This window comes from Streptomyces sp. NPDC034084, assembly GCF_055575535.1.
In genome coordinates, this window is sequence record NZ_JBVISK010000008.1 from 1 (window position 1) to 111,646 (window position 111,646).

Genomic DNA, 111,646 nt, shown 5'->3' on the forward strand with positions numbered 1-111,646 from the left:
GCAGGGGGGACCCTGTGGGAGAGTAGGACACCGCCGAACAATTTTTAGCCTCAACCCCTGGACTCTGTCCGGGGGTTGAGGCATTTTTGCGTTCTAGGCTGTGGCCATGCGATACGACCTGGTGATCTTCGACAACGACGGTGTGCTGGTGGACAGCGAGCCGATCTCCAACAACCTGCTGGCCCGCTATCTGACGGAGCTCGGGCACCCCACCACGTACGAGGAATCGCTGCGGGACTACATGGGCTCCGCCATGCATCGCATTCACGAGCTCGTCGAGGAGCGGAGTGGGGAGAAACTGCCCGCGGACTTCGACGAGACGTTCCATTCGCGTGTCTTCGCCGCGTTCCGCGCGGAGTTGGAGGCCGTGGTCGGGGCCGGCGACGTTCTCAAAGAGCTTGCCGCGGCCGGTGTTCCGTACTGTGTGGCGTCCTCGGGGAGTCATGAGCGGATCCGGGTCGGGCACCGGAAGACGGGGCTCGACAGCTGGTTCCCGGACGAGATCGTCTTCAGCTCCGAGGACGTCGGCCGGGGCAAGCCGTGGCCCGACCTGTTCCTGTACGCCGCCGAGCGGATGGGCGTCGCTCCCGAGCGGTGCGTGGTGGTGGAGGACAGCCCGCTCGGGGTGCGGGCGGCCCTGGCGGCCGGGATGGACGTGTACGGGTTCACCGCCATGACACCGGAGGAGAAGCTCGCCGGGGCGACGGGCTACTTCGGCAGGATGGACGAGCTGCCCGCGATTCTGGGTATGTGATCCATCTACCCAGCGGTAGTTTCCGGCCGTACGCTGTGCCGCCATGACAGATGCGCGGTTGCGGCGTGGGCGGGGATCCCTGGCGGTCAGTTTCTTCGTGCAGGGGGTCACCTTCGCCCTGCTCGTGACGCGAATACCGGCGATCCAGGACCAGTACGGGATCTCGGACGGGCTCCTGCCGGCCTTCCTCGCGGCCGTGCCGATCCTGGCCGGGGTGGCGAGCGTAACGACCGAGAAGGTCGTCGCCAGGGTCGGGCCGGCGGTGGTCCTGCGGTGGGCGCAGCCCTTCGTCCTCCTTGCCCTGCTCGCCGTGGGGCTGGGATCCGCGCTGTGGCAGGCCGCGCTGGCGCTGGGGCTCTTCGGCATCGCGGTCGGTGCGCTGGACGCCTCCATGAACATGCTGGGGGTGAGCCTCCAGCGGGCGTACGGGCGGAGCATCATGCTCGGTTTCCACGCCTCGTACAGCCTCGGCGGGATCGCGGGGGCCTCGCTGGCCTGGGTGGGGGCGCACTGGCACCTGTCGTTGTTCGTGTCGTATCTGCCGGTGGTGGCCGTGCTGCTGCCCATCGCGTTCGTCGGCAGCCGGTGGTACGTGGCCGGCTGGGAGTCCGTGGCGGTCGTGGCGGGGGAGGGGAAGGGGAGCGGTGTCGTCTTCAAGGTGCTGCTGCCGCTCTGTCTCGTGATGACCTTCGCGTACATCGGGGACTCGACGGTCTCCAACTGGAGTGCGAAGTACCTCCAGGACGTGCTCGGCAGTTCGGAGGAGCTGGCGACCGTCCCATACAACGCGTACATGGTGACGACGCTGCTCGGGCGGGCCGTCGGGGACTTCGGGGTGCGGCGGCTCGGGGCCGTCGTGGTCGTCCGGGCGGGGGCGGTGCTCGCGGCTCTCGGGTTCGCGCTGGTCGCGGTGTCGCCCGGCGCGTGGTCGGGGATCGCGGGGTTCACGGTGCTCGGCTTCGGGCTGAGCGTGCTCGTGCCGCAGACCTTCGCCGCGGCGGGCAGGCTGTTCCCGGGGGCCAGTGACGCGGCGGTCGCGCGGTTGAACGTCTTCAACTACGTCGGCTTCCTCGTCGGATCACCGTTGGTGGGGGCGCTCGGGGACGCGTGGAGCTATCGGGGGGCCATGCTGGTGCCGATGGTGCTGGTCCTGGTGACGGTGGTGTACGCCACGTCGTTCGGTTCGGAAAAGGCCCGATACGGTGGCGGACATGAGCGGCCGCGCACTGTTGATGTGGGATGAAGCTGTCACGCAGTACGACTTCGGGTCCGAGCATCCGATGGATCCGGTACGCCTCGCGCTGACGATGTCGCTGGTGCGGGCCTACGGCCTGGACCGGGCGGTGGACGTGGTGGCGGCGAAGCCGGCCGGTGACTCCACGCTGCGGCTGGTGCACCGCGAGGACTACGTGGCGGCGGTGCGGGCCGCGTCGGCGGATCCGCGCCACGCCGACCAGGCGTACGGGCTGGGCACGGTCGACGATCCGGCGTTCGCAGGGATGCACGAGGTGTCGGCGCTGATCGCCGGGCAGTCGGTGGGTGCGGCGGAGGCGGTCTGGCGCGGGGAGGCCGCGCACGCGGTGAACTTCGCGGGCGGCCTGCACCACGCGATGCCCGGGAGCGCGTCCGGTTTCTGTATCTACAACGACGCCTCGCTCGCCATCGCCCGGCTGCTCGAACTGGGCGCGGAGCGGGTGGCGTACGTGGACGTGGACGTGCATCACGGGGACGGGGTGCAGGCGGCGTTCTGGGAGGACCCGCGGGTCCTGACGGTCTCGCTGCACGAGCATCCGCGGACGCTGTTCCCGCAGACCGGCTGGCCGGAGGAGACGGGTGCGGCGGGGGCCGGTGAGGGCGGGGCGGTGAACGTGGCGCTGCCGGCCGGGACAGGGGACGCGGGGTGGCTGCGGGCCTTCCACGCGGTCGTGCCGGAGCTGATCGCGGACTTCCGGCCGCAGGTGCTCGTGACGCAGCACGGGGCGGACACGCACTTCGAGGACCCGCTGGCGCACCTGGCGGTGTCGCTGGACGCGCAGCGGGCGGTGCAGGAGGCCTGCCACGAGCTGGCGCACGAGCACGCGGAGGGGCGGTGGCTGGCGCTCGGCGGCGGTGGATACGCGGTGGTGGACGTCGTACCGCGGTCGTGGACGCATCTGGTGGGGATCGCCGCGCATGCTCCGGTGGATCCGGAGTCGGTGATCCCGTCGTCCTGGCGGGACGAGGCGTACGCGCGGACGCGGCAGCCGGGGCCGCTGCGGATGACGGACGGGCGGTGGCCGGTGGGCTTCCGGGACTGGGCCGGGGGGTACGACCCGGCGGACCGGCTCGACCAGGCGGTGCTGGCCACGCGGAAGGCGGTTTTTCCGCTGCGGGGGCTGCTGGCCTAGGCGATCCCTCACGTTCTCCCGGGTGTTACGCCGACTGTGGGGTGTGCGGGAGGTTTGGATCCCGGGGCGGCGGTGTTCCGGCAGCATCGGGTGGGTGTTGAGTACCGGAGCGCTGCGGGCGCATCTGTTGGCGGCGGGGTTGGCGGGCAGGGTGGCGACCTCGCGGGAGGAGAACCTGCGGAGCTATCGGCTCTTCGCCGCGCGTGATCCGCGGGTGCTGCTCGGGCTCGACCCCGCGTGGCTGTGGGACGAGGCCGGTCTGCTGCGGCTGATGGCCGACAAGTGCGGGGTGTCGGGGGATCCGGCGCACCGGTCGGGGCCGGACGCGATCGATCCGGAGCGTACGGTGCGGGGGCTCGACGCCTTCGCCGCGCGCCTGGGCGCGGCGGCGGCGCGCAGGGTTCCGGTGCTTCTCGGGACGGGGCATCCACACCGTCTGCTCGGTTTCTACGTCGCTCTCGCAGACGCCTTGTCGGCGGCGGGATGCCTTGTCCTCACCCCCGCGCAGGGGCGATGTGTCGACATAACGACCCGGTTCGGCGTACGTACGTACCTCCTCGACTACGTACGCGGGGTGGCGCTGGTGCGAGAGCCGGGGCCGTCCGGAGGCGGGCGCGTACGGGGGGCGCACTCCCATTCGCCGCTGCCGGTCAGGGCCGCTCTGGAGAGCGCGGCCGAGGACGGCGGGCCGCTGCCCGAGCTCGTGGTGGGGGACCACGGATGGGTCTGCGGGGCAGGTCAGCTGGGTATCGAGGCCATCGGTCTCGCCGATACGGATGATCCGGCGCTGTTCGTCGGGGAGGCGGAGGGCCAGGTGTCGGTGGCCGTTCCGCTGGACGACGGCGTGCGCTCCTCCTCGTACCTCCCGCTGACGCGCTATGTACTCAATCGAGCGCGTCTGTCACGGTAAACGGCCGATGGCAGCTCCTCTTCCCCACTCGTACCACCCGCCCCTAGTCTGGAGAGTGAGCGCTCGGCGACGAAGAGTCACCGGAGGGGAAGCCGGTGGGCGTCGCGGCGGAAGGTACAGGTGGGTCATGGCTGCTGGCGATCGACCTCTCAACGAGGTCAAGTTTCTGACCGTGGCGGAAGTCGCCTCGGTGATGCGCGTGTCGAAGATGACCGTGTACCGCTTGGTGCACAGCGGTCATCTGCCGGCGATCCGGGTGGGCAGGTCCTTCCGGGTGCCGGAACAGGCGGTTCACGAGTACCTGCGGGAGTCGTTCGTGGGGGTGGGGACCGCGTAGCGAGCGCGCGGCCGTAACGCCGGAAAAGCTCCGTACGCCCCTCGGATTACAAGCCCGGTCCTCGGGACGGTAGGCTAGGCCGACGTAGGTCGTGTGGGCCCAGACGCCCCGCACCGATCCCCGCCGGGAGGCGGGGATGTTCCGAGAAGTGAGCGAGGGTAGTCGTGGGCTCTGTTATCAAGAAGCGGCGCAAGCGGATGGCGAAGAAGAAGCACCGCAAGCTGCTCAAGCGCACGCGCGTTCAGCGTCGCAACAAGAAGTAAGGCGACAGCTGCTTCGCAGCGTTTGTGCGTCAGGCGTGGCCCTTCACCGTTCGCGGTGGAGGGCCACGCTTTTATCGCGGCGGAATCTCCAGGCGCTACGGTGGCGACCAACAGAAGACGGACGGAAGGCGCTGATCTTGGGCAAGGTCGTGCTCGTCACCGGTGCCGCCCGGCATCTGGGCGGCCGCTTCGTGCGGCGGATCCAGCGGGACCCGGAAGTGGAGCGGGTGATCGCCGTGGACGCGGTGGACCCCGCGCACCAGCTCGGCGCCGCCGAGTTCGTACGGGCGGACATCCGCCGGCCCGAGATCGCCAAGGTCCTCGCCGAGCACGACGTCGACACGGTCGTCCATCTGGACGTCACCGGTACGGCGCTCGGCGGCGGCGGCCGGACGTCGGTCAAGGAGACCAACGTCATCGGCACCATGCAGCTGCTCGGTGCCTGCCAGAAGTCGCCGCGGATCGGGCGGCTGGTGATCAAGTCCAGTACGAGCGTCTACGGCTCCGCGCCCCGGGACCCGGCCGTCTTCACCGAGACGACGCCCGCGAAGTCCCTGCCGAGCGGCGGCTTCGCGAAGGACGCCGTCGAGGTCGAGGGGTACGTCCGCGGCTTCGCCCGGCGGCGGCCCGACGTGGCCGTGTGCGTGCTGCGGTTCGCGAACATCCTCGGGCCCCGGATCGACTCCCCGCTCGCCGAGTACCTGGCGCTGCCGGTGCTGCCGACCGTCCTCGGGTACGACCCGCGGCTGCAGTTCGTCCACGAGGACGACGTGATCGACGTCCTGCGCCTGGCGGCGCACGAGCCCCGCAGGGCGACCCTGAACAGCGGCACGTTCAACGTGGCCGGTGACGGGGTGCTGCTGCTCTCCCAGTGCGCGCGGCGCCTCGGGCGGCCGACGGTGCCGGTGCTGCTGCCCGCGGTCACCTGGGTGGGCAGCGCGCTGCGCACGGTCGGGATCACCGACTTCGCGCCCGAGCAGATCCGGCTGCTCACGCACGGCCGGGTCGTCTCGACGGTCCAGACACGGGAGGTCCTCGGCTTCTCGCCGCGCTACTCGACGGCGGAGACGCTCGCGGACTTCGCGCGGGGCCGGGGGCCGGGGCTGCTGCCGCCTGAGCTGCTCGCGGGGGCGGTGGACCGGCTCGCCGGGCGCCTGGCTCCTTCCACCGAAGCTTCCACCCTTCACCACGGCGCCTGAGGAGACCCGACTGCGATGGCGGACGCCAAGGTCATTCCGTTCGACGACGACCGTTCACGGGCCCGCCGGCGGCCCGCCAGGGCCGAGGGCGAGGCGGCGGCCGTACGGGCCCTGCCGGGGCCTCAGCAGGCGCCGGGGGAGCCGGGGCATCCGGGGGAGCCTGAAGCGGCTTCCGGGGCTCCTGGGGCCGACGCGGCTTCCGGGGCCGCACGGCAGGGGCCGGACGGGCCGGAGCGGGCGGCGGGCGGCCGGGGTGACTGGGAGCGGCGGCTCGCGGGCGGGCTCGCGTTCCTGCGGCGGCGGGTCACCGGCGAGTACGAGGTCGACGAGTTCGGCTACGACGAGGAGCTCACCGACCAGGTCTTGATGTCCCTGCTGCGCCCGTTGTACGAGAAGTACTTCCGGGTGGAGGTGAAGGGCGTCGAGAACATCCCGGCCGAGGGCGGGGCGCTGATCGTCGCCAACCACTCCGGGACGCTGCCGCTGGACGGGCTGATGATGCAGGTCGCCGTCCACGACCACCATCCGGCCGGGCGGCATCTGCGGCTGCTGGCGGCGGACCTCGTCTTCGTGCTGCCCGTCGTCAACGAGCTGGCCCGCAAGGCGGGGCACACGCTGGCCTGCGCGGAGGACGCGGAGCGGCTGCTGCGCGCCGGCGAGATCGTCGGGGTGATGCCGGAGGGCTTCAAGGGGATCGGGAAGCCCTTCGGGGAGCGGTACAAGCTCCAGCGGTTCGGGCGGGGCGGCTTCGTCTCGACGGCGCTGCGGGCCGGGGTGCCGATCGTGCCCTGCTCGATCGTGGGGGCCGAGGAGATATACCCGATGCTCGGGAACGCCCGGACCCTGGCGCGAGTGCTCGGGATCCCGTACTTCCCGCTCACCCCGACCTTCCCCTGGCTGGGGCCGCTCGGGGTGCTGCCGCTGCCGACGAAGTGGACGATCCAGTTCGGCGAGCCGATCCCGACGGACTCGTACGCCCCCGAGGCGGCGGAGGACCCGATGCTGATGTTCAACCTGACGGATCAGGTGCGCGAGCAGATCCAGCACACGCTGTACAAGTTGCTGGTGCAGCGGCGGTCGGTGTTCTTCTGAGCTTCGTGAGCCAGGCAGGAAGAAGGGGCGCCCCCGTCTGGGGGGGCGCCCCTTCTTCCTGCTAGCGAGCGTCCTCGCTGTCGATGCCGAGGCCCGGAAGCAGCCCCGGCAGGACTGGCGGAAGGGTCACGTCCGGCACGTCCGGGGTCGGCCGGCCCTCGCTGGGGGCCGTCGGTTCGCCGGTCGGGGAGGGCTCGAGCAGTCCGCCGGCGCTGCCGCCGAGGAGGCCGTCGTCCTCGGGCGAGGCGGTGCCGCTGCCCGTGCTCGGGGCGGATCCCGTGCTGGGCCCGGATGTACGGGGCGGGGCGGAGTGGCTGCCCGACGGGGACGCCTCCTGGCTGGACGGCGGCTGGGTGTCCGCGCCCGGAGTGTCCTTCGGAGTGCCCGGCGTGGAGCGCGGTCCCTCCGAGCCGACTGCTCCCCGCTCGGGGGTACGGGGGAGCACCGACTGGAGCGGCTCGACCTCTTCGTCTATGGCGTCGAAGACGTCCGTCACCTCGCTGCCGACGTCCGCCAGCTGGACGGGGAGCCGGTCGCGCAGGCCGTTCCAGGTGTCCCGGTGGGCCTGGGCGAAGGCGTTGAGCCGGGCCATGGGGCCGAGCTCGCCGTCCCGCTCGTACGCCTCGCGGAGCAGCCGGTGGCCCTCGGAGGCGTCGTGCTTCATCCCGCCCAGGACGCGGCGGATCTCGGCGAGGGACTCGTGGTCGAGCTCCCCGGCGCGGCCGCGCTCCATGAGCCGGCGTGCCTCGCTGAGGCGGGTGGAGGCCTGGTCGAGGTAGATGCCGCCGCGGTCCGCGTCGTCGTCCGCCATGCCCAGCTTGATGTCCTCCATGCCTCGCTTGAGTCCGTAGAGCGAGTCACCGGGGAGGGCGTCCGAACTGGCGGCGGCCACACCGCCGAAGGCGCCCGCCGCGACACCGACCGTGAGGCCGCCGGCGGCGAGGCCCTTGGTCCAGCGGGACCGGGGGCGCAGTTTCCGCAGGGGGGACGCCCGGTGGGCCCCCTTGCCGGAGGTGGTCCGCTGCTCGGGCACCGAAGGGCCCCCGGCAGCGCTCCCCTCCATGAGCATCGCTTCCATGGCGGCGACGAGCTGGGCTCGCTGCACCACCTTGACCTCGGGGTCGAGCTGTGGCTTCGGCAGCTCGCCGAGGCCGTTCGCCAAGGTCAACAACCGCCCTTGCTCGGCGGGTTCGGCCGGCTCCGCCGGGGCCTCGGGCTGCTCGGCCGCCGCGTCCTCGGACGCCCGGTCCTCCAGGGCCTGGGCGAAGGCGTTCGCCCGCCGGTGCGCCGATACGTTCGCGATCACTGGCGGCACCTCCTCTCGTCATGACGGTCGACTCCCCCGGGTGTCCGGCAGGTTGCACACCTTGAGCACATCCACACGAACGAGTGAGTGGCTGTGGCCATGGCGTGACCGCAGGGAGCCTGCATCCCGCACAACGAGCGGCGCGGCACTTGGGTTACGCGCGAAAGATGATCGGACCAGTGCGTCATCGAGGCGTCACCGACTGTGAGTTGGGCGGGGGGTCGTGGGGACGTGGGGGGATGCGTGGGGGTGGGGTGCGGACCGGGACGGGGACGCGCGTGTGGGGGGCGCGGAGCGGTCAGCGGGCGTCGTCCGGGAGGAGGCGGGCCAGGGTGCGGACGGCCCGGTACTGGAGGGTCTTGATCGCGCCCTCGTTCTTGCCCATGACCCGGGCGGTCTCCGCGACGGAGAGGCCCTGCAGGAAGCGCAGGGTCACGCACTCCTGCTGCTGGGGGTTGAGGCGGCGGACCGCGTCGAGGAGGGCGGCGTTGGAGAGGGACTCCAGGACGGAGTCCTCGGGGCTGCGCTCGACCTCGTTGGCGTCGAGCATCTCCCCGGTGGTCACTTCCAGGCGGAAGCGGCTGGACTTGAAGTGGTCGGCGACCAGGTTCCTGGCGATGGTCACGAGCCAGGCGCCGAAGTCGCGGCCCTGCCAGGTGAAGGTGGAGATCCGGCGCAGGGCGCGCAGGAACGTCTCGCTGGTGAGGTCCTCCGCCGTCGCCTTCCCGCCGACGCGGTAGTAGATGTAGCGGTAGACGGTGTCGCTGTACTGGTCGTACAGACGGCCGAATGCCTCGGCCTCGCCGGCCTGGGCGCGCTCGACCAGGTCCATCATGCGGGCGCTGTCGCTGTCGGCGGTGGGGCGGCGGGGGGTCGTCGAGGTTCCGGAGCCGGAGCGTGCGCCCCGTCTGCCGACGGCGGCGCCGCCGTCGGCCAGGGCGTAGCAAGGGCCGGCGGGTGCCGGTGCGGCGAAGGCGAAGGCGGGGACAGGGCCGGCGTACGCGGTGGGGACGAAGCCGCGCAAGTGGTCGAGGACCGTTGCGCGCAGCGTAGCCAGGCCCGAGGTGTCAACCCCGACGTGTGGGTACACGGGACTCCCAGAGGCAGAGCTTCCATCACGTGCAGTGCGGGACCGTTCACTCGTCGTGGCGACGTGAGGGGTCCTTTGTGCGTCTGAGGAGAATAACGCTTCGTACAGGCAGCGCTACACCCAGTTGCTCAAATCACCGGTTCCGTCGATTCTGTTACTGCTTGTAGTCACATCAAGGCACAGTTCATGACCGGTTGTTGATCGGTTTGCTTTCGAGTCTGACTGAGCGGGCGATGCGTTGTGCTCAAGTCCCGGCCCGGTGACTGATCGGGGCCGCTGCGGGGTAAGGAGTGCGGAATGCCCTGTGGTCGACGTGCGCGGGGCTGTTCGACCACGGACGGGTGAACGGCTCTGGTCCGGGGTCGTCGCAGATGATCGCAGCCGAAACGTATCGGCAGACGCGGAGCGCGCCCTCGGCCTCGCGAAGCGCGTCAGTGGCGGCGGCGGTGCAGGGCGACCGCTGCGGCGGTCCCGCCCGCCAGGGCGCCCAGGCCCGCGGCCGCGGGGATCCCGACCTTGGCCGCCTTGCGGCCTGTCCGGTAGTCGCGCAGACGCCAGTCCCGGGCCTTCGCGTACTTGCGGAGCTTGGCGTCCGGGTTGATCGCGTACGGGTGCCCCACCAGCGACAGCATCGGGATGTCGTTGTGCGAGTCGCTGTACGCGGCGCAGCGGCCCAGGTCGAGACCCTCGGCGGCGGCGAGAGCCCGTACCGCCTCGGCCTTCGCCGGACCGTGCAGGGGCTCGCCGACGAGCTTGCCCGTGTAGACGCCGTCCACCGACTCGGCGACCGTGCCGAGCGCGCCGGTCAGGCCCAGCCGGCGGGCGATGATCGTGGCCGTCTCGACCGGCGCGGCCGTGACCAGCCAGACCTTCTGGCCCGCGTCCAGGTGCGCCTGGGCGAGGCCGCGGGTGCCGGGCCAGATGCGGTCGGCCATGTACTCGTCGTAGATCTCCTCGCCGATCGACATCAGTTCGGAGACGCGGTGGCCCTTGACGATCGACAGGGCGCTGTCGCGGGCGTCCTGCATGTGCTCCGGGTCCTCGACGCCGGCGAGCCGGAACCAGGCCTGCTGCCAGGCGAAGCGTGCGAGTTCGCGGCGCTGGAAGAACTTCCGCTTGTACAGGCCGCGCCCGAAGTGGAAGATCGCGGCGCCCTGCATCACGGTGTTGTCGAGGTCGAAGAAGGCCGCTGCCCGTACGTCACCGACCACGGGGAACTCGGGCTCGGCGGCCGCCGTCTCGGCGGCGGCGGACTCCTCGCGCTCCTGTTCCAGCTGGAGCGAGGACTTGCGGGCCGCTTCGGCGGCGGCCTCGCCTGCCAGGACGCTGCGCGCGGTGGCGGAGCGCCTACGGGGGGTGAGCCATCCCAGAGCGGCCATGTCGTTGAGCATAGCCATTCTGTTCGGCCCTTCCCGACTGGCGAGGATGCCGTGGCGTGAACAGTCGGCGCCGACCGTGTGACCGGGTCCGCGGGGCCGCGCAGAATGGACGTCATGTTCGGACGTACGAAGAAGAAGGACGCCGCGACGGAGAAGGGTGCCGCGTCGGGGAAGGGTCCCGCGTCGCGCACCGTGACGTTGATCGGCAAGCCGGGGTGCCATCTCTGCGACGACGCCCGCGCGGTGGTCGAGGCCGTGTGCGCGGAGACCGGAGCATCCTGGGAGGAGAAGGACATCACCCGGGACGAAGAGCTCCACCGGGCGTACTGGGAACAGATTCCCGTGGTCCTCGTCGACGGCGAGCAGCACACCTTCTGGCGCGTGGACGCCGGGCGGCTCCGGCGCGAACTGGGTGCGTGACCGAAAGGCGGTTACCATCGTGGACGTTTTGTTGGGTTTCGGGGGCGGCATCGTGAGGAGAGTGTGCGGCTTTGCCCCCTTCGGGATCTCAACGCGCTGACACGCTCCGCGGTTCCGCGACGATACGAACCGGCCGCGTGACCCCGGTCACTTTGGGCGGACAAAACGGACACCATCTTTGTGCACGCGTTCACAAAGACATAGCCTGCATTCGACGGGGCGGTCTTGGGACATATGGCCGCCTGCAGCCCCGCTCATCCCGCAGGAGCACCGTGGCAACTGGCCGAACTCACCGACCGGCGACCCGTAGCCGAGGAATTCCCGAGGCCACCGTCGCCCGGCTTCCGCTGTATCTGCGCGCACTCACCGCGCTCTCGGAGCGTTCCGTACCCACGGTCTCCTCCGAAGAGCTCGCCGCCGCGGCGGGGGTCAACTCCGCGAAGCTGCGCAAGGACTTCAGCTACCTCGGCTCCTACGGCACCCGCGGTGTCGGCTACGACGTCGAGTACCTCGTCTACCAGATCTCCCGTGAGCTGGGGCTCACCCAGGACTGGCCCGTCGTCATCGTCGGCATCGGTAACCTCGGCGCCGCACTCGCCGGCTACGGCGGCTTCGCCTCGCGTGGCTTCCGCGTCGCCGCGCTCATCGACGCCGACCCCGCCATGACCGGCAAGCCGGTCGCCGGGATCCCCGTCCAGCACAGCGACGACCTCGAGAAGATCATCAGCGAGGACGGCGTCTCCATCGGCGTCATCGCGACCCCGGCCGGCGTCGCCCAGCAGGTCTGCGACCGGCTCGTGGCCGCCGGAGTCACCTCCATCCTGAACTTCGCCCCGACCGTGCTCTCCGTGCCCGACGGCGTGGACGTGCGCAAGGTCGACCTCTCCATCGAGCTGCAGATCCTCGCCTTCCACGAGCAGCGCAAGGCCGGCGAGGAGAGCGCCGAGGAGGGCTCCGACACGGACGCCGAGGCGGAGCCCGTCGCCGTCGCACCGCCCGCCCCCCGGGGCGCCACGGGCGGCACCGGCCGTAAGGGACCCGACGGGGACGTCCCCGCGGTGATGCCGGCATGAGCCTCCTCGTCGTCGGGCTGAGCCACCGCAGCGCCCCGGTCTCCATCCTGGAGCGGGCCTCGCTGCCGGCGGACACCCGGATCAAGCTGCTCCAGGACACCCTCGCCGCCGAACCGGCCACCGAGGGCACCGTCCTGGCCACCTGCAACCGCATCGAGCTCTACGCCGACGTCGACAAGTTCCACGCCGGCGTCGCCGAGCTTTCCACGCTGCTCGCGCAGCACAGCGGCGTCGGTCTGGACGAGCTCACTCCTTATCTCTATGTCCACTACGAGGACCGGGCCGTCCACCACCTCTTCTCGGTGGCCTGCGGGCTCGACTCCATGGTCGTCGGCGAGGGCCAGATCCTCGGCCAGATCAAGGACGCCCTCGCCCTCGGCCAGGAGCTCCACACCGCCGGCCGCCTCCTCAACGACCTCTTCCAGCAGGCCCTGAGGGTCGGCAAGCGCGCCCACAGCGAGACCGGGATCGACCGGGCCGGCCAGTCGCTCGTCACCTTCGGCCTGGAGCAGCTCGCCCAGGGCACCGACGTCGACACCTGGGCCAAGGGCAAGCGGGCCCTCGTCATCGGGGCCGGCTCGATGTCCTCGCTCGCCGCCGCCACGCTCGCGCGCTCCGGCGTCTCCGAGATCGTCATCGCCAACCGCACCCTCGCCCGCGCCCAGCGGCTCGCGCAGATCCTGAACGAGCCCGGCGGCACGGGGGTGGCCGCACGCGCGGCCGAGATGGTTGCCGTCGGCGACGAACTGACACGTGCCGACGTCGTCGTCTCCTGCACCGGCGCCACCGGACTCGTCCTCACCGGCCAGGCCGTCGAGGACGCGCTGCGTGGACGCAAGGCTCCGCTCTTCCTGCTCGACCTCGCCATGCCCCGCGACATCGACGCCGCCGCCCACCGCGTCCCCGGCGTCCGGCTCGTCGACATCGAGTCGCTCGCCGACGCCTCCGCCGACGCCCCCATGGCCGCCGACGTCGACCAGGTGCGGGCCATCGTCTCCGACGAGGTCGCCGCCTTCGGCGCCGCCCAGCGCGCCGCCCACATCACTCCGACCGTCGTCGCCCTGCGCACCATGGCCGCCGACGTGGTCGCGGGCGAGGTCGCCCGGCTGGAAGGCCGCCTCCCCGACCTCGACGACAAGCAGCGCGCCGAGATCACCCAGACCGTGCGCCGCGTGGTCGACAAGCTCCTGCACGCGCCGACCGTGCGGGTCAAGCAGCTGGCCAGCGAGCCCGGCGGTGCCGGGTACGCGGACGCGCTGCGGACACTCTTCGACCTCGACCCGGAGACGGTGGCTTCCGTCAGCCGGGCCGACCTGACTGACGCCGACGTCAAGAACCGAGGGCGAGTATGACCGAGAGGGCACTGAGGCTCGGGACCAGGCGCAGCAAGCTCGCCATGGCCCAGTCCGGGCATGTGGCCGACGCCGTCCGGCAGCTGACCGGCCGGCCCGTCGAGCTCGTGGAGATCACGACGTACGGGGACACCTCCCGGGAGCACCTCGCGCAGATCGGCGGCACCGGCGTCTTCGTCGCCGCCCTGCGCGACGCGCTGCTCGCCGGCGAGGTGGACTTCGCCGTGCACTCCCTGAAGGACCTGCCGACCGCCCAGCACCCCGACCTGGTGCTGGCCGCGATCCCGTCGCGCGAGGACCCGCGCGACGTACTGATCGCCCGCGACGGGCTCACGCTGGACCGGCTGCCCGGCGGCGCCCGGGTCGGCACCGGCTCCCCCCGCCGGATGGCACAGCTCCACGCGTACGCGCGCAGCCACGGCCTGGACATCACCTGCGTCCCCATCCGCGGCAACGTCGACACCCGCGTCGGCTACGTCCGCGAGGGAGAGCTGGACGCCGTCGTCCTCGCCGCGGCCGGACTCAACCGCATCGGCGGGACCGACGAGCTCCTCGGCGGCCTCTCCGCCGAGCCGCTGGCCGTCGACACCGTCCTGCCCGCCCCCGGCCAGGGGGCCCTGGCCGTCGAATGCCTGGCGTCGAACACCGAACTCGTCGCCGCGCTCGCGCCGCTCGACGACCCGCACACGCGGGCCGCCGTGACGGCCGAGCGATCCCTGCTCGCCGCCCTGGAGGCCGGCTGCTCCGCACCCGTGGGTGCGCTGGCCGACCTGTTGGCCGACGACCCCGGTCACGGGCAGGTTGTCACCGAAATGCGCCTGCGCGGCGTCGTCGGCACCACCGACGGCTCGACGCTGGTGCAGCTGTCCACCACCGGACCCGTACCCACCTCGCACGACGAGGCCCTGGCGCTCGGACGCGAACTCGCGGACGAGATGCTCGCCAAGGGTGCGGCCGGTCTTATGGGGGAGCGAGCACTTTGAACCCCACCAGCCCGACCACCAGCCCGCTGTCCCCGGCCTTCGCGGGCCATGGGCACGTCACATTCCTCGGCGCAGGCCCCGGTGACCCCGGTCTCCTGACCCTCAGGGCCGTGGAGGCCCTCGCCGGAGCGGATGTCCTGATCGCCGAGCCGGAGGTGCTCGAGGTCGTTCGCGGCCATGCGCGCGTGGGGGTGAGCACGCCTGAGCTGACGGTCGTTGACGAGGCGTCAACAACCGCCGGAGTCCCCGTGTTGAGGGACGCGGCCAATCTTGTCATGGAGGCCGCGAGGGGCGGCAGGCGGGTCGTCCGTGCGGTGACGGGCGACCCCGGACTCGACGGGAACGCGGGAGCCGAGATGCTCGCCTGCGCCGCCGAGGGCATCCCCTTCGAGGTCGTGCCCGGCGTCGCCACGGCCGTCGGCGTCCCCGCGTACGCCGGTGTGCCGCTGCGCGACGCGCAGGGCACCGACGTGCGCTTCGTCGACGCCCGCACCGCCGACGAGCGGTGCTGGTCCGAGGTCGGCGCCTCCGACGGGACCGTCGTCGTCTCCACGACCCTGGACTCGGTCGCCGCGGCGGCCGGTGAGCTGGTGGCGGCCGGCCGCAAGCCGGACACCCCGCTCACCGTCACCATCGCCGGCACCACGACGAGGCAGCGGACCTGGAACGCGACCCTCGGGACGATCGCCCAGGTCTTCAAGCAGGGCAAGGTCCTCCCCTCGCCCGAGGGCCACCGGCCGGTCATAGCCGTGGTCGGCGAGCGCAGCGCCCCGGCGCAGCGGGACCAGCTGTCGTGGTTCGAGTCGAAGCCGCTCTTCGGGTGGCGGGTCCTCGTGCCGCGCACCAAGGAGCAGGCCGCGTCGCTCTCCGACCAGCTGCGTTCGTACGGCGCGGTGCCGCACGAGGTGCCGACCATCGCCGTCGAGCCGCCGCGCACCCCGCAGCAGATGGAGCGGGCGGTCAAGGGGCTCGTCACCGGACGGTACGAGTGGATCGCCTTCACCTCGGTGAACGCCGTGAAGGCCGTACGGGAGAAGTTCGAGGAGTACGGGCTCGACGCCCGCGCCTTCGCCGGGATCAAGGTCGCGGCGGTGGGCGAGCAGACCGCGGCGGCCCTGGTGGACTTCGGTGTGAAGCCGGACCTCGTGCCCAGCGGTGAGCAGTCCGCGGCGGGTCTCCTCGAGGACTGGCCGCCGTACGACCCGGTCTTCGACCCGATCGACCGCGTCTTCCTGCCGCGCGCCGACATCGCGACCGAGACGCTGGTCGCGGGGCTCATCGAGCTCGGCTGGGAGGTCGACGACGTCACGGCCTACCGGACCGTACGGGCCTCGCCGCCGCCGGCGGACACGCGGGAGGCGATCAAGGGCGGCGGCTTCGACGCCGTGCTCTTCACCTCCTCCTCCACCGTGCGGAACCTGGTCGGCATCGCCGGCAAGCCGCACAACGTGACCGTGATCGCCTGCATCGGGCCCGCCACGGCCAAGACGGCCGAGGAGCACGGGCTGCGCGTCGACGTGCTCTCGCCGGAGCCGTCCGTCCACAAGCTCGCCGAGGCTCTGGCGGACTTCGGCCTGCGGCGCCGCGAGTCGGCGCTGGAGGCGGGGGATCCGGTGACGCGGCCCAGCGAGCGGAGGCCGGGGGCGCGGAGGCGACGGACGACGTAGGGGTGCGTGCTGGGGGTGCGGGTCCGTCTTCACGGGCCCGCACCCCTTGTCGTCGTGGGCGGCACCGCACGCCCGTTGTGGGCAGTCGTTCCGCAGGGCGGAACGGGTGGGCACAACGGGACGGCGCCCTTGCCGGCGCCAGAGGCTCCCGCGGCCTGACCCGCACCGCGTGTGCCGGGCGCTCGGGGCGTATGCCCACACCGCGTCGGCAAAGGCATGGGGAGCGCGGGCGTAGCCTCGGTTTATGAACTCGTACGGATCCTTTCCCGGGGCGCGCCCGCGGCGGCTGCGGACGACGCCTGCCCTGCGCCGGATGGTGGCCGAGACGCGGCTGCATCCCGCCGACCTGATCCTGCCCGCGTTCGTGCGCGAGGGGATCACCGAACCCGTGCCGATCCAGGCCATGCCCGGGGTCGTACAGCACACGCGCGACACCCTGCGGAAGGCCGCCGTGGAGGCGCTGGAGGCCGGGGTCTCCGGGATCATGCTCTTCGGCGTGCCCGAGGACGCGAAGAAGGACGCCGTCGGGACGGCCGGCACGGACCCGGACGGGATTCTGCAGCTCGCCATCCGCGACGTCCGCGCCGAGGTCGGCGACGACCTGGTCATCATGTCGGACCTGTGCCTCGACGAGTTCACCGACCACGGGCACTGCGGCGTCCTCGACGCCGACGGCCGGGTCGACAACGACGCCACGCTGGAACGTTACGCCGAGATGGCCCAGGTCCAGGCCGACGCCGGCGTCCACGTCGTCGGCCCCTCCGGGATGATGGACGGGCAGGTCGGGGTCGTCCGCGACGCCCTGGACACCATCGGCAAGGAGGACGTGGCGATCCTCGCGTACACCGCGAAGTACTCCTCCGCCTTCTACGGCCCCTTCCGCGAGGCCGTCGGCTCCTCCCTCAAGGGTGACCGCAAGACCTACCAGCAGGACCCCGCCAACCTCCGCGAGTCCATGCGCGAGCTCGCGCTCGACCTGGAGGAGGGCGCGGACATGGTGATGGTGAAGCCCGCGGGGCCGTACCTCGACGTGCTCGCGAAGGTCGCCGACTCCGTGGACGTGCCCGTCGCCGCGTACCAGATCAGCGGTGAGTACGCGATGGTCGAGGCCGCCGCCGAGAAGGGCTGGATCGACCGTGACAAGGCGATCCTGGAAACCCTCACCGGCATCCGCCGCGCCGGCGCCCAGATGATCCTCACCTACTGGGCGACCGAGGTCGCCCGGAACCTGTCCGCCGGACGCGGCTGACCGCTAGTCCCACCAGAAGCTCCATGCCGGGGCGTCGAGCAGGGCCTTCTGGGCGTACTCGCGCAGGGTGTCGTACCGCCCCTGCGTGATGGTGTCCGGGCAGAACGCGAAGTGCTCCGCCGCGACCGCCTCGGCCTCCTGCGCGGTCCGGGGCGGTGCCGCCACCGACACCACCAGTCGGTCGAAGGTGAGCGCGACGACACGGGCGCCGAAACGGTCCTCCCAGGAGCGCAGGACGGCGCACAGCCGGGCCACGTCGTTCTCGTGGTTCACGGGCCCCGTCCAGCCGATGACCGCCGGTATGTCGGCACTGCGCCGGGCCGGGACCAGAGCCGGACGGGCCTCCGCCGGCCAGGAGCCCGGCTCCGTCAGCGCCTCGGCGATGTCGGCCGCCGCCCCGTCGGGGTCCACATCGAGCGGCAGCGCCGGGGCCAGGCCAGCAGGCGGTGAAGGGGGCTACGATCTCCACGGCGGAGTCCCGCTCCTCCTCCGGTACGTCCGAGGCCACGTGGTCCTCCCAGAAGCCGGCGAGCACGTCGTCGGCGTCGTGGTCCGCCGGATCGGTCATCATCTCCGGCATCAGCTGCCACCCGTCCAGGTCGGACGGTCCGCCCAGCAGGACCGGCAGCAGACCCGCCGTACGGGCCGCCGGGCGCAGCGCCGCCCAGGCCGCGGGCCCCGCCGCGTCGTGCCCCGACCAGAGGTACGGGTCGTCCGCCGGGCCCGCGAGGGCACCGGGCGGCAGGTCGAGGCCGAGGGAACGGCCGGTCGGGTCGGACACGAGCCTGGGCAGCTGGTTCGGGATCATCGCCATGATCAGAAGGTAGGGCCGACCACTGACAACGGGCGAGTGGTGGGGCGGCAGCGGGCGGCGCACCCTGGAGGGGTAGCCGGCAGGTACCTCGGTGGAGGTGGTCCTCATGATGCACACGCTTGTCGGATGGCATGTGGAGATGGAGTTCCAGGAAGAGGGTGACCGGACGCGGGCCGCCGCCATGGTCCGGCTCGGGGACGGCACCGAGTTCCGGGCCCACGGCAACGCGAACCGTCACCCCTCCGATCCCGACCAGCTGCGGGTGGGCGAGGAGATCGCCGGCGCGCGCGCCCTGATGGACCTCGCCTCGCAGCTGCTCCAGAAGGCCCACAGGGAGATCGACGAGGTCTCCGGCCGCACCTCGCACGACATCCGCTGACGACGAAGCCCCCGGCACCGGATCACTCCGCGCCGGGGGCTTCGCTTCGAGGCCTCAGAGGCGCTCGGGCGTCCGGATGCCCAGCAGAGCCATGCCCTGGTGGAGCGTGCGGGCCGTCAGGTCACAGAGGAAGAGGCGGTTCTCCGCGACCTCCTGCGCCGGCGCCGGCTTGATGACCGGGCACTGGTCGTAGAACGTCGTGTACAGCGAGGCGAGCTGGTACAGGTACGCGGTGAGCTTGTGCGGCGCGTACTCCGAGGCCGCTTCGGACACCGTCTCGGCGAACTGGTCCAGGTGCAGGCCGAGCGCGCGCTCCGCCGGAGCGAGCTCCAGCTCCGGGTGGGCGACAGGAGTGCGGTCGCCCGCCTTGCCGAAGATGGACTTGATACGGGCGTACGCGTACTGGAGGTACACGGACGTGTCGCCGTTCAGCGAGACCATCTGGTCCAGGTCGAACTTGTAGTCCCGCGCGGCGGACGTCGACAGATCGGCGTACTTCACCGCGCCGATGCCCACGTACTGACCGTTCTCCACGATCTCCGACTCGGTCAAGCCCACCTTCTCGGCCTTCTCGCGCACCACCGACGTCGCCCGGTCGACGGCCTCGTCCAGCAGATCCACCAGCCGCACCGTCTCGCCCTCACGGGTCTTGAACGGCTTGCCGTCCTTGCCCAGGACCGTGCCGAACGCCAGCTGGACGGCCTTCACCTCGCCGTTCAGCCAGCCCGCGCGGCGGGCCGTCTCGAAGACCATCTTGAAGTGCAGCGACTGGCGGGCGTCCACCACGTACAGCAGGGAGGTCGCCTTCAGGTTCCCCACCCGGTCACGGATCGCCGACAGGTCCGTCGCCGCGTAGCCGAAGCCGCCGTCGGACTTCTGCACGATCAGCGGCGTCGGCTTGCCGTCCGGGCCCTTCACGTCGTCGAAGAACACACACAGCGCGCCCTCGGAGCGGACGGCGACGCCCGACTCCTCCAGGAGGCGGCAGGTCTCCACCAGCATGTCGTTGTACCCGGACTCGCCGACGACGTCGCCGTCCCGGATGTCCATGTCCAGCTTGTCGAAGACCGAGTAGAAGTAGATCTTCGACTCGTCGACGAACCGCTGCCAGAGGGCCAGCGTCTCCTCGTCGCCCGCCTGGAGGTCCACCACCCGGGCACGCGCCCGCGTCTTGAACCCCTCGTCGGAGTCGAACAGCGCGCGCGACGCCTTGTACAGCCGGTTCAGGTTCGACATGGCCTCCTCGCCGGAGACCTCCGCCTCCGACGAGTGGTCCAGCTCGTGCGGGTGCTCGATCAGGTACTGGATGAGCATGCCGAACTGGGTGCCCCAGTCGCCGATGTGGTGGCGCCGGACCACCGTCTCGCCCGTGAACTCCAGGATCTCGACCATCGCCGCGCCGATCACGGCGGACCGCAGGTGACCGACGTGCATCTCCTTGGCCACGTTCGGCTGCGCGTAGTCGATGACCGTCGTCCCCGCCGACTCGTTGAACGGCACGCCGAGACGCGCGTCCGCCGCACGGGCCGCGAGCGTGTCGATGATCGCCGCGTCCGTCACCGTGATGTTCAGGAAGCCGGGGCCCGAGACCTCGATCTCCTTCAGGACGTCGTTCGCCGGGATCGCCTCGACGACCTTCGTCGCCAGCTCACGCGGGTTGCCCTTGAGCTGCTTGGCGAGCGCCAGGATGCCGTTGGCCTGGAAGTCGGCCCGGTCGCTTCGTCGCAGCAGCGGGTCGGCGGACGCGGCGTCCGGCAGAGCCGCCGAAAGGCCGTCCGCGAGGCGCTGCTGCACGGTCGAAGCGAGGGAAGGGACCGAGGCCATGAGCTTCCGTTCCTGTTGAGTCCGTCAGGTCTGATTCGCCTGTCAAGTGTCCCACGGGAGCGCAACGTGATTTCCCCGCCTGTGGACAACCTCCGAGAGTCCCGTTCCGTCTGGGAGAATGACTTACGCAGGGCTGTCAGACAGAACCCCTCCCAGGAAGAAGGACGTACCGACCGTGGCTCAGAGCAGCACCGAGACCGACTGGGTCTCCCGTTTCGCGGACGAGGTCATCGCCGAGTCGGAGCGACGTGCGCCTGGCAAACCGGTCGTCGTCGCCTCCGGCCTCTCCCCGTCCGGCCCGATCCACCTCGGCAACCTGCGCGAGGTCATGACCCCGCACCTGGTCGCCGACGAGATCCGCCGCCGCGGCCACGAGGTCCGGCACCTCATCTCCTGGGACGACTACGACCGCTACCGCAAGGTGCCCCACGGCATCGAGGGCATCGACGAGTCCTGGGCCGAGCACATCGGCAAGCCGCTGACCTCCGTCCCGGCCCCGGCCGGCTCGCCCCACCCCAACTGGGCCGAGCACTTCAAGGCCGCCATGGTCGAGTCGCTCGCCGAGCTGGGCGTCGAATACGACCCGATCAGCCAGACCGAGCAGTACACCGCCGGCGCCTACCGCGAGCAGATCCTGCACGCCATGAAGCACCGCGGCGACATCGACGCCATCCTCGACCAGTACCGGACGAAGAAGGCCCCGAAGAAGCAGTCCCAGAAGCCCGTCGACGAGGCCGAGCTGGAGGCCGAGGAGGGCTCCGGCGCGGCCAACGAGGACGACGGCTCCGGCGGCACCTCCGGCTACTTCCCGTACAAGCCCTACTGCGGGCAGTGCGAGAAGGACCTCACCACCGTCACCTCCTACGACGACGAGACCACCGAACTCGCCTACACCTGCACCAACTGCGGCTTCGGCGAGACCGTCAAGCTCAGCGAGTTCAACCGCGGCAAGCTGGTCTGGAAGGTCGACTGGCCCATGCGCTGGGCCTACGAGGGCGTCATCTTCGAGCCCTCCGGCGTCGACCACTCCTCACCCGGCTCCTCCTTCGTCGTCGGCGGCCAGATCGTCCGCGAGGTCTTCGACGGCGTCCAGCCCATCGGCCCCATGTACGCCTTCGTCGGCATCAGCGGCATGGCCAAGATGTCCTCCTCCAAGGGCGGCGTCCCCACCCCCGCCGACGCACTGAAGATCATGGAGCCCCAGCTCCTCCGCTGGCTCTACGCCCGCCGCAAGCCCAACCAGTCCTTCAAGATCGCCTTCGACCAGGAGATCCAGCGGCTCTACGACGAGTGGGACAAGCTGGAGGCCAAGGTCGCCGACGGCACCGTCCTGCCCGCCGACGCGGCCGCCCACTCCCGCGCCACCCGCACGGCCGCCGGCGAGCTGCCGCGCACCCCGCGCCCCCTCCCGTACCGCACCCTCGCCTCCGTCATGGACATCACCGCCGGACACGACGAGCAGACACTGCGGATCCTGACCGAGCTCGACCCCGAGAACCCGGTCACCTCCCTCGACGAGGTCCGGCCGCGCCTCGACCGCGCCGAGAACTGGATCACCAACCAGGTCCCCGCCGACCAGCGCACCATCGTCCGCGAGGAGCCCGACACCGAGCTCCTCGGCTCCCTCGACGACGAGGGCCGCGAGTCCCTCCGCCTCCTCCTGGCCGGCCTCGACACCCACTGGTCGCTCGACGGACTCACCACCCTCGTCTACGGCGTCCCCAAGGTCATGGCCGGTCTCGACCCCGAGGCCAAGCCCACGCCCGAGCTGAAGCTCGCCCAGCGCGCCTTCTTCGCCCTCCTCTACAAGCTCCTCGTCAGCCGCGAGACGGGCCCCCGCCTGCCCACGCTGCTGCTCGCCGTCGGCGCCGAGCGGGTCAGGAAGCTGCTCGGCGCCTGAGCCCATGAGCTGAGTACGCGAAGGGCCGCCGCCCGGATCCGATCCGGACGGCGGCCCTTTCGCGTACACCGTCGTTACGGGACGTCCACGTCCGCCCTCGCCTCCTGGACACGCTCCTGCGCACCCGGCACCGCCTGCCGCAGCACATCGATGTCGGTCGCGGGAAACTCCGCAAGGCCGTACTGCTCGGCCACCAGCTGCGCCAGCTGGGACTCGTCCGGGAACCGCTCGTGCTCAAGCACGTACGACCCCATCACCTTGTAGACGACATCCTCGAACTCGGCCGACCGGGGCTCCGGCTGCTCCACGTACTCCGGGTACTCCACGAACTCCTCCGGACCCGCCGGAGGCACGTCCTCCGGCCCCTGGGGCACCGGAACCGGCATGGGCTCCAGACCCTCCACGATCCGCGGGTTGTACGTACCCTCGTACGCCTCGGGCGAGACCTGCGGGGCGTCGAACCACGGGCTCTCGTGATTCACCGGACCCACCGGCGCCGACGGCTGGTTCGGACCCTGCGCGGGGGGCGCCGGCTGCGCCTGACCAGGGACCTGCCCCGGGATCTGGGGGTGCGGCGCCGCCGCCTGCTGGGACTGCGCCGGCGCGACCGGCTGCGACAGCTGCGGCTGCGGACCCGGAGGAAGCACCGCCGGTTCGATACCGGCCGCCGCCAGACCCGCCGGAGCCGTCTCCGCCAGCGGCACCCCGTACCGCGCCAGCCGCAGCGGCATCAACGCCTCCACCGGAGCCTTCCGCCGCCACCCCCGCCCGAAGCGCGCCTGCAGCCGCGCCTGGTAGATCAGCCGCTCCTGCTCCAACTTGATGACCTGCTCGTACGAGCGGAGCTCCCACAGCTTCATCCGCCGCCACAACCGGAACGTCGGCACCGGCGACAGCAGCCAGCGAGTGATCCGGACGCCCTCCATGTGCTTGTCGGCCGTGATGTCCGCGATCCGGCCCACCGCGTGCCGCGCGGCCTCCACCGCCACCACGAACAGCACCGGGATCACCGCGTGCATCCCCACGCCCAGCGGATCCGGCCAGGCAGCCGCACCGTTGAACGCGATCGTCGCCGCCGTCAGCACCCACGCCGTCTGACGCAACAGCGGAAACGGGATCCGCAGCCACGTCAGCAGCAGGTCCAGAGCGAGCAGCACACAGATGCCCGCGTCGATACCGATCGGGAAGAAGTACGAGAAGTTCCCGAAGCCCTTCTGCAGAGCGAGCTCGCGCACAGCGGCGTACGAACCCGCGAAACCGATCCCCGCGATGATCAGCGCACCGCCGATGACGAGGCCGATGAGTATTCGGTGTGTGCGTGTCAGCTGCATCGCGGCCACCCGCGACCCCTCCCGTCATTCGACATCCGGCGCGCACAGAGTGGCACATGTGCGCGAAGCCCGCCCTCGGGGGAGGGACGGGCTCCGCGCGAATGTGCCACCCTGCGCCGCTTTGTGACTACTTGTTGGCTGCGGCGACCGCGGCGACAGCCTCCTTGACCGCCTTCGCCGCACCGTTCGTGATCGTCTTCTCCGACGGCGTCTCGGCACCCGCGTAACCGGCGCCGTTGTACGACAGCAGCACCAGCACATTGCCCGTACGCGCCACGATCGACGTGTACACGAAGTCCTCGTCCGTCTTCCGCAGCTGGTACGTGACCGTCCTCGCCTCGTCCCCGATGCCCGTGGCCGTCACCGTCCGCAGCTTCTTCGCCCCCGGCGTCGCCTCGACCTTCGCCAGCTCCTTCGCGAAGTTCTCCCGCGCCCGCTCCTGACCGCTGCCGAGCGCCGCGTCCGAGTCGTACCGGTAGAACGACACGTCCAGCCAGCGGTACTGAGAACCCTCCACGCCCTTGTCCTCCAGACCGTTCCACGAGCAGCCACCACGGCTCGTCAGGTCACTGGAGGCAGCGGGCGTACCGTTCTTCGTCTTCGCCTTCGGCACCAGCGACGCCGTCGTCTTCGCGGAGACCGACTTGCACACCTCGGGCAGCTTCGCGAACCTCGCCGGCTCGACCGTCTTCGTCGACTGCGACGGCGACGGGGTCGCCGACGTCGACGCCGCCGTCTGGCCCTGCCCCTGCGCCTTGCCGGAGTCGTCCGAGTCCGAGGAGCAGCCCACGGCGACGAGCATCACCGGGACGGCGGCGCAGGCGAGTATGCGGGTGAGACGCGTTCGCGGAGCTGATCGCTGCATGGTTCCTTCAGTCGCTTGTCGTACGATCCGGCCTGGTACGCCGACACGTTACGTGGTCGCCCTCCCCTCACGGAGCGGAGCCGAACCGCTACTCCTCAAGCCGCTCGGCGAGCTGCCGGGCCAGATTCCGGGCCTTTTCCTGCAGTTCCGCGCTGTCGGGCACCTCGGCGGAACCCGTCGTCTGCTCCCGGTAGGAGACCGTCACGATCACGTTCGATGTGCGGAACACCACGCTGACGGCACGCTGGTGGCTGCTCGCGCCGACCGTGCCGAGGACGTCGTCGACGTACCCGACGTCTCCCAGGCCGACGAGGACACGCGGCTCCAGGCCCGTGGCGCTCGTGGTGGGGGTGGGGACACCCGAGGACGGGGTGGCGCCGGACGCCGGGGGCTTGCTCGCCGGCGCGGTGGTCGCGGCCGGCTTGCCCGTGGGGGCTCCCGTCGGTGTACCGGTCTGCGGGCCCGACGGGGAGCTGGTCCGTGAGCCGGACGGTGTGCCGGTCGGGGTGGGCGGGGCGGTCGGCGGCACCGGGATGCCCGCCGCGAGCTGCTTGCGGAGGTACACCTCCTGCGCCCGGTCGTCGTCGCTGACGGCCGCGTCGTACGACACCACCCGCTCGATGTCGAGCGAGAGCCGGTGCGAGGTGTCCGGAGTGTCGGCCTTCCACGTGCAGCCGACGCGCCGGTCCGTGTCGTACGTGACGGCCGCGACCCCCCGGTACGCCCGGTCGCGCTCGGCGTCGGGCAGCGCGGCGGCGCCCGGCAGCAGGTCCTTGAGCGTGGCCTGCGGGACGGCGCCGCAGGGCTCGAAGAGGGTGCGGTAGCGGCCCGGGGGCGCGACGACGGCGGCCGCCTGGCCGGCCTTGGCGTCGACGGCGACGTCGTCGGCGGGGGCGCCGGCGGAACACGCCGTGAGCCCGGCTCCCAGGCCGAGGCCGAGTGCGAGGACGACGGCCGTGCGAGCCGTGGGGCCGGTGCGGCCGGGTGCGTACCTCTTTCGCTGCACGGTCCCAGGCTCCCTTCACCCGAAGTCTTTCCCGAAAACTGTTTGCCGCGCGAACCCGGCCGATGGACACAATGTCTATCGCACACGCAGCTGTTGATGCCGGTCCGCTGTCACCTGTACGGGCTTTGGCTCCGGTTTTTGCGTTATCAGGCTTTTCGGGGGAATTGAGGAAGTATGTCGTACGTAGAGGTACCGGGCGCGAAAGTACCGATCCGGATGTGGGCCGACCCCGCCTCGGTCGAGGGCGGCGCCATGCAGCAGCTGCAGAACGTGGCGACGCTGCCCTGGATCAAGGGCCTGGCCGTGATGCCGGACGTCCATTACGGCAAGGGCGCGACGGTCGGCTCCGTGATCGCGATGCAGGGTGCGGTCTGTCCGGCGGCGGTGGGCGTGGACATCGGCTGCGGGATGTCGGCGGTCAAGACGTCCCTGACGGCGAACGACCTGCCGGGCGACCTGTCCCGCCTCCGCTCGAAGATCGAGCAGGCGATCCCGGTGGGCCGGGGCCTGCACCGCGAGGCGGTGGACCCGAAGCGGCTGTACCAGTTCCCGACGGCGGGGTGGGAGGACTTCTGGTCGCGCTTCGACGGGGTCGCGGACGCGGTCAAATTCCGTCGTGAACGTGCAGGTCAGCAGATGGGAACGCTTGGATCCGGAAATCACATGATCGAAGTCTGTCTCGATGAGTCAGGCTCGGTCTGGCTGATGCTGCACTCGGGGTCCCGCAACATCGGCAAGGAACTGGCCGAGCACCACATCGGCGTGGCCCAGAAGCTGCCCCACAACCAGGGGCTGGTCGACCGCGACCTGGCGGTGTTCGTCTCGGACACCCCGCAGATGGCGGACTACCGGAACGACCTGTACTGGGCGCAGGAGTACGCGAAGTACAACCGCGCGATCATGATGGCGCTCCTGAAGGAAGTGATCCGCAGGGAGTTCAGGAAGGCGAAGGTGACCTTCGAGACCGAGATCTCCTGCCATCACAACTATGTGGCGGAGGAGCGGTACGAGGGCATGGACCTGCTGGTCACACGGAAGGGCGCGATCCGCGCCGGCAGTGGCGACTTCGGGATCATCCCGGGCTCGATGGGCACCAGCTCGTACATCGTGAAGGGACTCGGCAACGAGAAGGCCTTCAACTCCGCCTCGCACGGCGCGGGACGCAGGATGAGCCGGAGCGCGGCGAAGCGGCGCTTCACGGTGCGGGACCTGGAGGAGCAGACGCGGGGCGTGGAGTGCCGCAAGGACTCCGGCGTCGTGGACGAGATCCCGGGCGCGTACAAGCCGATCGAGCAGGTGATGGAGCAGCAGCGGGACCTCGTCGAGGTGGTCGCCAAGCTGAAGCAGTTCATCTGCGTGAAGGGCTGAAGCGCTCCGTGGGGGAGTGGAGGGGCCGGTGCGGTGAGCGCCGGCCCCTCCACCTCGTTCTACAGCTCGCGGTGGACCTTGGTGTTGGAGGCCTGGGCGCGGGGGCGGACGACCAGGAGGTCGATGTTGACGTGCGGGGGGCGGGTGCAGGCCCAGGTGATGGTGTCGGCCACGTCGTCGGCGGTGAGGGGTTCGGCGACGCCCGCGTAGACCTTGGACGCCTTCTCGGCGTCGCCGCGGAAGCGGGTGGTGGCGAACTCGTCGGTCTTGACCATGCCGGGGGCGATCTCGATGACGCGGACCGGGGTGCCGACGATCTCCAGGCGGAGGGTTTCGGCGAGGACGCGGGCGCCGTTCTTGGCGGCGACGTACCCGCCGCCGCCCTCGTAGGTGGAGTGGCCGGCGGTGGAGGAGAGGACGACCACCGTGCCGTCGCCGCTCGCGGTGAGGGCGGGGAGCAGGGCCTGGGTCATGTGGAGGGTGCCGAGGACGTTCACCTCGTACATCCGGCGCCAGTCCTCGGGGTCGCCGGTGGCGACGGGGTCGGCGCCGAGGGCGCCGCCGGCGTTGTTGACGAGGACGGCGAGGGTGTGGAAGGCCGTGGCGAAGTCGTCGACGGCGGCGCGGTCGGTGACGTCGAGGGCGTAGGCGGTGGCCTGGTGGCCGGCTTCGTTGATCTCGGCGGCGAGGGCCTCGATGCGGTCCTTGCGGCGGGCGGTGAGGACCACTCGGTAGCCGGCGGCGGCCAGTTGCCGGGCGGTGGCGGCGCCGATTCCGCTGCTCGCTCCGGTGATGACGGCGATGGGGGTGCCGGGGCCGGTCATGACGTGCTCCTCGCGCAGGTGGTCGATTACGTCGATCGCCCGGTCAGGATAGGTCGGGGAGGTGGCCGTCGGTGGCCGTGGCCCGGGGGAGGGGCTCGGGGGTGGTGTGGCGGGGGACACGCGGGCTGATGGGTTGTCAGTAAATGTGATTTGTTCTGGGTATGTTGAGCGTTATGCGTGGATTTCGGAGGGGTGTGCTCGGGGTCGCTCTCGTGGCCGCCGTGGTGACGGGTGCGGGTGCGCGGGCGGGTGCGGTGGGGCCGGTGGTCGGGGGCGAGGCGGATCTGTCCCATCACGGGCACGTCTCCCTCTGGGACGGCAGGGTCGGGGTCTGGCTGGTCAGTGAGAACCACGGGCCCTCCGATGTCTCCCAGGCGACGGTCCGGCTCGCCTTCTCCGCGCCGATGGCGGGTGGTCAGGAGCTGCCGCCGGCCTGTCTGTGGAGCAGCGCCCGGGTGGTGTCCTGCCGGACGGGCGAGCTGCTGGCCGCGGGGGGTGTGGGTGAGCTGGCGCTCGACCTGCGCACCGCGGCCCTCCCGGACGAGATGACCGTCGAGATCACCACGGCCTGGCGGGACGGCGCGGCCGACCGGAACCCCCGGAACGACCGCCATCGCGTGCTCGTGCTCGCCACGGGGGATCCCTACGTCTTCTGAGGCCGGTCCGGGCTTCATCGGCTTGCCCAGTGGACGTATCCGTCCGGGCGGACCAGTACGGCGGTCTTCTTCGCCGGGTCCGTCCAGGTGGCCCGTACGAGGTGCTTCGGGGTGACGGGGGCGGTCCCCGGCAGGGCCGGGTCGGCTCCCTCCGGGGCTATCAGGACGAACTCGCCCCGGCGGAGGAGTTCGTAGAGCCGTCCTTCGCGCAGGTGGAAGTCGGGTGCGCGGCGGCCCGAGGGGCGGTCGGTGCCCGGCGCGGGGGCGTAGGAGATGCCGATGCCGCTGATCATGCCGAGGGCGCGGGCCGAGGCGGGCCGGGCCGCGTTCAGGAAGCGGACGGCGAGGGAGCGGGCCGCGCGGGTGAGTGGGGTGTGGGCCATCGCGAGCCGGACGATCGCGCCGCTGCTGCGGAGCACCATGGCGCCGACGGGGTGGCGCTCGGACTGGTAGCTGTCGAGGAGGGCTTCGGGGTCGGGTGCCTCGCCCCGGAGTGCGGCGGTGAGTTTCCAGGAGAGGTTGGCGGCGTCCTGGAGGCCGGTGTTCATGCCCTGGCCGCCGGCGGGGGAGTGGACGTGGGCGGCGTCTCCGGCGAGGAAGGCGCGGCCGACGCGGTAGGCGGGGGCCTGGCGCTCGTCGCTGTGGAAGCGGGAGATCCAGCGAGGGTCGTGCATGCCGTAGTCGGTGCCCAGGGCGCGGCGGGTGATGTCGCGGATCTCGTCGAGGTCGACGGGCTCGCTGTCGGCGACCTGGCGGGTGCGGGTCCAGCCCATGACGCGGTACCAGCCGTCGCCGAAGGGGGCGAGGAAGGCGAAGGTGTCTCCGGAGCCGCTGACGCTGAACGAGTCGGTGGGCTCCTCGGTGAGGCGTACGTCGGCGAGGACGATGGAGCGGATCACGGAGCGGCCGGGGAAGGGCAGGCCGAGGGCGGTGCGGACGGAGCTGCGGACGCCGTCGGTGCCGACCAGGTAGCGGGCGCGGAGGGTGAGCGGGGTGCCGTCGGGGTCGGGGCCGGTGAGCTCCGCGGTGACGCTGTGTGCGTCCTGGCGCAGTCCGCGCAGTTCCGTTCCGTACCGGAAACTGGCGCCCGCGGCGGCCGCCCGGCGCTCCAGGAGTCGCTCGACCTCGTACTGCGGGGTGACGAGCAGGTGGTTGAAGCGGGTGGGCAGTCGGGTCATGTCGAGGTCGAGGCGGCCGAAGAGTCGTGCCGTGGAGAGCGTGGTGCCGGTGGCGAGGAGGTCGTCGGCGAGGCCGCGGGCGTCGAGCTGCTCCAGGGTGCGGGCGTGGACGCCGAAGGCGCGGGTCATGTTGCCGACGGCGTGCGGACGGCGCTCGACGAGGGTGACGTCGATGCCGGCGGCGGCGAGGTCTCCGGCGAGCAGGAGGCCGGTGGGGCCCGCGCCGATGACGAGTACGTCCGTGTCCGTGGTGCTCATGGCTTCCTCCAGGGTGCCCACGACCGTTGGCCAACAGGTGTTGGTCAACGCTTGTAGGCAACGGTAGGACGCTGCGAATGGCCTGTCAACACCCGTTGGCCTACAGTTGTTGGTATGACGACCGTTCGCCGTTCCGACACCACCCGGGCCGCCATCCTGGAGGCCGCCCGCGAGCGCTTCGCCTCCGACGGCTACGAGCGCGCCACCATTCGGGCCATCGCCCGCGACGCGGGCATCGACCCGTCGATGGTGATGCGTTACTACGGCAACAAGGAGGGGCTGTTCGCCGCCGCCTCCGAGGTCGAGCTCGACATGCCCGAGCTGGGCGGCCTGCCCGCGCGGCACATCGGGACCGTCCTGGTCACGCACTTCCTGGAGCGCTGGGAGAGCGACGAGGTCCTCACCGCGATGCTGCGCGTGGGTGTCACGAACGAGGCCGGCGCCGCGCGCATCCAGGCGATCTTCTCCGAGCAGCTCGGCCCTGTCGCCCGGGGCGTCTGTCCCGACCCGGCCGACGCGCCGCGCCGGGCGGCGCTCGTCGCGTCCCAGGTTCTCGGCATGGCGCTCGCCCGGTACGTGCTGCGCCTGCCGCCGGCCGTCGACATGTCGAACGAGGAGATCGTGGCCTGGCTGGGGCCGACCGTGCAGCGGTACCTGACCGCCGAGGCCCCCTGAGCCTCCTGGCCCGTCGGGGTCCGGGCGTGCGGTCGCCCGGCCGGGACGCCGGGGTGCCTGGCTCGTACAATCTCTGCATGACGCAGAAGAGTTCCGTCCGGCGCGAGGCACTCATGGCCGAGCTGCACGGGGAGGCCCGCCGCTACATGGCGGCCTACGCCCTGTTCAACCAGGCCGTCGCCGACCACCTGGGGCTCCATCCGACCGATGTGCAGTGCCTGAACCTGCTCAGCCTGGAGGACAGGCCGGTGACCACCGGACGGGTCGCCGAGCTGACGGGCCTCACCACCGGCTCCGCGACGCGGCTCGTCGACCGGCTCGAGCGCTCCGGCTATGTGTCCCGCGAGCGCGACACCGAGGACCGGCGCCGGGTCCTGGTGGCGCTCGTCCCCGAACGGATGGCGGAGCTCGGGGACCTCTGGCGGAAGCTCAACAGCACGTGGGGCACGATGTTCGACGTGTACAGCGACGCCGAGGTCGCGCTGCTCATCGCCCACATGCGGCGCACGGTCGAGGTCAGTGCGGCGCAGGTCGAGCGGCTGCGGGGCGGCGACCTGCGGTGACCCGGGGGGCCGGTACGGGTGGGGCGCTCTACCAGGGGGCGCTCTACCTGTGGGCCGCCGCCCCGCCGAACTCCCTCACCGCGTCCGAGACGATCGCCTCCAGGCGTGCGTGGTGGGCGCCGCGCCAGTACACCCTGCCGCACTCCACGCACTGCGCGAACACGTCGTAGGTCTTCTCGGTGCCGTGCTCCAGCTGCTCGCGCACGGCGTCCTTGTCGGCGTCGCTCAGCTCCCCGTTGCACGCCGTGCAGCGGGTCCACGGTGCAAGCGGCGGCGCGAACCGCTCCAGTACGTCGCGGAGCTGGTCGTCCGGCCGGTCGCTGTAGACATAGGCGCCCGCCCACAGCTCGCGGCGGCGCAGCAGACCGCGGTCCCGCGAGAGCATCACGCGCCGCTCGCGCGCGGAGAGCGCGGCCAGGGCGGGGTCGCCGATGTCCTCGCTCTCGTACGCCGCGTCCACGCCGAGCAGTCGCAGTCGCCGGGCCAGCGTGCCCAGGTGCACGTCGAGCAGGAACCGGAGCGGCGCGCCGGGCGGCACCGGCTGCGGGCGGACGACGCCCTCCACCTCGACGGTCTCGCCCGCGACGGGGACGTGCGAGGCGTCGACGGGGCGGCCGTCGACCAGGAGCCGCCCGACCTCGGTGAGCGGCACGCCCAGTGACTCGACCACGTGGCCGAGCGACGAGGTGCCGTCGGTGGTCAGGGGGGTGCGGGCTGAGCGCCGCTCCGCCGAGACGAAGAGGTGCAGGCCGGGGGCGAAGCTGATGTGGATCTCCGGTCCGTTCACGGGGACAGGATCGCACCGGGCGCCGGCGGGTTGCCAGGGGTTTCGCCCGGTGCGGGGCGGCGCACCCCTGAGGGGCGGGGTTATGGGAGGAACGCGTCCGCGTGGTCCCTCGTCCACGTGGCGAAGGTGCGGGGCGGGTGGCCCGTGAGGGCTTCGACCGTTCTGGTCAGGGGGGTCGGGCGTCCGTCGTGCGAGGCCCAGTAGGAGAGCAGGGCGTCCGCGAACTGGTCCGGCATGTAGGCGGCGACCGACTTCTTCCACTCCTCCGGCGTGACGGTCGTGTACCGCGCCGGGTGGCCCGTCACCTCCGACAGGATCGCCAGCTGCTCCGTGAAGTCCAGTGACTCGGGGCCGGTCAGCAGGTACGACGAGCCGCGCAGCCGGGGCTCGGTGAGTACCGCGAAGGCCGCCTCCGCGACGTCGCGCTCGTGGATCGGGTCGCCGTACGCGTGCGGGTACGGCAGCGCCGGCCCCTCGCCCCGCTTGAGCGCCCAGGCCCACTGCAGGGCGTTGGTCGCGAAGGCGCCGGGCTGGAGGTACGTGGCCTCGAAGGCGCCGGACCCGGCGGCGGCCGACAGGGCGCGCTCGGCCGCGAGGTGGGAGGCCGCGATGGCGTTGTCGGCGGCGTCCGGGGCGAGGACGGAGCTGGAGGAGAGCAGGGCGACGTGCTCGACGCCGGCGGCATGGGCCCGGTCGGCGAAGGTGGCGACGTGCGCTGCCTCGGCGTACAGGAAGACGGAGTCGACGCCTTCCAGCGCGGTGTCGAAGGTGGCCGGGTCGGCGAGATCGCACCGCACGGTGTCCACGCCCGGGGGTGGGGAGAGATCCGCCGGGTTCTTGGATCCGGCCCTGGTCTTGACGCCGGCGGCGTCGAGCAGGCCGATCAGGGTGGAGGCGACCCGGCCGCGGCTGCCGGTGACGAGAACGGTCATGGGGAATCCTTCCAGGATTTGCCTGTGTTGTGCATTGTCTGCGCTACGCAGATTAATATCCGTGACCCTGCCGCGCTCGTCAACCCTGAAAAATCCTGGGGTACCGTCCCCGTATGAAGATCATCGACCTCGCCCCCGGCGACTCCCGCCTGGAGAGCGACCTCCTGCCGGTCCTCTCCGAGCTCCGCCCCCACCTCACCCCCGAGCTCTTCCGCGAGGTCTACGAGGCCGGTCATCCCGAGGGGCTGCGGTTCAGCGCCGCCTACATGGACGACGGCCGCTGCGTCGGCGCGGCGGGGTGGCGGATCATCAACAACACCAGCTCCCTGCGCAAGCTCTACGTCGACGACCTGGTCACCGCCGCCGCCGACCGCTCCACCGGCGTCGGCCACGCACTCATCGCCCACCTGGAGGAGCACGGCCGCGCGGCCGGCTGCCACGAGCTCAACCTGGACTCCGGCACCCACCGCACCGGCGCCCACCGCTTCTACCTGCGCGAGCGCTTCGACATCGTCGCCTTCCACTTCACCCGGCCGCTCACCCCGCCGGACGCCGGCTAGCCCAGGTCGAACCGCCAGTCGTTGCAGCGCATGGGGCGCCCCGGCGGGTACTCGAAGTCCCGCTCGCCGAGCAGCTCGAACCCGGCCTTGCGACACACCGCGTTCGACGCGGCGTTGTCCGCGGACGGGAACGCGTGCAGATGGCGGCGCCGCCCCGCGGCCCGCGCCTCGGCGACCACCGCGCGCGTGGCGGAGGTCGCCAGGCCCCGGCCGTGGAAGCCCGGCAGCACCGCCCACCCCGTCTCGTACACCGGCTCGCCGTCCCAGGTCTGCGCCCAGAAACCGACGCTGCCCACCACGGTCTCCTCCGGCAGCAGCACGATCCGGAACATGCGCCCCGCGCCCGCGTCGTCCGCGCTCAGCTCCACGTACCGCCGGTGGCGCCGGACCAGTTGCTCCTCGCTCTCCGGGCCGCCGAGATGGCCCATCAGCTCCGGCGCGTTCAGGGCGCGCAGCAGGCCGGCGTCCTCCTCGGACCAGGCTTCGAGTCGTACCTGTGACGTGTCGTCGTCCATGTCCGTACGGTAGGTCAGGGCATGGACACCGCGCGGGCGTACGTGGTGGGCGGCACCCCGATCGTGGCCGTGAAGTCCCGTACGAGATGGGCCTGGTCGCTGTAGCCCAGCTCCGCCGCGAGCGCCGCCCAGTCCGGGGTGCCCGCCGCCTCGGCGGCTTCCAGGGCCTCGTGGATCCGGTAGCGCAGGATCACCCACTTCGGGCCCACCCCGACATGCCCGGCGAACAGGCGCTGGAGCGAGCGCGCCGACAGACCGCTCACGGCGGCCAGCCGGGACACCCGCCTGACCGTGCGGTCCGAGCGGACAAGGTCCACCAGCTCCATGGCCTGCCCGGCGGCCGGGTCCGGGGCCGGTCCACGGGCCAGGAGGAAGGCGTCGAGCGCCGCCACGCGCGCGTGGTCGTCGTCCGGGGAGAGCACGGCGGTCAGGGAGTCGGCCCCCTCGCCGTCCGGGAGCACCTCCTCGAGCGGCACCCGGCGGCCCGTCCAGGCCGACACCGGCCACGCGGGCGCGAAGGGCCGGAACCCGCCCGGGCGGAACTGCACCCCGCAGACCCGGCCCACGTCCGTCAGCTTCTGCGTGAACAGACCGAGCCCCACCCCCGACACCTCGGCCGACGCGCTCGCCGCCGCCACCGGGGCGCCCAGCGCTCCGTACCGCTGGAAGACGATGTTCACCGAGGGGTGCGGGACGAGATGGCTCGCGTACGGCTCCGGCAGCTCCCAGTCGATCAGCCAGTAGTGCTCCAGATACGGCCGCAGCTCCGGCGCCGGGATGTGGCGGCGGAAGCGGACCCGGGAGAGCAGCTCAGCGGGGTCGACGATGCCCCGGGTGTCCCGGCGGGGGCGGGGAGCGGAGGCGGACATGGCCCGCATGCTAGGGCCTGTCTGAAAATTCCCGTCGGGTCCGGCCCGCCCGGCCCGCACGCCGCGCCGCCACGAGCCGCCACCCGCCACGCCGCCACCCGCGCCGCGCCGGCCCGCCCGCCGCGCCGCCCACCCGCGCCGCCACCCCCGCCCCCGCCCGTCCGCCTTCCCCGGAGGCCCTCTTGTGCGGGTGCCGGAACGCCTCCAAGGTGACGGGCGAGGGAGATTCCGGCCGGGGAGGGAGCAGCCGCATGTCCGAAACAGAGGCGTGGGGATTCACCGACGACAGAGGTACGGAGCTGGGGGCGGTCCGCGTGCCGCGGCGCGTCGTGGCGTACGTGCGGGCGGGTGCGGCGCTGTTGGACCTGGGGGTGACGCCGGTCGCCGTGTACGGCTCCGGGCACGACGGCGAGGCGCTCGATCCGGCCAAGGCGGGTGGGCTGCGGGCGGCCGGGGTGCCGTACCTCGGGCCGGGGCAGGCCCTGGACGAGGCGGTGCTGCGGGAGCTGCGGCCGGACCTGATCGTCGACGTGACGTACGACGGCAAGAGCCCGTACGCGCTCGACGAGGCGGTCGCCGGGCGGCTCGGGGTGCCGCTCACCGCGCTCTCCGTCGGCAACGAACTCACCCTGCCGGCGATCCTCGGCCGGTTCGCCGCGCTGGCCGTCTCTCTCGGGGCGGACCCGGGGGCCGACCGGGCGCCCGTCCTCGAACTCGCCGCCGCCGAGGCCGCGCTCCGGGACGTCGCCGCGCGGTCCGGGATCGCCGTGCTCGCCCTCTCCGGGGCGGGGCCCGAGCAGGTGCACCTGGCCCGTCCGCAGGCCTGGCCCGAGCTGGCGCACCTCGCCGGTCTGGGTGTGCGGCTGCTGGACCCCGGCCCCGGGGTCGGCGCCAACTGGCTCACCGCTGACTGGGCCAGGGCCGCCGAACTCCGTCCCGGTCTGGTCCTCTTCGACGACCGGGAGCACGCGACCTCGCCGTACGACCTCCCGCCCGGCGTCCGCCTCACCCCCTGGAACCCGGAGACCCCGCCCAGCCCCGCCGCCTACGCCCGCTTCTTCCGCCACCTCGCGCGCGTGTTGACGCCCTGACTCGCGCGGGCGCTCGCACCTCAGGACACGAGCTGCATGCGGAGGGAGTCGGCGAATTCCTCGGCGCGGGCGAGCTGGGACCTCAGTTCGGCGACGCGCTCCGCGGCAGCCGCCTCGTAGCCGCGGACGCGGGCCACCAGGGCGGCGCGCTCCTCCGGGTCGAGTTCGGTGTCCGTGCCCGGGCGGTCGGCGCACAGCCGGTCCACGGCCGTGAGGAGTTCGCGGGTCTCGTCGAGGGTGAAGCCGAGCGGCTTCATCCGGCGGACCACCATCAGCCGGGCCACGTCGGCGTCCGTGTAGAGGGGGAAGCCGCCCGGCGAGGCGGCGGACGGGACGACCAGGCCGCTGTCCTCGTACTGGCGGATGGTCCGCAGCGTCAGTTCGGTCCGTGCGGCGACCTCGGCGATCTGCATGGGCCGGTCGGTCATGCGTACTGCGCTCACGCGTGGTCCTTCCTCGTCCGGGGAGCCCCAGGGCGTCCGGGCTCCCCTCAAGGCGCGGCTTCCGCACGTGACATCCGCCCGTGACAGAGCTTTTCCGCGCATTACATAGCATTCGTCCTAACTTCAGCACTTATGCACGCGGGAACGGCGTTGAAACGCCTGTCCGTCAGTCGTCCGGGGGCGCGGTCAGGGCCAGACCAGGCAGTACGGCTGGTGTCCCGCCTCGTGGAGGCGGACGGAGAAGTCCTGCCATTCGTGGAGGAGCCGGTAGACGTCGAAGGCGTCGCGCGGGCCGCCGCGGTCCGGCACCGTCGACCAGATGAAGGCGGCGGCGCCGACCGATTCCTCGCCGATCCCGCGCAGCGGGTCGACCACGGTCATCGGCAGCTTCACCACCGCGTAGTCCGGGTGCAGCACCACCAGCTCGAGCGGCGGCACCTTGTGCAGGGGCATGCCCTGGATGCCGGTCAGGACCATGGCCGCTATCGTCTCGGGCTTGATCTTGGTGAACATTCCGCCCATGCCGAGCTCGTCCCCGCCGAGCTCCTCGGGCCGCATCGAGATCGGGACCTGGGCCGCCGTCGCGCTGTTCGGAGCGCCGAAGTACTTGTACGTCACCCCCAAGCTCCGGCCCCCGGTCGCAGGGGGTGGTTCGGCAGCGGGCTCCGGGTTCGGCCGGCTCTCCGCCGCGGTCGGCTCCTCCGTCCGCCGGCGCCGGTGCCTCCCCCGCCGGGCAGACTCCGGACCCAGGTCGCCCGTCCCCTCGCCCGGTCCGCCACCGCGATGCATATCTCCACCCGACTGCTTTTTCTCGGCAACACGACCCCGCCGCGCAACCCGATCATCGTGTCAGTGACCTCCCCCGCGTTCGTACGGTGAAACACCTGTCCGCAAGAACGCCGTGGCCTCTGACACCATGGATTCCGTGAGTCATCCCTATGACGCCCCAGTTTCGCAGACGCGGAAGGGGAGCGCCCCGGCGTAACAGACAGGATGCTCACCGCCGTCCCTCCGTTCCCGATGTCGTGCCCGAAGTCGTTCTCGCAGGTCAGGATCACAGTGCCGTATTCATACGAAGCCCCAGTCTCACAGACGCTTTTCGACCGCGCTTCCCTCGTGACGCCCGGCGGCGTGAACTCACCGGTGCGTGCCTTCCGGGCCGTGGGCGGTACGCCCCGGTTCATGGTCTCCGGTTCCGGTCCGTACCTCACCGACGCGGACGGTCGTGAGTACGTCGACCTGGTCTGCTCGTGGGGACCGATGATCCTCGGCCACGCGCACCCCGAGGTCACCGCCGCCGTGCAGGCCGCCGTGGCCCGCGGCACCTCGTTCGGCACGCCCGGCGAGGGCGAGGTCGCGCTCGGCGAGGAGATCGTCGCGCGGATCGAGCCGGTCGAGCAGGTGCGGCTCGTCTCCTCCGGCACGGAGGCCACGATGTCCGCGATCCGGCTGGCCCGCGGGTTCACCGGGCGCGCCAAGGTCGTGAAGTTCGCGGGCTGCTACCACGGCCACGTGGACGCGCTGCTCGCCGCGGCCGGTTCCGGTCTGGCCACCTTCGGCCTCCCCGACACGCCCGGCGTGACCGGCGCGCAGGCCGGGGACACGATCGTGCTGCCGTACAACGACCTGGAGGCGGTGCGGGCCGCGTTCGCCGCGCACCCGGGTGAGATCGCCTGCGTGATCACGGAGGCCTCGCCGGGCAACATGGGCGTCGTCCCGCCGGTCGAGGGCTTCAACCAGGGCCTCGCGGACCTGTGCCGGGAGAACGGCGCGCTGTACATCTCCGACGAGGTGATGACCGGTTTCCGTACCTCGCGGGCCGGCTGGTACGGCGTCGACGGCGTGAAGCCCGACCTGATGACCTTCGGCAAGGTCATGGGCGGCGGCTTCCCCGCCGCCGCGTTCGGTGGCCGCGCGGACGTCATGGGGCACCTGGCGCCGGCCGGACCGGTCTACCAGGCGGGCACCCTCTCGGGGAACCCGGTCGCGACCGCCGCCGGGCTCGCGCAGCTGCGGCTGCTCGACCAGGCCGCGTACGACACGGTGGACGCGGTCTCGAAGGAGATCCAGGGCCTGGTGACGGGCGCGCTGGTGAAGGAGGGCGTGGCGCACCGGCTGCAGACGGCCTCCAACATGTTCTCGGTGTTCTTCACCGCCGACGAGGTCCGGAACTACGACGACGCGAAGAAGCAGGAGGCGTTCCGCTTCAACGCCTTCTTCCACTCGATGCTGGCCGACGGCGTGTACCTGCCGCCGTCCGCGTTCGAGTCCTGGTTCGTGTCGACCGCGCACGACGAGCGGGCGATCGAGCGGATCGCCGCCGCCCTGCCGGCCGCCGCCCGCGCCGCCGCGGAGGCGACGGCATGAGCGAGCAGCCGAACAACGAGCTCACCGTCGTCCACCTGATGCGCCACGGCGAGGTCCACAACCCCGACGGGGTGCTGTACGGGCGCAGGGCCGGCTATCACCTCTCGGAGCTGGGCCGCCGGATGGCGGACCGGGTCGCCGAGCACCTGGCCGAGCGGGACATCACGTACGTCGTCGCCTCCCCGCTGGAGCGGGCGCAGGAGACGGCGGCGCCGATCGCGAAGACGCACGGGCTGGATCTGGCCAGCGACGAGCGGCTCATCGAGGCCGCGAACGTGTTCGAGGGCAAGACCTTCGGTGTCGGTGACGGGGCGCTGCGCAAGCCGGCGAACTGGAAGCACCTGACCAATCCGTTCCAGCCGTCCTGGGGCGAGCCGTACGTCGAGCAGGTCGTCCGCATGATGGGTGCGCTCGACGCGGCGAAGGACGCGGCCCGGGGGCACGAGGCGGTCTGCGTCAGCCACCAGCTGCCGATCTGGATCGTCCGCAGCTTCGTGGAGAAGCGGCGGCTGTGGCACGACCCGCGGCGCCGTCAGTGCACGCTGGCCTCGCTGACCTCGTTCACGTACCGCGGCGACAAGATCGTCTCGGTGGGGTACAGCGAGCCGGCCCGCGACCTCGTCCCGGCGCATCTCCTGGCGGGCGCGAAGCCGGTCAAGGGGAAGTCGAAGGCCTTCGGGGCGTAGTCCCGGGCGGCGCCGGATCCCCGACTGGACAGCGGGGTGCGGAAGGTCCACAGTTCAGGGCGATCGGATGATGATGTTCATGTCATTCGATCGCCCTGAAATTTTTGTGCGATTTTCCGGAACCTCCGTGTTCCTCCCGGCATCTCACTCATTGTCGGTTTGGATGACGTTCAGTTCATACGTCAGCGCGAATGGGGATGTCATGCGCGGGATCAGTGGAATCAGTCGAAGGGGGCTGCTCGGGGCGGGCGTCGGCACCGCCGCGGCGATGGGGCTCGCCGCGTGCAGCACGGACAACAAGGACAAGTCAGGACGTTCCGGGCCCGGTAAGGGGGGTGACGTCACGACGGACCCGAGCACGCCCACCCCGACCAAGGACGACGCCCGGCTCATCGGCGACGGTTCCACCGCCGACACCGGCAAGCAGCCGCACCAGCCCGACGCCCCCGTCCCGCTCGAACCCGGCCAGACCCCGCCCCAGTTCGTCGTCTTCTCCTGGGACGGCGCCGGCGAGGTCGGCAACGGCCTCTTCCCGCGCTTCCTCGAACTCGCGAAGAACAACGACGCCGCGATGACCTTCTTCCTCTCCGGGATCTACCTCCTCCCCGAGTCGAAGAAGCACCTCTACCGCCCGCCGAACAACCGCGTCGGCGCCTCCGACATCGGCTACCTCACCGACGGGCACATCAAGGAGACCCTGAAGTACGTCCGGCAGGCCTGGCTCGAAGGCCACGAGATCGGCACGCACTTCAACGGCCACTTCTGCGGCGGCTCGGGCTCCGTCGGCAACTGGACCCCGGCCCAGTGGCAGAGCGAGATCGACCAGGCCATGAGGTTCGTCGCCGAGTGGAAGACGAACAGCGGCTGGACCGACCTCGACCCGCTGCCCTTCGACTACTCCAAGGAGCTCGTCGGCGGCCGCACCCCCTGCCTCCTCGGCCAGGACAACCTGCTGCCCACCGCCAAGCGCCTGAACTGGCGCTACGACGCCAGCTCGCCCGGCGGCCGCCAGATGTGGCCCGTCAAGCGCCAGGGCATCTGGGACCTGCCGTTGCAGGCCGTGCCCTTCCCCGGGCACTCCTTCGAGGTCCTCTCCATGGACTACAACATGCTCGCCAACCAGTCGAAGAACACGACCAAGGGCATGCCCTCGCGCTACCCGGGCTGGCGCAAGCAGGCGGCCGAGGCGTACCTCTCCGGCTTCACGCGCGCGTACGAGTCGAACCGCGCGCCCTTCTTCATCGGCAACCACTTCGAGCAGTGGAACGGCGGCATCTACATGGACGCCGTCGAAGAGGCGCTCAAGGGAATGGCCGGAAAGAAGGACGTCCGGCTCGTCTCCTTCAAGCAGTTCGTCGACTGGCTCGACGTCCAGGACCCGAAGATCCTGGAGAAGCTGCGCGGCCTGGAGGTCGGTCAGAAGCCCGCCGGCGGCTGGAACGCCTTCCTCAGGCCCGCCGCCTCGTCGACCACCTCGCCGACGACCTCGTCCACCCCGTCCGCTTAGGCGATCTTGACAAGGTGCTTTACGGGCACGTAGGGGGGTGCCCAAGATCCCCCAAACGCCCATGCGAAACTTTTCACATGAGCCTTAGCCGTGCCCCTCGACGCACCCTGCTCGCCGTCGGAGCGCTGACCGCCGCCCTCACGCTCTCGGCCTGCGGCGGCGACAGCAACGGCAAGTCCGGCGGCGGTGGCAACACCAACTTCGTGACCAACACGGGCGGTATCTCCACCGCCGCCAAGGGCGAGCGGGCGGCCACCGGAAAGCTCGCGGGCGAGACCCTCGACGGCAAGCGGCTCGACGTCGCCGACCTCAAGGGCAAGGTCGTCGTCCTCAACGCCTGGGGCTCCTGGTGCAGCCCCTGCCGCGCCGAGGCCCCCCACTTCGCGAAGGTCGCCAAGGAGCTCGAGGGCAAGGGCGTCGCGTTCGTCGGCCTCAACACCCGCGACCCCAACAAGCAGCCCGCGATCGCCTTCGAAGAGGACTACGGGATCCCCTACCCCAGCCTCTACGACCCCCAGGGCAAGCTGATCCTCTTCGGCTTCCCCAAGGGCACCCTCAGCCTCCAGGGCATCCCCTCCACCGTCGTCCTCGACAAGGAGGGCAAGATCGCCGCCCGCTCCCTCATGGCGCTCGACGAGGAGAAGCTCCGGTCGATGATCGAGCCCCTCCTCAAGGAGAAGTGAGCCCGTGAACGAGACGGTCACCAGCGGAGCCCTGCTGCTCGCCCTGCCCCTCGCGGTCCTCGGCGGCCTCGTCTCCTTCTTCTCGCCGTGCGTCCTCCCGCTCGTCCCCGGCTACCTCTCGTACGTCACCGGGGTCACCGGCACCGACCTCGCCGAGAGCCGCCGCGGCCGGATGACCGCCGGTGCCGTCCTCTTCGTCCTCGGTTTCACCGCCGTGTTCGTCTCCGGCGGCGCGCTCTTCGGCTACTTCGGCTCCACGCTCCAGGAGTACCGCGAGACGCTCACCACGGTCCTCGGCGTGCTCATGATCCTCATGGGCGTGTTCTTCCTCGGTCTGATGCCCTGGTTCACCCAGCGCGAGTTCCGCTTCCACAGGAAGCCCGTCGCCGGCCTCATCGGCGCCCCGCTGCTCGGTGCCCTCTTCGGCATCGGCTGGACCCCGTGCATCGGCCCGACGCTCGCCTCCGTCAACGCCCTCGCCCTGGAGCAGGCCAGCGCGGGACGCGGGGCGATACTCGCCTTCGCGTACTGCCTCGGCCTCGGCGTCCCGTTCGTGCTCGCCGCCATCGCCTTCCGCAAGGCGCTCGGCGCGTTCGGCTGGGTGAAGAAGCACTATGTGTGGGTCATGCGGATCGGCGGCGGCATGATGATCGTCACCGGTGTGCTGCTCCTGACGGGCGCGTGGGACAGCATGGTGGCCACGATGCAGGGCTGGTCCAGCGGTTTCACGGTGGGGATCTGAGTTCCATGAGCAAGACCGACACGACGGAGCAGAACCTCGGAGAGGCCGGGGCCCAGCTGTCCACCGCCCCCCAGGAGGAGACCGGCACCGGCGGCCCCACCCTCGGGGTCGTCGGCTGGATCCGCTGGTTCTGGCGGCAGCTGACCTCCATGCGGGTCGCGCTGATCCTGCTGTTCCTGCTCTCCCTGGGCGCCGTCCCCGGCTCCCTCATCCCGCAGACCAGCGCGGACGAGCTGAAGGTGCAGGCCTTCAAGGACGCCCACCGGACCCTCACCCCGCTGTACGAGAAGCTGCAGTTCTTCGACGTCTACAGCTCGGTGTGGTTCTCCGCGATCTACATCCTGCTGTTCGTCTCCCTCATCGGCTGCATCGTGCCGCGCAGCTGGCAGTTCGTCGGCCAGCTCCGCAGCCGCCCGCCGGGCGCCCCCCGCCGCCTCGACCGGCTCCCCGCGTACACCACCTGGCGCACCGAGGCCGGGCCCGAGGAGGTCCGCGAGGCCGCGCTCACCCTCCTCAAGGGGCGCCGCTTCCGCGCCCACACCGCGGGCGACGCGATCGCCGCCGAGAAGGGCTTCCTCCGCGAGGCCGGGAACCTGGCCTTCCACGTCGCCCTGATCGTGATGCTCGTCGCCTTCGCCTGGGGCCAGCTCTTCAAGTCCGAGGGCGGCAAGCTGATCGTCGAGGGCGACGGCTTCTCCAACACGCTCACCCAGTACGACGACTTCAAGTCCGGCTCCCAGTTCGGCACCGACGAGCTGGAGCCGTTCAGCTTCAAGCTGGACTCCTTCACCGGCACGTACGAGACGAACGGCCCCCAGCGCGGCACCCCGCGCACCTTCGAGGCGGCCGTCAGTTACTCGCAGGGCGGCGCCGACAAGAAGGCGGTCATCCGGGTCAACGAGCCGCTGGAGGTGGGCGACTCCAAGGTCTTCCTGATCGCCCACGGGTACGCGCCCGTCGTCACCGTCAAGGACCCCCGCGGCAAGACCGTCTTCCACGGCGCCGTGCCGCTGCTGCCGATCGACAACAACATCACGTCGACCGGCGCGATCAAGGTCATGGACGGCTACCGCGACAAGAAGGGCGAGAAGGAGCAGCTGGGCTTCCAGGCCTTCTTCGTGCCGACCTTCGCGGGCGCCGGCAAGGGAACGATGTTCTCGCAGTTCCCGGCGCTCGTGTCCCCGGTCATGGCGCTCACCGGCTTCCACGGCGACCTGCGGGTGAACTCCGGTCTGCCGCAGAACGTGTACCAGCTCGACAAGTCCAAGATGAAGCAGTTCACGGACGAGTCCGGCAACAAGCTGGCCCAGCGCCTCGCGCCCGGCCAGACCATGGACCTGCCCGACGGCGCCGGCTCGATCACCTTCGAGAAGGACGTCAAGGAGTGGGCGAGCTTCCAGATCTCGCAGCAGCCGGGGAACGGCCTCGCCCTCACGGGCGCGATCGCCGCGATCGCCGGCCTGACCGGTTCGCTCTTCATCCAGCGGCGCCGGGTCTGGGTCCGGGCCGTGCGCGGTGAGGACGGCGTGACCGTCGTCGAGATGGCCGGGCTCGGCCGCAGCGAGTCCGCCAAGCTGCCGGAGGAGCTGGGTGACCTCGCGGTCGCGCTCACCACTCAGGCGCCCCCCGCGCCGGAAGCCGATCCGGAGGCCGTACCGGAAGCCGCGGAAGACCCCGCGCACGACCCCGCCCCGTCTGGAGAGGCCGACAAGTGATCCTCGCCGCCACCAACGAGAGCCTGGCGCAGATGAGCGACCTGCTCGTCTACTCCTCGATGGCCGTCTACACCCTGGCCTTCTTCGCCCACATCGCCGAGTGGGTGTTCGGCAGCCGCAGCAAGGTCGGCCGCACCGCCGCAGCCCTCACGCACCCGGCCCCGGCCGCCGCCGTGACCGTCCGGGTCAAGCAGGCCGGGGGCACCGCCGTCCTCGACAAGCCGAAGGTCGTCACGCGCTCCGCGGCCGGCACCCGGGACGTGCCGGACGGTCCCGGCGCGGCCGGCGGCACGGTCGAGGGCGACCTCTACGGCCGCATCGCCGTCTCCCTCACCGTCCTGGCCTTCGTGATCGAGGCGGCGGGCGTGGTCAGCCGGGCGCTCTCCGTGCAGCGGGCCCCCTGGGGCAACATGTACGAGTTCTCCACCACCTTCTCCACGGTGGCGGTCGGCGCGTACCTCGGCTTCCTCCTCGCGAAGAAGAACGTCCGCTGGATCGGCCTGCCCCTGGTCACGACCGTCCTGCTCGATCTGGGCATGGCCGTCACCTGGCTGAAGACCCCCAGCGACCAGCTGGTCCCGGCGCTCGACTCGTACTGGCTGTGGATCCACGTCTCCACCGCGATCTTCTGCGGCGCGGTCTTCTACCTCGGCGCGGTCGCGACCCTGCTGTACCTCTTCCGCGACTCGTACGAGAACAAGCTCGCGACCGGCGGGAACCCCGGCTCCTTCGCCCGCTCCGTCCTGGAGCGGCTGCCCGCCGCGGCCTCGCTCGACAAGTTCGCCTACCGGGTCAACGCGGCCGTCTTCCCGCTGTGGACCTTCACGATCATCGCCGGCGCGATCTGGGCCGGTGACGCGTGGGGCCGCTACTGGGGCTGGGACGCCAAGGAGGTCTGGTCCTTCATCACGTGGGTCGGGTACGCGACGTACCTGCACGCGCGTGCGACGGCCGGCTGGAAGGGGCGGAAGGCCGCGTACATCGCGCTCATCGCCTTCGCCTGCTTCCTCTTCAACTATTACGGCGTCAACATCTTCGTGAACAGCAAGCACTCGTACGCGGGCGTCTGAGCTGGCACGGGGCCTGCCCCCGGGTGACGCTGGTGGTATGAGCGAGATCCCCCGGGGCAGGAGCGAGACCCACGACGGCGACCGGCACCTGCTGCACTTCGTCGTGGAACTCCCGCAGCCGCCGTCGGCGGTCTGGGCGGCCGTCGCGTCGCCCGAGGGCCTGCCGGCCTGGCTCTGCGAGGCGGACCCGCTGGAGCCGCGGCTCGGCGGGCGGGTCACCCTCCGCTGGCTCAACAGCGACACCGAGGTCTCGGGACGGGTGACCGCCTGGGATCCCGATTACGTGGCCGAGTACACGGTCGGCCCGGCGCACGGCCGGATCCGGTTCCATCTGGAGCCGGGGTCCGGCGGCGACGGGTCGACCGTGCTGCGTTTCACCAACGAGGTGCGGGGCTCGCGCGAGTACCGGCTGGACTGCCTCGCCGGGTGGCACGACCACTTCGAGCGGCTCGTCGCGGCGCTCTCCGGGCACCCCACGGACTGGCGGGACTGGACCCCCGAGCGGTGGCGGCACCTGCGGGAGCTGTACGAGCGGGACGAGGCGCCCTGGCCGAAGTGGGAGCCCTGAGCCCCATCGCTCAGGCGGGGGCCGTGGGGTTCTGCTTCGCGGCCGACAGCGGTTCGGCGATGTCCTCCAGCGAGCGCCGTTCCGCGTTCACCGCCAGGAACGCCGCCACGAGGCCCGCGGCGCACATCAGCCCGGCGCCGATCTGGAACGCGAGGACCGTGTCGCCGACGACGCCCGACTCGGTGAGTTCGGCGAAGACCAGCGGGCCGCTGATACCGCCGGCCGCCGTGCCGATCGCGTAGAAGAAGGCGATGGCCATCGCGCGGGTCTCCATGGGGAAGATCTCGGAGACCGTCAGGTACGCGCTGGAGGCCCCGGTCGACGCGAAGAACAGCACCACGCACCAGCACGCCGTCAGGGTCGTCGCGGTCAGCGAGCCCCGGTCGAAGAGCCACGCCGTCCCGAACAGGAGCAGGCCCGACAGCACGTACGTGGAGGAGATCATGATCCGGCGGCCGACGGTGTCGAAGAGCCGGCCCAGCAGCAGCGGGCCGACGAAGTTGCCGGCCGCGATGACGGCGAAGTAGTAGCCGGTGTTCCCGGTCGGCACGTCGAAGAACGTGGTGAGGATGGCGCCGAAGCCGAAGGTGATGGCGTTGTAGAGGAACGCCTGCCCGATGAAGAGCGACAGGCTGAGGACCGCGCGGCGCGGGTACCGGGCGAAGACCGTCTTCGCGATCGTCCCGAAGCCGATGCTCTTGCGCTGGTGGATCGTGATCTCGCCGGCCGGGGGAGGGAGCTTCTCGCCCTTCTCCCGCTCGATCTCGCGCTCGACGGACGTCACCAGTTCCTCGGCGGCCTCGCCCCGGCCGTGGATGAACTGCCAGCGTGGACTCTCGGGCACGTGCCGGCGCACGAGCAGGATGACGAGGCCGAGGACGACGCCGAGGGCGAAGCTGAGCCGCCAGCCGAGGTCCTTCGGGAAGATGGCGGTGTCCAGCATGACGATGGAGAGCAGGGCGCCGCCGATGGCGCCCAGCCAGTAGCTGCCGTTGATGATGAGGTCGACCCGGCCCCGGTAGAGGGAGGGGATCAGCTCGTCGATGGCCGAGTTGATGGCCGCGTACTCGCCGCCGATGCCGAATCCGGTGAGGAAGCGGAAGAGGAAGAACCACCAGGACTCGAAGGACAGCGCCGTCATCGCCGTCGCGGCCAGATAGACCACCAGGGTGACCATGAACAGCTTCTTGCGCCCGAAGCGGTCGGTGAGCCAGCCGAAGAACAGCGCTCCGGAGCAGGCCCCCGCCACGTACAGGGCGGCGGCGACGCCGGTGACCTGCGCGGAGGTGATGGCGAGGCCGCTGCCCTGCTCCGCGAGACGGCCGGCGACGTTGCCGACGATGGTGACCTCGAGTCCGTCGAGGATCCAGACGGTGCCGAGGCCGATCACGATCATCCAGTGCCACCGTGACCACGGCAGGCGGTCGAGGCGGGCCGGGACCGCCGTGGTGACCGTGCCGCCCGTGCCCGTGTCCGCGGGCACGGGGACCGGTGCCGAGTCGATTCCCATGGATCGCGCTCCCTTCGTCCCGTCCGATGCGGCTTGCCGCGTACCCCCGGGACGGGTGGCCATGCCTGCGCGGCCGCTGTCCCAGCTTCGGGGGAGCCGCCGGGGGCGACAACAGCTCCCCCGTTCGACTCGGCCGTTCGGGGGGCCGGGGGCGAGGACCCCGGGGTGACAGCCGCTCAGCCCCGCTTCGGCGGCAGGCAGGAGGCGGCCGGAGGCCTGCCTTCCGGCCAGGCGATCTGGACGAAGCGCGGCGAGCCGTCCTGGGCCAGCTCCACGATCGGGACCGCCTTGTTGTAGGGGTTCCCGTAGTTGTCCAGGCAGATCCAGCCGCTCGCGCCCTCGACCCTCAGCGAGCCCTTGACCTGCGGCCACTGGGTGGTCACGTCGGCGAGCCCCGGGTACTGCGCGCCCTGCGGGGTGGCCTGACGGATCGCGTGGACCGCCGTCGCCATCGCGTCGTACGCGACGATCGCCTGCCCGTCGCCCAGCGTCACCGGCTGCTGCGCGGCGCGGGCGATGTCCGTCAGGAACGTCGAGTACGCCACGACCGAACCGCCCGTCACCGGAGCCGGGCGCCCCGGCGCCTGCTTCCAGGCGTCCGGGTGGGCGAGCGAGGCGTACCGCACGGTCAGCTTCGCCTTCAGCGCCTTCCGGTCGAGCCGCTTGTCCGCGCCCAGGTAGGAGCCCTCGTCACCGGTGAGGACGGTGAACGCGCGCTCGGTGCAGCCGCGCGCGCCGAGCGCGTTGATGAACTGCCGCAGCTGGGTGTGGCGGCCGGCGAAGAAGACGGTCTCGGCGCGGGTGTCGCAGATCAGGTGGGTGATCTGGCGGAAGGTGTTGGCGGTGGTGCCCTCCTCCGTGGGGTCGGCGGGCGAGGTGAAGAGCCCCGGTTCGTGCGGGGCGCCCTGGAGGTTGGCGGCGAAGGCGGCCTTGAGGGTGTCGGTGTAGTGGTCGCCGGACCGGGTGTCCTGGACGAGGAAGGCCTTGGTGGCGTCCACCCGGCCGAAGTGCGAGAGGGCCTTGGCCTCGTCGGTGTTGGTGGGGGAGACGCGGGCGAGCCCGGGGTAGCGGTTGTGGCCGGGGCCGTTGGCGATGTCGTCGGCGGTGATGGTGGTGCCGACGACGGCGATCCCGGCGCCGGTGAGGGCCGCCACCGACTCCCGCACCTCGGTGGAGGAGGTGGCGACTCCGGAGACGGCCCGCAGCCGGTCGGGGGCGCCCGTCATGGTGATCAGCCGGTCGACGGTGGTGCGCCAGTGGGCGTTGCCCTTGCCGGTGTTGGCGAGGACGAGGCGGATCTTCGGCGTCTCGCTGTTGGACTCGTGGTTGGCGCGGTACTGGTAGGCGTACGCGCCCTGGATCTCGTGCAGCACCTTGTCCCGCATGCCGCTGTCCGTGGACGTCAGCGGCAGGAGGACGGCGACGGTCGCGTACTCGCCGGGTTTCAGCGTGGCGTTCTCCCGGCCGATGGCCCCGGCGATCCCGGCGAGTTCGGGCACGCCGAAGGCGTGGCCGTCGCCGTTGACGCCGACGCACTCGGAGCTGTCGGCCGGGCGGGCCACGCCGGCGGCGCAGGAACGGTCCTCCGGGGTGGTCAGCCGCGTGATGCCGTAGCCGCCGAGGCCGAGCACGACGGCGGCCGTGACGAGGGAGGCGACGAGCTTCTGGCGGGGCGTGCGGACACGGCGGCGCAGCCGGTCGGTGAGGTGGTCCGTGCGGCGGTCGGGCATGGCGTCAGACTCCGTCCTCGGGGGGTGTCGTGTCGGTCGGGCCGGGCTCGCCAGGACATCCGCTAACGGCCCGGCGGCAGCGACAGCTCCCGCCAGGCGCGGATGTCGCGCGGCCAGTGGCCCGCCGCGTCCCAGAGTGAACCGCTGCCCGTCAGATGGCGGCCGGAGAGCCGGCGCAGCTCGTGCGCGAGCCGGTCGGCGACCTCCTCGTCGGGCAGTGCGAGCGGATCGGTGAGCAGCCATACGGCGTGCAGCAACCGCCGTACGGACAGGTGGAGTTCGGTGGTGTCGGGGTCGAGGCCGCCGGGGAGGGTGCCGGGCGGCTCCTGGCCGAGGGCGACCGCCCGCCGCGGGTCGGGGCCCGGCCGGTTCCGCTCGCGCGGGTACGGGGCGGAGGCGATGAAGCGGAGCCGGCCGAGCCAGCCGAGGACGTCCTGCTCGGGGAAGGTCTCCCGCAGGTGGCTGACGGCCTCCTCGGTGCGGCCGAGGGCGAGACCGTGATGGAGGCGGTACGGGCCGGGGTGCGGCCCGTAGTGCCGGTAGAGCGTCTCGTGGACGGCCTGCCAGGCGGCGTACCGGGGATGGTCCTCGTCCTCGAAGCGGAGCCGGTACAGGAGCAGGGCGCGCAGCAGCGGGTCGGCGACGAAGTGGCCGGGGCCCTCGGCCCAGTCCTCGGCGCGCAGCTGGTCGCGGACCCGCAGCGCCACGTCCCCGTCCAGGGACTCCGCCTGGAGCCGGGCGTGGGCGAGCATCCGGGCCGACTCCTCGTCGTGGGTCGCGGCGAGCACGGCGTACGGCCCCGGTCTGCGCACCGGCAGGAGTTCGGCGAGGAGCGTGGGGGCGACGGGCACCGGCGCGGTGTCCTCCCGCAGCTCCACCGTGAGGTCGAGCAGCCGGCCGGGGGTGAGGCCGGCCCGCAGCTCCGCGGGCGTCTCGCCGGCGGCCCGGCCGAGGAGCGCCACGCCGAGGGGGCGGCCGCCGGTCAGCCGGTGGACGGCGCGGGCCAGTTCGGCGGGGTTGCGGCCCGCCGGGTCGTGGCGGTCGAAGGCGGACCGGGTCTGGGCGGGGGAGAGCGGGGTCAGTTCGACGGCGAGGATGCCGGAGCCGACGCTCGTCCCGCGCGGGCAGGGCGCCCGGTGCGCGGTCTCCGGCAGCCGGGTGCGGGCGGCGTGCCGCAGGCCCTCGTGGTCGCGGACCCGGGAGGTGGCGAGGACGACGACCCGGTCGCGGCGGCCCTCGGCGGCGCGGGCGCGCAGGATCGGCTCCACGAGCTGCCGGCCGAGCGGCTCGTGGGCGTTGTCGAGGAGGAGCAGGGGCCTGCCGATGCGGCTGCCGCGCCGGAGCCCCGTGTAGGCGTGGAGGAGGTCCTCGGTGAGGGCGCCGACGAGGAAGTCCTCGGCCTCGCGGCGGCGCCGTCCGCCCTGCTCGAAGTCGACGGCGAGCTGCTGGAGGCCGGCCTTGCCGCGCCCGCCGGCGTTGCGGTAGCTGCCGTACCAGCTCTCCGAGGCGCGCTGGAGGCGGCCGAACACCTCCTCCAGGACGGTCTCCACGGTCGCCTCGGCGAGCAGCCCGGCGAGCGGGGCGGTGGCCTCGGCGAAGGTGGCGGCGAGCTTGGCGAGGACCTTGCCGACCCAGTTGGCGGCGGCGCCCCGGGTCGCGTCGACGGTCGCGAGGAGCGGCCCGAGCCGCTGGAGGTCACGCCGGGCCCACTCGTCGTCCTCCTGGGACCAGGCGAGCGAGGCGACCGCGACCAGGCCGAGCGAGAGCCGGGGGAACCGTACCGGCCGGGCGCCGAGCACCTTCGGCGACAGCTGCACGGCCAGCTCCGCGAGCGCGCCGGTGACCGGGGTCCAGCCGGGGCCGTGGTCGGCGGGCGGTTCGACGTGGGCGCAGTCGAGGAGGGCGAGCGGGGTGTAGCCCTTGTAGCGGTTGCGGACCTCCTTGAGCAGGGCGGTCTTGCCCATGCCGCGCCCGCCGGTGAAGACCGTCACCGGCGGGTCGTCCCCGTGCTCGTACGCGACGCGCGCGGCTCCCTCGCGGGTGAGCCCGACGAGCCGCGCGACGAGTCCGCCCTCGTCCAGGACCGCCTCGCGGCCGTACAACTCCCTGTCCACGCCCCCGCCACCCCCGTCACAGTCAACTCAAGGATATCGACGGGATGTTGGGAAAGCGGTCGGCTTTTCGACTCTGTTGTCAACGTGTGCCGTACGGGAGACCCGCCTCACTCCTCGCCGATGTCCTCGTTCCAGAGGGCCGGCCGCTCCGCGATGAACTCCCGCATGAGCGCGACGCATTCGGGATCGTCGAGCACCACGACCTCGACCCCGTGCTCCGCGAGCCAGTCGTGCCCGCCGTGGAACGTCTCCGCCTCCCCGACGACGACCCGCGAGATCCCGAACTGCCGGACGAGCCCGGAGCAGTACCAGCAGGGGGACAGGGTCGTCACCATCGTCGTCCCCCGGTACGAGCGCTGCCGGCCGGCGGCCCGGAAGGCGGCGGTCTCGGCGTGCGCCGAGGGGTCCCCGTCCTGCACGCGCCGATTGCGCCCGCGCCCGAGCAGCACCCCGCCGGCGCCGTACAGGGCGGCCCCGATGGGGATCCCCCCTTCGCCGAGCCCGACGCGGGCTTCGTCGAGGGCGGTGGCGAGCCACCGGCGTGCTTGTTCCTGATCCATGGGGGGACTGTTCCCCGGTGGACCGGGGGTGTCACGCCTGGCGCTGACCCTCGTCCGCCGGGAGGGGGTCGGCGACGAACGTGCCCTTGCCGTGAACGGTCAGGATCAGGCCCCGCTCGCGGAGGACCTGGGCCGCGCGGCGGACGGTCAGGTAGGCGACCCCGTACTCCTTGGCGAGGTCCCGCTCGGCCGGCAGGCGGGCCCCGGGGGACAGCGCTCCGGCCGCGATACGGGCGGCGATGTGGTCGGCCACCGCGACGTACACCAGCTGGGGGCCCTGGGGGTCGAACTCGGGGATCTGGCTGTGGTCGGTCACACGACCAACGTAAGCATCGAAGATCTGTGCGGACCATTGGTGAGCTATACAGAGCTATACATGCCCACTAGGGTTGCAGGGCACTGAAGACCCCGGCGAGGTGGCTAGACCTCCCGGGGCATGGCCACCAACTATCAAGGAGTTGATGACGTGCGGAACCCTATCGCGCGGGCACTGGGACGGGCCTGGATCCCGCTCCTCCTCTGGCTGCTGATGCTGACCCTGCCACCCACCGGCAGGCACCGGCCCCAGCGGGTGACCCACCGCCGCCCCGCGCCCTCGCGCCCAGGGCCACGCCACCGGGCCCCCGTCCGGCGATCTCCGTACGCCCGGGAGCAGGCGACGCTCCTCGACGGCGCCCGGTCGCCCCTGGAACGTCCCTACCTGGGGGCGGTGCAGCGACGGCGCAGGCGGACGCTGTGGCTGGCGACGGTCGGCCTGGACGTCGATCACCGGAACATCCACGCCGGGACCGCGCGATGAGCCGCTGCGGGGCGCGGCGCTCCGTGCTCGCCGTCGCGGAGGTGGTGCGGCCGGTGTGGGGCGGCTCGGTCTGCGTGCTGGCCATCGGCCACGAGGGCCCGCACCGCGACCGCGCGGGCGACGGCTGGTGGGTGACACCGGAGATCGCGGACGCGGTGACCGTGTCGCTGCTGGTCGGCACGCTCACGGGCGAGCCGGAGCCGGAGTTCCGCTCACCGCGCTGCGTCGTGGGCCGCCACGAGCGCTGCCGCGACCACGAACCCCGGGACAGCGGCGTACCGGGGGTCCGTCACCTGGTGTGCGGATGCCGGTGCCATCAGGAACCCGGCAGGTGAAGCGCCACACCTGGACGGCCACGCTTCTCGCGGCCTGGCGTCCGGCGTCTCGCCCGTACCGCGCTGGTCGGCTTTCGTCGCCGAGGTGGAGAAGCGAGCCGATGAGCCGGTCAGGGCTGCGGAAGCCCGATGCCCGTGCCATCCGGCGCCGCCTACCTGGCCCGACGTCGACCCCTGAGGCCCCGGACGAGCAGCGTCCCGGTTCGCTTCCCTTCCGGGGGAGCGATGCCGCCTGGCAGGGCGCCCGGCTCCTCACACGACCGCGCCCGCCTCCTCCTCGTACGGGAAGAGGGCCAGGGGGGTCTCGCTCTCGAAGAAGGTCTTCGCGCGGATCATCGCCTGTTCGTCGGCTCGTACCCGGCCCGGGCGGGAGCCCGTCCCGATGAGGACCCCGCCGAAGCGCATCCGCAGGTACGCCGCCGAGTGGTGCAGGGCGGTCTCCAGGCCGCCCGCCACGACGTGCTCCTCGTGCCCCATCGCCGTCACGCCCCACAGCGTGCCGCCCGCCATGCGCTCCTTGAAGTCCGAGCCCGGCACGTTCAGCCAGCCCGACCAGTAGTCCAGGTAGCGCTTGGCCTGTGCGGAGAGGGTGTACCAGTACAGGGGCGAGACGATGACGATGTCGGTGGCCTCCACCGTGGCCTGCCGCAGGAACTCCTCGACCTCGTCGGCCTGCCGGCCCCCGTCCTCGTGCCGCCCGTCCTGGAAGTCCGGCAGGGCCAGCCGGTTCAGGTCCACCCAGCGCTGCGGGACGTCGGCGGGCAGGTGCGCGGCGGCCGCGCGGGCCAGGATCTCGGAGTTGCCGTCGGCGCGGGAGCTGCCGAGGACGAAGAGGAACGAGCGGTCCGGGGCGGGGTGAGCGTCGGAAGTCATGTCCGTTGCCAACTCCCGCTTCCCCCGGACGTATTCCGTCCCATCGGTTCCGGCGATCGCCGCCATCGGCAGGACGGTCCAGTGGCTCGTGGACCGCCCGCGGCCCCGCTCGTAGCGTCGTGGACATGAGAAACGAGACCAGGGGAACCGTCGAACTCACCCTCGCCATGGTGCTCTCCGGCACCCTCGGCGTCTTCGTCGTTGAGTCCGGGGCCTCCCCCTTCGAGGTGGTGTTCTTCCGGTGCCTCTTCGGGGCCGTCGCCCTCGGGGCCTACAGCCTCGTCCGGGGGTTCTTCACCGGGCACGGGTTCACGCCGAGGAAGCTGGGGCTCGCCGCGCTCGGTGGCGTCTTCATCGTCTTCAACTGGGTCTTCCTCTTCGAGGCGTACGAGGCCACCTCCATCTCCCTCGCCACCGTCGTCTACCACACGCAGCCGTTCTTCCTCGTGCTGCTCGGGGCCGTCCTCCTGCGGGAGCGGATCTCCCGTGCCACGTGGGGATGGCTGGTGCTCGCCTTCACCGGGCTCGTGCTCGTCTCCGGCGTACGGCCCGGGGACACCGCCTCCCTCAAGGGGCTCGGTTTCGCGCTCGCCGCCGCCGTGCTCTACGCCCTCGCGACCTTCGTCACCAAGCGGATCACCGGCGTACGGCCCCATCTCGTCGCGCTCGTGCAGGTGCTGGTCGGCATGCCGATGCTGCTGCCCTTCGTCGACTTCGGGGCCGTCGGCGGGCTCGGGAGCGGCTGGGCCTGGCTCGTGGGGCTCGGGCTCATCCACACCGGGCTCATGTACGTGCTCATGTACGCCGCCTACGCCAAGCTGCCCACCACCAAGATCGCCGTCCTCGCCTTCACCTACCCCGCCGTCGCCATGGGCGTCGACTGGGCGGTGTACGGGCACCACATCGGGCTCGTCCAGGCGCTCGGCGTCCCGCTGATCGTCCTCGCCAGCCTCAAGGTCACCCTCGCTGCTCGGACACCAGCCGCCGCGCCTGCTCCACGAACAGCCGCACATGCGCCGGAAGCCGCTTCCCCCGCCGCCACGCGAGCTGCGTGAAGAGGGTGAAGGGTGCCTCCCAGGCCAGCTCGACGAGGGTCCCCGCCGCCAGTTCCTCCGCGACCGTCACCCTCGGCAGCAGCGCCACCCCGAGACCCGCCGCCACACCCCGCTTCGTCGCCTCGATCGTGCCGAACTCCATGAACGGCGGCGCCCACTCCCGGAGCTCCTCCTCGAAGAGGTCGCGGTACGGGCAGCCCGGCTCCGTCCCCACCAGCTGCGCCCCGGCGAGGTCCGCGCTGGTCAGGCCCGTACGGCCGACGAGGGGATGGGCCGGGCCCGCGACCAGGACCAGCGGCTCGGGCGCGAGGACCTCAGCCTCCAGGCCCTCGTGCTCCGTCTCCGGCTCCATCAGGAAACCGACGTCGTACGTGCCCTGCCGCAGCGCCTTGCGGGTCTCGTCACCGAGCGTGGGCCGCAGCGTCAGCCGCACCTTGGGGTAGCGGTGGTGGAAGTACTCCAGGAGCGGCGGCAGCCGGTAGGAGGTGAGCGACTCCATCGTGCCGATCGCTATCGGACCCGCGAGTTCCGCCGTGGCCGCGACGGCCGTACGGGCCTCGTCCGCCAGGTCCGCCATCCGGCGGGCGTACGGCAGGAGCCGTTCCCCGGCCTCGGTGAGACGGATGCGGCTGCCGAGACGCTCGAAGAGCTCGGTGCCGAGGGAGGATTCGAGCGACCTGATCTGGGCCGTCACGCTCGACTGGGCGTAGCCCAGCTCGGCGGCGGCCCGGGTGAAGGAGAGGACGTCGGCGACCTTCTCGAAGGTGGCCAGGAGCCGCAGCTCCATCAGCTCTCGGTCCCCGTGTCCTCGCCGCGCTCGCGCTTCTTCAGCTCCTCCTCGCGGCGGCGCAGGTCCGCCTCCCAGTCCTTGAGGAGGGACTCGTCCTTCTTGTTCTCCTCGCGCAGGGACTTGAGGAACTCGGGGTTGTCGTCCGGGGCGACCCACTCGTGGCGGTGGTTGCGGTACCCCGCCGAGAAGGGGGAGGGCGTGCGGCCGCCCGCGGGCGCGCGGCGCATCTTGCCGGCGGCGAACCAGACGATCGGGCCCACGATCCAGAACAGCAGGATGATGATGACCCAGACCACCTTCGGGAGGTGCTTGACCTCGTCCTCGGGGGTGTTCAGGCAGTCGATGAAGGCGTAGATCGTCAGCGCCAGCGGCAGGATGTACAGCAGTGCCCTGAGCATGTGGGACAGCCCCCTGGAAGCAGCGGCGGAGCCCGTTGCGGCGCCCCGGTGACGAGTCAAGCCTAGCCCGTGGCGGCTGTGCCCCTCCGGGGGACGACCCCGGACCCCGGCGAGACCCGCCCGGCCCCGGGGCGGGCGTGCGCGGGGTGCTCGGGGATACTTGGCGCCATGGCTTACGACGATCTCCGCTCGCTGCTCAGGGCCCTGGAACGCGAAGGCGACCTCAAGCGCATCAAGGCCGAAGTCGACCCGTACCTGGAGATCGGGGAGATCGTCGACCGGGTGAACAAGGCGGGAGGGCCGGCGCTTCTCTTCGAGAACGTCAAGGGTTCCGCCATGCCCCTCGCGATGAACGTCTTCGGGACGGACCGCCGCCTCCTCAAGGCGCTCGGCCTGAAGTCGTACGGCGAGATCAGCGAGAAGATCGGCGGGCTCCTCAAGCCGGAGCTGCCGCAGGGCTTCGTCGGGGTCCGCGAGGCCTTCGGGAAGCTGGGCTCGATGGTCCACGTGCCGCCGAAGAAGGTGAAGTCCGACGCGGCCCCCGTGCAGGAGGTCGTCCTCACCGGCGACGACGTCGACCTCGACAAGCTCCCGGCGCTGTTCACCTGGCCGAAGGACGGCGGCTCCTTCTTCAACCTGGGGCTCACCCACACCAAGCACCCCGAGACCGGCGTGCGGAACCTGGGGCTCTACCGGCTCCAGCGGCACGACAAGCGCACCATCGGCATGCACTGGCAGATCCACAAGGACAGCCGCAACCACTACGCGGTCGCCGCCGCGAAGGGCGAACGGCTGCCGGTCGCCATCGCCTTCGGCTGCCCGCCCGCCGTCACGTACGCCTCGACGGCGCCGCTGCCCGGCGACATCGACGAGTACCTCTTCGCCGGCTTCGTGCAGGGCAAGCGGATCGAGATGGTCGACTGCAAGACCGTCCCGCTCCAGGTCCCGGCCAACGCCGAGGTCGTGATCGAGGGCTGGCTGGAACCCGGCGAGATGCTGCCGGAGGGGCCCTTCGGCGACCACACCGGCTTCTACACGCCGCAGGAGCCCTTCCCCGCGCTGAAGATCGACTGCGTGACGATGCGGAAGCGCCCGCTGCTCCAGTCGATCGTCGTCGGCCGGCCGCCGACCGAGGACGGGCCACTGGGACGGGCGACGGAGCGTTTCTTCCTGCCGCTCCTGAAGATCATCGTCCCGGACATCGTCGACTACCACCTGCCGGAGTCGGGCGGCTTCCACAACTGCGCGATCGTCTCGATCGACAAGAAGTACCCGAAGCACGCGCAGAAGGTCATGCACGCCATCTGGGGCGCGCACATGATGTCGCTGACCAAGCTGATCATCGTGGTCGACAAGGACTGCGATGTGCACGATCTGCACGAGGTGTCCTGGCGGGCCCTCGGGAACACCGACTACTCCCGCGACCTGACCGTGGTGGAAGGGCCGGTCGATCACCTCGACCACGCCTCCTACCAGCAGTTCTGGGGCGGCAAGGCCGGTATCGACGCCACGAGGAAGCTGCCTGAGGAGGGCTACACCCGGGACGGCGGCTGGCCGGACATGGTGGAGTCGGACCCCGCGACGGCGGCCCTGGTGGACCGCCGCTGGAAGGAGTACGGGCTGTGACGACCGCCGCCGTGCCCGGCGCACAGCCGGGCCGCACCAAAGCGTTCCTGCGCCTCGTGATGATCGAGCACTCGGTCTTCGCGCTGCCCTTCGCGTACATCGCGTCCCTCACCGCGATGTTCCGGCTCGACCGGCACATCCACTGGTGGACGCTCTTCCTCGTCACCGTCTGCATGGTGGGCCTGCGGACCTTCGCCATGGCCTGCAACCGGATCATCGACCGCGAGATCGACGCGCGTAATCCGCGGACGGCCGGGCGGGAGCTGGTCACCGGCGCGGTGTCCGTGCGCTCGGCGTGGACCGGGGCCGGGATCGCCGTCGTCGTCTTCCTCGGCGCCGCCGCCCTCCTGAACCCGCTCTGCCTGGCGCTCGCGCCGCTCGCCGTCATCCCGATGGTCGTCTATCCGTACGGCAAGCGGTTCACCAACTTCCCGCACGCCATCCTGGGCCTCGCCCAGTCCATTGGACCGATCGGCGCCTGGCTCGCCGTGACCGGGGAGTGGTCCTGGGACGCGGTCGTCCTGGGCCTCGCGGTGGGCGTCTGGATCGGCGGCTTCGACCTGATCTTCGCCTGCCAGGACGTCCAGGCGGACCGGGCGCACGGCGTCATGTCCGTCCCGGCCCGCTTCGGCGTGCCGGCCGCCCTGTGGGGCGCCCGCGCCTCGGCGGTCGTGACGACGGGCCTCCTCGTCTGGTACGCCCTGGTCACGGACGCGGGCCTCTTCTTCTGGGCCGGTCTCGCGATAGTGATCGTCGCCTTCTGCTACGAGCACACGATCGTGAAGCCGCACGACCTGTCCCGCCTGAACAGGGCCTTCTTCACGACCAACGGCTTCATCGGCATCAGCCTGTTCGTGTGCGCGCTGCTCGACCTGCTGGTCCGCGGGCTCACCCCGTAGCCCCGGCGCCATGACGGATAGGCTCGACGGCATGAACGACGGCAAGCGCACCCCCTGGGTCGTAGGGGTCTCCGGGGCGTCGGGCACGCCGTACGCCGCCGCCGTCCTGAGGGGGCTGCTCGCCGCGGGGGAGAGCGTCGACCTCGTCGTGTCGCGGGCCTCGCGGCTGACGCTGCTCGACGAGACGGGCATCGCCTTCCGGGACGCGCACTGGCGCGAGGACCTGGCGGCCTGGCTGGCGCGGGGCGCGGACGGGAAGCCGGACGCCTTCGACGTCTCCGGCGATCTGGACGACGTGCGGTACTGGGCGGCCGGGGACCTGGGCGCGGGGCCGTCCTCCGGCTCGTACCCGGCGAAGGGGATGCTGGTGGTGCCCGCCTCGACCGCCGCGGTGGCGGGAGTGGCACTCGGACTCTCGAAGGACCTGCTCCAGCGGGTCGCGAGCGTGACGCTGAAGGAGCGGCGTCCGCTGGTGGTCGCGGTGCGGGAGACGCCGCTGAACGGACAGACGCTCAAGCACATGGTGGCGCTGGACGAGGCGGGCGCCGTGGTGCTGCCCGCCTCTCCGGCGTTCTACGCGGGGGCGACGCACATCCAGGATCTGGTGGACTTCGTCGCCGGGCGGGTGCTCGACGCGGCAGGGGTGCCGCACGAGCTGTACCGCCGGTGGGAGGGAGAGCTCGGTGGAGCCCGCCCCGCTGATTAGCGCTTCTTGGCGCGCTTCTTCGCGGCGCGCTTCGAGGCGGAGGTCGGCTGGTGGGCACGCGAGCGGTTGGCCAGGTCCTGCAGCTCGCGCATGCGTGCGTAGGCCATCTCGATCGTGTACACGGTGAACACCACTCCTGAAAGATCGTCTTTGATCTGCTGAAAGATTCACAGGGCTTCGACCCCTGTGTACCTTAGATTCTATACCTAAACTCGCGGTATCGCTGGACAATGGAAGGCTTCATACCTATGGACGCCGTGGACAGGCAGCTCATCCAGGCTCTGCGTGAGAACGGCCGCGCCTCGTACGCCGAGCTCGGCCGGCTCGTCGGGCTCTCCGGCCCCTCCGTGACCGACCGCATCAACCGCCTCGAGGCCGCCGGGGTCATCACCGGCTACCGCGCCACCGTCGACGCCGCCTCGCTCGGCCTCGGCGTCACCGCCCTCATCGGCATCTCCCTCTCCGACGCCGCCGACCACGAGGACGTGGCCCGCCGCCTCAAGGACCTCGCCGAGATCGAGGACTGCTGGTTCATCGCCGGCGACGACTCCTTCATGCTCAAGGTGCGCGCGAACGACGTCGACGGCCTGGAGAAGACGATCCGCCGGCTCTCCGGCACCAAGGGCGTCTCCCGCACCCGGACGACGATCGTGCTCTCCACCAAGTGGGAGAACCGGGTCGGGGAGCTGCCCGAGGAGGGCTGACGCGAAGCGGCAATGGGGGTGCCTCCCGCCCGAAGGGTGGGGGAGTACGGTGGGCGGAGCTTGGAATTCGGAGACAAAGGGAGGCGGCCGCATGGACGCGGGGCTCAAGCGGGAGCTGGAGCAGAAGGTCCGGGACGGTGAGCGGCTGAGCCGTGAGGACGGCATCGCTCTGTACGAGTCCGACGACCTCGCCTGGCTCGGCGGTCTGGCCCACGAGGTCCGGACCCGCAAGAACGGCGACGTGGTCCACTTCAATGTCAACCGGCATCTGAACATGACCAACGTCTGCACCGCCTCCTGCGCCTACTGCTCCTTCCAGCGCAAGCCGGGCGAGAAGGACGCGTACACCATGCGCATCGAGGAGGCCGTGCGCCTCGCGAAGGCGATGGAGAACGAGAACCTCACCGAGCTCCACATCGTCAACGGGCTCCACCCCAACCTGCCCTGGCGCTACTACCCGCGCTCCCTCTCCGAGCTCAAGAAGGCCCTGCCGAACGTCTCCCTCAAGGCGTTCACGGCCACCGAGATCCACCACTTCGAGACGATCTCCGGCCTCTCCGCCTCCGAGATCCTCGACGAGCTGATCGAGGCCGGCCTGGAGTCGCTGACCGGCGGCGGCGCCGAGATCTTCGACTGGGAGGTCCGGCAGCACATCGTGGACCACCGCACCCACTGGGAGGACTGGTCCCGGATCCACCGCCTCGCGCACGAGAAGGGTCTGAAGACCCCGAGCACGATGCTGTACGGGCACATCGAGGAGCCGCGCCACCGCGTCGACCACGTGCTCCGGCTCCGCGAGCTCCAGGACGAGACCGGCGGCTTCCAGGTCTTCATCCCGCTGCGCTACCAGCACGACTTCGTGGACATGCAGGACGGCAAGATCCGCAACCGGCTCCAGGCGCGCACCACGATGGCGACCGGCGCCGAGGCCCTGAAGACCTTCGCGGTCTCCCGGCTCCTCTTCGACAACGTCCCGCACGTCAAGGTCTTCTGGGTCATGCACGGCGTCCAGACGGCGCAGCTGGCGCTCCAGCACGGCGCGGACGACATGGACGGCTCGGTCGTCGAGTACAAGATCACGCACGACGCCGACAACTACGGCACGCCGAACAAGCTGGGCCGCGAGGACCTGCTCGAACTGATCCGGGACGCGGGCTTCCGGCCGGTCGAGCGGAACACGCGGTACGAGATCATCCGCGAGTACCCGGGCCCGGACGCGGACCGGCGCGAGTCGCCGCAGCCGATGCGGGTCTGACCGATCACCGACCTGATCGTGAGGCCCGCGCGGCCGACCGGAGCGTGAGAAGGGCCGGCGGGGACTCCCCGCCGGCCCTTCCGTCATACCGCCGTGCGCTCCACCGGGATCCACAGCTCCGCCCGTGCCGCGGTCCAGTCCGCCGAGGGGCGGACGGCCAGCAGCTCGGGGCCGGGCCGGCTCGCGTACGGGTTGGACGGGAACCACTGGGTGAAGACGTCCCGCCACAGGTACTGGAGCGCCTTCGGGTAGGGCCCCTCGTTCTCGAAGACCGCCCAGGTGCCGGCGGGCACGTCGAGCGCCCCGAACTCCTCCGGGACCTCGGCGCCGCTGACGACCCCGTGCCAGTAGTCGAGTTCGGCGCCCTCCTCCCGGCTGTCGGTGAGGTGCGTGACCACCGAGACGACGCCCGCCGGCTCCCCGTCCGAGAGCCGGGCGAGCCGGTCCAGGGCCTCCTGGCCGATGGACCTGATGTGCGCGGCGATCGCCGGGTTCTCCCCCTCGTGGACCAGGGGGACCCGGGCCCCGCGCCCGATGACCCGGAAGGCCTCCTTCTCCACGACCCTGTACCGCATGGTGCTGTTCCCTTCGACGACGAGACGGAAGGACATCCGCGGCTGGGAGCGCAGCGCGGCGCCGGTGCGGCGGGCCTCGCCGGGGCCGACCCCGTGCACCGCGCGGAACGCGCGGGCGAAGGCCTCCCCGGAGCCGTAGCCGTACCGGACCGCGATCTCCAGGAGCGTCCGCTCCCCGGCGAGTACCTCGGCGCCCGCGACGGTGAGCCGCCGGCGGCGCACGTACTCCGACAGGGGCATCCCCGCGAGCGCCGAGAACAGGCGCCGGAAGTGGTACTCGGAGGTGGTCGCGATCCGGGCGAGTTCGGCCGGGTCGAGGTCGCCGTGGAGGCGCTCCTCGATGTGGTCGAGTGCCTGGTTGAGCCGCTCCAGCACGTGGTCCGTCCTTCCTTTTCCGTGCCTTCACCGTAGGAAGGGGGGCGGGGCGCGGACCCGACATCCTGTGCCCGGTCCGGTCGGGTCAGTTCAGGGACAGCAGCATGATGATGTCGTCGCGGTCGTCGCCGGGGGCGACCCGGATCGCGTCGGGGACGCGGCCGACCTCCTTGTAGCCGGCCTTGGCGTAGAAGCCGTCGACGCCGGTGCCGCCCCGGCAGGTCAGCCGGATCGCCTCGATGGCCTCGAAGCCCTCGGCGGTACGGGCGGTGCGCTCGACCGCCGCCATGAGATCGCGCCCGTACCCCTTGCCCTGGTACCGGGGGTGGACCATCACGGTGTAGAGCCACACCCAGTGGGTCATCAGCGGGTGCGTGTTGAAGGTGAAGAAGGCGGTGGCGGCGACCCTGCCCTCCTCGTCGCGGCCGACGAGGAGGCGGGTGCCGCCCTCGGCCATCGCGACGAGGTGCTTGAGCAGGGCGGGGCGGATCGCGTCGGGGCTCACGGGGGGTACGAAGCCGACGGCGCCGCCCGCGTTGGAGACGTCGGCCCAGAGGGAGAGCACGCCGTCGCGCAGCGCGGGGTCGACTGCCGGATCCACCTCGAACGTAAGGGTCATGGTGGCAGCTTATCTATTACTCCCCAGGGTGCTCAAGAGGCCCGGTCCCGGAGCGATCGCCGCCGCGTGCTTCACTGGAGGACGCTCGTCCCGCTTGGGAACTTTGGGATCTTTCGGAACGGAAGATCTTTCGGAACGGAAGAGTGGACTGACATGCTCCGCTACACGCTGATGCGGCTCGGGATCTTCGCCGGGTGCTTCCTCGCCCTGTGGGGTCTCGTCTACGTCGGTGCGCTGCCGCGCGGTCTGGGCGACTCGAACCTGCTCTGGGTCCTCGTCCTCGCCATCGTCGTCTCCGCCCCCCTCAGCTTCGTCCTCCTGCGCAAGGTGCGGGACGAGGCGAGCGCCGAGGTCGTGGCGCGGGTCGACCGCGCCAAGGGGCGGCTGGACGCGAACCGCTCCCAGGAGGACGCGCGGTAGCCGCCGACCGTATAAGGGCTGCGTAAGCTTCCTCACAGCCGTCCACCCCGGGCAGGGCCTTCCAAGGCTCCAGCCTGGGGTGTTCTGCGTTTCGGAGGTGAAACGCGGTTCTCCCGCCTCAAAGAAGGGCTTTGAGGTTCTCAAAGTTCAAGTGTTAACGTGTTCGACATGAAGACAGCAGTGCGCCTCTCTCACGCCGCGAGCCCCCCGCTCGTGGCGCGCCTGCACGTCGATCTGTGCCGCTGTACCTCCGCGGTCTGTTGCCGTCAGCTCTGACCCGGCATCATGCAGCGGCCCGCGCCCCGAGCGCGTGTGTGCCGCACCCCCGTCCCCGTATTCCCCGATACGCACCTGTGGAGTGTGCCCGTGTCCGCGTCCGCGACGCCCGAGTCGAAGTCCCCGACTTCCTCCCGCATACCGAAGGTCCCCTTCTGGGCCCAGATCATCGCCGGTCTGGTCCTCGGCGCCCTGCTCGGCTGGGTCGCCCGCAGCCAGGACGTCTCCTGGCTGAAGGAGACCCTCGGCCAGATCGGCGACATCTTCGTCCAGCTCCTCAAGCTGGCCGTCGCGCCGCTCGTCTTCTTCGCGATCCTCGTCTCGATCACCAACCTGCGGAAGGTGAACAACGCCGCCCGGCTCGCCACCCGCACCCTGCTCTGGTTCATGATCACCTCCCTGATCGCGGTCGGCATCGGCCTCGCGATCGGCCTGATCACCAACCCGGGCGCCGGCACCGGCCTCACCCCGCAGGACGGCAAGCTGCCGAAGCGCGAGGGCTCGTGGATCGACTTCCTCACCGGCATCGTCCCGACCGACGTCATCACGCCCTTCACCGAGCTGAACGTCCTCCAGATCGTCTTCATGGCCGCCGTCGCCGGCATCGCCGCCCTCAAGCTCGGTGACAGGGCCAAGCCGATCCTCACCCTCTCCGAGTCGGTCCTGGAACTCCTCCAGAAGGCCCTCTGGTGGGTCATCCGCCTCGCCCCGCTCGGCACCGTCGGCCTCATCGGCTTCGCCATCGCCGACTACGGCTGGGACCTGATCGGCAAGTACGCGACCTTCACCGCCGACATCTACGTCGGCTGCGCCCTGGTCCTCTTCGGCGTCTACCCGCTGCTGCTCGCCACGGTCGCCAAGGTCAACCCGCTCCAGTTCTACAAGGGCGCCTGGCCGGCCATCCAGCTGGCCTTCGTCTCCCGCTCCTCGGTCGGCACCATGCCGGTCACCCAGAAGGTCACCGAGCGCCTCGGCGTCCCGAAGGAGTACGCCTCCTTCGCCGTCCCGTTCGGCGCCACCACCAAGATGGACGGCTGCGCCGCGATCTACCCGGCGCTCGCCGCGATCTTCATCGCGCAGATCTTCGACGTGCAGCTCGGCATCGGCGACTACCTCCTGATCGCCTTCGTCTCCGTCATCGGCTCGGCGGCCACCGCCGGCCTCACCGGCGCGACGGTCATGCTGACCCTGACCCTCTCCACCCTGGGCCTCCCCCTGGAGGGCGTCGGCCTCCTGATGGCGATCGACCCGATCCTGGACATGATGAGGACGGCCACGAACGTGGCCGGTCAGGCGCTGGTCCCGGTGATCGTCGCCGCCCGCGAGAAGATCCTCGACCACACCGCGTACGAGAACGCCTCCTCGTCCCCCATCGACGACCTGGCCCCGGCCGCCGAGTCCGAGCAGAAGGTTCCGGTCGCCGCCTGACCCCCGTTTCGGTCTCCACGTGCCCCCTGCCCGTCCGGGCAGGGGGCACGTAGGCTTTCGCGGGGCAGTGAGTGGATCTTGGAAGCGGGGGTGGGGCGCCGTGGCCGGCGGGGGGAAGGGGCGGCGGTTGCCGCGGGTGGTGCGGGAGCGGCAGATGGTCGACGCGGCCGTGCGCTGTTTCGCCCGCCACGGGTACCAGGCCGCGTCCATGGACGAGATCGCCGAGCTCGCCGGGGTCTCCAAGCCGCTGGTCTACCTGTATCTCGGCTCCAAGGAGGAGCTGTTCACCTCGTGCATCCGGCGGGAGGCCGAGGCACTGCTCGGAGCGGTCGCCGCCGGGGTCGGCGGGTCCGGGGTGCCGCCCGACGAGCGGCTCTGGGCCGGGCTGCTCGCCTTCTTCACGTACGCGGCGGAGCATCCGGACGCGTGGGTGGTGCTGAGCCGGCAGGCGCGGACGCACGGGGAGCCGTTCGCCGGGGAGGCGGCACGGATGCGGGACGAGATCGTGGGCTTCGTCGCCGGTCTGATCGGGGAGGCGGCGGCGGACGTGGAGGGGGGCGGGGGCATCACCTCGCGGGACGTGGACGCGCTCGCGCAGGCGCTGGTGGGCTCCGCCGAGTCGCTGGCCGGCTGGGCGAACGAGACGCCCGGCGTCACGGCGAAGGAAGCCGCCGCGACGCTGATGAACTTCGCCTGGGCCGGGCTCGGCAACCTCATGAAGAGCGAACGCTGGTCTCCCCGTTGAGGCTCACCCGCCTCGGTTCTCAGACCGTGAGCCGTACCTCGTGGATCTCGTCGGCCGGGTGGCCCGTGCGCGCGTGGACCCGTTGGACGGATTCGACCGACGGCCCGTGCGACAGGCAGTAGACGGTTCCGGATTCCGGGTCGGCCCACGCCCGCTCGAAGTGGACGCCCTCGTCCTTCTCGACGGCGAGGTCGGCCTCGTGCGCTTCCTTCAGCTGCTCGGCCGTGATGCCCACCATGTTCCGGTGCACGTCCATGTACGTTCCCATGGTTCTCCCACCTCCACCTCCATGGTGCGCCCTCAGGGCCAGAGCAGCTCGCGCACCCAGCCGGCGGCGTCGCGGCGGTAGCGGAGGCGGACGTGGCGGCGGCGGGCGTCGCCCTGGAAGAACTCGACCTCGGCCGGTTCGACGACGTACAGGGTCCAGGTGGGGGCGGCCGCGTCCGGTTCCGCCTCGGCCCGCCGCCAGGCGGCCGCACTCGCCTCGGCGAGGGTCTCGGGGGAGTCGAGGACCTCGCTCTGCCGGCCGACGAGCGCCGAGGCCAAGGCGCCGGTGGTGCGGGCGTGGAGGTCCTCGTACGCCTCCTCGGGGGTGCCGGTGACGACGCGGCCGCGAATGCGGACCTGGCGGCCCTGGACCGGCCAGTAGAAGCCGAGCGCGGCCTCGGGGCGGGCGGCGAGCTGGCGGCCCTTGGCGCTGGTGGCGTGCGAGGCGAAGTGCCAGCCGCGCGCGTCGGCGTCGTGCAGCATCACCGTACGGACGTCGGGCCTGCCGTCCTCGTCCACGGTGGCCAGGGAGGGGGTGTGCGGCTCGCTCTGGCCGGCGGCGGCCGCCGCGGTGAACCAGTCGTGGAAGAGGGGGAGCGGCTCGGGCGGGGCGCTCGCCGGGTCGAAGGACGGCAGTGCGGTGTCCCAGACCCTGAGGGAGCGGAGGGCGTGGTGGAAGTCGGTCATGCCGCCACCGTAGGGCGTACGGCGGTGGCCGGTGCCGGGTGGTCCGTGAGCGGGACGGCGTTGGCCGCCGACTGGATGCCGTCGCGGATCTTCTTCGCGATGAGGTTCTTCCACGGGGTCCTCGGCAGCGTCCGCACCATGAACATGCGCAGGGCGATCTTCCACTTGGAGCCGACGGTCATCTCCTTGACGAAGCCCTCGGCCATCCGCTGGTTCTGCTCGACGCCGGGCCGCATGTGCTGTTCGTAGCGGGCGAAGGCGACGGCGTGATCGCCGCCGGCCCGGGCGAGCTCGCCGGCGAGGACGTAGGCGCCGGTGAGCGCGAGACCGGTGCCCTGGCCGGAGGCGGGGGAGGCGCAGTGGGCGGCGTCGCCGAGGAGGACGACGCGGCCCTTCGACCAGGTGTCCATCTCGACGAGGGACATGGAGTCGAGGTAGAAGTCGTCGGCGTCGGCGGCGTGCCCGAGGAGCCGGGGGATCTCCCAGCCGTCACCCGTGAAGGTGTCGGTGAGCAGGCGCTTCTGGGCGGTGACGTCCCGCTGGTCGTGGGGGAGCCGCTCGGGCGAGGAGAAGACGAAGAGGTTCTTGGCGTCGGCCTCGCCGGCCGAGCTGTAGACGCAGACCAGCTTCCCGGGGAGCGCGTGGTAGGTCTCCCAGCGGTCCAGGCCGAGGTGGTTGGGGGCGGTGAAGATGGAGATGTACGCGCCGAGGTGGCGCGTGAACCGCTCCTCGGGGCCGAAGGCGAGCCGCCGGGTGTTCGAGTGGAGTCCGTCGGCGCCGACGACCAGGTCGAAGCGGCGGACGGTGCCGCTCTCGAAGGTGACGGCGACCCCGTCGGTGTCCTCCGCGATGTCCGCGATCGAGTCGCCGAAGACGTACTCGACGTCCTCGCGGGTCCGGTCGTACAGGATGCGGGCGAGCTCGCCGCGCATGATCTCGTCGTCCTCCTCGACGCGGCCGCCGAAGACGTCGGCGGGCAGCTCGCCGATGGTGCGGCCGGCACCGTCGACGTAGGAACCGCCGCGCATGTCCGTGGAGTGGGCGCGGATCTCGTCCAGGATGCCCATCCGGCGGCAGACCTCGATGGCGGTGCCGCGGATGTCGACCTTGTAGCCGCCCGTGCGCAGTTCGGGGGCGCGCTCGACGACGGTGGGGGTGAAGCCGTAGCGGTGCAGCCAGAGGGCGAGGGCGGGGCCGGCGATCGAGGCGCCGGAGATCAGGACGGTCTGGGCGGTCTTCGTGGGGCTGGTCACGGCAGGACTCCTTGTCGGGTGTCTGCGGGCCGTTCCCCTGCCCGCGGACATGACTATACGGATGTCCTACACGCTTGTCTATGACGCTTGTATAGATCTCTCGGGTGGTCGGTCAGCCTCGACCGAGGACCACCGTTCCCGAGGAGCAGAACCAGCCCCCCGTCCCCGAGGCCACCGCCAGCTCCGGCAGCGAGCCGTCCGGCCGTCGCACCTGGAGGCCCGGCGCCTCCCCGCGCAGCTGCCGCACCGCCTCCACCAGCAGGAACAGGCCCCGCATCCCCGGGTGGCAGGCCGAGAGACCACCGCCGTCGGTGTTCACCGGCAGCCGGTCCTTCTCCTGGACGAACGGTCCGCCCTCGCCCTTCGCGCAGAAGCCCAGGTCCTCCAGGGTCACCAGGGTCATGTAGGTGAAGGCGTCGTAGATCTCGGCGACGTCGATGTCGGCGGGCCGGACGCCCGCCCGCGCGAAGGCCAGCGGGCCGCTGACGGCGGCCGGGGAGACCGTGAAGTCCTCCCACTCGGACATCGTGGTGTGCGAGACGTGCTCGCCCGTCCCGAGCACCCAGACCGGGTCCGTCCGGCAGTCCCGCACGTACTCCTCGGCCGCGAGCAGCACCGCGCAGCCGCCGTCGCTGCGGATGCAGCAGTGCAGTTTGGTGAACGGGTCCGCGATCATCGGCCCGTCCAGGACGTCGTCGACGGTGATCGGCTCGCGGAACATCGCCTCCGGGTTCAGCGCCGCGTTCGCCCGCGCCCGCACGGCCACTTCGGCGAGCTGCTCCAGGGTCGTCCCGTACTGGTGCAGGTGGCGCCGGGCGGCCATCGCGTACTTCGCGATCAGGGTGTGCCCGTACGGGGCCTCGAACTGGAGCGGGCCGCGCGTGCCGAAGGAGAGGTTCGCGGTGCGGCGGCGGGCCCTGATGTCGGCGCGGGCGGTGGAGCCGTACACGAGCAGGACCGCGTTCGCGTGGCCGGCGGCGATCGCGTCGGCGGCGTGCGCGGCCATGACCTCCCAGGTGGCGCCGCCGACGGCGGTGGAGTCCACCCAGCGGGGACGCAGCCCCAGGTACTCGGCCACCTCGACCGGGGCGAGCGTGCCGAGCCCGGTCGAGGCCAGGCCGTCGATCAGCGAGCGGTCGAGGCCGCTGTCCGCGAGCGCGCGCCGGGCCGCCTGGGCGTGCAGGGCGTACGGGGTGGCCTCGTCGACCCGGCCGCAGTCGGAGAGGGAGACGCCGACGACGGCGACGCGGCGGGAGCTGCGTGTGGAGGTGGGCATGAATCTGATGGTACATCAGATCAGTCGAATCGGGACCGGCGCCTCTCTGGGCAACCGGCCCTGCACCGACCTAGCATGACGCACCGTCAGAAACGGAGGGAGCTCCATGGACGCCGCCGATGCCGCTGCGCTCAACGCCCCACCAGCGGAACCGCCCGCCGCCGCCCCGGCGGCACCGATCGCAGGCCCGGTCGCGACGCCGTCGACCGAGCGGACCGCGGGATCGCTCGCCGCCCCGTCGGCAGGACCGCCCGCAGGCCCGCCGCCCACCGGCGGACCCGTCACCCCGCTCACCGGCGAGCGGCGGGAACTCCGCCGCACCCTGCGGGACCTGCTCGCCGAACGGGCCGGACCGCACGAGAACCGCGCGGCCACCACCACCCCCGAGGGATACGACACCGCCCTCTGGGCCCACCTGGCCGCCACCCCCGGCCTCGCCGGACTCACCCTCCCCGAGGCATACGGAGGCGCGGGCCGCGGCCCCGTCGAACTCGCCCTCGCCTGCGAGGAGACCGGCCGCGCCCTCGCCCCCTCCCCGCTCCTCGCCACCACCGTCCTCGCCGCCCCGCTCCTCGCCGCCCTGGGCACCCCCGCCCAGCGCGCGGAACTCCTCCCGCGCCTCGCTCGCGGAAGCCTCACCTGCGCCCTCGCCGCGCCCACCGGCATCGCCCTGGCCCTCGGCCTCACCGGCGACAACGCCGACGGCGACTGGTCGGGCGGCGGCCGGGCCGGCGGCATCCAGGCCACGCGCACGGCGGACGGCGACTGGCGCCTCTACGGGGAGGCCGCCCAGGTCGTCGACGGCCACAGCGCCGGCCTCCTCCTCGTCGCCGCCCACGCCGGCGGCTTCGCCCGCAGCCGGACCCTGCTCCTTCTCGTACGGGCGGAGGCAGCCGGGCTCGTACGGACCCGGCAGCCCGCCCTCGACCCCACCCGGCCCCAGGCCACCGTCCAGTTCCGGGACACCGGCGCCGAACTCCTCGGGGAGGAGCCCGCCGACGTCCTCGGCGCCCTCGCCGCCACCGGACGTACCGCCGCCGTGATGCTGGCCGCCGAGGCCGTCGGCGCTGCCACGGCCGCCCTCGACCGCACGATCGGGCACCTCGGCCCCCGTGGGCGGTCCACCGGCGCCGCCCACGCCGCCCGGCACCGCATCGCCGAGCTGTACGTCCAGGTCGAGGCGGCCCGCTCGCTGACCTCCTGCGCGGCCCGCGAACCGGTCCCCGACGGCGGGCCGCTCGCCCTCGCCCACGCCCTGGAGGCGCTGCGCGCCGCCGCGGGGGAGGCCCTCCAGTTCCCCGGCGCGTGGGGCGACCTCTCCTTCAAACGGGCCGCCTCCGACGAACTGCTCTTCGGGCCCACCCGCCGGCTGCGCGCCCGCGTGGCGGAACGGGCCGGGCGCTCGGGAGAGGAGGCGGCGTAGATGCCGGTCGGACGCAGACTCGTCCAGAAGCTGTCCTCGACCCGGACCTTCGCCAGGGTCGCCCCGCACGTCATCCCCGCCATGGACCGGGCCGTCCACCGGCTGACCGGGGGAAAAGTGCTGCTCAGCGCCCAGATGCTGCCCGGGGTGATCCTCACCGCGCGGGGCGCGAGGAGCGGCCTGCCGCGAGTCACCCCGCTGGCCTGCATGCCGGAGGGGGACGGCCGCTGGCTCCTCGTCGGCTCCAACTTCGGCCGGCCGGGCCACCCGGCCTGGACGGCGAACCTGCTCGCCCATCCGGACGCCGAGGTCAACTGGCGGGGCGAGGACGTGCCCGTACGGGCGGAGCTGCTCACGGGGGAGGAGCGGGCGGCGGCATGGCGGGCGGCGCTGGAGTTCTGGCCGCCGTACGCCACGTACCAGGCGCGGATCGAGCGCGAGATCCGGCTCTTCCGGCTGACCCGGAGGTGAACCGCACGGGGAGCCGGAGACGAGCACCCCGGACGTCCGTACATACGGCGACGCCGACGGCGGTCCGTGGGGGCGGGCCGCCGCCGGCGTCGGCGACAGGACGGGGGAAGGAGGGGGTGGGGGCTATCTGGTCGGCTTCTTGCCGGTGATGCCGAGGTGCACCAACAGGGCGAGGTTCGGCTTGAGTTCGGCCTGCTTCACACCCCAGGTCTGGAAGCCCTTCTGGTGGCCGGCGACCGAGGCCAGCATCGCCACCAGGGAGCCGGCCATGGCGGCGGGGCTGACGTCCTTGTCGACCTTGCCCCTGGCCTGGAGCTCCTTCACCGCGTCCGTCAGGGAGTTGGTGACCGAGTTCAGGATCTTCATGCGGATCTTGTAGAACCGCTTGTCGCCCTCGGCGGCGCCGAGGTCCACGACCCGCAGGATCGCGTCGTGCTTGCGCCAGAAGTCCAGGAAGCCCTCGACGAGTTCCTCCGAGGTCTGCCAGCCGGCCTTGCCGACCCAGGAGCGGCCGGCGACCAACTCGGTCAACGCGGCGCCCTCCTTGGCCATTTCCTCCGCGATCTCGAGGACCGCTCCCTCGACGTCCGGGAAGTACTGATAGAACGTCGCGGGTGAAGTACCCGCCTTCCGGGCCACATCGATGACCTTGACGTCCCGGTAGGGCGAGGAGCTGAGCATCTCACCGAGGCAGTCGAGCAGCTTCTGCCGCGTCGCCTGGCCGCGCCGACCGGCCACGCGGCCGTCGACGGTGCGTACTTGTCCTGTCATGCCGTCAGCTTACCGAGGGGGGGTCGGCGCGCGATTCGGCCGACTGCAAATGGGGTGCACCCCTGCCCCGGGAGTGTTCGGCGAGGTCGGCGCGGGTGTGTGCGCCGAGGGGGAGGGGCGGTATCGAGCCAGTGTCGTGCCGGCGCCGGTGACGCCCGGAGCCGGTCGGGGGACCCCCGTACCCGAATCGGCTTATGAACAGCCTGTGGACAACTTTGGTGGACAACCCAGGCGCCGCAAGGGTTCCAGCCCCACGAATCGGCCCCTTGTTCGCATATCGGGGCGTGCGGGGCGGCCCCCGCCGTCCTAGCGTGGGGGCATGGCCGTACGCACTGAGGGCACCCCCTGCTGGGTGGACGCACAGCTTCCCGACCTCGAGGCGGGCAAGCGCTTCTACGGTGAGCTCTTCGGCTGGACCTTCGACCCCGACCGCGACGAGGCCCTCCTCGACGGCCGCCGGGCCGCCGGACTCGTCCCCAAGCGCGACGGGCGCATGCCCACCACCTGGACCCTCTACCTCGCCACCGAGAACGCGGGCACCCTAGCCGCCCGGATCAAGGCCGCCGGCGGGCAGATGATCATGGAGCCTTACCCCGTCGGCCCGTTCGGCGTGTACGCGCTCGCCGCCGACCCCGGCGGCGCGGTCTTCGGCCTCCGCCAGGACGGCGACGACGACGGCTTCGAGGTCACGAACGAACCCGGCGCCTTCTGCTGGATGGAGGTCTACACCCGCCGTCCGGACGCCGTCGACACCTTCTACGCCACCGTCTTCGGCTATCTCGGCCGCCAGGCCGACGCCGAGGAGGAGGGCAGGGACGCCGGCTTCGACTACCGCGTCTGGTCACCGCCCGGCTCCCGGCCCGGCGACGACAGCGCCTTCGGCGGGCGGGCCGTCATCACCGACGACTTCCCCGCCGAGATGCCCGGCCACGTCCTCGTCTACTTCGCCGTCGCCGACTGCGACGAGGCCTGCGAGACCACCGTCCGGCTCGGCGGCCGCGTCGCGACCCCCGCCTTCGACACCCCGCACGGCCGCATCGCCGTCCTCCACGACAACCAGGGCGCCCGCTTCGCCGTCCTCGAGGAACCCGCCCAGGAGAGCTGACCCGTTCGTCGCCGAGACGACGCGTGACACCCCGATCCGCCCCCGGGTTCGCAACCAGGCCCCCGGACAGGAAGAATCAGGGTCCACGGGGCCGTACCCTCATGGCCCGTACGGGGAGGTGGCAGGCAAGTGGAACAGCTGACGCAGCACGACCCGAGACGTATCGGGCCCTTCGAGGTGCTGGGCCGGCTCGGCGCGGGCGGAATGGGCCTGGTCTATCTCGCGCGCTCGGCCTCGGGCCGGCGCGTGGCGATCAAGACCGTGCGCACGGAGCTCGCGGAGGACCAGCTGTTCCGGGTCCGCTTCACCCGGGAGGTGGAGGCCGCCCGGGCGGTCTCCGGCTTCTACACGGCCGCCGTCGTCGACGCCGACCCGCGCGCCGCCGTGCCCTGGCTGGCCACCGCCTACGTGCCGGCACCCTCCCTCGAAGAGATAGTGAACGAGTGCGGGCCGCTCCCGGCCCAGGCCGTCCGCTGGCTCGCGGCGGGCGTCGCCGAGGCCCTGCAGTCCATCCACGGAGCGGGCCTGGTCCACCGCGACCTCAAGCCCTCCAACGTCCTCGTCGTCGAGGACGGCCCCCGGGTGATCGACTTCGGCATCGCCTCGGGCGTCTCCAACACACGGCTGACGATGACCAACGTCGCCGTGGGCACGCCCGCCTACATGTCGCCCGAGCAGGCCCGCGACTCGCGCAGCGTCACCGGCGCCAGCGACGTCTTCTCGCTGGGCTCGATGCTGGTCTTCGCCGCCACCGGGCATGCGCCCTTCCACGGTGCCAACCCGGTCGAGACCGTCTTCATGCTGCTGCGGGAGGGGCCGGACCTGGAGGGCCTCCCGGACGAGCTGCGGCCCCTCATCGACTCCTGCATGCAGATGGACGTCACCCGGCGCCCCACCCCGGCCGACCTCCAGGCGCAGCTCGCCCCGCACCTCTTCGGCCCCGGCAGCGACGACAGCGGCACGGCCTCCGCCTGGCTGCCGCAGAGCGCCACCGCCATGATCGAGCGGCGCCGCGGCGGCGGCCGCCGGCTGCCCGGCCCGGCCGCGCCGCCGCAGCCCCCGGCGGACCCGCCCGGCCCCCGCCCCGACCCGCGTTTCCCGGAGCAGGGACCGGACCGGACGCCCGAGCGGGCACCGCAGCCGAACCGCGCGCCCGAGCACGCGCCCGCCGGTGGCCGGCACGCCGGTCCCGCCGAGGGCGCGGGCGGTCCCGTACGCCTCGGCGGCGCGGCCGTGCCGATCGGCCCCGGCCCCCGGGTCGCCGACACCCGGGCGGCGCTCGCCGTCGGCCGGGGCGCGGACGCGGGCCCCGCGACCGGCTGGATCCGCCCGCCCGGCGCCGGCCCGCACGGCGCCGAGCCGGCCCCGCAGCCCGGCTCCCGCCCCGCGTCCGTGCCCCCGCAGGGCGCCGACCAGGCGGCAGCGCAGCCCCCGCCGGAGCCCGGCCCCTGGCGGCCGTGGCGCTTCCGGATGTCGAACGACGTCTGGGGCACCCCGGTCGTCGACGGCGACCTGCTGTACGTGACCTCCTTCGAGGTGCACGCCCTGGACACGGGGAGCGGCAGGCGCCAGTTCAAGACCCGGGACGTCGCCTGGTCGATGGCGGTCGCCTCGGGCCGTATCCACGCCTCCGACGGCCCCACCCTCTACGCCCTCGACGCCACCGACGGCAGCGAGCGCTGGCGGCTGCGCACGGACGCCTGGGTGTACTCGCTCCAGGTCGACCGGGGCACGGTCGTCACCGGTACGCGCGGCGGCGGGGTCCAGGGCTGGGAGGCCTCCAACGGCGCCAAGCTGTGGGAGGTCACCGGCGCGCAGACCGACTTCGAGACCCCCGAGGCGGGGCCCGCCGTGCACGGCGACACCGTGTACGTGTGGCGGGACGCCCGGCTCCAGGCCCTCGACGCCCGCACGGGCGTGGAGCGCTGGTCGTACCCGGTCGGCGACGCCGCCTCCTGCGCCAACGTGCCCGTCCGGGTGGCCCCGGCCGAGGACGGCTGCGTGTACGTCTCCGCCGGGACCCGGGTCCTGTCGATCGACATCGCCGCCGGGCACGTCCGCTGGCACTTCGAGGCCCCGGCGGTCTTCCTCTCCCCGCCCGCCTTCGCGCCGGGACCGGCCGTCACGGGCGGCGGGGTGTACCTCTCGGACCACCTCGGCACGGTGTACGCGCTCGACGCCACCACCGGGCAGGACCGCTGGCGGATCGCGACCGAGCCGCGCCAGTCCGCCGAGCCGGTGCTCGTCGCCGACGGCAACGTCCACGTCGGCAGCGGCAGCGCGCTCTACACGCTCGACGCGGTCACCGGCACCCCCCGGTGGCGGTTCGCGGCGGGCGGCGAGCTGGTCGGCTCCCCGGTCGTCGCCGACGGCCGGGTGCACTTCGGTTCCGCCGACCACGTCCTCTACACCCTGGACGCGACCGGCGGTCAGCTCCGCTGGAAGCTCGCGACCGGAGGCGAGATCACCGGCTCCCCGGTGGCGAGGGGCGGGGTCGTCTACGCGTGCAGCAAGGACCGCTGCGTGTACGCGCTCGACGCGGTCAAGGGCACGGCGACGGGCAGGGGCGCGGCGGCGCGCTAACCCCGCGGGGGCGGCCGGCCGTCGCCCTCGTCGCGGTCCCGGTCGCGGTCCCAGGCCGGTGTGTCGTAGGTCTGGGTCGGAGCGGCGTCGTCGGGCCGCTCGGACCGGGGCCGGTCGGCAGCGTCCGCCGGCCGTCCGTCAGCGGGCGGGCGGTGGCGCCGGTCCTCCCCGTCCACCCGGCGGACGCGGTGGCCGCGGCCCGACATGACGAGGGCGCCGAGGAGCAGCAGGGCCCCGCCGCCGAGGGCGTTCGCGACGCCGTCGCCGAGACCGCCGCCGCCGCTGCCGACCGTGAGGCTTCCCTCCGCCCGGCCGACCTGGACCATCCACAGGACGGTGAAGCCGAGGACGACGACCGCGGCGATGACGACGAGCAGCCGGGAGCGGAGCAGTACGCCCACGACGGTGAGGAGCGCGGCGACGAGGAACGGCAGCAGGATCGAGAGCAGGAGGTCGGCCTTCTCGTCGCTGATGCCGGTGAACAGGTCGCCGACGGCGTAGTCGCGGCCGTGACGGCCGTCGTACCAGGCACGGAAGGGGCTCCAGACGGCGGCCGCCGCTCCGGCGAGAGCCAGGACGGAGCCGACGATGTTGCGGATCATCGATGTCGCCTCCTTCATGGTCCTGCCCTCGCTCCCGACGCTACGCCGGGTGAGGGGGCCCCGCCACGTGGCGGGGCGGCGGCGCTAGGGTGGCGCGGACACGACAGGCGCAGGACAGGGAGCGGCGATGGTACGGACGCGCGTGAAGCTCGCGGCGACGCTCACGGTGGTGGTCCTCGCGCTGACCGGTTTCCACACCGGCAAGGGCGGCCACGGCAGCAGCGGCGGCGGCAGCGGGAAGAGCAAGAGCGGCAAGAGCAAGAGCCGGAGCCACTCGGACTCGGACGACGACGACTCGGGCGGCGGCTGCTCCAGCGACGAGCAGGGCAACGACGACTACAGCGGCTCGGGCGGCTCGCGCGGCGCGGGTGACGAGTACACCTACGACACCACGCCGACCGCCACGCCGACGGCGAACGTGTACGCCTCCGTCGTCGACTGCGTGAAGCCCGCGCAGAAGAAGCGCAAGGGCAGGCCGGCCCGCAAGGCGGACACCACGGCCACGGTGAGGATCACCTCGGAGGCGTGGGAGGAGAAGACATTCCGCGTCGTCGTGCACTTCGAGGGTGCGGACCACAAGGTGGTGGACCGGGCCGAGACGACGGTCACGGTCGGCCGCAGGGGGACGAAGACCTTCGAAGTGGCGATGGCGCACCCGGGGACCGTCGGCCGGGTGAGGGGGTGCGTCGCCTTCGAGGAGGGCGAGGTGCCGGGACCCACCGCCACCCCGTCGGCTACCTCGTCCTGAACCCGGGACCCCGCCCGGTGAACAACGTCGCCTGACGTTCCGCCGGCAGGTTCCCGAGCGTCACCAGGTGCGGGGCGTGCGCGAGGGCCTGGGCGCGGGCCGCTTCCTTGGCGGACCAGAGGGCGCGGACCGTGCCCTGGACGGCCTCCGTCGGGTACGAGGCGATGACGGCGGCGGCCGACCTGGCCGCCTCCAGCGCCCCGCCCGCCTCCGTCACCTCGCTGACCAGCCCCGTCTCGTACGCCCTGCGGGCCGAGATCCGCTCGGCGCTCCCCATCAGGGCCATCCGGGCGACTTCGCCGTGGGGCATCCGCTGGGCCATGTGGACGGTCTCGAAGGCGCTGACCATGCCGTAGGTGGTGTGCGGGTCGAAGAAGGCGGCGCTCTCGCCCGCGATGAGGAACTCCGCCTCGCCGAGCAGGTAGAAGGCCCCGCCGCAGGCCATGCCCTCGACGGCGGCGATGACCGGTTTCCACAGGTCGTTCGCCTTGGGGCCGAGGGTGAGGAGGGGGTCGTCGATCGTGTACGGGGAGGAGGGCTGCGGGATCCTTCCGGCGTCCTCCCGGTCGATCCCGGTGCAGAACGCCCGCCCGCCGGCCCCGGTGACGACGATCGCCCGGACGTCGTCCTCGTACCGGAACCCCCGCCAGGCGGCGCCCAGTTCACGGGCCATGTCGAGGGTGACGGCATTGTGCCTCTCGGGCCGGTCGAGGGTGACGACCGCGACCCCGGTCTCCTTGTCGCGCTCGACGCGGATGCTCATGCCCGCTCCAGGAGCCAGCGGGGGACGGTGACGCCGTCGATCTCGGTGAAGGCGACCCGTACGGGGGCGCCGATGCGCAGCCGGGCCGGGTCGACCGAGTTCAGGGGGGCGTCGGGGGCGGCGACGACGTTGCCGGCGAGGCGGACGCGGGGGGCGTCGGCGAGTTCGACGAGGACGGCGTTGTACGGGGCCTGGGCGGCGTAGTCGGGCAGGAGGGGCGGGTGGGGGAGGACGTACGACCAGATCCGGCCGCGTCCGGACATGAGCCGCCACGTGCTGTCGAAGGACCGGCAGTGCGGGCAGCAGGGGCGGGGCGGGAAGCGGAGCTCACCGCAGTCGGGAGCGGCGCAGGCCTGGACGCGCAGTTCGCCGCGGGCGGCGAACTCCCAGAAGGGGGAGCCGTCTTCGTCGATGACCGGTGTCAGCATGCGGGTTCAGCTCCTCAGCAGGATGGCCGATGTGGGGACGCCCTCGCCCGCCGTGACCAGGCAGGTGGCCGCGTCGGGGACCTGGGCGGTGGAGGTGCCGCGGAGCTGCTTGACACCCTCGTTGATGAGGTTGAAGCCGTGCACGTAGGCCTCGGAGAGCCCGCCGCCGCCGGTGTTGAGCGGCAGTCGGCCGCCGAGCTCCAGGGCCCCGCCCTCGGTGAAGGCGCCGCCCTCGCCGCGGCCGCAGAAGCCGTAGCCCTCCAGGGAGAGCGGGACGAGGGCGGTGAAGGCGTCGTAGATCTGGGCGACGTCCACGTCGGCGGGGCCGAAGTCGGCCTGCTTCCACAGGTGTCGGGCGGCGGTCCAGGCGGGTCCGGAGAGCGGGTCGTCGTTCCAGTAGTTGACCATGCCGTGGTGCTGGGCGGGCAGGCCCTGGGCGGCGGCGTGCACGTAGACGGGTTTCCGCCGGCAGTCACGGGCCCGTGCGGCGGAGACGATCACGCAGGCGAGGGCGCCGTCGGTCTCCAGACAGTTGTCGAAGAGGCAGAGGGGTTCACTGATCCAGCGGGCGGTCATGTACATCTCGCGGGTCAGCGGCCGCTCGTACATGATCGCGGCGGGGTTCTGGTTGGCGCGGTTGCGGCAGGCGAGGGCGACGTTGAAGAAGTGGTCGCGGGTGGCGCCGTACTCGTGCATGTAGCGACGTGCGAGCATGCCGATCTCGTCGGCGGGGCGGAGCAGCCCGAAGGGGCGGGTCCACTGGCCGGGGGTGGGCAGCTGGACGGCGGTGTTCTTCCAGGGGCGGGGGCCGGAGCCCCGCTTCCTGGACCGCCAGGCGACGCCGACGCTCGCCTGCCCCGTGGCGACGGCGGCGGCGAGGTGGCCGACGGTGGCGCAGGAGCCGCCGCCGCCGTACCCCACCTTGCTGAAGAAGGTGACGTCACCGGCCCCGATGGCCTTCGCCACCTCGACCTCGTCGGTCTCCTCCATCGTGTACGAGGCGAAGGCGTCGACCTCGGACGGGTCGATCCCGGCGTCGTCGAGAGCGGCGAGGACCGCACGGCAGGCGAGGGTCTTCTCGGTCTCGTGGAGCTGTTTCGCGAAGGCGGTCTGTCCTATGCCGACGATGGCCGTGGCGTCCTTGAGCACCGGACCTCCTCATGGGGCAGCACTGCTGACAGCGCGTCAGGCTACAACTAATCTGACGGTTAGTCAGCTACAGGGAGGTGGGGTATGGACGTGGGCATGGACCCGGGCGGTGACCCGCGCGGCGACCTGGAGTGGGGCACGATCCCCGGGCTCGTCCGGGCGGCGGCCGAGCGGTACGGCCGGCGGGAGGCCGTCGTCGACGGCCGCGTCCGCGTCACGTACGCCGAACTCGGCGCGCGCGTCGAGCGGGCGGCCGCCGCCTGCCTCGCCACCGGCGTACGGACCGGGGACCGGGTCGCGATCTGGGCCCCCAACACCCTCGACTGGATCGTCTCCGCCCTCGGCGCCGTCACCGCCGGTGCCGTCCTCGTCCCCCTCAACACCCGCTTCAAGGGCACCGAGGCCGCCGACGTCCTCCGGCGCTCCCGAGCCCGGCTGCTCTTCGTCACCGGCACCTTCCTCGGCACCTCGTACGTGGCCTCCCTGCGCCGCTCCGGCGTCGAACTCCCCGACCTGGAACGAGTGGTGGTCCTCGGCGACACCGCCCCCGACGAGGCCGGCTGGACCACCCTCAAGGCGTTCCTCGCGGAGGGCGACACCATCCCGCCGGCCCGGGTCCGGGCCCGCGCCGACGGCATCGACCCCGACGCCCCCTCCGACATCATCTACACCTCCGGCACCACCGGCCGCCCCAAGGGCGCCGTCATCAGCCACACCCAGACCCTGCGCTGCTACGCGCTCTGGGCCGAACTCGCCGGCCTGGAGGAGGGCGACCGCTACCTCGTGGTCAACCCCTTCTTCCACACCTTCGGCTACAAGGCCGGCGTCCTCGCCTGCCTCATGCGGGGTGCGGTGATCGTCCCGCAGTCGGTCTTCACGGCGGACACCGTCCTCGCCAACATCGCCGCCGAACGCGTCACCGTCCTCCCCGGCCCGCCCACCCTCCACCAGTCCCTCCTGGACCACCCGGCCCGCCCCGCGCACGACCTCTCCACCCTCCGCCTGGTCGTGACGGGCGCGGCGGTGGTCCCGCTGAGGCTCGTGGAACGCCTCCGCGCCGAGCTGGGCGTGGGCACGGTCCTCACGGCGTACGGCCTCTCCGAGGCGAGCGGCCTCGTCACCATGTGCCGCCGCGACGACCCGGACGAGACGATCGCCACCACGTCCGGCCGCCCCATTCCGGGCACCGAACTCCGCCTCTCCGGCACCGGCGAGATCCTGGTCCGCGGACACCACGTCATGAGCCGCTACTTCGAGGACGAGGAGGCGACGGCGGCGGCGATCGACGCGGACGGCTGGCTGCGCACGGGCGACATCGGCGTCCTGGACGAGGCCGGCAACCTCCGGATCACCGACCGCCTGAAGGACATGTTCATCGTGGGCGGCTTCAACGCCTACCCGGCCGAGATCGAACAGCTCCTCGGCCTCCACCCCGACATCGCGGACGTCGCCGTCGTCGGCATCCCGGACCCGCGCCTCGGCGAGGTCGGCAAGGCCTTCGCGGTCCGGCGCGCGGGGGCGGGGGTCACGGCGGACGACCTGATCGCCTGGTCGCGCCGGGAGATGGCCAACTACAAGGTCCCGAGGGAGGTCGAGTTCGTGCCGGAGCTGCCGAGGAACGCGAGCGGGAAGGTGGTGAAGGGGGAGCTGAGGGGGCGCTGAGGCCTGTCCAGCTGACCCCGCTGGCGGGTCAGCACCACGATCCCGTCCCGCTCCCGCACCACCCGCCACCCGCGCTTCCCGGCCCGCCGCACGACGCGTTCGGCCGCCCCCGCGGGCCAGGGCTCCCGTACATCGGCCACGATCCACTCCACGGCCGGCCGCCGGTCGAGGACCCCGTCCGCGACCAGGTGCACGGTCGCCCGGTCGGTCAGGTGCGGCGCCAGGCTGTTGCTCGCCGCGACCCGGGCACCGTCCGGCACGACGGCCAGGGCGTCGCGGGCGGCGGCCTCTCGGGGGCTCTCCCGCCAGAAGCCGGGCGTGGCGAGGGCGGCGAGCGGCTGGGCGGGGAGCAGGAGGAGGGCGGCGGCCAGGGGGACGGCGAGCGGCAGGCGGGAGCGGAGCGGCAGCCGGGCGCCCCGGCGCAGCGCGTCCACGAGGGCGGCGAAGGCGATCGGCACGAGCACCGCCGAGTAGTGCAGCCCCGGCTCCCAGTGCGCCGGGTTCGCGGAGGTGAACCGCCAGGCCAGGGTGGGCAGGAGCAGCAACGCGAGGGGGCTGCGCACCACGAGGCCGCCGGTCACGGCGAGCAGCAGGAGCAGGGTCAGCGACTTCACGGGCCAGCCGTCGAGGAGCCCGTACGCGCCGGTGACCTGGCCCGCGTACAGGTACCGTCCGTCCGGCGCGAACGCCGGGATCACCCCGTACACGATCAGGGTCATGCTCAGCGCGGACCCGACGGCGAGGAACAGCCCGGTCCGGCGGTCCCGCCGCATCAGGAGCAGCCCGAACACGGCCGCCGTCGCCCCCAGGTCCTCCTTCACCAGGAGCAGCGTGGCGGCCCAGCAGGCGGCGGCCCGGGTCCGGCCGTCGAGGTACGCGCGGCAGGCCAGGGCGAGCAGGGGTACGGCGAAGGCGACCTCGTGGAAGTCGAAGCCGATCAGCTGCTGCGTCCCCCACCCGAGCCCGCACGCCGCCCCGAGCGCCAGAGGGCTCCTGCCCGGCAGGTGCCGTTGGGCGGTGCGCGCGAGGACGTACACGCCGAGGGCGACGAGCGCGGCCTGCGCGACGAGCAGCGTCCCGACGTGCGGGACGAGCCGGTAGAGCGGGGTGAGCAGCGCGAGTACGGGATGGAAGTGGTCCCCGAGCAGCGGATACGCGTCGCCCGTGAAACCGGCCGGCGCCGTCGCGGCCCGGATCTCCGAGGAGGGCGCCCGCCCCTCCGCGTACGCGCGCACGGCCTGCCCGAAGATCCCGAGGTCGTACCCGGTCGTCCGGAACCGGGCGTGCTCGCGCAGCGCGAACACCGCGTACAGGACCAGGAAGACGGTGGAGAGCAGGGCGGGGGCGGTGCGGGACGCGGCAGCCGGCGGCGCGGTGGTCGGGTGCTCGGTGATCAAGGCCATGCGGGGACCCTCGGCGGCCGTCCCTGAGGTGGTCCTGAAGTAGCCTGAGGAATTCCTCAGCCCGGCTTCCGGCGGTCCGGCGATACTCGGGCCATGCGCGTACTGGTGATCGAGGACGAGGTGCGGATCGCCGCCTCGCTGCGGCGCGGCCTGTCCGCCGTCGGGTACACGGTCGACGTCGCCCACGACGGCGTCACCGGCCTCCACCTGGCCCGGGAGCACCGCTACGCGGCCGTCCTGCTCGACCTCATGCTGCCCGGCCTCAACGGCTACCAGGTCTGCTCCCGGCTCCGCGCCGAGTCCAACGACGTGCCGGTGCTGATGCTGACGGCCAAGAACGGCGAGTACGACGAGGCCGAGGGCCTCGACACCGGCGCCGACGACTACCTGGCCAAGCCCTTCTCGTACGTCGTCCTCGAAGCCCGGCTCCGCGCCCTGCTCCGCCGGGGCGGCGCCCGCACCCGCACCCTCCTGCAGTGCGGCGACCTCTGGCTCGACCCGGCCCGCAGGAAGTGCGGCCGGGACTCTGTCGAGATCCCCCTCACTCCCAAGGAGTTCGCGGTCCTGCAGTGCCTGCTGCTGCGCCTGGGCGAGGTGGTGCCGACGCTCGACATCCTCGACGAGGTGTGGTCGGCGGACTTCACGGGCGACCCGAACATCGTGCACGTCTACATCAGGGCCGTACGGAAGAAGATCGACGCGCCCTTCGGGACGGAGACGATCGAGACGGTACGGGGGGCGGGGTACCGGGTGGTGGGCGTCCGTGGCTGAGTGGTGGCGGCGATACGGGCAGGCGGTGGCGGCCGGGCTCGCGGCGTGGGGCGTCGTGGCGGTGGCGGTGATCCGGCTCCAGGCCGTGGACCTGACGCGGGGCGCCCAGCCCTGGGTGATCATGGAGGTGGTGACCACCGACCGGGTGGGCCCGGAGGTCGCGGCCCTCGCCTGGCGGGGCTTCCTCGTCGGCGCGCTGTTCGTCGCGACGGTCGCCTGGTTCGCCGGCCGGGGACACGTGCGGATGGCACGGCTGAGGACGGCGGTCGTCGCCGGGCTGACCTCGGGAGTCCTCTTCCTCACGTACACGCAGTGGCTCTACCACGAGAACACCCGTCAGCCGTGGCTGGTCGCGAGGGAGGCCTACCGCTGGGGCCTGATGTCCATCGGCCCGTCGTCGGGCCTGCTGACGGCGGCGGTCGTCTGGGCGGCGGTGGGCGGCGGCGCGGTCCGGCTGTCGTACCGGAGCCGTACGGTCCTCGCGGCGGCGGTCACGACCGGCGGGCTCTTCGCGGCGTCCGTCGAGTTCCAGCGACAGGCGTACGCCGAACCCTACGGACCGGTGTACTGGATCATGCTGACCACGGGGGTGCCGCTGGTCGCCCTGGTCACGGGGGTGCTCGTCCACGTCACGTCGGTGCGGGCGCTCCGCCCGGTGGAGGCGATCCGCCGCGAACTCGCCGACATCACCGGCCAGTCGCTGGACCGCCGGGTCCCTGTCCCGCCCACGGGCGACGTGATCGCCCGGCTCGCCGTCACCACGAACGACACGCTCGACCGCCTGGAGCAGGCGTCGGCCCGTCAGCAGCAGTTCGTGGCGGACGCCGCCCACGAACTGCGCAGCCCCCTCGCGGCCCTGCGGGCCCAGCTGGAGACGGCCCTGCACCATCCGGACTCGGTCACCGACTGGCCGGAGGCCGTGGCGGAGGCCGCCGCCGACGTCGTACGGCTCCAGAGGCTCGCCGACGATCTGCTGCTCCTCGCGAGCCACCGTTCGCCGGCGCCGGTACGGGAACCGGTCGACCTCGCGGCCCTGGCGGAGGACCTGGTCCGCGAACACCAGCACCTCCCGGACGCCGCACATCTCGGCCTGCGCTGCGAGGCCCCCGCGCCCGCCGTCGTCCACGGCGACGCGACCCGCCTGGAACGCCTCCTGCGCAACCTCCTGGTCAACGCCTGCCGCCACGCGAAGTCGGAGGTCGGGGTGACGGTGACCTCGGAGGGCACCACGGTCTTCCTCACGGTGACGGACGACGGCCCCGGCATTCCCTTGACGGACCGCGCCCGCGTCTTCGACCGCTTCACCCGCCTCGACGCCTCCCGCACCCGCACCTCGGGCGGCGCGGGCCTGGGCCTCCCCATCGCCCGCGACATCGCCACCCACCACGGGGGGACCCTGACGATCGAGGACTCGGCGCGGGGGGCGCGTCTGGTGGCGCGGTTCCCGGCGGGCCTGACCCTGCAGGGGGAGTCCCTGCGCGTCAACCGGTACGGGCACCACACCGACGCTCCGAGACCCGAAGGGCGAGAGCCGGCACCCTCGAGGCCACCCGCGCGCCCGAACCGCAAGCGGGCCGTAGCCCTCACCCGGCCGGCCTCTGCCCTGGCCCGCTGGAGGGCCTACGCATCTCGTGAAGCGACGTCCCCTCCGGTGGAGGGGTGTGACGAGGAGGCGTAGTCGCTAGCGGGTCCGCATACGCGGGAGGGGCCGGGCAGATGCCCGGCCCCTCCTTGTGCGGTGGTCCGATCGCGTTGCGCACGGGCCCTGCCCGGACGGATTCCCCCTGGTTCCGCCGGGTGTCCCCCGAGCCCGTGTGCTCCCCCGTCGACCGGACCTTCCTGTTCGGCCCCGGCAGCTCCCCCGAAGTCGCCGCCGCGGCCGTTCCCCGTCGGGAGTGGCTTAGTTGGCCGGCTTGACGGCAGCGTCGTCGTGGCCGCCCGTGATCTTGTCGGTGATCGCGTCGAGCGCCGGCTCGGAGGTGGCGTGCATGTCCTTGGTGGTGATGGACTCGCCGTGGCCTCCCGTGATCTTGTCGGTGATCGCGTCGAGCGCCGGCTCCGAAGTGGCGTGCATGTCCATGGGCTTGATGATCGGGTCCTGCTTGATCGGGTCGGTCATGCTCGTCAACTCCTGCGTGTGATGTCCGAGATGGGAGGAGATTCGTCCAGCCGTTCCCCCGTGGACAGCCGGACGAATCTCCGGGGCCGATCACCCTAGTACTCAGGGGCGGTGGCCCTCATCGGCGACCCGCCTGCCCCCCGACGCGGCGGATCGTCATGCAGAAGAGCATGCCGGGTGGCGATAAACGAACGATGAACGCACTGGCAGCGGAGGTCTACGCGGCGGTCGCGGGAATCAGCAGCGCCCGCACCTCATCGGCTTCCGGGGCCCCGAGCTCATCGAAGATGCCGAGTGCCTCCTGCCAGCAGACCACCGCACGGCCGCTCTGCCCGATGCCGAACAGGGCACGGCCCAGGACCGTGAGGACGTTGCCCCGGCGCCACTCTCCTCCGATGCCCCGGAGCACCGTGAGGGCCATCTCGGCGTTCGACGCCGCCTGGGCGTGTCGGCGGGCGGCCAGGTCCACCTCGGACAGCCGGAAGAGGGTCATGCCCTCCCACAGCCGCTGCCTGCTGTCGGCGAAGACCGCCAGCGCCTCGCGGAGTCGCTCGGCCGCCGCGCTGAGTCGGTTGTCCTGGGTGAGGGCGAGACCGAGGGCGTAGCGCCCGTTCGCGCCCCGGAGCGCGTGCCCCATCGAGTCGTATATCTCCGTGCCCTGCCGGGCGAGAGCGATCGCGCTCGACGTTCGGCCCGTGGCCAGGTGGATGCGCGACAGGTTGCACAGGGCGCTCGCTTCCCCTGGCTGGTCCCCGATGCCGCGGAACCTTTCGATCGCCTCGGTGAGGTACTGCTCGCCCTCCGAGAACCTGTTCTGGTACAGCGCGATGATGCCCCGGGCGTTGGCGGACCAGCACGCCGGCACCGGATCGCCGGCCCGGTCCGCGTGGGGCAGGGCGAGTTCGGCGTCGCGGTCCGCCTCCTTGAAGCGGCCCGCGGTGTGGTGTACACCCGCGAGGACCATGAGCGCACGGCCTTCGGCCTTGGCGTCTTCGTGGGTGCGCGCGGCATCACGCACGACGACACCCGTCGCTTCGAACTCCTTGGAGTTCGCCCCGGACTCCCCGAGGTCCAGCGAAGCCCACAGCAGGTCCACCCCCCGGCGCAGGGTCTTCGGGGACGAGGAGGACTGGCGGACCGTGGCCAGGAGGCAGTTCGCCTCCGCGTAAAGCCAGTCCTGGGCCTCGTGGCGGTCCGTGAAGGTGAGGCCCTCGTACGACGTGGGTTCCAGGTGGTCCACCAGGCGGTCGCCCGGGCGCTCGATCGCGTACACCCGCGCCGCCGTCGAGAGGTAGAAGTCCAGGAGGCGCGAGAGCGCGGCCTCCTTCTCCGACGGGGGCTGTTCGTCACGGTCCGCGCACGCACGCGCGTAGAGCCGGACCAGGTCGTGGTAGCGGTAGCGGCCCGGCGCCGCCGACTCGACCAGCGACGTGTCGACGAGGGCCTCGAGGAGGTCCTCGGTGTCCCAGAGGGGGAGGTTCAGGACCGCCGCCGCTGCCGCGAGCGAGATGTCCGGGCCGTCCGCCAGGCCGAGCAGGCGGAAGGCGCGGGCCTGGGCCGGTTCCAGCTGGCCGTAGCCGAGTTCGAAGGTGGCCTTGACCGCGAGGTCGCCCGCCTGGAGTTCGTCGAGGCGGCGGCGTTCGTCGGCCAGCTTCGCGGCCAGGACCGAGACCGTCCACGTCCGGCGGGCCGCGAGGCGGGACGCGGCGATACGAATCGCCAGGGGGAGGAAGCCGCAGGCCGCGACCACGTCGAGCGCCGCCTCGCGCTCCGACCGGACCCGCTCTTCACCCACGATCCGCGTGAACAGCTGGAGCGCCTCCTCCGGCGACATCACGTCCAGGTCCACCAGGTGCGCGCCCGCCAGGTCGACCATCCGGATCCTGCTCGTCACCAGCGCCGCGCACCCCGCCGTACCCGGGAGCAGCGGCCGGATCTGGGCGGCGTCGCGGGCGTTGTCCAACAGCACCAGGACCCGGCGGCCGTCCAGCGTCGAGCGGTACAGCGCCGCCCGGTCCTCCAGGGAGTCCGGGATGGCCGAGTCCGCGGTGCCGAGGGCGCGGAGGAACGAGCCGAGGACCGTTTCCGGTGCGGCGGCACGGTTGCCCGCGCCCTGGAGGTCCACGTACAGCTGGCCGTCCGGGAAGTGCGGCCGCGCCTCGTGGGCGACGTGCACGGCGAGCGTGGTCTTGCCGACGCCGCCGATGCCCGCGAGCGCCGACACCGCCATGACATGGCCCTCGGCGGTGGCGAGCCGGGCGCCCAGCTCCCGTACGAAGGAGCCGCGGCCCGTGAAGTCCGGGACCGTGGCCGGGAGTTGCGCCGGGCGGGCGACGGGCGCGGTCGGCGGTGCCGACTCCTCGACCGGGCGGGCGAGTTCGGCGTCGGCCTGGAGGATGCGCTGCTGGAGGCGGGAGAGTTCCGGGGTCGGGTCGACGCCCAGCTCGTCGGCGAGGAGCCGGCGCGTGTCGGCGTACACCGCGAGCGCCTCCGCCTGCCGGCCGCTGCGGTAGAGGGCCAGCATGAGGAGCTCGCGCAGGCGCTCCCGCAGGGGGTGCGCGGCGGTGAGCGCGGTCAGTTCGGAGACGGCCTCCGCGTGCGCGCCGACCTCCAGGTCGATGTCCAGGCGGGTTTCGAGGAGGGTGAGCCGCCACTCCTCGAGCCGGGCCCGCTGCGTTTCGGCGTACGGGCCGGGTACGGACGCGAGGACCTCGCCGTCCCACAGGTCGAGCGCCTCCGCGAGCCGCTCCCGGGCGCCCGTACGGTCCCCGGCAGCGCGGAGCTTCTCGGCCTGCGCGGCCAGTTCCTGGGCGGCGGTCACGTCGAGCGCGTCGGCGGAGGTGCGGAGCGCGTAGCCGCCGGACTCGCTGACCAGGACCTTCGGGTCGAGGGCCTTGCGGAGCCGGGAGGCGTACGTACGGACCGCGGCGAGTGCCTGGGAGGGCGGTTCATCACCCCAGAGCGCGTCGATCAGCTCGTGCGCGGTGGCGGTGCGGCCGCCGCGCAGGAGCAGCGCGGCGAGCAGGGCCCGCTGCTGCGGGGAGCCGGTGGGGACGGGTTCGCCGTCGCGCCAGGCGCGGACGGGGCCGAGCACGCCGAAGCGGAAGGCGCCGGGCGCGTTTCCGTCCGAAGCACTGGTGCCGGCGTGGACGGTCGTGTCGGCGTCCGGGCTCGCGCCCGTGCCCTTCTCTGCGCGCACCGGGGCTTTCGAGCCCATCCTCGGAGCCCTCTGCGCCGGAACTCGCGGCCCGTTCTCACGGTCCATCGCTCCCCCTGCCCCTACCGCTGGTTTCGCCCAGGACAGTCTGCCTTGTCCGGAGGGAGTCCGTCAGCATCGGGGCGGCCGTTGTGAAGCCGTTGTGAGGGCCGCAGTCCGGAGGTCGACCCCTGGTCGACCGGTCGTTCCGGACCGCACTAGCTGACGCTCCGTCAGATCAGCGCTACCGTGAAAACCATGGAGACCTTCCCGAAGATCATCTCGGTGGACGACCACACCGTGGAGCCCCCGCACGTCTGGCGCGACCGGCTCCCGTCCCGGTACCGCGACACCGGACCCCGGATCGTCCGCGCCCCCCTCAAGGAAATGACCTTCCTGGGCGGCAGGTTCGCCCCGGTCATGGGCGCCAGGGGCGACGACGGGCCGATCGGCGACTGGTGGGTGTACGAGGATCTGCACAGGCCCCTCACCCGGCTCGACACCGCCGTCGGCTACGACCGTGACGAGATACGCCTCGAAGTCATCACCTACGAGCAGATGCGGCCCGGCTCCCACTCCGTCCCGGACCGGCTCGCCGACATGGACGTCAACCACGTCCAGTCCGCGCTCTGCTTCCCCACCTTCCCCCGCTTCTGCGGGCAGACCTTCACCGAGGCGAGCGACCGTGAGCTCGGGCTGCTCTGCGTCCGCGCCTACAACGACTGGACGGTCGAGGAGTGGTGCGGGCCCGAGGCGCAAGGGCGGCTGATCCCGCTCACCCTCGTCCCGCTCTGGGACCCCGACCTCGCCGCCGCCGAGGTCCGCCGCAACGCCGCGCGCGGGGTCCGGGCCGTCGCCTTCTCCGAGATCCCGCCGCACCTCGGCCTCCCTTCGGTCCACACGGACCACTGGGACCCCTTCTTCCGCGCGTGCGACGAGACCGGCACGGTCATCGCGATGCACATCGGCTCCTCCAGTCGCATGCCGTCCACCTCCGCCGACGCCCCGCCGGCCGTCGGCTCCACCATCACCTTCGCGAACTGCTGCTTCTCGATGGTCGACTGGCTGATGAGCGGCAAGTTCGAGCGCTTCCCGAACCTGCGGATCATGTACGCGGAAGGACAGATCGGCTGGATCCCGTACATCCTGGAGCGCGCCGACGTCGTCTGGGAGGAGAACCGCGCCTGGGGCGGCGTCGCCGAGAAGGTCACGCGCCCGCCGTCCGAGCTCTTCGCGGACCACGTCTTCGGCTGCTTCTTCGACGACGCCTTCGGGCTGCGCAACCTTGACGCGATCGGAGCGGGGAACGTCCTGTACGAGACGGACTACCCGCACTCGGACTCCACGTGGCCCCGGTCGAAGGAGGTCGGCCAGGCCCAGATGGGCCACCTGGCCCCGGACGTCGTCGAGCGGATCGTCCGCGGCAACGCGATCGAACTGCTCGGGCTGTCGCCGGACGGTCTCTGGCGACCCTAGCCAGGGTCCTGTCGCCCGATCGGCTCAACGGTGCTGTCCTCTGATGGCGGAGTGTCAGGAAACGCGCACTACTAGTAGTCAGGTGTGCGTTTCTTGCACATCACGAGACAGCCAGGTGGACGTCCCCGGCGGGACGTCCCCGAACGGAGCCTGTGACATGACCCCCGACCTCCCGCACATCCCTCCCGCGGACGACCACATAGAACCGACCCCAGAGCCCAGCCCGGGTCCGTCCCGCCGGTCGGTTGTCTCCTCGTCCCCGGCGGTCGGCGCCCCTCCTCACCCGACCGTGACGGTGCCCCCGGCAGAGCCCGCGCCCCTCACGCGCGACGCCGACCGGGAACCGCAGGTCACTCCCGGGGCCCCGGCCGCCCCGGAGACCTCCGCCGGCCCCGAGCCGGAGACCGCTCCGGAGACCCCGGCCGCCTCCCAGGACCCGGCCGCCTCCCAGGACCCGGCCGCCTCCCAGGACTCGGCCGCCTCCGAGGCCCCGCTCGCCTCCGAGGTCCCGGACCAGGGCGATTCCGGTGACGAGGCGGTCCACACGCTTCTCCGTACGGCGGCGACCGAGCGCCCGGTGGAGGAGGTCGCCGCGCTGGTGGCCCGGCTCCAGGAGACCGGCGAACTCTCCAGCCCCGCGGACGTGGCGCTCCGCGCGGCGGCCGTCACCCGCCCCCTGGACGAGGTGCGCCAGCTGCTCGCGCTCCTGAACGCCTCCGGGTACGACCTCCACCAGGCCGAGACCACGCTGCGCGCCGCCGCGGTGGGCCGGCCGGTCGAGGACGTGGTCCGCCTCGTCGGCATCCTCGGCGCCGACAGCAGCGACTGGCAGCGCACCGCGGGCGGGGACGCCACGGCGCGGAAGGCCGAGCCCGGCCGGACGGGCCGCACGCGTGCCGACCGGGGAGCCGCCGCCCCGAAGCGTGTCCGGGGCGAGGCCAAGGGGCGGAAGTCCGGCCTGGACGGCGCCCTGGCAGCGGGTCCCGGCAGTCACAGCGCCTCTCCCGGGCTGCGGTCGGTACTGCGCTGGCCCGCGGCGCTCGCGCTGTTCGCCTGCGGCCTCATCCATCTGCCGACGGACCTCGCGGGCCTGCGCTCGGGCGGTGACGCGCAGGCGCTGTCCGTGGTCGTCACCGTGCTCTGCCTGGCGTGCGCGGTATGGCTCGCTGCCCGGGACACCCTGGTCGTCTGGGCCGCCGCCGCTGGTCTCGCCGTCGTCGTCATCGCGCTCCACGGAGTCGCGAGCGCACGCACCGTCGACCTGCTGAGCAGCAGCCTCGGCACCACCTTCGCCTGGGCGAAGGCGGCCGCGCTCCTGAGCGCGGTGGTCATCGTCTGCCTGGCCGGCTCGGCCGTGGTGCGCCACGCGCGGGCGACGGGCGCGGCGGACAGCACCTGACCTGCCGACGTACGACCCCTCCGCTCGGGCGGCTCCGCGCTGCCCGGGCGGAGGCGTGTCGGGCTGTTCCGCCGAAGGAGCCCCGGCGCCCCCTACCCCTTGCCTGATGGTCCGTCAGGTATCAGCATGGGCCCTGCTCGCCGAAGTGACGAGCCGTCAGATTGGGGGGTCCCATGGTGGTCTACGGGATGCAGCTGCCGGTCCAGTCGCAGAGCACCCTCTACGCCGAAGCCTGGGAGGCGGCCGCGGGGCCGGACGATCTGCTCGCCGTCGCCCGCGCCGCCGAGGCCCACGGATTCGACTACCTCGCCGGGTGCGACCACGTCGCCATCCCGCGCCGGCTCGCCGGGCCGATGAGCACCGTCTGGTACGACCCGGTGGCCACGCTCTCCTTCCTCGCCGCCGCCACCGAGCGGGTCCGGCTCCTCTCGCACGTCGCCGTCGTCGGCCTGCGCCATCCGCTCGTCACGGCCAAGGCGTACGCGACGCTCGACCACCTCTCCGGCGGCCGCCTGGTCCTCGGGGTCGGCGCCGGGCACGTCCAGGAGGAGTTCGAGGCGCTCGGCGTGGACTTCGCCCGCCGGGGCGCCGTGCTCGACGAGACGCTCGACGCGCTGCGGGCGGCGCTGGGCCCCGAGGAGTACCCGGAGCACCTGGGGGAGCGGTTCGCCTTCAAGGACCTGGGCCAGCTGCCCCGGCCCGCGCAGGAGCGGGTCCCGATCTGGGTGGGCGGCTCCTCGCCGGCCGCCGTGCGCCGGGCCGCGCTCAAGGGGGACGGCTGGCTGCCGCAGGGCGACCCGCGCGAGAAGCTCGCCGCGCAGATCCGGACGCTGCTGCGGCTCCGTACGGAGGCCGGGATCACGGAGCCGTTCACCGTCGGCGCGATCACCGAGGCGCTGTACGTCGGGGAGCCCGGCTGGGAGACCGGCCGGCGCACCCTGACCGGCCGGGCGGAAGAGCTCGCCGCCTCCCTGCGCGCGTACGGGGAGATGGGCGTGCACCAGATCCAGGTCCGGTTCCGCTCCCGGAGCCGTACCGAACTCATCGACCAGATGGCGGCCTTCGGCACGGAGGTCGCCCCCCATCTGGACACCGCCTAGGGAGTACGGACATGGGCAAGCTCGACGGGCGGGTCGTCCTCGTCACCGGGGCGGCGCGGGGGCAGGGCGAGCAGGAGGCGCGGCTGTTCGCCGCAGAGGGGGCGAAGGTGCTCCTCGGGGACGTCCTGGACGACGCCGGGGAGGCGCTGGCCAGGGAGCTGGGAGAGGACCGGGCCGCGTACGTCCACCTGGACGTGACGAGCGAGAGGGACTGGACGGCGGCCGTGGCGGCCGCCACGGAGCGGTTCGGGAAGATCGACGGGCTCGTCAACAACGCGGGCGTCCTCCGCTTCAACGAGCTGGTCTCGACCCCGCTCGACGAGTTCCAGGTGATCGTCTCCGTCAACCAGACCGGCTGCTTCCTGGGCATCCGCACGGTCGCGCCCGAGATCGCGGCCGCCGGCGGCGGGACGATCGTCAACACCGCCTCGTACACCGGCCTGACGGGGATGGCCGGGGTCGGCGCCTACGCGGCCTCGAAGCACGCCGTCCTCGGGCTGACCCGGGTCGCCGCCCTGGAGCTGGCCGCGCGGGGCATCCGGGTGAACGCCGTCTGCCCGGGAGCGATCGACACCCCCATGAGCAACCCGGAGGGGGTGGATCCGGCGGCATCGGGCGAGCTGTACCGCAGGCTCGTGCCGCTCGGGCGGATCGGGCGGCCGGAGGAGGTGGCGGCCCTGGCGCTCTTCCTGACCGGCGAGGACTCGGCGTACATCACCGGCCAGCCGTTCGTGATCGACGGCGGCTGGCTGGCGGGCGTGAGCCTGTTCTGACGGGCCGTCAGGTATTGACGCGCCTGTGCGGTGGTGCGAGAGTCGGGCCCATCAAGGAATCTGACGATACGTCAGATGAGACGAGGACGGTGAACCCCCTTGGAATTCGGGATCTTCGTACAGGGATACGTCGGCAAGCGTGCCGAGACCGATCCCGAAGCCGAGCACAAGGCGCTCATGGAGGAGACCGAGTACGTCATCCAGGCGGACAAGTCCGGCTTCAAGTACGCCTGGGCCTCCGAGCACCACTTCCTGGAGGAGTACTCGCACCTCTCCGCCAACGACGTCTACCTCGGCTACCTCGCCCACGCCACCGAGCGGATCCACCTCGGCTCGGGCATCTTCAACCCCCTCGCCCCCGTCAACCACCCCGTGAAGGTCGCCGAGAAGGTCGCCATGCTCGACCACCTCTCCTGCGGGCGCTTCGAGTTCGGCTCCGGGCGCGGGGCGGGCTCCCACGAGATCCTCGGGTTCATGCCGGGCATCACCGACATGAACCACACGAAGGAGATCTGGGAGGAGACCATCGCCGAGTTCCCCAAGATGTGGCTCCAGGACGAGTACCCCGGCTTCCAGGGCAAGCACTGGTCACTGCCGCCCCGCAAGATCCTCCCCAAGCCGTACGGGAAGTCCCACCCGGCCATGTGGTACGCGGCCGGCTCCCCCTCCTCGTACGCCATGGCCGGGAAGATGGGCCTCGGCGTCCTCGGCTTCAGCGTGCAGAAGGTCTCCGACATGGAGTGGGTCGTCGAGTCCTACAAGAACGCGGTCAAGGAGGCCAGGGCGGTCGGCGACTTCGTCAACGACAACGTCATGGTCACGTCGACGGCGATCTGCGCGGAGACCCACGAGAAGGCGGTCGAGATCGCGGTGGGCGGAGGCCTCAACTACCTCCAGTCGCTGCTCTTCCGCTATCACGACACCTTCCCGCGCCCCGAGGGCATCCCGGAGTGGCCCGAGCTCCTCCCCGAGTACTCGGCCGAGATCATCGAACTCCTCATCCAGGAGGAACTCATGATCTGCGGCGACCCGTCGGAGGTCCTGGCGCAGTGCAAGCGCTGGGAGCAGGCCGGGGCGGACCAGCTGTCCTTCGGGCTGCCGATCGGGATCTCGTACGAGGACACGATGAACTCGATCAGGCTGATCGGGGAGCACGTGATCCCGAAGATCGACACGGACCCGATCCACCGCACGACCCGCATGCGACACGCCTCCGGCGCCTGACCGGGCCACGGTGCGCCCGCGCCCGCCCGCGCCGTGCGGTGCCCGCGCCCTCGTGCGGGGCCCGCACCCGTGCTGGGCGGTGCTCCCCGCCCCCGTGCGGTGCCCGCACCCGTGCTGTGCGGCGCCCCGGCCCGCGTGTGGCGCGGTGCCCACCCGCCCGTGTGGGCAATCGTCCCGCAGGGCGATGGGGGTCCCCCCTGCTCGAGCGAAGCCGAGAGCTTGGGGGAGGGTGGGCACACGGGACGGCGCCCAAGGCGGCGCCTCCGCCTTCCGCGCCTGGACCCGCACATGAACCGCGCCGCACAAAGGGGTGCGGGTCAGGGCGCGCAAGCCTAGGCCCGGCAAGGGGCGCCGTTCCGCTGTGCCCACCCTCCCCCGATCTCGCGGCTTCGCTCGAGCAGGGGGGAGACCCCCATCGCCCTGCGGAACGACTGCCCACAACGGCGTGGGCGGTGGCACCGCCCCGGCGAAGCCACCGCCCGCAACGGCGCGGGCGGGCGCACCGTCCCGACGGGCGCGCCCACCACGGCGTGCGGGGTGCGCGCCGGCCCCGCGGAGCGACCCCCGCAACGAAGCGCGGGGTGGTGTCTTCCCGGATCACCGCCCCGTACCGGCCCCGGCCGGAGGCCGTTCCGCGGCGGCCCCGGTCCGGGGCGCACCCCACGTCCAACCAGCGGCCGGAGGCCGTTCCGCGGCGGCCCCGGTCCGGGGCGCACCCACGTCCAACCCCCGGCCGGAGGCCGTTCCGCGGCCCCGGTCCGGGGCGCACCCGCGTCCACGGAGAACGGACAGAGAGGGACCGTCATGCTGGACCACCTGATCAGGGGCGCCACCGTCGTGGACGGCACCGGCGCCCCCGCCCGCGTCGCCGACGTCGGCATGCGCGACGGCAGGATCGTCTTCCCCGAGAAGGGGGCCACGGCCCGTACCACCGAGGACGCCGGCGGCCTCGTCCTCGCCCCCGGCTTCGTCGACCCGCACACCCACTACGACGCCCAGCTCTTCTGGGACCCGTACGCCACCCCGTCCATGAACCACGGCGTCACCACCGTCGCGGGCGGCAACTGCGGCTTCACCCTCGCGCCCCTCCACCCGGACCGGCCCGAGGACGCCGACTACACGCGCCGCATGATGTCCAAGGTCGAGGGCATGGCGCTCAAGGCCCTGGAGGAAGGTGTCGACTGGAGCTGGTCGTCCTTCGCCGAGTACCTGGACGCCCTCGACGGCCGGATCGCCGTCAACGCCGGATTCATGGTCGGCCACTGCGCCCTGCGCCGGTACGTGATGGGCGCCGACGCCGTCGGCGGGCAGCCCACCCCCGAGCAGCTGGAGCAGATGGTCGGCCTGCTCAAGGAGGCCATGGAGGCCGGCGCCTGGGGCCTGTCCACCACTCAGTCCTCGACCCACTCCGACGGCGACGGCGCCCCCGTCGCCTCCCGGCACGCCACGCCCGCCGAGCTGATCGCCCTGTCCAAGGCCGTCGGCGAGCACGAGGGGACCCAGCTGGAGGCGATCCTCGCCGGCTGCCTCGACCAGTTCTCCGACGACGAGATCGAGCTGTTCGTCGAGATGACCGTCGCCGCCGGACGGCCCCTCAACTGGAACGTCCTCACCATCGACGCCGCCGTCCCCGAACGCGTCCCGCGCCAGCTCACCGCCTCCGAGCGGGCCCGCAAGGCGGGCGGCCGGATCGTCGCGCTCACGATGCCGATCCTCACCCCCATGAACATGTCCCTGGGCACGTTCTGCGCCCTCAACCTCATCCCCGGGTGGGGGGAGGTCCTGGGACTGCCCGTGCCCGAGCGGATCGCGAAGCTCCGCGACCCCGGCGTACGCGCCGGGATGCTGCGGTGCGCGGACTCGAAGGAGGCCGGGGTCTTCCGGCGGCTCGCGCACTTCGGCCGGTACGTCATAGGGGACACGTACTCCAGGGAGAACGACGGCCTCACCGGCCGCGTCGTGCGGGACATCGCGGCCGAGCGCGGCCAGGACCCCTTCCAGTGCCTCGTCGAGATCTGCGCCAACGACGACCTCCGGACCGTCCTGTGGCCGATGCCCAGCGACAACGACCCGGCCTCCTGGGCGCTGCGTCGGGAGACCTGGGACCACGAGGACGTCCTGCTCGGCGGCTCGGACGCGGGCGCGCACCTGGACCGGATGTGCGGCGCCCCGTACACGACCCGGTTCCTCGGCGACTGTCTGCGCGGCCGGAAGCTGGTCCCCCTCGAACGGGCGGTGAAGATGCTGAGCGACGACCCGGCCCGGCTCTTCGGGCTCCGGGAGCGCGGCCGGATCGCGGAGGGATTCCACGCGGACCTGGTCCTCTTCGACCCCGAGCGGATCGACGCGGGCCCGGCGACCCTCGTGCACGACCTGCCGGGGGACAGCCCGCGGCTCGACTCGCGGGCGGTCGGGATCGTGTCGGTGCGGGTCAACGGCGTGGAGACGGTACGGGACGACGAGGTGACCGGCGCGATCCCGGGCAAGGTGCTGCGCTCCGGCCGCGACACCAGGACGGTGGGGACCACGTGAGGACCGAGAAGCTCTTCATCGGCGGGGAGTGGGTCGAGCCCCACGGCGGCCACTACGCGGTGATCGACCCCGCCACCGAGGACGTCGTCGGGCTGGCGCCCGAGGCCTCCCGCGCCCAGGTGTACGAGGCGGCCGCCGCCGCCCGCGAGGCCTTCGCGGCCTGGTCCCGTACGAGACCCGAGGAGCGGGCGGCGATCCTCGACCGGGCCGCGGACCTGATGGCCCGGGACGCCGAGGCGCACACACTCCTCGCCCGTGCCGAGACCGGCGCCACCACCGCCACCGCGCGCGGGATGCAGGTGGCGGTCGGTGCCTCCCGTTTCCGCCGCTACGCGCGCGGGGCCATGGAGCCGGTCGAGCAGGCGCTGCCCCCGCAGATCAACGAGGCCGGGCCGATGGGGAGGGCGGGGGTGTTCGGCGCGGTGGCGGTGCGCCGCCCGGTCGGTGTCGTCACCTGCATCACGTCGTACAACAACCCCTGGGCGAACCCGGCCGGCAAGATCGCCCCCGCGCTCGCCATGGGCAACACGGTGGTGGTGAAGCCGGCCCCGCAGGATCCCCTCTCCGTGTACGCGATGACCCGGGCCCTGGAGGAGGCCGGGGTTCCGGCGGGCGTGGTGAACGTCGTCACCGGGTCGAGCGCGGAGGCGGGGCGGGCGGCCGTCGACTCCCCGGACGTCGACATGGTCTCCTTCACCGGCTCCACGGCCGTCGGGCAGGCGATCGGCGAGGTCTGCGGCCGCTCGCTCAAGCGGCAGCTGATGGAGCTGGGCGGGAAGGGCGCCGCGCTCGTCTTCGACGACGCCGACCTGGACGCGGCGGTGACGGGGATCGGGACGACCTTCGCCTTCTACAGCGGGCAGATCTGCACCGCCCCGACCCGGGTCCTCGCCCAGCGCGGGATCTACGAGCGGCTGATCGGGAAGCTCACCGGTTGTCTGGCCTTCATGAAGGTGGGGGACCCGGCGGCGCAGGGGACGGTGGTCGGCCCGGTGATCTCGGCAGCCCACCGCGACCGGGTGGAGTCGTACGTCGAGCTGGGCCGGAAGGAGGGGGCCCGGGTCGTCGCGGGCGGCGAGCGCCCGGACCTCGCCAAGGGCTTCTACGTGGCTCCGACGCTCCTCGCCGACTGCACCAACGAGATGCGGGTGGTGCGGGAGGAGATCTTCGGCCCGGTCGTCGTGGTCGTCCCCTTCGACGACGAGGAGGAGGGGATCGCGCTCGCGAACGACAGTGACTACGGACTGATCGACTACGTGTGGTCCGGTGACGTGGCCCGCGCCTTCCGCGTCGCGGCCCGGCTGCGGGCCGGCGGGGTGGGGGTGAACACGATCGGCCGGAACATGGAGGCGCCGTTCGGCGGCTTCAAGAAGAGCGGGGTCGGGCGCGACGTGGGCTCGTACGCGCTGCACGCGTACAGCGAGCTGCAGGCGGTCGTCTGGCCGGGCTGAGGGGCCCGGGAGGACCCCGGGACGACCGGGGTGAGAACCCTCCGGAAAATTCTTCGGGAAAATTTGAAACCGGACATTTGGGGCACACCTGCGGTTCCCGCATATCGGACACCCCTCGCCGGACCTACCGGTTGGTCGGCCCCTCCCGGTCGTCGATCTTTCAATCAATGGCGAGTGTCCGATTCGACCCCCGCAATGCAAGGTTGTGATCGATCAATTGAGCGGACTCCGATCCTCCGGATATGGAAACCGCAGCATTTAACGTCCTGTTCATGACTCAGGTGGACGTACGGCCCCAGGCCGGTGACACGGTAAGGGGCGTCGACGCCCCGGACGGCCCCTCCGGTGTGCGCACCAAGGGCCTCGGCGGCAACTCCGTGGGCCTCCTCGGCAGTGCCGTCATCGGCATCTCGACCGTCGCCCCCGTCTACTGCCTGACCTCCACGCTCGGCTCCACGGCCGGCGAGGTCGGACTGCAGATGCCCGCGATCTTCCTCGCGGGCTTCCTGCCGATGCTCCTCGTCGCGTTCGCGTACCGGGAGCTCAACAAGGTCATGCCCGACTGCGGCACCTCCTTCACCTGGACCGTGAAGGCCTTCGGGCCCAAGATCGGCTGGATGTGCGGCTGGGGCCTGGTCATCGCGACGATCATCGTCCTCTCCAACCTGGCCGGCGTCGCGACCTCGTACTTCTGGCTCCTCGCGGGGGAGATCAGCGGCAGCGAGTCCGTCACGGCCCTGGACGACAGCAAGGCCGTCCACATCCTCACCTGCCTGACGCTCATCGCCGTCGCCACCGCCATCAGCTACCGCGGCATGACCGCCACCAAGGGCATCCAGTACACCCTGGTCGGCCTCCAGCTCGTCGTCCTCGGCATCTTCGTGGCGATGGCCCTGACGAAGGCCGGCTCCTTCGAGACCTCGGTCGACTTCTCCTGGTCCTGGATGAACCCCTTCGCGGTGCAGTCCTTCGCCGCCTTCACGGCCGGGCTCTCGCTCTCGATCTTCATGTACTGGGGCTGGGACGCCTGCATGGCGACCAACGAGGAGACCACCGGCAGCGCCAAGACGCCCGGCCGCGCCGCCCTCATCGCGATGGTCGTCCTCGTCGGCTCCTACCTGGCCACCGGCGTCGCCGCCCAGATGGCCGTCGGCTCCGGCGAGAAGGGCCTCGGCCTCGCCAACCCGGAGACCTCCGACAACGTCTTCGCCGCCCTCGCGGGCCCCGTCATGGGCCCCACGCTCGGCATCCTGCTCTTCGTCGCGGTCCTCGCCTCGGCGGCCGCGAGCCTCCAGACCACGTTCATCCCGGTCGCCCGCACGGTGCTCGCGATGTCCACGTACGAGGCACTGCCGAAGTCCTTCACCAAGGTCCACCCGGTCTTCAAGACCCCCGGCAAGGCCACCGTCGTGGCCGGCGTCGCCACCGGCGTCTTCTACACCGTGATGACCCTGGTCAGCGAGCACGTCCTGGTCGACACCATCTACGCGCTCGGCCTGATGATCTGCTTCTACTACGCCCTGACGGCCTTCGCCTGCGTCTGGTACTTCCGCGGCGAGCTCTTCCGCTCCGCCCGCGGCTTCCTCTTCAAGGGCCTCCTCCCGGCCCTCGGCGGCCTCATGCTCACCGCCGTCTTCGGCAAGACGCTCTACGACATGTGGGACCCGGCCTACGGCTCCGGCTCCTCGGTCTTCGGCGTCGGCTCGGTCTTCGTGATCGGCGTCGGGCTGCTGCTCCTCGGCGTGGTGATCATGCTGGTGATGCAGCGCAGGAGCCCCGCGTTCTTCCGCGGCGAGATCCTCACGAAGGAGACCCCGTCGCTGGTGGTCGCGGACTGACGCCCCGGGGCGTCCCGGAAACGCGAAGGTGGCGGGCCCGTGGGGGGCCCGCCACCTTCGTGGTTTCTCCGCACCGGTCACTGGTCCGTCGTCACGCCCGTTGCCCCGCGGGGTGACGGCCTACCAGGTCGCGCCGGCCGGCTGCCGGACGGTGACGTTGATCCGGTTGAACAGGTTCGTCACGGCGACCATCAGCACGATCGCGGCGAGCTGCTTCTCGTCGAAGTGGTCGGCGGCGGCTTCCCACACCTCGTCCGGCACGGCGTCCGAGGCGTCGGCGAGCCGGGTCGCCGACTCGGCGAGGGCGAGCGCCGCACGCTCCTCGTCGGAGAAGTACGGCGCCTCGCGCCAGGCGGCGACGGCGAACAGCTTCTCGTCGCTGACCCCGCTCTTCCTGGCGCTCTTGACGCCGTAGTCGACACAGAAGCCGCAGCTGTTGATCTGGCTGGCCCGCAGGTGCACCAGCTCCAGGATCGTCTCGTCGACCCCGCCCTGACGGGTGGCCTTGATCAGGTTCTGGATCGCCGGACCGGCGTCGGCCAGGACGTGGGCGGGGTTGGTCATACGGGCCTTGGGCTGGTGCGTCATGGTGATCGCTCCTCGGTGTCTCGCGGTCGTTCGTGCGTCGCTTTCACTGAACTGACGGACCGCGCGCCGGGGATGTGACACGACCGGAGAACTTTTCCGGGAAAGTTTTCTCAGGCCTCCGCGATGAGGGCGGTCGCGACCGTGCGGAAGCCGAGCCGGCCGTAGAGCCGGGCCACGTTCTCGTCCGAGGCCGACAGGAACACGAGCTCCGTGCCGTGCGCGCGGGCGTCCGCGACCAGGGCGGCCGTGACCGCGAGCCCCAGACCCCGGCGCTGCGCCGCCGGGACGGTGCCGACGCCGACGACCTCGGAGACGTCCCCGACGGGCTGGTGCTGGCCCGCCGCGAGCGCCTCGCCCGAGCCGTCGAGCGCCGCCGCCAGCCGGGTCCAGCCGCCCGCGATGCGGTCGGCGATCCGGGCGGCGGTCCCGGGGGCGGCGGGGAAGCCGAAGGCGGCGTACGGGGCGGCGACGGCGCTCTCCAGGGCGGGGTCGTCGGCGCCCACCATCCGTACGGTGACGCCCTCGGGCTCCGGTACGGCGAGCGGCTCGCCCTCCAGGACCATCAGCGGGTGCTCGTGCACGGTGAGCCCGGACGCCTCCACGGCGGCCCGCAGCCCCGGCGTGGTCTCCGCGACCCACTCGAAGGCCTCGGGCACCCCCAGCTCCCGCTGCCGGGCCCGCACTTCCTCGACGGCCTCGACCGGGATCTCGCCGTGATGACCGAGCGCGGGACGGGCGTAGTAGGGCCAGCCCTCCCCCTCCTGCACGAAGAGGGTCAGCGGCCCGCACTCCTCGGTACGGGCGGAGGAACGGGGGACGGCGTCGTAGTACGTCTCGATTCGCTTCAGCACCGGGCCACCGTAGGCGGCGGGGAACGGCCGCGCAGGCGGATTTCCCCGCCGCCTACGGCGTCCTCGCGGCGGAGCAGCGGGCGGCGGACGCCGCCGCTTCCAGACGGCCGGCCCGTCCGCCCCCTCGGAAATCCGCGCCCCACCCCCTACCGTGCCGCTATGCGGATCTCGACCACGATCTTCCTGACCGACGAGACCATCAGCCCGGTGCGGCTCGCGCGCGAACTGGAGCAGCGCGGCTTCGCGGGGCTCTACCTGCCCGAGCACACCCACATCCCCGTCTCCCGCGAGACGCCCTACCCGGCGGGCGGGGAGCTGCCCCGGGAGTACGCCCGGACGCTCGACCCGTTCGTGGCGCTCGGGCAGGCGGCGGCCGTCACCGAACGCTTCGGCCTCGGCACCGGCATCACCCTGATCGCCCAGCACGACCCGATCGTGCTCGCCAAGCAGGTCGCCACCCTCGACCACCTCTCCGGGGGCCGGTTCACCCTGGGAGTCGGCTTCGGCTGGAACCGGGAGGAGGCCGCCGACCACGGCGTCGACTGGACCACCCGCCGCGAGGTCGCGCGCGAGCGCCTCGACCTCATGCGGGCCTTGTGGGCGCCCGAACCGACGGCGTACGCGGGGGAGTACGGCGTTTCGGTACGCGCCTCGGAAGCGTGGCCCAAGCCGGCCGGCGGCGCCCCGCGCGTCCTCCTGGGCGGTGCGGCGGGCCCGAGGCTCTTCGCGCAGATCGCCGCGCAGGCCGACGGCTGGATGCCGATCGGCGGCCGGGGCCTGACGGAGTCCCTCCCGGTCCTGCGCGAGGCCTGGGAGAAGGCGGGCCGGGCCCCGGAGACCCTCCGGCTCGTCCCGTACGCGGTCCTCCCGAACCCCGGCAAGCTCGCCCACTACGAGGAACTGGGCTGCGAGGAGGTCGTCCTCCAACTCCCCCCGGGCGACGAGACGGAGGTCCTGGGCGTCCTGGACGGGTACGCGCGGTACCTGTGAGGAGGGACCCGGTCCGGGTTCCTGCGGGGACCCGACCCCCCGCCCCCGGGGCCGCTCGTATGCTCGGTTCATGACGGATCACCAGGCAGGACGCCCCACCGAGAACGCCATGCGCCGCGCCCTCAAGCGGGCCAGGGACGGGGTCGCGCTCGATGTGGCCGAGGCCGCCGTGCTGCTGCGGGCGCGGGGGGACGACCTGGCGGACCTGGTGGCGTCCGCGGGGCGGGTGCGGGACGCGGGCCTGGCGGCGGCGGGGCGGCCGGGGATCATCACGTACTCGAAGAGCGTCTTCATCCCGCTCACCCGCCTCTGCCGGGACAAGTGCCACTACTGCACCTTCGTCACCGTCCCCGGAAAGCTGCGCCGGGACGGGCACGGCATGTTCATGTCGCCGGACGAGGTCCTCGACATCGCCCGGCGCGGCGCCGAGGCGGGCTGCAAGGAGGCCCTGATCACCCTCGGCGACAAGCCCGAGGACCGCTGGCCCGAGGCCCGCGAGTGGCTCGACGCGCACGGGTACGACGACACCATCGCGTACGTACGGGCCATGGCGATCCGCATCCTGGAGGAGACGGGGCTCCTGCCCCACCTCAACCCCGGCGTCCTGTCCTGGACCGACTTCCAGCGCCTCAAGCCCGTCGCCCCCTCCATGGGCATGATGCTGGAGACGACCGCGACCCGGCTCTGGTCCGAGCCCGGGGGCCCCCACTACGGGTCCCCCGACAAGGAGCCGGCCGTCCGCCTCAGGGTGCTGGAGGACGCCGGCCGGTCCTCCGTCCCCTTCACCTCGGGGCTGCTGCTCGGCATCGGGGAGACCCTGGAGGAGCGCGCCGAGTCCCTCTTCGCGCTGCGCCGGATCGCGCGGGCCTACCACTCCATCCAGGAGCTGATCATCCAGAACTTCCGCGCCAAGCCGGACACGGCGATGCGCGGGATGCCGGACGCCGAGCTCGACGACCTCGTCGCCACCGTCGCCGTCGCCCGGCTCATCATGGGCCCCTCGGCCTGCCTCCAGGCCCCGCCGAACCTGGTCGACGCCGAGTACGAGCGGCTGATCGCCGCCGGCATCGACGACTGGGGCGGGGTCTCCCCGCTCACCATCGACCACGTCAACCCCGAGCGGCCCTGGCCGCGGATCGAGGAGCTGGCCGCCCGCTCCGCCGCCGCCGGCTTCGAACTGCGCGAACGGCTCTGCGTCTACCCCGAGTTCGTCACCCGGGGAGAACCCTGGCTCGACCCCCGTCTCCTCCCCCACGTCCGCGCCCTCGCCGACCCCGGGACCGGCCTCGCGAACCCCGACGCGCCCGTGCGCGGCCTGCCCTGGCAGGAGCCCGACGAGGCCTTCACCGCGACCGGCCGCACGGACCTGCACGCGACCATCGACACCGAGGGGCGTACGGGCGACCGGCGCGAGGACTTCGACGAGGTGTACGGCGACTGGGCGGCCCTCCGCGAGGCCGCCGCTCCCGGCATGGTCCCGGAGCGGGCCGACGCCGACGTCCGCGAGGCGCTGTCCGTCGCCGCCGACGACCCGACGAAGCTCACCGACGCCCAGGCCCTCGCCCTGCTGCACGCGGACGGACCGGCCCTCGACGCGCTGACCCGGATCGCGGACGACGTGCGCCGCGCGGCGGTCGGCGACGACGTCACGTACATCGTCACGCGGAACATCAACTTCACCAACGTCTGCTACACCGGCTGCCGTTTCTGCGCCTTCGCCCAGCGGCGCACCGACGCCGACGCGTACACGCTCTCCCTCGACCAGGTCGCGGACCGGGCCGAGCAGGCCTGGGAGGTCGGCGCCGTCGAGGTCTGCATGCAGGGCGGCATCCACCCCGACCTGCCCGGCACCGCCTACTTCGACATCGCGCGCGCGGTGAAGAAGCGGGTCCCGGGGATGCACGTGCACGCGTTCTCGCCGATGGAGGTCGTCAACGGCGCCAGCCGCACGGGCCTGTCGATACGGGAATGGCTGACGGCGGCGAAGGAGGCGGGTCTCGACTCGATTCCGGGGACGGCGGCGGAGATCCTGGACGACGAGGTCCGCTGGGTCCTCACCAAGGGCAAACTGCCCACGGCGACCTGGATCGAGGTCGTCAAGACGGCCCACGAGCTGGGCATCCGCTCCAGCTCGACCATGATGTACGGGCACGTGGACCAGCCCCGGCACTGGCTCGGCCACTTCCGCACGCTCTCCCGCATCCAGCAGGAGACCGGCGGCTTCACCGAGTTCGTGACCCTCCCCTTCATCCACACCAACGCGCCCGTCTACCTCGCGGGCATCGCCCGCCCCGGCCCGACGGCCCGCGACAACCGCGCGGTCATCGCCATGGCCCGGCTCCTCCTCCACCCCCACATCCCCAACATCCAGACCAGCTGGGTGAAGCTGGGCACGGAGGGCGCGGCCGAGATGCTCCGCTCGGGCGCCAACGACCTCGGCGGCACGCTGATGGAGGAGACCATCTCCCGGATGGCGGGGTCGAGTTACGGCTCGTACCGCTCGATCCGCGACCTGGAGGCGATCGCGGGGGCGGCGGGGCGGCCGTCCCGCCCCCGGACGACGCTGTACGGCGAAGTCCCGGCGGAGCGCCGGAACACCGCCCGGGCCTCGGACGGCCACCTCCCGGCCCTCCTGCCGCTCCTTCCGGGGGAGTAGCCGGGCCGGCGCCCAGGCCGGGCCCCGAACAGCCGTACCCCCGTCGATTACAGTGCTGCGCAGACCGCTCGACGGGGGGAGGGCACGACGTGGCCACGACAGCCGCAGCCGTGTGGGGCCGCGCCGAACAGCAGGACTTCCGGGCCCGGGTACGGGGCTGTCTGCTCGGCGGGGCCCTCGGGGACGCCCTGGGCGCGGGGGCCGACGGGCGCACCCTCGCGGAGCTGCGCGAGGGTCATGGACCTGACGGACTGACCGACCCCGTGCCCGCGTTCGGCCGCCGAGGCGCCGTCACCGCCGCGACGCAGATGACCCTCTTCACGGTCGACGGCCTCATCCGCGCCCAGGTCCGCCGCGACATCGGCGCCTGGCATCCGCCCACCGACGTTCACCGGGCGCATCTGCGCTGGGCCGCGACCCAGCGCGACTGGGGCCCGGACGAGCGGCGCAAGGACAACGGCTGGCTCGCCTGCGAGGAGTGGCTCTACGCCCGCCGCAACCCGCCCCGCGCCTGCCTCACCGGCCTCGGCGACGAACACCTCGGCACCCTCGACAAGCCGAAGAACCCCGAGGCCGCCGACTCCGGCGCGCTCGTCCGCTCGGCCCCCTTCGGGCTGCTCGTCGGCTGGGAGCCGCAGCTCGTCTGCCAGCTCGCCGTGGAGTGCGCCGCGCAGACGCACGGCGCCCCGGCCGCCGGCCTCGCGGCGGGCGCCTTCGCGGTCACCGTCCACGGCCTCGCCCGTGGCGGCTCCGTCGAGGCGGCGGTGGCCGGCGCCCTGGAGCAGCTCGCGGCGCGCCCCGGCCACGAGCCGGTCACCGAGGCCCTGGGCAGGGCCCTCGGAGCCGTACGGGAAGGGGCGCCGGACGCGGACCGGGTGACGGCCCTCGGGGCCGGTGCGGACCGGGCCGAGGGGCAGCTGGCGGCGGCGGTCTACTGCGCGCTGGTCGGCGAGGACGTACGGCACGGGCTGCGGCTCGCGGTGAACCACGACGGCCCCTCGGCGGTGACCGGCGCGCTCACGGGCGCGCTGCTCGGCGCCCTGCACGGCGAGACGGCCCTCCCGCCGGCCTGGCTGGCCGAACTGGAGGGCCGCGCGACGGTCCTGGAGCTCGCGGACGACTTCTCGATGGAGATGACCCAGGGCGCCGCCCTGCACAGCGCGACGGAGTCCTCCCCGGGCTGGCTGGCCCGCTACCCCAGGGGCTGATCCGCCCGCTTTCCCTGGGAGGGGACGGCCGCCGCCCCGCCGTCGGACCCGATCCGGTCGAGCAGCGCGTCCCGCTCCGGGGTGTCCTCCGGCTTCACGTACCCGATGAGGACGTACAGGACGAGCGAGGTCGCGAGCGGCGACACGATCTGGATCTGGAGCTCGATGCCGTCGAGGCCGTAGTTGGTGAGCCAGAAGACGAAGAGGCCGGCCGCCCAGGAGACGAGGGCCGCCGTGGGGCCCGACTTCCGGAAGGGGCGCAGCAGGCCGAGCATGAAGGGGATCGCGATGGGTCCCATGAGCCCGGCGACCCACTTGATGACGACGGTGATGATGTCCTTGAAGGCGGGGGAGTTGACCTGGGTGGCGACCGCCATCGACAGGGCGAGGAAGGCGATCGTCGACCAGCGGGCGGCGACGAGTCCGGCCCGCTGGGTCCAGCTCCGCGCGGCCTTGCTGAGGACGGGCGCGATGTCCCGGGTGAAGACGGCCGCGATGGCGTTGGCGTCGGAGGAGCACATGGCCATGGTGTGCGAGAAGAAGCCGACGATGACGAGCCCGAGGAGGCCGTGCGGCAGCAGTTGCTCGGTCATCAGGGCGTACGCATCGGAGCCGTCGGGCTTCGTCGGCTGGACGAGCAGCGGCGCGCACCACATGGGGAAGAAGAGGACGAGCGGCCAGACGAACCAGAGCACGGCGGAGAGCCGGCCGGAGCGGGTGGCCTCGCGGGCGGACGGCGTGGCCATGTAGCGCTGGGCCTGGTTCCACATGCCGCCGCTGTACTCGAAGGTCTTGATGAAGAGGTAGGCGAGGAGGAAGGTCAGCGTGTACGGCCCGGCGGTGGGAGCGGCGTGCCCCTGGAGCTCGGGGCGGTCCCACACGGTCCACAGGGCGTCGATCCCGCCCAGTTTGCCGAGGACGGCGACGAGCATCGCGACGCCGGCGAGGAGCTGGATGACGAACTGGCCGAGTTCGGTGAGGGCGTCGGCCCAGAGCCCGCCGACCGTGCAGTAGACGCCGGTGACGACGCCGGTGATGAGGATGCCCTGGTTGAGGGAGATGCCGGTGAAGACGGAGAGCAGGGTCGCGATGGCGGCCCACTTGGCGCCGACGTCGACGATCTTCAAGAGGACGCCCGACCAGGCGAGGGCCTGCTGCGTGGGGAGGTCGTAGCGGTCCTTGAGGTATTCGAGTGGGGAGGCGACCCGGAGGCGGGAGCGCAGCCGGTTGAGGCGGGGCGCGAAGAGGTGGGCGCCGATGGCGATGCCGATGGCGATGGGGAAGGACCAGGTGACGTAGGAGGTGACGCCGTAGGTGTAGGCGATGCCCGCGTAACCGGTGAACATCACGGCGCTGTAGCCCGACATGTGGTGCGAGATGCCGGAGAGCCACCAGGGCATCCGGCCGCCGGCGGTGAAGAAGTCGGAGACGGTGTCCACGCGCTTGTGGGACCAGACGCCGATCGCGACCATGACGCCGAAGTAGCCGATGAGCACGGCCCAGTCGAGACTGTTCATTGCGCCCCCTCCATGGGATCCGGTCCGCCTTGTGAACGCGGTTCATGGTGTGGGGAGTTGCAAGGCCCGGACAATGCAAGGGAGAGTCAAGGGACAGTAAAATCGTTCGCTTTACTGACCCCTGTTCAAGGATATGAATATGTGGGAGTGGTTCAGCGCATCAGCTCCCCCGCGTTGACCAGCAGCGACTGTCCCGTGATCGCCCGCGCCCGGTCCGAGGCGAGGAAGGCCGCCGCCTCCGCCACGTCCCCGTCCGTGGCGAGCTCCGGCAGCGCCATCCGCTCGGTGAGCCGGGCGAGGACCTCCGCCTCCGCCACCCCCTCGGTGTGCGCCGTGAACTGCACGTACGCCTGGACCGGTGGGCCCCACATCCAGCCCGGCAGAACGGTGTTGACCCGGATCCGGTGCGGCCCCAGCTCGCGCGCCAGCGAGTACATGGCCGAGGTCAGCGCCCCCTTCGAGGCCGCGTACGCCGCCTGCCGCACCTGCGAGGGCGCCGCCACCGCCGACTGCGTCCCGATCAGCACCACCGAACCGCCGCGTACCTTCAGCGCCGGCAGACAGGCCCGGGTCATGCGCAGGGTCCCGAGCAGGTTCACGTCGAGCACCTCCTGCCAGGTCGCGAAGTCCGCGTCCTCCAGGCCCCCGAAGCAGGAGTCCCGGGCGGCGACGTGGACGACCGCGTCGATCGCGCCGAAGCGCTCGACGGCGAGCGCGGCGAGGGCCTCGCACTGCTCCTCGTCGGTGATGTCCGTGACCCGGTACGCGGTGCGGCGGCCCTCCGGGTCGATCTCGGCGGCGGACTTGGCGAGACCGGCCTCGGTACGGGCCCCGAGCACCGCGTGCCCCCCGTCCCGTACGACCGTCTTCGCGATCCGGTGGCCGAGCCCGGCCCCGACCCCCGACACGACGACCGTCTTCCCCTGGAGCGGCATCCGGACCCTCCTCGACCCTGGCCATGTATCTGACGGTCCGTCAGAGTAGGGGCCCGTCACCGACATGGGAAGGGGTACGAGAGTGAGCGAGGAGACCCGCAGCGAGACGTACGCGGAGCTGGCGGCCGTCGGGCCGTACGGCGTGCGCCCAGGCCACGCGCTGATCACCATGGTCGAACCGCACCCGGGCCACGAGTACGCGTACAACCGCTGGTACGAGGACGACCACTACTACGCGGGCGCCATGGCCATGCCCTGGATGTACGCGGGCCGGCGCTGGGTCGCCACCCGGGAGCTCCAGGAACTCCGCGCCCCCGGGAAGTCCGCCGTCGCCCGGCCGGTCACCGCCGGCTGTTACCTCTCGACGTACTGGATCACCGAGGGCCGCTACGACGACCACATGAAGTGGACCGTCGGCATCAACAAGCGGCTCAACCGGGACTCCCGCGTCCACCACGAGCGGACCCACGTCTTCACCTCGTTCCAGGCCCACGAGGCGACCGTCTACCGCGACGGGGAGACGGGCCCGCGCGACTTCCACGCCCTCGACCACCCCTACGCCGGACTGATCCTCCAGGTGATCGACGCCGAGGGCCCGGAGCGGCGGGCGGACCTGCTGGAGCGGCTGCGGACCCGGGAGCTGCCCCGGCGGCTCGCCGGCTCACCGGCGGCGATGGTGACGGTCTTCCGGCCGACCCCGCTGCCCGGCGACCGCATGACGTACGTGAAGCAGGTCGAGGGCGTCGACACCCGGCTGACCCTGCTCTGGTTCCTGGAGGAGGACCCACGCGACTGCTGGACGGAGCACTTCGCGGACCTGGAGGCGATGGGCACCCCGGACGGCCGGGTGGAGCTGGTGGCACCCTTCATCCCCACGATCCCGGGGACGGACCGCTACGTGGACGAACTGCGGTGACCCCGTCCGGGGCCGGCGTGTCCGGAAAAGGGCCGAGCCCCCTCGGCCAGGACGGCGGACCGGTCGAGAGGGCTCATTCGTACTGCTGGTGACGGCGTGCGCGCACCGGGGCTCAGAGGGCCCCGTTGCTCACCTCGCCGACGAAGGCGTTCCACGAGCCCGGTCCGAAAGAGAGGGACGGTCCCTCGGGAGCCTTGGAGTCCCGCACCGCGATCGCGGACACGACGGGGGACTTCACTTCGACGCAGGCCCCGTTCCCACCCGAGTAGGAGGACTTCGTCCAGGTGTCCGTACCACCCTGAATAATCGCCATGCTGCTCACTCCGGTTCTGCCGAGTCGTCTGTCGCGCCAACGTTCTTGATGGCGTGATCGACGCTACTCGCCGGTCCCCTCCGACGGGACCGGCGTTCACACGTCCGAGTGGCATATTCCAACCGCGCTTCCGTGGGAGCGATCACGAGGTGTACGGTGCCTGCCCCGCCCGATGGTGCTCAGCCCTGGGCGTGCTTCTTCGCCATTTTCGAGATGAACTCCCGCGTCTGGTCGACGTTCAGCGCCTGCGCCCTGAGGTGCTCGTACATGACGGAGTACTTGCCCACGTCCTGGGCCTTCTCCAGGTACAGATCGCTCGTCACGCCCTCGATGTAGACGACGCTGGAGTCCGAGGTGTCCGGGAACTCGAGGATCGAGTACTGCCCGCTGATCCCCGGATGCGCGCCCATCTCGAACGGCAGCACCTGCACGGTGACATGCGGCAGGTGCGACTGCTCGATGAGATGCTCCAGCTGCTCGACCATCAACTGCGGGCTGCCGACGATCCGGTGCAGCGCGCCCTCGTCGATGACCGCCCAGAGCCGCAGCGGACGCTCCTCGTCCCGGATCCGGTCCTGGCGGCGCGTGCGGACCTGGACCCGCTTCTCGATCTCCGCGGGCGTCGACTCCGGCAGCGCGCCCGAGATCACGGCCTCGGCGTACGCATGCGTCTGGAGCAGCCCCGGAATGATCTGCGGCTCGTACATCCGCAGGCTCTCCGCGTCCGTCTCCAGGCCGATGTAGACGCTGTACGGGATGTCGCCGAAGGCGTGCCACCAGCCCTGCTGGCGCGAGTCCTTGGCCATCTGCATGAGGGAGTCGACCATGCGCTCGTCCTCGACCTCGTACACACCGCACAGGTCCCGGACATCACGCTGACTGATCGAGCGGCGGCCGTTCTCCAGCCGGCTGATCTTGGACTGGGAGACGAGAAGGCGCTCGGCGACCTGCTCGGCCGTCATGTTCTTCGCCTCGCGGAGCTTGCGCAGCTCCTGGCCCAATCGGCGTCGCCTGACGGTGGGGTTGACGTTGGACGCCACGGAAACTGCACCTCCGGCTGTCTGCTGCGTAGCTGTGAGTATCTACCGCTTGGCAGACTGCCACCAATGGCCGGGTGTGCGCTGGGAAACCAGGACAACGCACATGTGCGGGACGGCCGTCCAGACCGCCCCGCACACCTGTGCGGCTCCCGGGATGGTTCTTGGTGCCTTTGTCGCAGGCCGGGCGAGCGTCAGTGCACGGCCGCGCGGGCCATGCTGCCGCGAGGCTGCGCCGGGACGCCCGCGGCGCTCCGGCGCGGCGGTGCCGCCGCGCCGTTCTGGACGTCCATCACGGCGTGCGCCACGAGTCCGCCCATCGGGTCGTGCCGGATCAGGTCGCGCAGCCGGGACCGCGACGACCGTCCTTCGTTGCCGGGGTAGAGGTGCTTCCCGAGACCGACCGCATGGGCCAGCGCGGCAAGCGCCGCGGTCCGCGGGTCCGGCGGTACGCCGGTGCGGATCGCACTGTCCAGCCGGGCACGGATCTCCCGACTGATCGCCGTCTCCGTCGCCTGGTAGCGAGTCGTCGGCAACACCCCGCACATCTGGCCCTCCACGGCATGCACCATGCCGCATCGCTCCAGATGCGAGAGATACGTCTGACGGAGCCCCAGTCGGGGCCCGCCGATCCAGTGGACGGCCCGAACCGGACTGCCACGCCTGCGCAGCAGCTCCAGTGCGGAGTCCAGTGTCGGATCTCCGGTCGGCCGTGGCATCACCACGGCGATACGAT

Annotated in this window: 107 protein-coding genes and 1 pseudogene (1 of these 108 cut by a window edge); 62 read left to right on the forward strand and 46 right to left on the reverse strand. The window is 72.0% G+C overall.

Annotation, left to right across the window (positions count from 1 at the left end; translation table 11 throughout):
• The first annotated feature begins 106 nt into the window (after positions 1-106).
• The 8 genes from ACZ51I_RS26700 to ACZ51I_RS26735 all read left to right on the forward strand — a co-directional run bounded on the left by ACZ51I_RS26700 (position 107) and on the right by ACZ51I_RS26735 (position 6,942).
• On the forward strand, positions 107-754 hold the full coding sequence (locus ACZ51I_RS26700) for an HAD family hydrolase (protein WP_468880551.1): 648 nt from the start codon (positions 107-109) through the stop codon (positions 752-754).
• A 43-nt stretch (positions 755-797) separates the two neighbouring features.
• Positions 798-1,997 (forward strand): MFS transporter, encoded by a 1,200-nt coding sequence (locus ACZ51I_RS26705; protein ID WP_468880553.1) that lies wholly within the window; start codon positions 798-800, stop codon positions 1,995-1,997.
• The gene (locus ACZ51I_RS26710) at positions 1,966-3,141 is read left to right on the forward strand and encodes an acetoin utilization protein AcuC (protein WP_468880555.1); all 1,176 of its coding nucleotides are present in this window, start codon (positions 1,966-1,968) and stop codon (positions 3,139-3,141) included. The genes ACZ51I_RS26705 and ACZ51I_RS26710 overlap by 32 nt, the downstream gene beginning before the upstream one ends.
• A gap of 94 nt (positions 3,142-3,235) precedes the next feature.
• On the forward strand, positions 3,236-4,051 hold the full coding sequence (locus ACZ51I_RS26715; protein ID WP_468880558.1) for a phosphatase: 816 nt from the start codon (positions 3,236-3,238) through the stop codon (positions 4,049-4,051).
• A 127-nt stretch (positions 4,052-4,178) separates the two neighbouring features.
• Positions 4,179-4,388 carry a helix-turn-helix domain-containing protein gene (locus ACZ51I_RS26720; protein ID WP_030223786.1) on the forward strand — a complete coding sequence of 70 codons (210 nt, stop codon included), beginning with the start codon at positions 4,179-4,181 and terminating at the stop codon, positions 4,386-4,388.
• 164 nt (positions 4,389-4,552) lie between these two features.
• Positions 4,553-4,651, forward strand: a complete 99-nt coding sequence (locus ACZ51I_RS26725) for a 30S ribosomal protein bS22 (protein WP_003948845.1) — start codon at positions 4,553-4,555, stop codon at positions 4,649-4,651.
• 137 nt (positions 4,652-4,788) lie between these two features.
• A complete protein-coding gene (locus ACZ51I_RS26730) occupies positions 4,789-5,850 on the forward strand; it encodes an NAD-dependent epimerase/dehydratase family protein (RefSeq protein WP_468880561.1) in 1,062 nt (353 codons plus the stop codon).
• Between the two features lie 15 nt (positions 5,851-5,865).
• Positions 5,866-6,942: a lysophospholipid acyltransferase family protein gene (locus tag ACZ51I_RS26735; protein ID WP_468880563.1), complete on the forward strand. Its 1,077-nt coding sequence runs from the start codon at positions 5,866-5,868 to the stop codon at positions 6,940-6,942.
• 61 nt (positions 6,943-7,003) lie between these two features.
• On the opposite strand, the gene ACZ51I_RS26740 is transcribed toward ACZ51I_RS26735, so the two are convergent.
• The 3 genes from ACZ51I_RS26740 to ACZ51I_RS26750 form a co-directional block, all read right to left on the reverse strand.
• Positions 7,004-8,248, reverse strand: coding sequence for a DUF5667 domain-containing protein (locus tag ACZ51I_RS26740; protein WP_468880566.1), 1,245 nt, complete (start codon positions 8,246-8,248; stop codon positions 7,004-7,006).
• Between the two features lie 298 nt (positions 8,249-8,546).
• On the reverse strand, positions 8,547-9,338 hold the full coding sequence (locus ACZ51I_RS26745; RefSeq protein WP_468880569.1) for an ECF subfamily RNA polymerase sigma factor, BldN family: 792 nt from the start codon (positions 9,336-9,338) through the stop codon (positions 8,547-8,549).
• Between the two features lie 431 nt (positions 9,339-9,769).
• Positions 9,770-10,717: an HAD family hydrolase gene (locus ACZ51I_RS26750; RefSeq protein ID WP_468880570.1), complete on the reverse strand. Its 948-nt coding sequence runs from the start codon at positions 10,715-10,717 to the stop codon at positions 9,770-9,772.
• A 105-nt stretch (positions 10,718-10,822) separates the two neighbouring features.
• On the opposite strand from ACZ51I_RS26750, the gene ACZ51I_RS26755 reads away from it, so the two are divergent.
• From ACZ51I_RS26755 to hemB, 6 genes are all read left to right on the forward strand, one after another.
• The gene (locus ACZ51I_RS26755) at positions 10,823-11,137 is read left to right on the forward strand and encodes a glutaredoxin family protein (RefSeq protein WP_468880573.1); all 315 of its coding nucleotides are present in this window, start codon (positions 10,823-10,825) and stop codon (positions 11,135-11,137) included.
• A 272-nt stretch (positions 11,138-11,409) separates the two neighbouring features.
• Complete coding sequence (locus tag ACZ51I_RS26760) at positions 11,410-12,210, forward strand: redox-sensing transcriptional repressor Rex (protein WP_468880575.1); 801 nt, start codon at positions 11,410-11,412, stop codon at positions 12,208-12,210.
• Complete coding sequence (locus tag ACZ51I_RS26765; RefSeq protein ID WP_468880577.1) at positions 12,207-13,562, forward strand: glutamyl-tRNA reductase; 1,356 nt, start codon at positions 12,207-12,209, stop codon at positions 13,560-13,562. The genes ACZ51I_RS26760 and ACZ51I_RS26765 overlap by 4 nt, the downstream gene beginning before the upstream one ends.
• Positions 13,559-14,545, forward strand: a complete 987-nt coding sequence (gene hemC, locus ACZ51I_RS26770) for a hydroxymethylbilane synthase (protein ID WP_468880580.1) — start codon at positions 13,559-13,561, stop codon at positions 14,543-14,545. The genes ACZ51I_RS26765 and hemC overlap by 4 nt, the downstream gene beginning before the upstream one ends.
• Positions 14,542-16,212, forward strand: coding sequence for a bifunctional uroporphyrinogen-III C-methyltransferase/uroporphyrinogen-III synthase (locus ACZ51I_RS26775; RefSeq protein WP_468880582.1), 1,671 nt, complete (start codon positions 14,542-14,544; stop codon positions 16,210-16,212). Before hemC ends, ACZ51I_RS26775 begins: the two co-directional genes overlap by 4 nt.
• A 244-nt stretch (positions 16,213-16,456) precedes the next feature.
• A complete protein-coding gene (gene hemB / locus ACZ51I_RS26780) occupies positions 16,457-17,461 on the forward strand; it encodes a porphobilinogen synthase (protein ID WP_468880585.1) in 1,005 nt (334 codons plus the stop codon).
• A gap of 3 nt (positions 17,462-17,464) precedes the next feature.
• On the opposite strand, the pseudogene ACZ51I_RS26785 reads toward hemB, so the two are convergent.
• A pseudogene (locus ACZ51I_RS26785) lies at positions 17,465-18,275 on the reverse strand (DUF4253 domain-containing protein).
• A gap of 109 nt (positions 18,276-18,384) precedes the next feature.
• Between ACZ51I_RS26785 and ACZ51I_RS26790 the strand changes: the two are divergent.
• Complete coding sequence (locus tag ACZ51I_RS26790) at positions 18,385-18,654, forward strand: DUF1876 domain-containing protein (RefSeq protein WP_468881302.1); 270 nt, start codon at positions 18,385-18,387, stop codon at positions 18,652-18,654.
• 54 nt (positions 18,655-18,708) lie between these two features.
• Here the strand turns inward: ACZ51I_RS26790 and argS are convergent, their stop codons facing one another.
• Positions 18,709-20,478, reverse strand: a complete 1,770-nt coding sequence (gene argS / locus ACZ51I_RS26795; RefSeq protein WP_468880587.1) for an arginine--tRNA ligase — start codon at positions 20,476-20,478, stop codon at positions 18,709-18,711.
• A gap of 118 nt (positions 20,479-20,596) precedes the next feature.
• Between argS and lysS the strand changes: the two genes are divergently transcribed.
• A complete protein-coding gene (gene lysS / locus ACZ51I_RS26800) occupies positions 20,597-22,378 on the forward strand; it encodes a lysine--tRNA ligase (RefSeq protein WP_468880590.1) in 1,782 nt (593 codons plus the stop codon).
• Positions 22,379-22,452: 74 nt separating this feature from the next.
• On the opposite strand, the gene ACZ51I_RS26805 is transcribed toward lysS, so the two are convergent.
• The 3 genes from ACZ51I_RS26805 to ACZ51I_RS26815 all read right to left on the reverse strand — a co-directional run bounded on the left by ACZ51I_RS26805 (position 22,453) and on the right by ACZ51I_RS26815 (position 25,580).
• Positions 22,453-23,709 carry a DUF2637 domain-containing protein gene (locus tag ACZ51I_RS26805; protein WP_468880593.1) on the reverse strand — a complete coding sequence of 419 codons (1,257 nt, stop codon included), beginning with the start codon at positions 23,707-23,709 and terminating at the stop codon, positions 22,453-22,455.
• A gap of 127 nt (positions 23,710-23,836) precedes the next feature.
• Positions 23,837-24,574: a DUF3558 domain-containing protein gene (locus ACZ51I_RS26810; protein ID WP_468880596.1), complete on the reverse strand. Its 738-nt coding sequence runs from the start codon at positions 24,572-24,574 to the stop codon at positions 23,837-23,839.
• An 88-nt stretch (positions 24,575-24,662) separates the two neighbouring features.
• The gene (locus ACZ51I_RS26815; protein WP_468880598.1) at positions 24,663-25,580 is read right to left on the reverse strand and encodes a DUF3558 domain-containing protein; all 918 of its coding nucleotides are present in this window, start codon (positions 25,578-25,580) and stop codon (positions 24,663-24,665) included.
• Between the two features lie 174 nt (positions 25,581-25,754).
• Between ACZ51I_RS26815 and ACZ51I_RS26820 the strand changes: the two genes are divergently transcribed.
• On the forward strand, positions 25,755-26,948 hold the full coding sequence (locus tag ACZ51I_RS26820) for an RtcB family protein (protein WP_468880601.1): 1,194 nt from the start codon (positions 25,755-25,757) through the stop codon (positions 26,946-26,948).
• A gap of 59 nt (positions 26,949-27,007) precedes the next feature.
• On the opposite strand, the gene ACZ51I_RS26825 is transcribed toward ACZ51I_RS26820, so the two are convergent.
• Positions 27,008-27,772, reverse strand: coding sequence for an SDR family NAD(P)-dependent oxidoreductase (locus tag ACZ51I_RS26825; protein WP_468880603.1), 765 nt, complete (start codon positions 27,770-27,772; stop codon positions 27,008-27,010).
• Between the two features lie 173 nt (positions 27,773-27,945).
• Here ACZ51I_RS26825 and ACZ51I_RS26830 point away from each other — a divergent pair, with 173 nt between their 5' ends.
• Positions 27,946-28,428 (forward strand): hypothetical protein, encoded by a 483-nt coding sequence (locus tag ACZ51I_RS26830; protein WP_468880606.1) that lies wholly within the window; start codon positions 27,946-27,948, stop codon positions 28,426-28,428.
• 14 nt (positions 28,429-28,442) lie between these two features.
• On the opposite strand, the gene ACZ51I_RS26835 is transcribed toward ACZ51I_RS26830, so the two are convergent.
• Positions 28,443-29,864, reverse strand: a complete 1,422-nt coding sequence (locus ACZ51I_RS26835) for an FAD-dependent oxidoreductase (RefSeq protein ID WP_468880609.1) — start codon at positions 29,862-29,864, stop codon at positions 28,443-28,445.
• Positions 29,865-29,978: 114 nt separating this feature from the next.
• Here ACZ51I_RS26835 and ACZ51I_RS26840 point away from each other — a divergent pair, with 114 nt between their 5' ends.
• Complete coding sequence (locus tag ACZ51I_RS26840; protein ID WP_468880611.1) at positions 29,979-30,539, forward strand: TetR/AcrR family transcriptional regulator; 561 nt, start codon at positions 29,979-29,981, stop codon at positions 30,537-30,539.
• Positions 30,540-30,616: 77 nt separating this feature from the next.
• The gene (locus tag ACZ51I_RS26845) at positions 30,617-31,102 is read left to right on the forward strand and encodes a MarR family winged helix-turn-helix transcriptional regulator (RefSeq protein WP_468880614.1); all 486 of its coding nucleotides are present in this window, start codon (positions 30,617-30,619) and stop codon (positions 31,100-31,102) included.
• Between the two features lie 43 nt (positions 31,103-31,145).
• Here ACZ51I_RS26845 and ACZ51I_RS26850 read toward each other — a convergent pair whose 3' ends face one another.
• Together ACZ51I_RS26850 and ACZ51I_RS26855 are read right to left on the reverse strand one after the other, a co-directional pair.
• On the reverse strand, positions 31,146-31,889 hold the full coding sequence (locus ACZ51I_RS26850; protein ID WP_468880617.1) for a Mut7-C RNAse domain-containing protein: 744 nt from the start codon (positions 31,887-31,889) through the stop codon (positions 31,146-31,148).
• Positions 31,890-31,969: 80 nt separating this feature from the next.
• On the reverse strand, positions 31,970-32,821 hold the full coding sequence (locus ACZ51I_RS26855; RefSeq protein ID WP_468880620.1) for an NmrA family NAD(P)-binding protein: 852 nt from the start codon (positions 32,819-32,821) through the stop codon (positions 31,970-31,972).
• Between the two features lie 113 nt (positions 32,822-32,934).
• On the opposite strand from ACZ51I_RS26855, the gene ACZ51I_RS26860 reads away from it, so the two are divergent.
• Entirely contained in the window at positions 32,935-33,381 is a 447-nt protein-coding gene (locus ACZ51I_RS26860; protein ID WP_468880622.1) for a GNAT family N-acetyltransferase, read from the forward strand.
• Here the strand turns inward: ACZ51I_RS26860 and ACZ51I_RS26865 are convergent.
• Positions 33,378-33,896: a GNAT family N-acetyltransferase gene (locus ACZ51I_RS26865; protein WP_468880625.1), complete on the reverse strand. Its 519-nt coding sequence runs from the start codon at positions 33,894-33,896 to the stop codon at positions 33,378-33,380. The two genes, ACZ51I_RS26860 and ACZ51I_RS26865, sit on opposite strands and share 4 nt — an antisense overlap.
• A gap of 14 nt (positions 33,897-33,910) precedes the next feature.
• Positions 33,911-34,765: a DUF6597 domain-containing transcriptional factor gene (locus ACZ51I_RS26870; RefSeq protein WP_468880627.1), complete on the reverse strand. Its 855-nt coding sequence runs from the start codon at positions 34,763-34,765 to the stop codon at positions 33,911-33,913.
• Positions 34,766-35,016: 251 nt separating this feature from the next.
• Between ACZ51I_RS26870 and ACZ51I_RS26875 the strand changes: the two genes are divergently transcribed.
• A complete protein-coding gene (locus ACZ51I_RS26875) occupies positions 35,017-35,856 on the forward strand; it encodes an ABC transporter substrate-binding protein (RefSeq protein ID WP_468880630.1) in 840 nt (279 codons plus the stop codon).
• A 20-nt stretch (positions 35,857-35,876) separates the two neighbouring features.
• Here the strand turns inward: ACZ51I_RS26875 and ACZ51I_RS26880 are convergent, their stop codons facing one another.
• A complete protein-coding gene (locus ACZ51I_RS26880) occupies positions 35,877-36,284 on the reverse strand; it encodes a MerR family transcriptional regulator (protein WP_468881303.1) in 408 nt (135 codons plus the stop codon).
• A 201-nt stretch (positions 36,285-36,485) separates the two neighbouring features.
• Positions 36,486-37,088, reverse strand: a complete 603-nt coding sequence (locus ACZ51I_RS26885) for a hypothetical protein (protein WP_468880633.1) — start codon at positions 37,086-37,088, stop codon at positions 36,486-36,488.
• Positions 37,089-37,319: 231 nt separating this feature from the next.
• On the opposite strand from ACZ51I_RS26885, the gene hemL reads away from it, so the two are divergent.
• The 8 genes from hemL (at position 37,320) to ACZ51I_RS26925 (ending at position 45,637) form a co-directional block, all read left to right on the forward strand.
• Positions 37,320-38,666, forward strand: coding sequence for a glutamate-1-semialdehyde 2,1-aminomutase (hemL, locus tag ACZ51I_RS26890; protein WP_468880636.1), 1,347 nt, complete (start codon positions 37,320-37,322; stop codon positions 38,664-38,666).
• Positions 38,663-39,352, forward strand: coding sequence for a histidine phosphatase family protein (locus ACZ51I_RS26895; RefSeq protein WP_468880639.1), 690 nt, complete (start codon positions 38,663-38,665; stop codon positions 39,350-39,352). Before hemL ends, ACZ51I_RS26895 begins: the two co-directional genes overlap by 4 nt.
• 211 nt (positions 39,353-39,563) lie before the next feature.
• Positions 39,564-40,859, forward strand: a complete 1,296-nt coding sequence (locus ACZ51I_RS26900) for a polysaccharide deacetylase family protein (protein ID WP_468881305.1) — start codon at positions 39,564-39,566, stop codon at positions 40,857-40,859.
• 77 nt (positions 40,860-40,936) lie between these two features.
• Positions 40,937-41,542: a TlpA family protein disulfide reductase gene (locus tag ACZ51I_RS26905; RefSeq protein WP_468880641.1), complete on the forward strand. Its 606-nt coding sequence runs from the start codon at positions 40,937-40,939 to the stop codon at positions 41,540-41,542.
• Positions 41,543-41,546: 4 nt separating this feature from the next.
• Positions 41,547-42,284, forward strand: coding sequence for a cytochrome c biogenesis CcdA family protein (locus ACZ51I_RS26910; protein WP_366038375.1), 738 nt, complete (start codon positions 41,547-41,549; stop codon positions 42,282-42,284).
• Positions 42,285-42,289: 5 nt separating this feature from the next.
• A complete protein-coding gene (resB, locus tag ACZ51I_RS26915; protein WP_468880645.1) occupies positions 42,290-43,999 on the forward strand; it encodes a cytochrome c biogenesis protein ResB in 1,710 nt (569 codons plus the stop codon).
• Positions 44,000-44,031: 32 nt separating this feature from the next.
• A complete protein-coding gene (gene ccsB / locus ACZ51I_RS26920; protein WP_468881308.1) occupies positions 44,032-45,069 on the forward strand; it encodes a c-type cytochrome biogenesis protein CcsB in 1,038 nt (345 codons plus the stop codon).
• A 37-nt stretch (positions 45,070-45,106) separates the two neighbouring features.
• Entirely contained in the window at positions 45,107-45,637 is a 531-nt protein-coding gene (locus ACZ51I_RS26925; RefSeq protein WP_468880648.1) for an SRPBCC domain-containing protein, read from the forward strand.
• A 10-nt stretch (positions 45,638-45,647) separates the two neighbouring features.
• Here the strand turns inward: ACZ51I_RS26925 and ACZ51I_RS26930 are convergent, their stop codons facing one another.
• From ACZ51I_RS26930 to ACZ51I_RS26950, 5 genes are all read right to left on the reverse strand, one after another.
• Entirely contained in the window at positions 45,648-47,147 is a 1,500-nt protein-coding gene (locus ACZ51I_RS26930) for an MFS transporter (RefSeq protein ID WP_468880651.1), read from the reverse strand.
• 176 nt (positions 47,148-47,323) lie between these two features.
• A complete protein-coding gene (locus tag ACZ51I_RS26935; protein WP_468880654.1) occupies positions 47,324-48,877 on the reverse strand; it encodes an ABC transporter substrate-binding protein in 1,554 nt (517 codons plus the stop codon).
• Positions 48,878-48,939: 62 nt separating this feature from the next.
• A complete protein-coding gene (locus ACZ51I_RS26940) occupies positions 48,940-50,991 on the reverse strand; it encodes a hypothetical protein (RefSeq protein ID WP_468880656.1) in 2,052 nt (683 codons plus the stop codon).
• Positions 50,992-51,098: 107 nt separating this feature from the next.
• Positions 51,099-51,551 (reverse strand): nucleoside deaminase, encoded by a 453-nt coding sequence (locus ACZ51I_RS26945; RefSeq protein WP_468880658.1) that lies wholly within the window; start codon positions 51,549-51,551, stop codon positions 51,099-51,101.
• 31 nt (positions 51,552-51,582) lie between these two features.
• Positions 51,583-51,867, reverse strand: coding sequence for a GntR family transcriptional regulator (locus ACZ51I_RS26950; protein WP_468880661.1), 285 nt, complete (start codon positions 51,865-51,867; stop codon positions 51,583-51,585).
• Positions 51,868-52,017: 150 nt separating this feature from the next.
• Here ACZ51I_RS26950 and ACZ51I_RS26955 point away from each other — a divergent pair, with 150 nt between their 5' ends.
• Positions 52,018-52,350, forward strand: a complete 333-nt coding sequence (locus ACZ51I_RS26955; RefSeq protein WP_468880663.1) for a hypothetical protein — start codon at positions 52,018-52,020, stop codon at positions 52,348-52,350.
• A complete protein-coding gene (locus ACZ51I_RS26960) occupies positions 52,347-52,685 on the forward strand; it encodes a hypothetical protein (protein ID WP_468880665.1) in 339 nt (112 codons plus the stop codon). Before ACZ51I_RS26955 ends, ACZ51I_RS26960 begins: the two co-directional genes overlap by 4 nt.
• Positions 52,686-52,937: 252 nt before the next feature.
• Here ACZ51I_RS26960 and ACZ51I_RS26965 read toward each other — a convergent pair whose 3' ends face one another.
• On the reverse strand, positions 52,938-53,558 hold the full coding sequence (locus tag ACZ51I_RS26965) for a flavodoxin family protein (protein ID WP_468880667.1): 621 nt from the start codon (positions 53,556-53,558) through the stop codon (positions 52,938-52,940).
• Positions 53,559-53,683: 125 nt separating this feature from the next.
• Here ACZ51I_RS26965 and ACZ51I_RS26970 point away from each other — a divergent pair, with 125 nt between their 5' ends.
• Positions 53,684-54,613 (forward strand): DMT family transporter, encoded by a 930-nt coding sequence (locus ACZ51I_RS26970; protein WP_468880669.1) that lies wholly within the window; start codon positions 53,684-53,686, stop codon positions 54,611-54,613.
• On the opposite strand, the gene ACZ51I_RS26975 is transcribed toward ACZ51I_RS26970, so the two are convergent.
• Both ACZ51I_RS26975 and ACZ51I_RS26980 read right to left on the reverse strand, forming a co-directional pair.
• Positions 54,516-55,400: a LysR family transcriptional regulator gene (locus ACZ51I_RS26975; RefSeq protein WP_468880672.1), complete on the reverse strand. Its 885-nt coding sequence runs from the start codon at positions 55,398-55,400 to the stop codon at positions 54,516-54,518. The genes ACZ51I_RS26970 and ACZ51I_RS26975 overlap by 98 nt on opposite strands.
• Entirely contained in the window at positions 55,400-55,801 is a 402-nt protein-coding gene (locus ACZ51I_RS26980) for a PLD nuclease N-terminal domain-containing protein (RefSeq protein WP_468880674.1), read from the reverse strand. The genes ACZ51I_RS26975 and ACZ51I_RS26980 overlap by 1 nt, the downstream gene beginning before the upstream one ends.
• 168 nt (positions 55,802-55,969) lie before the next feature.
• Between ACZ51I_RS26980 and ACZ51I_RS26985 the strand changes: the two genes are divergently transcribed.
• From ACZ51I_RS26985 to ACZ51I_RS26995, 3 genes are read left to right on the forward strand one after another with little or no spacing between them, the layout of a single operon-like run.
• Positions 55,970-57,427, forward strand: coding sequence for a menaquinone biosynthesis decarboxylase (locus tag ACZ51I_RS26985; RefSeq protein WP_468880676.1), 1,458 nt, complete (start codon positions 55,970-55,972; stop codon positions 57,425-57,427).
• Positions 57,424-58,326: a menaquinone biosynthesis prenyltransferase MqnP gene (mqnP, locus tag ACZ51I_RS26990; protein WP_468880679.1), complete on the forward strand. Its 903-nt coding sequence runs from the start codon at positions 57,424-57,426 to the stop codon at positions 58,324-58,326. Before ACZ51I_RS26985 ends, mqnP begins: the two co-directional genes overlap by 4 nt.
• 31 nt (positions 58,327-58,357) lie before the next feature.
• Positions 58,358-59,032: a UbiX family flavin prenyltransferase gene (locus tag ACZ51I_RS26995; RefSeq protein WP_468880681.1), complete on the forward strand. Its 675-nt coding sequence runs from the start codon at positions 58,358-58,360 to the stop codon at positions 59,030-59,032.
• On the opposite strand, the gene ACZ51I_RS27000 is transcribed toward ACZ51I_RS26995, so the two are convergent.
• Positions 59,029-59,166 carry a hypothetical protein gene (locus ACZ51I_RS27000; protein ID WP_468880684.1) on the reverse strand — a complete coding sequence of 46 codons (138 nt, stop codon included), beginning with the start codon at positions 59,164-59,166 and terminating at the stop codon, positions 59,029-59,031. The two genes, ACZ51I_RS26995 and ACZ51I_RS27000, sit on opposite strands and share 4 nt — an antisense overlap.
• Before the next feature lie 114 nt (positions 59,167-59,280).
• Between ACZ51I_RS27000 and ACZ51I_RS27005 the strand changes: the two genes are divergently transcribed.
• Both ACZ51I_RS27005 and mqnE read left to right on the forward strand, forming a co-directional pair.
• Positions 59,281-59,736, forward strand: coding sequence for an Lrp/AsnC family transcriptional regulator (locus ACZ51I_RS27005; protein WP_017241016.1), 456 nt, complete (start codon positions 59,281-59,283; stop codon positions 59,734-59,736).
• 91 nt (positions 59,737-59,827) lie between these two features.
• Positions 59,828-60,991, forward strand: coding sequence for an aminofutalosine synthase MqnE (gene mqnE, locus ACZ51I_RS27010; RefSeq protein WP_356905754.1), 1,164 nt, complete (start codon positions 59,828-59,830; stop codon positions 60,989-60,991).
• Positions 60,992-61,074: 83 nt separating this feature from the next.
• Here the strand turns inward: mqnE and ACZ51I_RS27015 are convergent, their stop codons facing one another.
• Both ACZ51I_RS27015 and ACZ51I_RS27020 read right to left on the reverse strand, forming a co-directional pair.
• Complete coding sequence (locus ACZ51I_RS27015) at positions 61,075-61,941, reverse strand: AraC family transcriptional regulator (RefSeq protein ID WP_468880688.1); 867 nt, start codon at positions 61,939-61,941, stop codon at positions 61,075-61,077.
• An 85-nt stretch (positions 61,942-62,026) separates the two neighbouring features.
• Positions 62,027-62,560, reverse strand: coding sequence for a GNAT family N-acetyltransferase (locus ACZ51I_RS27020; RefSeq protein WP_468880691.1), 534 nt, complete (start codon positions 62,558-62,560; stop codon positions 62,027-62,029).
• Between the two features lie 153 nt (positions 62,561-62,713).
• Between ACZ51I_RS27020 and ACZ51I_RS27025 the strand changes: the two genes are divergently transcribed.
• The 4 genes from ACZ51I_RS27025 (at position 62,714) to ACZ51I_RS27040 (ending at position 65,429) form a co-directional block, all read left to right on the forward strand.
• Entirely contained in the window at positions 62,714-62,980 is a 267-nt protein-coding gene (locus ACZ51I_RS27025) for a DUF4229 domain-containing protein (protein ID WP_468880693.1), read from the forward strand.
• A 168-nt stretch (positions 62,981-63,148) separates the two neighbouring features.
• A complete protein-coding gene (locus ACZ51I_RS27030; protein ID WP_468880695.1) occupies positions 63,149-63,256 on the forward strand; it encodes a putative leader peptide in 108 nt (35 codons plus the stop codon).
• An 84-nt stretch (positions 63,257-63,340) separates the two neighbouring features.
• Complete coding sequence (locus ACZ51I_RS27035) at positions 63,341-64,684, forward strand: dicarboxylate/amino acid:cation symporter (protein ID WP_468880697.1); 1,344 nt, start codon at positions 63,341-63,343, stop codon at positions 64,682-64,684.
• 154 nt (positions 64,685-64,838) lie between these two features.
• Positions 64,839-65,429, forward strand: coding sequence for a TetR/AcrR family transcriptional regulator (locus ACZ51I_RS27040; protein ID WP_468881310.1), 591 nt, complete (start codon positions 64,839-64,841; stop codon positions 65,427-65,429).
• Between the two features lie 19 nt (positions 65,430-65,448).
• On the opposite strand, the gene ACZ51I_RS27045 is transcribed toward ACZ51I_RS27040, so the two are convergent.
• The 4 genes from ACZ51I_RS27045 to ACZ51I_RS27060 all read right to left on the reverse strand — a co-directional run bounded on the left by ACZ51I_RS27045 (position 65,449) and on the right by ACZ51I_RS27060 (position 68,912).
• Complete coding sequence (locus ACZ51I_RS27045) at positions 65,449-65,697, reverse strand: SCO4226 family nickel-binding protein (protein ID WP_468880699.1); 249 nt, start codon at positions 65,695-65,697, stop codon at positions 65,449-65,451.
• A gap of 32 nt (positions 65,698-65,729) precedes the next feature.
• Positions 65,730-66,383, reverse strand: a complete 654-nt coding sequence (locus ACZ51I_RS27050; RefSeq protein ID WP_468880702.1) for a pyridoxine/pyridoxamine 5'-phosphate oxidase — start codon at positions 66,381-66,383, stop codon at positions 65,730-65,732.
• On the reverse strand, positions 66,380-67,636 hold the full coding sequence (locus ACZ51I_RS27055; RefSeq protein ID WP_468880705.1) for an FAD-dependent monooxygenase: 1,257 nt from the start codon (positions 67,634-67,636) through the stop codon (positions 66,380-66,382). The genes ACZ51I_RS27050 and ACZ51I_RS27055 overlap by 4 nt, the downstream gene beginning before the upstream one ends.
• A 112-nt stretch (positions 67,637-67,748) precedes the next feature.
• Positions 67,749-68,912, reverse strand: coding sequence for a thiolase C-terminal domain-containing protein (locus ACZ51I_RS27060; RefSeq protein ID WP_468880707.1), 1,164 nt, complete (start codon positions 68,910-68,912; stop codon positions 67,749-67,751).
• Between the two features lie 106 nt (positions 68,913-69,018).
• Between ACZ51I_RS27060 and ACZ51I_RS27065 the strand changes: the two genes are divergently transcribed.
• Both ACZ51I_RS27065 and ACZ51I_RS27070 read left to right on the forward strand, forming a co-directional pair.
• Positions 69,019-70,335 (forward strand): acyl-CoA dehydrogenase family protein, encoded by a 1,317-nt coding sequence (locus ACZ51I_RS27065; protein ID WP_468880710.1) that lies wholly within the window; start codon positions 69,019-69,021, stop codon positions 70,333-70,335.
• Positions 70,336-70,806, forward strand: a complete 471-nt coding sequence (locus ACZ51I_RS27070; protein WP_468880712.1) for a nitroreductase/quinone reductase family protein — start codon at positions 70,336-70,338, stop codon at positions 70,804-70,806.
• 123 nt (positions 70,807-70,929) lie between these two features.
• Here the strand turns inward: ACZ51I_RS27070 and ACZ51I_RS27075 are convergent, their stop codons facing one another.
• The gene (locus ACZ51I_RS27075) at positions 70,930-71,577 is read right to left on the reverse strand and encodes a TetR family transcriptional regulator (protein WP_468880714.1); all 648 of its coding nucleotides are present in this window, start codon (positions 71,575-71,577) and stop codon (positions 70,930-70,932) included.
• Between the two features lie 319 nt (positions 71,578-71,896).
• On the opposite strand from ACZ51I_RS27075, the gene ACZ51I_RS27080 reads away from it, so the two are divergent.
• Together ACZ51I_RS27080 and afsK are read left to right on the forward strand one after the other, a co-directional pair.
• Positions 71,897-72,682, forward strand: coding sequence for a VOC family protein (locus ACZ51I_RS27080; RefSeq protein ID WP_468880716.1), 786 nt, complete (start codon positions 71,897-71,899; stop codon positions 72,680-72,682).
• Positions 72,683-72,811: 129 nt separating this feature from the next.
• Complete coding sequence (afsK, locus tag ACZ51I_RS27085; RefSeq protein WP_468880718.1) at positions 72,812-75,265, forward strand: protein serine/threonine kinase AfsK; 2,454 nt, start codon at positions 72,812-72,814, stop codon at positions 75,263-75,265.
• Here the strand turns inward: afsK and ACZ51I_RS27090 are convergent.
• The gene (locus ACZ51I_RS27090) at positions 75,262-75,867 is read right to left on the reverse strand and encodes a hypothetical protein (RefSeq protein WP_468880721.1); all 606 of its coding nucleotides are present in this window, start codon (positions 75,865-75,867) and stop codon (positions 75,262-75,264) included. The genes afsK and ACZ51I_RS27090 overlap by 4 nt on opposite strands.
• Positions 75,868-75,994: 127 nt before the next feature.
• Between ACZ51I_RS27090 and ACZ51I_RS27095 the strand changes: the two genes are divergently transcribed.
• Complete coding sequence (locus ACZ51I_RS27095) at positions 75,995-76,615, forward strand: hypothetical protein (protein ID WP_468880724.1); 621 nt, start codon at positions 75,995-75,997, stop codon at positions 76,613-76,615.
• On the opposite strand, the gene ACZ51I_RS27100 is transcribed toward ACZ51I_RS27095, so the two are convergent.
• Genes ACZ51I_RS27100 through ACZ51I_RS27110 form a run of 3 tightly spaced genes read right to left on the reverse strand, consistent with a single transcriptional unit; the run spans position 76,602 to position 78,955 of the window.
• Complete coding sequence (locus ACZ51I_RS27100; RefSeq protein WP_468880727.1) at positions 76,602-77,378, reverse strand: enoyl-CoA hydratase/isomerase family protein; 777 nt, start codon at positions 77,376-77,378, stop codon at positions 76,602-76,604. The two genes, ACZ51I_RS27095 and ACZ51I_RS27100, sit on opposite strands and share 14 nt — an antisense overlap.
• Positions 77,375-77,806, reverse strand: a complete 432-nt coding sequence (locus tag ACZ51I_RS27105) for a Zn-ribbon domain-containing OB-fold protein (protein WP_468880729.1) — start codon at positions 77,804-77,806, stop codon at positions 77,375-77,377. Before ACZ51I_RS27105 ends, ACZ51I_RS27100 begins: the two co-directional genes overlap by 4 nt.
• Before the next feature lie 6 nt (positions 77,807-77,812).
• Positions 77,813-78,955, reverse strand: a complete 1,143-nt coding sequence (locus tag ACZ51I_RS27110) for a lipid-transfer protein (RefSeq protein ID WP_468880732.1) — start codon at positions 78,953-78,955, stop codon at positions 77,813-77,815.
• Positions 78,956-79,039: 84 nt separating this feature from the next.
• On the opposite strand from ACZ51I_RS27110, the gene ACZ51I_RS27115 reads away from it, so the two are divergent.
• Complete coding sequence (locus ACZ51I_RS27115) at positions 79,040-80,617, forward strand: FadD3 family acyl-CoA ligase (protein WP_468880735.1); 1,578 nt, start codon at positions 79,040-79,042, stop codon at positions 80,615-80,617.
• Here the strand turns inward: ACZ51I_RS27115 and ACZ51I_RS27120 are convergent.
• Positions 80,527-82,020 (reverse strand): DUF2079 domain-containing protein, encoded by a 1,494-nt coding sequence (locus tag ACZ51I_RS27120; protein WP_468880738.1) that lies wholly within the window; start codon positions 82,018-82,020, stop codon positions 80,527-80,529. The two genes, ACZ51I_RS27115 and ACZ51I_RS27120, sit on opposite strands and share 91 nt — an antisense overlap.
• A 93-nt stretch (positions 82,021-82,113) precedes the next feature.
• Between ACZ51I_RS27120 and ACZ51I_RS27125 the strand changes: the two genes are divergently transcribed.
• Both ACZ51I_RS27125 and ACZ51I_RS27130 read left to right on the forward strand, forming a co-directional pair.
• A complete protein-coding gene (locus tag ACZ51I_RS27125; RefSeq protein ID WP_468880741.1) occupies positions 82,114-82,791 on the forward strand; it encodes a response regulator transcription factor in 678 nt (225 codons plus the stop codon).
• Positions 82,784-84,469, forward strand: coding sequence for a sensor histidine kinase (locus ACZ51I_RS27130; protein ID WP_468880744.1), 1,686 nt, complete (start codon positions 82,784-82,786; stop codon positions 84,467-84,469). The genes ACZ51I_RS27125 and ACZ51I_RS27130 overlap by 8 nt, the downstream gene beginning before the upstream one ends.
• Before the next feature lie 222 nt (positions 84,470-84,691).
• Here the strand turns inward: ACZ51I_RS27130 and ACZ51I_RS27135 are convergent, their stop codons facing one another.
• Positions 84,692-84,910 carry a hypothetical protein gene (locus ACZ51I_RS27135; RefSeq protein WP_468880746.1) on the reverse strand — a complete coding sequence of 73 codons (219 nt, stop codon included), beginning with the start codon at positions 84,908-84,910 and terminating at the stop codon, positions 84,692-84,694.
• Positions 84,911-85,127: 217 nt separating this feature from the next.
• The gene (gene afsR, locus ACZ51I_RS27140) at positions 85,128-88,175 is read right to left on the reverse strand and encodes an SARP-family global regulator AfsR (RefSeq protein WP_468880749.1); all 3,048 of its coding nucleotides are present in this window, start codon (positions 88,173-88,175) and stop codon (positions 85,128-85,130) included.
• 189 nt (positions 88,176-88,364) lie between these two features.
• Here afsR and ACZ51I_RS27145 point away from each other — a divergent pair, with 189 nt between their 5' ends.
• From ACZ51I_RS27145 to ACZ51I_RS27180, 8 genes are all read left to right on the forward strand, one after another.
• Entirely contained in the window at positions 88,365-89,582 is a 1,218-nt protein-coding gene (locus ACZ51I_RS27145) for an amidohydrolase family protein (protein ID WP_468880752.1), read from the forward strand.
• Positions 89,583-89,877: 295 nt separating this feature from the next.
• A complete protein-coding gene (locus ACZ51I_RS27150) occupies positions 89,878-90,981 on the forward strand; it encodes a hypothetical protein (RefSeq protein ID WP_468880755.1) in 1,104 nt (367 codons plus the stop codon).
• A gap of 173 nt (positions 90,982-91,154) precedes the next feature.
• Entirely contained in the window at positions 91,155-92,081 is a 927-nt protein-coding gene (locus ACZ51I_RS27155) for a TIGR03619 family F420-dependent LLM class oxidoreductase (protein ID WP_468880757.1), read from the forward strand.
• Positions 92,082-92,092: 11 nt separating this feature from the next.
• Positions 92,093-92,854: an SDR family NAD(P)-dependent oxidoreductase gene (locus tag ACZ51I_RS27160; RefSeq protein WP_468880760.1), complete on the forward strand. Its 762-nt coding sequence runs from the start codon at positions 92,093-92,095 to the stop codon at positions 92,852-92,854.
• A 99-nt stretch (positions 92,855-92,953) separates the two neighbouring features.
• Complete coding sequence (locus tag ACZ51I_RS27165; protein WP_468880763.1) at positions 92,954-94,078, forward strand: LLM class flavin-dependent oxidoreductase; 1,125 nt, start codon at positions 92,954-92,956, stop codon at positions 94,076-94,078.
• An 804-nt stretch (positions 94,079-94,882) separates the two neighbouring features.
• Positions 94,883-96,610: an N-acyl-D-amino-acid deacylase family protein gene (locus ACZ51I_RS27170; protein WP_468880765.1), complete on the forward strand. Its 1,728-nt coding sequence runs from the start codon at positions 94,883-94,885 to the stop codon at positions 96,608-96,610.
• Positions 96,607-98,061 (forward strand): aldehyde dehydrogenase family protein, encoded by a 1,455-nt coding sequence (locus ACZ51I_RS27175; RefSeq protein WP_468880768.1) that lies wholly within the window; start codon positions 96,607-96,609, stop codon positions 98,059-98,061. Before ACZ51I_RS27170 ends, ACZ51I_RS27175 begins: the two co-directional genes overlap by 4 nt.
• Positions 98,062-98,333: 272 nt before the next feature.
• Complete coding sequence (locus ACZ51I_RS27180; RefSeq protein WP_468880770.1) at positions 98,334-99,899, forward strand: APC family permease; 1,566 nt, start codon at positions 98,334-98,336, stop codon at positions 99,897-99,899.
• Positions 99,900-100,019: 120 nt separating this feature from the next.
• Here the strand turns inward: ACZ51I_RS27180 and ACZ51I_RS27185 are convergent, their stop codons facing one another.
• Positions 100,020-100,487, reverse strand: coding sequence for a carboxymuconolactone decarboxylase family protein (locus tag ACZ51I_RS27185; protein ID WP_468880773.1), 468 nt, complete (start codon positions 100,485-100,487; stop codon positions 100,020-100,022).
• Positions 100,488-100,597: 110 nt separating this feature from the next.
• Positions 100,598-101,338: a GNAT family N-acetyltransferase gene (locus ACZ51I_RS27190; RefSeq protein ID WP_468880775.1), complete on the reverse strand. Its 741-nt coding sequence runs from the start codon at positions 101,336-101,338 to the stop codon at positions 100,598-100,600.
• 159 nt (positions 101,339-101,497) lie between these two features.
• Between ACZ51I_RS27190 and ACZ51I_RS27195 the strand changes: the two genes are divergently transcribed.
• From ACZ51I_RS27195 to ACZ51I_RS27205, 3 genes are all read left to right on the forward strand, one after another.
• A complete protein-coding gene (locus tag ACZ51I_RS27195) occupies positions 101,498-102,328 on the forward strand; it encodes an LLM class F420-dependent oxidoreductase (protein WP_468880776.1) in 831 nt (276 codons plus the stop codon).
• Between the two features lie 70 nt (positions 102,329-102,398).
• A complete protein-coding gene (locus ACZ51I_RS27200; RefSeq protein ID WP_468880778.1) occupies positions 102,399-104,984 on the forward strand; it encodes a bifunctional FO biosynthesis protein CofGH in 2,586 nt (861 codons plus the stop codon).
• A gap of 89 nt (positions 104,985-105,073) precedes the next feature.
• Entirely contained in the window at positions 105,074-106,192 is a 1,119-nt protein-coding gene (locus tag ACZ51I_RS27205) for an ADP-ribosylglycohydrolase family protein (protein WP_468880781.1), read from the forward strand.
• Here the strand turns inward: ACZ51I_RS27205 and ACZ51I_RS27210 are convergent.
• Together ACZ51I_RS27210 and ACZ51I_RS27215 are read right to left on the reverse strand one after the other, a co-directional pair.
• Positions 106,177-107,709 (reverse strand): sodium:solute symporter family protein, encoded by a 1,533-nt coding sequence (locus ACZ51I_RS27210; protein ID WP_468880784.1) that lies wholly within the window; start codon positions 107,707-107,709, stop codon positions 106,177-106,179. The two genes, ACZ51I_RS27205 and ACZ51I_RS27210, sit on opposite strands and share 16 nt — an antisense overlap.
• Before the next feature lie 152 nt (positions 107,710-107,861).
• Positions 107,862-108,644, reverse strand: a complete 783-nt coding sequence (locus ACZ51I_RS27215; RefSeq protein WP_468880786.1) for an SDR family oxidoreductase — start codon at positions 108,642-108,644, stop codon at positions 107,862-107,864.
• Between the two features lie 82 nt (positions 108,645-108,726).
• On the opposite strand from ACZ51I_RS27215, the gene ACZ51I_RS27220 reads away from it, so the two are divergent.
• Entirely contained in the window at positions 108,727-109,560 is an 834-nt protein-coding gene (locus tag ACZ51I_RS27220) for a hypothetical protein (RefSeq protein WP_468880789.1), read from the forward strand.
• Positions 109,561-109,672: 112 nt separating this feature from the next.
• On the opposite strand, the gene ACZ51I_RS27225 is transcribed toward ACZ51I_RS27220, so the two are convergent.
• From ACZ51I_RS27225 to ACZ51I_RS27235, 3 genes are all read right to left on the reverse strand, one after another.
• On the reverse strand, positions 109,673-109,873 hold the full coding sequence (locus ACZ51I_RS27225) for a DUF397 domain-containing protein (protein ID WP_116160455.1): 201 nt from the start codon (positions 109,871-109,873) through the stop codon (positions 109,673-109,675).
• A gap of 179 nt (positions 109,874-110,052) precedes the next feature.
• Positions 110,053-110,913, reverse strand: coding sequence for a helix-turn-helix domain-containing protein (locus tag ACZ51I_RS27230; protein ID WP_468880792.1), 861 nt, complete (start codon positions 110,911-110,913; stop codon positions 110,053-110,055).
• A gap of 191 nt (positions 110,914-111,104) precedes the next feature.
• Positions 111,105-111,646, reverse strand: the 3' portion of a protein-coding gene (locus ACZ51I_RS27235) for a GOLPH3/VPS74 family protein (protein ID WP_468880794.1). The gene runs 157 nt beyond the window's last position; 542 of the gene's 699 nt are visible here — the last part of the coding sequence; its start codon lies off the right edge, out of view; the stop codon is at positions 111,105-111,107.

Excerpts from the sequence above, each read along its gene's own strand:
- ACZ51I_RS26700 (WP_468880551.1), top strand. The coding sequence starts at position 107 with ATGCGATACGACCTGGTGATCTTCGACAACGACGGTGTGCTGGTGGAC.
- ACZ51I_RS26705 (WP_468880553.1), top strand. The coding sequence starts at position 798 with ATGACAGATGCGCGGTTGCGGCGTGGGCGGGGATCCCTGGCGGTCAGT.
- ACZ51I_RS26710 (WP_468880555.1), top strand. The coding sequence starts at position 1,966 with ATGAGCGGCCGCGCACTGTTGATGTGGGATGAAGCTGTCACGCAGTAC.
- ACZ51I_RS26720 (WP_030223786.1), top strand. The coding sequence starts at position 4,179 with ATGGCTGCTGGCGATCGACCTCTCAACGAGGTCAAGTTTCTGACCGTG.
- ACZ51I_RS26735 (WP_468880563.1), top strand. The coding sequence starts at position 5,866 with ATGGCGGACGCCAAGGTCATTCCGTTCGACGACGACCGTTCACGGGCC.
- ACZ51I_RS26750 (WP_468880570.1), bottom strand. The coding sequence starts at position 10,717 with ATGGCCGCTCTGGGATGGCTCACCCCCCGTAGGCGCTCCGCCACCGCG.
- ACZ51I_RS26755 (WP_468880573.1), top strand. The coding sequence starts at position 10,823 with ATGGACGTCATGTTCGGACGTACGAAGAAGAAGGACGCCGCGACGGAG.
- ACZ51I_RS26765 (WP_468880577.1), top strand. The coding sequence starts at position 12,207 with ATGAGCCTCCTCGTCGTCGGGCTGAGCCACCGCAGCGCCCCGGTCTCC.
- hemC (WP_468880580.1), top strand. The coding sequence starts at position 13,559 with ATGACCGAGAGGGCACTGAGGCTCGGGACCAGGCGCAGCAAGCTCGCC.
- hemB (WP_468880585.1), top strand. The coding sequence starts at position 16,457 with ATGAACTCGTACGGATCCTTTCCCGGGGCGCGCCCGCGGCGGCTGCGG.
- ACZ51I_RS26790 (WP_468881302.1), top strand. The coding sequence starts at position 18,385 with ATGCACACGCTTGTCGGATGGCATGTGGAGATGGAGTTCCAGGAAGAG.
- argS (WP_468880587.1), bottom strand. The coding sequence starts at position 20,478 with ATGGCCTCGGTCCCTTCCCTCGCTTCGACCGTGCAGCAGCGCCTCGCG.
- lysS (WP_468880590.1), top strand. The coding sequence starts at position 20,597 with ATGACTTACGCAGGGCTGTCAGACAGAACCCCTCCCAGGAAGAAGGAC.
- ACZ51I_RS26805 (WP_468880593.1), bottom strand. The coding sequence starts at position 23,709 with ATGCAGCTGACACGCACACACCGAATACTCATCGGCCTCGTCATCGGC.
- ACZ51I_RS26810 (WP_468880596.1), bottom strand. The coding sequence starts at position 24,574 with ATGCAGCGATCAGCTCCGCGAACGCGTCTCACCCGCATACTCGCCTGC.
- ACZ51I_RS26820 (WP_468880601.1), top strand. The coding sequence starts at position 25,755 with ATGTCGTACGTAGAGGTACCGGGCGCGAAAGTACCGATCCGGATGTGG.
- ACZ51I_RS26825 (WP_468880603.1), bottom strand. The coding sequence starts at position 27,772 with ATGACCGGCCCCGGCACCCCCATCGCCGTCATCACCGGAGCGAGCAGC.
- ACZ51I_RS26830 (WP_468880606.1), top strand. The coding sequence starts at position 27,946 with ATGCGTGGATTTCGGAGGGGTGTGCTCGGGGTCGCTCTCGTGGCCGCC.
- ACZ51I_RS26835 (WP_468880609.1), bottom strand. The coding sequence starts at position 29,864 with ATGAGCACCACGGACACGGACGTACTCGTCATCGGCGCGGGCCCCACC.
- ACZ51I_RS26840 (WP_468880611.1), top strand. The coding sequence starts at position 29,979 with ATGACGACCGTTCGCCGTTCCGACACCACCCGGGCCGCCATCCTGGAG.
- ACZ51I_RS26845 (WP_468880614.1), top strand. The coding sequence starts at position 30,617 with ATGACGCAGAAGAGTTCCGTCCGGCGCGAGGCACTCATGGCCGAGCTG.
- ACZ51I_RS26855 (WP_468880620.1), bottom strand. The coding sequence starts at position 32,821 with ATGACCGTTCTCGTCACCGGCAGCCGCGGCCGGGTCGCCTCCACCCTG.
- ACZ51I_RS26860 (WP_468880622.1), top strand. The coding sequence starts at position 32,935 with ATGAAGATCATCGACCTCGCCCCCGGCGACTCCCGCCTGGAGAGCGAC.
- ACZ51I_RS26865 (WP_468880625.1), bottom strand. The coding sequence starts at position 33,896 with ATGGACGACGACACGTCACAGGTACGACTCGAAGCCTGGTCCGAGGAG.
- ACZ51I_RS26870 (WP_468880627.1), bottom strand. The coding sequence starts at position 34,765 with ATGTCCGCCTCCGCTCCCCGCCCCCGCCGGGACACCCGGGGCATCGTC.
- ACZ51I_RS26875 (WP_468880630.1), top strand. The coding sequence starts at position 35,017 with ATGTCCGAAACAGAGGCGTGGGGATTCACCGACGACAGAGGTACGGAG.
- ACZ51I_RS26880 (WP_468881303.1), bottom strand. The coding sequence starts at position 36,284 with ATGACCGACCGGCCCATGCAGATCGCCGAGGTCGCCGCACGGACCGAA.
- ACZ51I_RS26885 (WP_468880633.1), bottom strand. The coding sequence starts at position 37,088 with ATGCATCGCGGTGGCGGACCGGGCGAGGGGACGGGCGACCTGGGTCCG.
- hemL (WP_468880636.1), top strand. The coding sequence starts at position 37,320 with ATGTCGTGCCCGAAGTCGTTCTCGCAGGTCAGGATCACAGTGCCGTAT.
- ACZ51I_RS26895 (WP_468880639.1), top strand. The coding sequence starts at position 38,663 with ATGAGCGAGCAGCCGAACAACGAGCTCACCGTCGTCCACCTGATGCGC.
- ACZ51I_RS26905 (WP_468880641.1), top strand. The coding sequence starts at position 40,937 with ATGAGCCTTAGCCGTGCCCCTCGACGCACCCTGCTCGCCGTCGGAGCG.
- resB (WP_468880645.1), top strand. The coding sequence starts at position 42,290 with ATGAGCAAGACCGACACGACGGAGCAGAACCTCGGAGAGGCCGGGGCC.
- ccsB (WP_468881308.1), top strand. The coding sequence starts at position 44,032 with ATGAGCGACCTGCTCGTCTACTCCTCGATGGCCGTCTACACCCTGGCC.
- ACZ51I_RS26925 (WP_468880648.1), top strand. The coding sequence starts at position 45,107 with ATGAGCGAGATCCCCCGGGGCAGGAGCGAGACCCACGACGGCGACCGG.
- ACZ51I_RS26930 (WP_468880651.1), bottom strand. The coding sequence starts at position 47,147 with ATGGGAATCGACTCGGCACCGGTCCCCGTGCCCGCGGACACGGGCACG.
- ACZ51I_RS26935 (WP_468880654.1), bottom strand. The coding sequence starts at position 48,877 with ATGCCCGACCGCCGCACGGACCACCTCACCGACCGGCTGCGCCGCCGT.
- ACZ51I_RS26945 (WP_468880658.1), bottom strand. The coding sequence starts at position 51,551 with ATGGATCAGGAACAAGCACGCCGGTGGCTCGCCACCGCCCTCGACGAA.
- ACZ51I_RS26960 (WP_468880665.1), top strand. The coding sequence starts at position 52,347 with ATGAGCCGCTGCGGGGCGCGGCGCTCCGTGCTCGCCGTCGCGGAGGTG.
- ACZ51I_RS26965 (WP_468880667.1), bottom strand. The coding sequence starts at position 53,558 with ATGACTTCCGACGCTCACCCCGCCCCGGACCGCTCGTTCCTCTTCGTC.
- ACZ51I_RS26970 (WP_468880669.1), top strand. The coding sequence starts at position 53,684 with ATGAGAAACGAGACCAGGGGAACCGTCGAACTCACCCTCGCCATGGTG.
- ACZ51I_RS26975 (WP_468880672.1), bottom strand. The coding sequence starts at position 55,400 with ATGGAGCTGCGGCTCCTGGCCACCTTCGAGAAGGTCGCCGACGTCCTC.
- ACZ51I_RS26980 (WP_468880674.1), bottom strand. The coding sequence starts at position 55,801 with ATGCTCAGGGCACTGCTGTACATCCTGCCGCTGGCGCTGACGATCTAC.
- ACZ51I_RS26985 (WP_468880676.1), top strand. The coding sequence starts at position 55,970 with ATGGCTTACGACGATCTCCGCTCGCTGCTCAGGGCCCTGGAACGCGAA.
- ACZ51I_RS26995 (WP_468880681.1), top strand. The coding sequence starts at position 58,358 with ATGAACGACGGCAAGCGCACCCCCTGGGTCGTAGGGGTCTCCGGGGCG.
- ACZ51I_RS27005 (WP_017241016.1), top strand. The coding sequence starts at position 59,281 with ATGGACGCCGTGGACAGGCAGCTCATCCAGGCTCTGCGTGAGAACGGC.
- mqnE (WP_356905754.1), top strand. The coding sequence starts at position 59,828 with ATGGACGCGGGGCTCAAGCGGGAGCTGGAGCAGAAGGTCCGGGACGGT.
- ACZ51I_RS27020 (WP_468880691.1), bottom strand. The coding sequence starts at position 62,560 with ATGACCCTTACGTTCGAGGTGGATCCGGCAGTCGACCCCGCGCTGCGC.
- ACZ51I_RS27025 (WP_468880693.1), top strand. The coding sequence starts at position 62,714 with ATGCTCCGCTACACGCTGATGCGGCTCGGGATCTTCGCCGGGTGCTTC.
- ACZ51I_RS27030 (WP_468880695.1), top strand. The coding sequence starts at position 63,149 with ATGAAGACAGCAGTGCGCCTCTCTCACGCCGCGAGCCCCCCGCTCGTG.
- ACZ51I_RS27040 (WP_468881310.1), top strand. The coding sequence starts at position 64,839 with ATGGTCGACGCGGCCGTGCGCTGTTTCGCCCGCCACGGGTACCAGGCC.
- ACZ51I_RS27045 (WP_468880699.1), bottom strand. The coding sequence starts at position 65,697 with ATGGGAACGTACATGGACGTGCACCGGAACATGGTGGGCATCACGGCC.
- ACZ51I_RS27050 (WP_468880702.1), bottom strand. The coding sequence starts at position 66,383 with ATGACCGACTTCCACCACGCCCTCCGCTCCCTCAGGGTCTGGGACACC.
- ACZ51I_RS27060 (WP_468880707.1), bottom strand. The coding sequence starts at position 68,912 with ATGCCCACCTCCACACGCAGCTCCCGCCGCGTCGCCGTCGTCGGCGTC.
- ACZ51I_RS27065 (WP_468880710.1), top strand. The coding sequence starts at position 69,019 with ATGGACGCCGCCGATGCCGCTGCGCTCAACGCCCCACCAGCGGAACCG.
- ACZ51I_RS27070 (WP_468880712.1), top strand. The coding sequence starts at position 70,336 with ATGCCGGTCGGACGCAGACTCGTCCAGAAGCTGTCCTCGACCCGGACC.
- ACZ51I_RS27075 (WP_468880714.1), bottom strand. The coding sequence starts at position 71,577 with ATGACAGGACAAGTACGCACCGTCGACGGCCGCGTGGCCGGTCGGCGC.
- ACZ51I_RS27080 (WP_468880716.1), top strand. The coding sequence starts at position 71,897 with ATGGCCGTACGCACTGAGGGCACCCCCTGCTGGGTGGACGCACAGCTT.
- ACZ51I_RS27090 (WP_468880721.1), bottom strand. The coding sequence starts at position 75,867 with ATGATCCGCAACATCGTCGGCTCCGTCCTGGCTCTCGCCGGAGCGGCG.
- ACZ51I_RS27095 (WP_468880724.1), top strand. The coding sequence starts at position 75,995 with ATGGTACGGACGCGCGTGAAGCTCGCGGCGACGCTCACGGTGGTGGTC.
- ACZ51I_RS27100 (WP_468880727.1), bottom strand. The coding sequence starts at position 77,378 with ATGAGCATCCGCGTCGAGCGCGACAAGGAGACCGGGGTCGCGGTCGTC.
- ACZ51I_RS27105 (WP_468880729.1), bottom strand. The coding sequence starts at position 77,806 with ATGCTGACACCGGTCATCGACGAAGACGGCTCCCCCTTCTGGGAGTTC.
- ACZ51I_RS27115 (WP_468880735.1), top strand. The coding sequence starts at position 79,040 with ATGGACGTGGGCATGGACCCGGGCGGTGACCCGCGCGGCGACCTGGAG.
- ACZ51I_RS27120 (WP_468880738.1), bottom strand. The coding sequence starts at position 82,020 with ATGGCCTTGATCACCGAGCACCCGACCACCGCGCCGCCGGCTGCCGCG.
- ACZ51I_RS27125 (WP_468880741.1), top strand. The coding sequence starts at position 82,114 with ATGCGCGTACTGGTGATCGAGGACGAGGTGCGGATCGCCGCCTCGCTG.
- ACZ51I_RS27135 (WP_468880746.1), bottom strand. The coding sequence starts at position 84,910 with ATGACCGACCCGATCAAGCAGGACCCGATCATCAAGCCCATGGACATG.
- afsR (WP_468880749.1), bottom strand. The coding sequence starts at position 88,175 with ATGGACCGTGAGAACGGGCCGCGAGTTCCGGCGCAGAGGGCTCCGAGG.
- ACZ51I_RS27145 (WP_468880752.1), top strand. The coding sequence starts at position 88,365 with ATGGAGACCTTCCCGAAGATCATCTCGGTGGACGACCACACCGTGGAG.
- ACZ51I_RS27155 (WP_468880757.1), top strand. The coding sequence starts at position 91,155 with ATGGTGGTCTACGGGATGCAGCTGCCGGTCCAGTCGCAGAGCACCCTC.
- ACZ51I_RS27160 (WP_468880760.1), top strand. The coding sequence starts at position 92,093 with ATGGGCAAGCTCGACGGGCGGGTCGTCCTCGTCACCGGGGCGGCGCGG.
- ACZ51I_RS27170 (WP_468880765.1), top strand. The coding sequence starts at position 94,883 with ATGCTGGACCACCTGATCAGGGGCGCCACCGTCGTGGACGGCACCGGC.
- ACZ51I_RS27180 (WP_468880770.1), top strand. The coding sequence starts at position 98,334 with ATGACTCAGGTGGACGTACGGCCCCAGGCCGGTGACACGGTAAGGGGC.
- ACZ51I_RS27185 (WP_468880773.1), bottom strand. The coding sequence starts at position 100,487 with ATGACGCACCAGCCCAAGGCCCGTATGACCAACCCCGCCCACGTCCTG.
- ACZ51I_RS27195 (WP_468880776.1), top strand. The coding sequence starts at position 101,498 with ATGCGGATCTCGACCACGATCTTCCTGACCGACGAGACCATCAGCCCG.
- ACZ51I_RS27200 (WP_468880778.1), top strand. The coding sequence starts at position 102,399 with ATGACGGATCACCAGGCAGGACGCCCCACCGAGAACGCCATGCGCCGC.
- ACZ51I_RS27210 (WP_468880784.1), bottom strand. The coding sequence starts at position 107,709 with ATGAACAGTCTCGACTGGGCCGTGCTCATCGGCTACTTCGGCGTCATG.
- ACZ51I_RS27215 (WP_468880786.1), bottom strand. The coding sequence starts at position 108,644 with ATGCCGCTCCAGGGGAAGACGGTCGTCGTGTCGGGGGTCGGGGCCGGG.
- ACZ51I_RS27225 (WP_116160455.1), bottom strand. The coding sequence starts at position 109,873 with ATGGCGATTATTCAGGGTGGTACGGACACCTGGACGAAGTCCTCCTAC.